Annotated in this window: 104 protein-coding genes and 4 tRNA genes (2 of these 108 only partly in view); 60 read left to right on the top strand and 48 right to left on the bottom strand. The window is 66.6% G+C overall.

The window, feature by feature from the left end; translation table 11 throughout:
• The 5 genes from ACNI3Q_RS11460 to uvrA all read right to left on the bottom strand — a co-directional run.
• A protein-coding gene (locus ACNI3Q_RS11460; protein ID WP_426276803.1) for a hypothetical protein crosses the window boundary here: on the bottom strand, positions 1-131 show its 5' portion. Its footprint begins 85 nt before the window's first position; the window shows 131 of its 216 coding nt (coding positions 1-131); the start codon lies at positions 129-131; its stop codon lies beyond the left edge, outside the window.
• A gap of 76 nt (positions 132-207) precedes the next feature.
• Positions 208-420 (bottom strand): cold-shock protein, encoded by a 213-nt coding sequence (locus ACNI3Q_RS11465; protein ID WP_260020385.1) that lies wholly within the window; start codon positions 418-420, stop codon positions 208-210.
• Positions 421-1,235: 815 nt separating this feature from the next.
• A complete protein-coding gene (locus ACNI3Q_RS11470; RefSeq protein ID WP_426276805.1) occupies positions 1,236-1,691 on the bottom strand; it encodes a ferritin-like domain-containing protein in 456 nt (151 codons plus the stop codon).
• Positions 1,692-2,481: 790 nt separating this feature from the next.
• Positions 2,482-3,087 (bottom strand): biosynthetic peptidoglycan transglycosylase, encoded by a 606-nt coding sequence (locus ACNI3Q_RS11475; RefSeq protein ID WP_426276807.1) that lies wholly within the window; start codon positions 3,085-3,087, stop codon positions 2,482-2,484.
• Positions 3,088-3,305: 218 nt separating this feature from the next.
• A complete protein-coding gene (gene uvrA / locus ACNI3Q_RS11480) occupies positions 3,306-6,200 on the bottom strand; it encodes an excinuclease ABC subunit UvrA (protein WP_426276810.1) in 2,895 nt (964 codons plus the stop codon).
• Positions 6,201-6,340: 140 nt separating this feature from the next.
• On the opposite strand from uvrA, the gene ACNI3Q_RS11485 reads away from it, so the two are divergent.
• The 6 genes from ACNI3Q_RS11485 (at position 6,341) to ACNI3Q_RS11510 (ending at position 13,443) form a co-directional block, all read left to right on the top strand.
• On the top strand, positions 6,341-6,844 hold the full coding sequence (locus ACNI3Q_RS11485) for a DUF1993 domain-containing protein (protein ID WP_426276812.1): 504 nt from the start codon (positions 6,341-6,343) through the stop codon (positions 6,842-6,844).
• 183 nt (positions 6,845-7,027) lie between these two features.
• Positions 7,028-7,903 (top strand): dienelactone hydrolase family protein, encoded by an 876-nt coding sequence (locus ACNI3Q_RS11490; RefSeq protein ID WP_426276813.1) that lies wholly within the window; start codon positions 7,028-7,030, stop codon positions 7,901-7,903.
• Between the two features lie 212 nt (positions 7,904-8,115).
• Positions 8,116-9,813: an ABC transporter transmembrane domain-containing protein gene (locus ACNI3Q_RS11495; RefSeq protein WP_426276815.1), complete on the top strand. Its 1,698-nt coding sequence runs from the start codon at positions 8,116-8,118 to the stop codon at positions 9,811-9,813.
• Positions 9,797-10,864 carry an efflux RND transporter periplasmic adaptor subunit gene (locus tag ACNI3Q_RS11500; RefSeq protein ID WP_426276817.1) on the top strand — a complete coding sequence of 356 codons (1,068 nt, stop codon included), beginning with the start codon at positions 9,797-9,799 and terminating at the stop codon, positions 10,862-10,864. Before ACNI3Q_RS11495 ends, ACNI3Q_RS11500 begins: the two co-directional genes overlap by 17 nt.
• A complete protein-coding gene (locus ACNI3Q_RS11505; protein ID WP_426276819.1) occupies positions 10,861-12,450 on the top strand; it encodes a TolC family protein in 1,590 nt (529 codons plus the stop codon). Before ACNI3Q_RS11500 ends, ACNI3Q_RS11505 begins: the two co-directional genes overlap by 4 nt.
• A 99-nt stretch (positions 12,451-12,549) precedes the next feature.
• Positions 12,550-13,443: an ROK family protein gene (locus ACNI3Q_RS11510; RefSeq protein WP_426276821.1), complete on the top strand. Its 894-nt coding sequence runs from the start codon at positions 12,550-12,552 to the stop codon at positions 13,441-13,443.
• A 171-nt stretch (positions 13,444-13,614) separates the two neighbouring features.
• Here ACNI3Q_RS11510 and ACNI3Q_RS11515 read toward each other — a convergent pair whose 3' ends face one another.
• From ACNI3Q_RS11515 to yajC, 4 genes are read right to left on the bottom strand one after another with little or no spacing between them, the layout of a single operon-like run.
• Entirely contained in the window at positions 13,615-13,992 is a 378-nt protein-coding gene (locus ACNI3Q_RS11515) for an Mth938-like domain-containing protein (protein ID WP_426276823.1), read from the bottom strand.
• 34 nt (positions 13,993-14,026) lie between these two features.
• Complete coding sequence (gene secF / locus ACNI3Q_RS11520) at positions 14,027-14,998, bottom strand: protein translocase subunit SecF (protein WP_426276825.1); 972 nt, start codon at positions 14,996-14,998, stop codon at positions 14,027-14,029.
• A 10-nt stretch (positions 14,999-15,008) separates the two neighbouring features.
• Complete coding sequence (gene secD / locus ACNI3Q_RS11525) at positions 15,009-16,610, bottom strand: protein translocase subunit SecD (protein WP_426276827.1); 1,602 nt, start codon at positions 16,608-16,610, stop codon at positions 15,009-15,011.
• Between the two features lie 4 nt (positions 16,611-16,614).
• Positions 16,615-16,956 carry a preprotein translocase subunit YajC gene (gene yajC / locus ACNI3Q_RS11530; protein ID WP_260021582.1) on the bottom strand — a complete coding sequence of 114 codons (342 nt, stop codon included), beginning with the start codon at positions 16,954-16,956 and terminating at the stop codon, positions 16,615-16,617.
• 150 nt (positions 16,957-17,106) lie between these two features.
• Here yajC and ACNI3Q_RS11535 point away from each other — a divergent pair.
• Positions 17,107-17,183: transfer RNA gene (locus ACNI3Q_RS11535), tRNA-Pro, on the top strand.
• Between the two features lie 17 nt (positions 17,184-17,200).
• On the opposite strand, the gene ACNI3Q_RS11540 is transcribed toward ACNI3Q_RS11535, so the two are convergent.
• The 6 genes from ACNI3Q_RS11540 to rpmI all read right to left on the bottom strand — a co-directional run bounded on the left by ACNI3Q_RS11540 (position 17,201) and on the right by rpmI (position 23,422).
• Entirely contained in the window at positions 17,201-19,546 is a 2,346-nt protein-coding gene (locus tag ACNI3Q_RS11540) for a glycoside hydrolase family 95 protein (RefSeq protein WP_426276829.1), read from the bottom strand.
• A 16-nt stretch (positions 19,547-19,562) separates the two neighbouring features.
• Positions 19,563-20,315: a ThuA domain-containing protein gene (locus ACNI3Q_RS11545; RefSeq protein WP_426276831.1), complete on the bottom strand. Its 753-nt coding sequence runs from the start codon at positions 20,313-20,315 to the stop codon at positions 19,563-19,565.
• Between the two features lie 130 nt (positions 20,316-20,445).
• Entirely contained in the window at positions 20,446-21,312 is an 867-nt protein-coding gene (locus tag ACNI3Q_RS11550; protein WP_426276833.1) for a MipA/OmpV family protein, read from the bottom strand.
• Between the two features lie 60 nt (positions 21,313-21,372).
• The gene (locus ACNI3Q_RS11555; protein ID WP_426276835.1) at positions 21,373-22,551 is read right to left on the bottom strand and encodes a glycosyltransferase; all 1,179 of its coding nucleotides are present in this window, start codon (positions 22,549-22,551) and stop codon (positions 21,373-21,375) included.
• 287 nt (positions 22,552-22,838) lie between these two features.
• Entirely contained in the window at positions 22,839-23,204 is a 366-nt protein-coding gene (rplT, locus tag ACNI3Q_RS11560; protein ID WP_260020367.1) for a 50S ribosomal protein L20, read from the bottom strand.
• 14 nt (positions 23,205-23,218) lie between these two features.
• Complete coding sequence (gene rpmI / locus ACNI3Q_RS11565; protein WP_260020366.1) at positions 23,219-23,422, bottom strand: 50S ribosomal protein L35; 204 nt, start codon at positions 23,420-23,422, stop codon at positions 23,219-23,221.
• Between the two features lie 235 nt (positions 23,423-23,657).
• On the opposite strand from rpmI, the gene ACNI3Q_RS11570 reads away from it, so the two are divergent.
• The gene (locus tag ACNI3Q_RS11570; protein ID WP_426276838.1) at positions 23,658-24,755 is read left to right on the top strand and encodes a glycoside hydrolase family 43 protein; all 1,098 of its coding nucleotides are present in this window, start codon (positions 23,658-23,660) and stop codon (positions 24,753-24,755) included.
• On the top strand, positions 24,752-25,813 hold the full coding sequence (locus ACNI3Q_RS11575) for an SGNH/GDSL hydrolase family protein (protein ID WP_426276840.1): 1,062 nt from the start codon (positions 24,752-24,754) through the stop codon (positions 25,811-25,813). The genes ACNI3Q_RS11570 and ACNI3Q_RS11575 overlap by 4 nt, the downstream gene beginning before the upstream one ends.
• A gap of 2 nt (positions 25,814-25,815) precedes the next feature.
• Here the strand turns inward: ACNI3Q_RS11575 and ACNI3Q_RS11580 are convergent, their stop codons facing one another.
• The 3 genes from ACNI3Q_RS11580 to groES form a co-directional block, all read right to left on the bottom strand.
• On the bottom strand, positions 25,816-26,868 hold the full coding sequence (locus ACNI3Q_RS11580) for an acyltransferase family protein (RefSeq protein ID WP_426276842.1): 1,053 nt from the start codon (positions 26,866-26,868) through the stop codon (positions 25,816-25,818).
• Positions 26,869-27,054: 186 nt separating this feature from the next.
• The gene (groL, locus tag ACNI3Q_RS11585; RefSeq protein ID WP_426276844.1) at positions 27,055-28,698 is read right to left on the bottom strand and encodes a chaperonin GroEL; all 1,644 of its coding nucleotides are present in this window, start codon (positions 28,696-28,698) and stop codon (positions 27,055-27,057) included.
• A gap of 57 nt (positions 28,699-28,755) precedes the next feature.
• Positions 28,756-29,043 carry a co-chaperone GroES gene (gene groES, locus ACNI3Q_RS11590; RefSeq protein WP_260020361.1) on the bottom strand — a complete coding sequence of 96 codons (288 nt, stop codon included), beginning with the start codon at positions 29,041-29,043 and terminating at the stop codon, positions 28,756-28,758.
• A 216-nt stretch (positions 29,044-29,259) separates the two neighbouring features.
• On the opposite strand from groES, the gene sppA reads away from it, so the two are divergent.
• From sppA to ACNI3Q_RS11610, 4 genes are all read left to right on the top strand, one after another.
• On the top strand, positions 29,260-31,146 hold the full coding sequence (gene sppA, locus ACNI3Q_RS11595; RefSeq protein ID WP_426276847.1) for a signal peptide peptidase SppA: 1,887 nt from the start codon (positions 29,260-29,262) through the stop codon (positions 31,144-31,146).
• Entirely contained in the window at positions 31,143-31,712 is a 570-nt protein-coding gene (locus ACNI3Q_RS11600; protein ID WP_426276849.1) for a GNAT family N-acetyltransferase, read from the top strand. The genes sppA and ACNI3Q_RS11600 overlap by 4 nt, the downstream gene beginning before the upstream one ends.
• A 14-nt stretch (positions 31,713-31,726) precedes the next feature.
• Positions 31,727-32,395: a DUF2490 domain-containing protein gene (locus tag ACNI3Q_RS11605; RefSeq protein ID WP_426276851.1), complete on the top strand. Its 669-nt coding sequence runs from the start codon at positions 31,727-31,729 to the stop codon at positions 32,393-32,395.
• Positions 32,396-32,470: 75 nt separating this feature from the next.
• Positions 32,471-33,142, top strand: coding sequence for a DUF2490 domain-containing protein (locus ACNI3Q_RS11610; protein WP_426276853.1), 672 nt, complete (start codon positions 32,471-32,473; stop codon positions 33,140-33,142).
• A gap of 18 nt (positions 33,143-33,160) precedes the next feature.
• On the opposite strand, the gene ACNI3Q_RS11615 is transcribed toward ACNI3Q_RS11610, so the two are convergent.
• The 4 genes from ACNI3Q_RS11615 to lipB all read right to left on the bottom strand — a co-directional run bounded on the left by ACNI3Q_RS11615 (position 33,161) and on the right by lipB (position 35,686).
• Positions 33,161-33,802, bottom strand: coding sequence for a trimeric intracellular cation channel family protein (locus ACNI3Q_RS11615; RefSeq protein WP_426276855.1), 642 nt, complete (start codon positions 33,800-33,802; stop codon positions 33,161-33,163).
• Between the two features lie 46 nt (positions 33,803-33,848).
• Positions 33,849-34,544 (bottom strand): hypothetical protein, encoded by a 696-nt coding sequence (locus ACNI3Q_RS11620; protein WP_426276857.1) that lies wholly within the window; start codon positions 34,542-34,544, stop codon positions 33,849-33,851.
• A gap of 114 nt (positions 34,545-34,658) precedes the next feature.
• Positions 34,659-34,916, bottom strand: a complete 258-nt coding sequence (locus ACNI3Q_RS11625; RefSeq protein WP_426276859.1) for a hypothetical protein — start codon at positions 34,914-34,916, stop codon at positions 34,659-34,661.
• 53 nt (positions 34,917-34,969) lie between these two features.
• A complete protein-coding gene (gene lipB / locus ACNI3Q_RS11630; RefSeq protein WP_426276861.1) occupies positions 34,970-35,686 on the bottom strand; it encodes a lipoyl(octanoyl) transferase LipB in 717 nt (238 codons plus the stop codon).
• A 61-nt stretch (positions 35,687-35,747) separates the two neighbouring features.
• Between lipB and ACNI3Q_RS11635 the strand changes: the two genes are divergently transcribed.
• Positions 35,748-36,578 (top strand): hypothetical protein, encoded by an 831-nt coding sequence (locus tag ACNI3Q_RS11635; protein WP_426276863.1) that lies wholly within the window; start codon positions 35,748-35,750, stop codon positions 36,576-36,578.
• Positions 36,575-37,309, top strand: coding sequence for a hypothetical protein (locus ACNI3Q_RS11640; RefSeq protein ID WP_426276865.1), 735 nt, complete (start codon positions 36,575-36,577; stop codon positions 37,307-37,309). Before ACNI3Q_RS11635 ends, ACNI3Q_RS11640 begins: the two co-directional genes overlap by 4 nt.
• Here the strand turns inward: ACNI3Q_RS11640 and ACNI3Q_RS11645 are convergent.
• The 3 genes from ACNI3Q_RS11645 to ACNI3Q_RS11655 all read right to left on the bottom strand — a co-directional run bounded on the left by ACNI3Q_RS11645 (position 37,273) and on the right by ACNI3Q_RS11655 (position 39,298).
• Positions 37,273-37,872: a GNAT family N-acetyltransferase gene (locus tag ACNI3Q_RS11645; RefSeq protein WP_426276867.1), complete on the bottom strand. Its 600-nt coding sequence runs from the start codon at positions 37,870-37,872 to the stop codon at positions 37,273-37,275. The genes ACNI3Q_RS11640 and ACNI3Q_RS11645 overlap by 37 nt on opposite strands.
• A 7-nt stretch (positions 37,873-37,879) precedes the next feature.
• A complete protein-coding gene (gene hemF, locus ACNI3Q_RS11650) occupies positions 37,880-38,722 on the bottom strand; it encodes an oxygen-dependent coproporphyrinogen oxidase (protein WP_426276869.1) in 843 nt (280 codons plus the stop codon).
• Between the two features lie 117 nt (positions 38,723-38,839).
• Positions 38,840-39,298, bottom strand: a complete 459-nt coding sequence (locus tag ACNI3Q_RS11655) for a tRNA (cytidine(34)-2'-O)-methyltransferase (protein ID WP_426276871.1) — start codon at positions 39,296-39,298, stop codon at positions 38,840-38,842.
• A 225-nt stretch (positions 39,299-39,523) separates the two neighbouring features.
• On the opposite strand from ACNI3Q_RS11655, the gene petA reads away from it, so the two are divergent.
• The 5 genes from petA to ACNI3Q_RS11680 all read left to right on the top strand — a co-directional run bounded on the left by petA (position 39,524) and on the right by ACNI3Q_RS11680 (position 43,465).
• Positions 39,524-40,105 carry a ubiquinol-cytochrome c reductase iron-sulfur subunit gene (petA, locus tag ACNI3Q_RS11660; RefSeq protein ID WP_260020348.1) on the top strand — a complete coding sequence of 194 codons (582 nt, stop codon included), beginning with the start codon at positions 39,524-39,526 and terminating at the stop codon, positions 40,103-40,105.
• A gap of 11 nt (positions 40,106-40,116) precedes the next feature.
• Positions 40,117-41,427 carry a cytochrome b gene (locus ACNI3Q_RS11665; RefSeq protein WP_426276873.1) on the top strand — a complete coding sequence of 437 codons (1,311 nt, stop codon included), beginning with the start codon at positions 40,117-40,119 and terminating at the stop codon, positions 41,425-41,427.
• A 15-nt stretch (positions 41,428-41,442) separates the two neighbouring features.
• Positions 41,443-42,282, top strand: a complete 840-nt coding sequence (locus ACNI3Q_RS11670) for a cytochrome c1 (RefSeq protein WP_426276875.1) — start codon at positions 41,443-41,445, stop codon at positions 42,280-42,282.
• 155 nt (positions 42,283-42,437) lie between these two features.
• A complete protein-coding gene (locus ACNI3Q_RS11675; protein ID WP_426276877.1) occupies positions 42,438-42,989 on the top strand; it encodes an adenine phosphoribosyltransferase in 552 nt (183 codons plus the stop codon).
• 95 nt (positions 42,990-43,084) lie between these two features.
• The gene (locus ACNI3Q_RS11680; protein WP_426276879.1) at positions 43,085-43,465 is read left to right on the top strand and encodes a hypothetical protein; all 381 of its coding nucleotides are present in this window, start codon (positions 43,085-43,087) and stop codon (positions 43,463-43,465) included.
• A gap of 165 nt (positions 43,466-43,630) precedes the next feature.
• On the opposite strand, the gene ACNI3Q_RS11685 is transcribed toward ACNI3Q_RS11680, so the two are convergent.
• Positions 43,631-45,154, bottom strand: a complete 1,524-nt coding sequence (locus ACNI3Q_RS11685; RefSeq protein WP_426276881.1) for a trypsin-like peptidase domain-containing protein — start codon at positions 45,152-45,154, stop codon at positions 43,631-43,633.
• 139 nt (positions 45,155-45,293) lie between these two features.
• Here ACNI3Q_RS11685 and ACNI3Q_RS11690 point away from each other — a divergent pair, with 139 nt between their 5' ends.
• Positions 45,294-45,596, top strand: a complete 303-nt coding sequence (locus ACNI3Q_RS11690) for a hypothetical protein (RefSeq protein WP_426276883.1) — start codon at positions 45,294-45,296, stop codon at positions 45,594-45,596.
• On the opposite strand, the gene ACNI3Q_RS11695 is transcribed toward ACNI3Q_RS11690, so the two are convergent.
• Positions 45,581-47,752: a primosomal protein N' gene (locus ACNI3Q_RS11695; protein ID WP_426276884.1), complete on the bottom strand. Its 2,172-nt coding sequence runs from the start codon at positions 47,750-47,752 to the stop codon at positions 45,581-45,583. The two genes, ACNI3Q_RS11690 and ACNI3Q_RS11695, sit on opposite strands and share 16 nt — an antisense overlap.
• Positions 47,753-47,852: 100 nt before the next feature.
• On the opposite strand from ACNI3Q_RS11695, the gene ACNI3Q_RS11700 reads away from it, so the two are divergent.
• Positions 47,853-48,533, top strand: a complete 681-nt coding sequence (locus ACNI3Q_RS11700; RefSeq protein WP_426276886.1) for a DUF4197 domain-containing protein — start codon at positions 47,853-47,855, stop codon at positions 48,531-48,533.
• Positions 48,534-48,564: 31 nt separating this feature from the next.
• Here the strand turns inward: ACNI3Q_RS11700 and ACNI3Q_RS11705 are convergent, their stop codons facing one another.
• Positions 48,565-50,049: a diguanylate cyclase domain-containing protein gene (locus ACNI3Q_RS11705; protein ID WP_426276888.1), complete on the bottom strand. Its 1,485-nt coding sequence runs from the start codon at positions 50,047-50,049 to the stop codon at positions 48,565-48,567.
• Positions 50,050-50,180: 131 nt separating this feature from the next.
• On the opposite strand from ACNI3Q_RS11705, the gene fsa reads away from it, so the two are divergent.
• Positions 50,181-50,834, top strand: coding sequence for a fructose-6-phosphate aldolase (fsa, locus tag ACNI3Q_RS11710; RefSeq protein ID WP_260020338.1), 654 nt, complete (start codon positions 50,181-50,183; stop codon positions 50,832-50,834).
• A 6-nt stretch (positions 50,835-50,840) separates the two neighbouring features.
• Here fsa and ACNI3Q_RS11715 read toward each other — a convergent pair whose 3' ends face one another.
• Positions 50,841-51,110: a hypothetical protein gene (locus ACNI3Q_RS11715; protein ID WP_426276890.1), complete on the bottom strand. Its 270-nt coding sequence runs from the start codon at positions 51,108-51,110 to the stop codon at positions 50,841-50,843.
• Entirely contained in the window at positions 51,094-51,498 is a 405-nt protein-coding gene (locus ACNI3Q_RS11720; protein WP_426276892.1) for a hypothetical protein, read from the bottom strand. The genes ACNI3Q_RS11715 and ACNI3Q_RS11720 overlap by 17 nt, the downstream gene beginning before the upstream one ends.
• A gap of 351 nt (positions 51,499-51,849) precedes the next feature.
• Here ACNI3Q_RS11720 and ACNI3Q_RS11725 point away from each other — a divergent pair, with 351 nt between their 5' ends.
• Together ACNI3Q_RS11725 and ACNI3Q_RS11730 are read left to right on the top strand one after the other, a co-directional pair.
• Positions 51,850-52,773 carry a hydrogen peroxide-inducible genes activator gene (locus ACNI3Q_RS11725; protein ID WP_260020335.1) on the top strand — a complete coding sequence of 308 codons (924 nt, stop codon included), beginning with the start codon at positions 51,850-51,852 and terminating at the stop codon, positions 52,771-52,773.
• A gap of 4 nt (positions 52,774-52,777) precedes the next feature.
• Positions 52,778-53,674, top strand: coding sequence for a tyrosine recombinase XerC (locus ACNI3Q_RS11730; RefSeq protein ID WP_426276895.1), 897 nt, complete (start codon positions 52,778-52,780; stop codon positions 53,672-53,674).
• Here the strand turns inward: ACNI3Q_RS11730 and ACNI3Q_RS11735 are convergent.
• From ACNI3Q_RS11735 to rsmI, 4 genes are all read right to left on the bottom strand, one after another.
• The gene (locus tag ACNI3Q_RS11735; RefSeq protein ID WP_426276897.1) at positions 53,671-54,270 is read right to left on the bottom strand and encodes a DedA family protein; all 600 of its coding nucleotides are present in this window, start codon (positions 54,268-54,270) and stop codon (positions 53,671-53,673) included. The two genes, ACNI3Q_RS11730 and ACNI3Q_RS11735, sit on opposite strands and share 4 nt — an antisense overlap.
• Before the next feature lie 165 nt (positions 54,271-54,435).
• Complete coding sequence (gene gshB, locus ACNI3Q_RS11740) at positions 54,436-55,392, bottom strand: glutathione synthase (protein ID WP_426276899.1); 957 nt, start codon at positions 55,390-55,392, stop codon at positions 54,436-54,438.
• A 54-nt stretch (positions 55,393-55,446) separates the two neighbouring features.
• Entirely contained in the window at positions 55,447-55,800 is a 354-nt protein-coding gene (locus ACNI3Q_RS11745) for a YraN family protein (protein WP_426276901.1), read from the bottom strand.
• The gene (rsmI, locus tag ACNI3Q_RS11750; protein ID WP_426276903.1) at positions 55,793-56,638 is read right to left on the bottom strand and encodes a 16S rRNA (cytidine(1402)-2'-O)-methyltransferase; all 846 of its coding nucleotides are present in this window, start codon (positions 56,636-56,638) and stop codon (positions 55,793-55,795) included. Before rsmI ends, ACNI3Q_RS11745 begins: the two co-directional genes overlap by 8 nt.
• Before the next feature lie 45 nt (positions 56,639-56,683).
• On the opposite strand from rsmI, the gene ACNI3Q_RS11755 reads away from it, so the two are divergent.
• Positions 56,684-57,847: a penicillin-binding protein activator gene (locus ACNI3Q_RS11755; protein ID WP_426276905.1), complete on the top strand. Its 1,164-nt coding sequence runs from the start codon at positions 56,684-56,686 to the stop codon at positions 57,845-57,847.
• Here ACNI3Q_RS11755 and hemW read toward each other — a convergent pair.
• The gene (hemW, locus tag ACNI3Q_RS11760; RefSeq protein WP_426276907.1) at positions 57,844-58,983 is read right to left on the bottom strand and encodes a radical SAM family heme chaperone HemW; all 1,140 of its coding nucleotides are present in this window, start codon (positions 58,981-58,983) and stop codon (positions 57,844-57,846) included. The two genes, ACNI3Q_RS11755 and hemW, sit on opposite strands and share 4 nt — an antisense overlap.
• A gap of 38 nt (positions 58,984-59,021) precedes the next feature.
• Here hemW and ACNI3Q_RS11765 point away from each other — a divergent pair, with 38 nt between their 5' ends.
• The gene (locus ACNI3Q_RS11765; protein WP_426276909.1) at positions 59,022-59,417 is read left to right on the top strand and encodes a cupin domain-containing protein; all 396 of its coding nucleotides are present in this window, start codon (positions 59,022-59,024) and stop codon (positions 59,415-59,417) included.
• A gap of 170 nt (positions 59,418-59,587) precedes the next feature.
• Here the strand turns inward: ACNI3Q_RS11765 and rdgB are convergent, their stop codons facing one another.
• Together rdgB and rph are read right to left on the bottom strand one after the other, a co-directional pair.
• The gene (rdgB, locus tag ACNI3Q_RS11770) at positions 59,588-60,259 is read right to left on the bottom strand and encodes an RdgB/HAM1 family non-canonical purine NTP pyrophosphatase (RefSeq protein ID WP_426276911.1); all 672 of its coding nucleotides are present in this window, start codon (positions 60,257-60,259) and stop codon (positions 59,588-59,590) included.
• Complete coding sequence (gene rph, locus ACNI3Q_RS11775) at positions 60,256-60,972, bottom strand: ribonuclease PH (RefSeq protein ID WP_426276913.1); 717 nt, start codon at positions 60,970-60,972, stop codon at positions 60,256-60,258. Before rph ends, rdgB begins: the two co-directional genes overlap by 4 nt.
• Before the next feature lie 335 nt (positions 60,973-61,307).
• Between rph and hrcA the strand changes: the two genes are divergently transcribed.
• From hrcA to ACNI3Q_RS11790, 3 genes are all read left to right on the top strand, one after another.
• Positions 61,308-62,351, top strand: coding sequence for a heat-inducible transcriptional repressor HrcA (gene hrcA / locus ACNI3Q_RS11780; RefSeq protein ID WP_426276915.1), 1,044 nt, complete (start codon positions 61,308-61,310; stop codon positions 62,349-62,351).
• A complete protein-coding gene (grpE, locus tag ACNI3Q_RS11785) occupies positions 62,348-62,944 on the top strand; it encodes a nucleotide exchange factor GrpE (protein ID WP_426277574.1) in 597 nt (198 codons plus the stop codon). Before hrcA ends, grpE begins: the two co-directional genes overlap by 4 nt.
• Positions 62,945-63,183: 239 nt before the next feature.
• Complete coding sequence (locus ACNI3Q_RS11790) at positions 63,184-65,931, top strand: [protein-PII] uridylyltransferase (RefSeq protein ID WP_426276917.1); 2,748 nt, start codon at positions 63,184-63,186, stop codon at positions 65,929-65,931.
• A gap of 45 nt (positions 65,932-65,976) precedes the next feature.
• On the opposite strand, the gene ACNI3Q_RS11795 is transcribed toward ACNI3Q_RS11790, so the two are convergent.
• Positions 65,977-67,296 (bottom strand): hypothetical protein, encoded by a 1,320-nt coding sequence (locus ACNI3Q_RS11795; protein ID WP_426276919.1) that lies wholly within the window; start codon positions 67,294-67,296, stop codon positions 65,977-65,979.
• Positions 67,297-67,407: 111 nt separating this feature from the next.
• On the opposite strand from ACNI3Q_RS11795, the gene ACNI3Q_RS11800 reads away from it, so the two are divergent.
• The 4 genes from ACNI3Q_RS11800 (at position 67,408) to ACNI3Q_RS11815 (ending at position 71,749) form a co-directional block, all read left to right on the top strand.
• Positions 67,408-68,049, top strand: coding sequence for an ATP-dependent Clp protease proteolytic subunit (locus ACNI3Q_RS11800; protein WP_426276921.1), 642 nt, complete (start codon positions 67,408-67,410; stop codon positions 68,047-68,049).
• A 122-nt stretch (positions 68,050-68,171) separates the two neighbouring features.
• The gene (gene clpX / locus ACNI3Q_RS11805; protein WP_347709671.1) at positions 68,172-69,437 is read left to right on the top strand and encodes an ATP-dependent Clp protease ATP-binding subunit ClpX; all 1,266 of its coding nucleotides are present in this window, start codon (positions 68,172-68,174) and stop codon (positions 69,435-69,437) included.
• 206 nt (positions 69,438-69,643) lie between these two features.
• Complete coding sequence (locus ACNI3Q_RS11810) at positions 69,644-70,510, top strand: GGDEF domain-containing protein (protein WP_426276923.1); 867 nt, start codon at positions 69,644-69,646, stop codon at positions 70,508-70,510.
• A gap of 90 nt (positions 70,511-70,600) precedes the next feature.
• On the top strand, positions 70,601-71,749 hold the full coding sequence (locus ACNI3Q_RS11815; RefSeq protein WP_426276925.1) for a calcium:cation antiporter: 1,149 nt from the start codon (positions 70,601-70,603) through the stop codon (positions 71,747-71,749).
• Here ACNI3Q_RS11815 and ACNI3Q_RS11820 read toward each other — a convergent pair.
• Together ACNI3Q_RS11820 and ACNI3Q_RS11825 are read right to left on the bottom strand one after the other, a co-directional pair.
• Complete coding sequence (locus tag ACNI3Q_RS11820) at positions 71,736-73,451, bottom strand: M1 family metallopeptidase (protein ID WP_426276927.1); 1,716 nt, start codon at positions 73,449-73,451, stop codon at positions 71,736-71,738. The genes ACNI3Q_RS11815 and ACNI3Q_RS11820 overlap by 14 nt on opposite strands.
• Positions 73,448-75,199: a M1 family metallopeptidase gene (locus ACNI3Q_RS11825; protein ID WP_426276929.1), complete on the bottom strand. Its 1,752-nt coding sequence runs from the start codon at positions 75,197-75,199 to the stop codon at positions 73,448-73,450. Before ACNI3Q_RS11825 ends, ACNI3Q_RS11820 begins: the two co-directional genes overlap by 4 nt.
• 178 nt (positions 75,200-75,377) lie before the next feature.
• Between ACNI3Q_RS11825 and lon the strand changes: the two genes are divergently transcribed.
• The 5 genes from lon to ACNI3Q_RS11850 all read left to right on the top strand — a co-directional run bounded on the left by lon (position 75,378) and on the right by ACNI3Q_RS11850 (position 83,246).
• Complete coding sequence (gene lon, locus ACNI3Q_RS11830; RefSeq protein WP_426276931.1) at positions 75,378-77,774, top strand: endopeptidase La; 2,397 nt, start codon at positions 75,378-75,380, stop codon at positions 77,772-77,774.
• Between the two features lie 145 nt (positions 77,775-77,919).
• On the top strand, positions 77,920-78,192 hold the full coding sequence (locus ACNI3Q_RS11835) for an HU family DNA-binding protein (protein ID WP_347709657.1): 273 nt from the start codon (positions 77,920-77,922) through the stop codon (positions 78,190-78,192).
• 106 nt (positions 78,193-78,298) lie between these two features.
• Positions 78,299-78,373: transfer RNA gene (locus tag ACNI3Q_RS11840), tRNA-Val, on the top strand.
• Between the two features lie 457 nt (positions 78,374-78,830).
• Complete coding sequence (locus ACNI3Q_RS11845) at positions 78,831-80,426, top strand: hypothetical protein (protein ID WP_426276933.1); 1,596 nt, start codon at positions 78,831-78,833, stop codon at positions 80,424-80,426.
• A gap of 99 nt (positions 80,427-80,525) precedes the next feature.
• Entirely contained in the window at positions 80,526-83,246 is a 2,721-nt protein-coding gene (locus tag ACNI3Q_RS11850; protein WP_426276935.1) for a TonB-dependent receptor domain-containing protein, read from the top strand.
• A 90-nt stretch (positions 83,247-83,336) separates the two neighbouring features.
• Here the strand turns inward: ACNI3Q_RS11850 and ACNI3Q_RS11855 are convergent, their stop codons facing one another.
• Complete coding sequence (locus tag ACNI3Q_RS11855; protein ID WP_426276937.1) at positions 83,337-83,999, bottom strand: prolyl hydroxylase family protein; 663 nt, start codon at positions 83,997-83,999, stop codon at positions 83,337-83,339.
• 146 nt (positions 84,000-84,145) lie between these two features.
• On the opposite strand from ACNI3Q_RS11855, the gene ACNI3Q_RS11860 reads away from it, so the two are divergent.
• From ACNI3Q_RS11860 to ACNI3Q_RS11905, 10 genes are all read left to right on the top strand, one after another.
• A complete protein-coding gene (locus ACNI3Q_RS11860; protein WP_426276939.1) occupies positions 84,146-84,913 on the top strand; it encodes an ATPase, T2SS/T4P/T4SS family in 768 nt (255 codons plus the stop codon).
• Positions 84,914-84,960: 47 nt separating this feature from the next.
• Positions 84,961-85,037, top strand: a tRNA-His gene (locus ACNI3Q_RS11865).
• A gap of 52 nt (positions 85,038-85,089) precedes the next feature.
• Positions 85,090-86,139, top strand: a complete 1,050-nt coding sequence (locus tag ACNI3Q_RS11870) for a Glu/Leu/Phe/Val family dehydrogenase (protein WP_426276941.1) — start codon at positions 85,090-85,092, stop codon at positions 86,137-86,139.
• Positions 86,140-86,223: 84 nt separating this feature from the next.
• Positions 86,224-86,940, top strand: a complete 717-nt coding sequence (gene ccmC / locus ACNI3Q_RS11875) for a heme ABC transporter permease CcmC (protein ID WP_426276943.1) — start codon at positions 86,224-86,226, stop codon at positions 86,938-86,940.
• Complete coding sequence (locus ACNI3Q_RS11880) at positions 86,937-87,068, top strand: heme exporter protein CcmD (RefSeq protein WP_260020307.1); 132 nt, start codon at positions 86,937-86,939, stop codon at positions 87,066-87,068. The genes ccmC and ACNI3Q_RS11880 overlap by 4 nt, the downstream gene beginning before the upstream one ends.
• Complete coding sequence (gene ccmE, locus ACNI3Q_RS11885) at positions 87,065-87,499, top strand: cytochrome c maturation protein CcmE (protein ID WP_426276945.1); 435 nt, start codon at positions 87,065-87,067, stop codon at positions 87,497-87,499. Before ACNI3Q_RS11880 ends, ccmE begins: the two co-directional genes overlap by 4 nt.
• Positions 87,496-89,451 carry a heme lyase CcmF/NrfE family subunit gene (locus ACNI3Q_RS11890; RefSeq protein WP_426276947.1) on the top strand — a complete coding sequence of 652 codons (1,956 nt, stop codon included), beginning with the start codon at positions 87,496-87,498 and terminating at the stop codon, positions 89,449-89,451. The genes ccmE and ACNI3Q_RS11890 overlap by 4 nt, the downstream gene beginning before the upstream one ends.
• Positions 89,448-89,966 (top strand): redoxin family protein, encoded by a 519-nt coding sequence (locus tag ACNI3Q_RS11895; protein ID WP_426276949.1) that lies wholly within the window; start codon positions 89,448-89,450, stop codon positions 89,964-89,966. The genes ACNI3Q_RS11890 and ACNI3Q_RS11895 overlap by 4 nt, the downstream gene beginning before the upstream one ends.
• Complete coding sequence (locus ACNI3Q_RS11900) at positions 89,963-90,382, top strand: cytochrome c-type biogenesis protein (protein WP_426276951.1); 420 nt, start codon at positions 89,963-89,965, stop codon at positions 90,380-90,382. Before ACNI3Q_RS11895 ends, ACNI3Q_RS11900 begins: the two co-directional genes overlap by 4 nt.
• Positions 90,379-91,035 carry a tetratricopeptide repeat protein gene (locus ACNI3Q_RS11905; protein ID WP_426276953.1) on the top strand — a complete coding sequence of 219 codons (657 nt, stop codon included), beginning with the start codon at positions 90,379-90,381 and terminating at the stop codon, positions 91,033-91,035. Before ACNI3Q_RS11900 ends, ACNI3Q_RS11905 begins: the two co-directional genes overlap by 4 nt.
• Positions 91,036-91,041: 6 nt before the next feature.
• Here the strand turns inward: ACNI3Q_RS11905 and ald are convergent, their stop codons facing one another.
• Positions 91,042-92,145 (bottom strand): alanine dehydrogenase, encoded by a 1,104-nt coding sequence (ald, locus tag ACNI3Q_RS11910; protein WP_426276955.1) that lies wholly within the window; start codon positions 92,143-92,145, stop codon positions 91,042-91,044.
• Positions 92,146-92,408: 263 nt separating this feature from the next.
• On the opposite strand from ald, the gene ACNI3Q_RS11915 reads away from it, so the two are divergent.
• The 3 genes from ACNI3Q_RS11915 (at position 92,409) to ACNI3Q_RS11925 (ending at position 95,016) form a co-directional block, all read left to right on the top strand.
• The gene (locus ACNI3Q_RS11915; RefSeq protein WP_426276957.1) at positions 92,409-94,358 is read left to right on the top strand and encodes a potassium transporter Kup; all 1,950 of its coding nucleotides are present in this window, start codon (positions 92,409-92,411) and stop codon (positions 94,356-94,358) included.
• Positions 94,355-94,882 (top strand): 2'-5' RNA ligase family protein, encoded by a 528-nt coding sequence (locus tag ACNI3Q_RS11920; protein ID WP_426276959.1) that lies wholly within the window; start codon positions 94,355-94,357, stop codon positions 94,880-94,882. The genes ACNI3Q_RS11915 and ACNI3Q_RS11920 overlap by 4 nt, the downstream gene beginning before the upstream one ends.
• Positions 94,883-94,939: 57 nt before the next feature.
• Positions 94,940-95,016, top strand: a tRNA-Met gene (locus ACNI3Q_RS11925).
• 92 nt (positions 95,017-95,108) lie between these two features.
• Here ACNI3Q_RS11925 and ACNI3Q_RS11930 read toward each other — a convergent pair.
• The 4 genes from ACNI3Q_RS11930 to pdxH form a co-directional block, all read right to left on the bottom strand.
• On the bottom strand, positions 95,109-99,293 hold the full coding sequence (locus tag ACNI3Q_RS11930; RefSeq protein WP_426276961.1) for a translocation/assembly module TamB domain-containing protein: 4,185 nt from the start codon (positions 99,291-99,293) through the stop codon (positions 95,109-95,111).
• Positions 99,293-101,461 (bottom strand): autotransporter assembly complex protein TamA, encoded by a 2,169-nt coding sequence (locus tag ACNI3Q_RS11935; RefSeq protein WP_426277577.1) that lies wholly within the window; start codon positions 101,459-101,461, stop codon positions 99,293-99,295. Before ACNI3Q_RS11935 ends, ACNI3Q_RS11930 begins: the two co-directional genes overlap by 1 nt.
• 272 nt (positions 101,462-101,733) lie before the next feature.
• Positions 101,734-102,666 carry a cation diffusion facilitator family transporter gene (locus ACNI3Q_RS11940; RefSeq protein WP_426276963.1) on the bottom strand — a complete coding sequence of 311 codons (933 nt, stop codon included), beginning with the start codon at positions 102,664-102,666 and terminating at the stop codon, positions 101,734-101,736.
• A complete protein-coding gene (gene pdxH / locus ACNI3Q_RS11945) occupies positions 102,663-103,241 on the bottom strand; it encodes a pyridoxamine 5'-phosphate oxidase (protein WP_426276965.1) in 579 nt (192 codons plus the stop codon). Before pdxH ends, ACNI3Q_RS11940 begins: the two co-directional genes overlap by 4 nt.
• A 227-nt stretch (positions 103,242-103,468) precedes the next feature.
• Between pdxH and ACNI3Q_RS11950 the strand changes: the two genes are divergently transcribed.
• From ACNI3Q_RS11950 to ACNI3Q_RS11985, 8 genes are all read left to right on the top strand, one after another.
• Entirely contained in the window at positions 103,469-105,862 is a 2,394-nt protein-coding gene (locus ACNI3Q_RS11950) for a circularly permuted type 2 ATP-grasp protein (protein WP_426277579.1), read from the top strand.
• Between the two features lie 22 nt (positions 105,863-105,884).
• Entirely contained in the window at positions 105,885-106,763 is an 879-nt protein-coding gene (locus ACNI3Q_RS11955) for a transglutaminase family protein (protein WP_260021576.1), read from the top strand.
• Between the two features lie 98 nt (positions 106,764-106,861).
• Entirely contained in the window at positions 106,862-107,791 is a 930-nt protein-coding gene (locus ACNI3Q_RS11960) for a DnaJ C-terminal domain-containing protein (RefSeq protein WP_426276967.1), read from the top strand.
• 50 nt (positions 107,792-107,841) lie between these two features.
• Positions 107,842-108,795 carry a YihY/virulence factor BrkB family protein gene (locus ACNI3Q_RS11965; protein WP_426276969.1) on the top strand — a complete coding sequence of 318 codons (954 nt, stop codon included), beginning with the start codon at positions 107,842-107,844 and terminating at the stop codon, positions 108,793-108,795.
• Positions 108,792-109,595, top strand: a complete 804-nt coding sequence (gene fabI / locus ACNI3Q_RS11970; RefSeq protein ID WP_260020293.1) for an enoyl-ACP reductase FabI — start codon at positions 108,792-108,794, stop codon at positions 109,593-109,595. Before ACNI3Q_RS11965 ends, fabI begins: the two co-directional genes overlap by 4 nt.
• 7 nt (positions 109,596-109,602) lie before the next feature.
• Positions 109,603-110,130, top strand: a complete 528-nt coding sequence (locus ACNI3Q_RS11975) for a GNAT family N-acetyltransferase (RefSeq protein ID WP_426276972.1) — start codon at positions 109,603-109,605, stop codon at positions 110,128-110,130.
• A complete protein-coding gene (gene aroC, locus ACNI3Q_RS11980; RefSeq protein WP_426276974.1) occupies positions 110,127-111,197 on the top strand; it encodes a chorismate synthase in 1,071 nt (356 codons plus the stop codon). Before ACNI3Q_RS11975 ends, aroC begins: the two co-directional genes overlap by 4 nt.
• 135 nt (positions 111,198-111,332) lie before the next feature.
• Positions 111,333-111,626: a hypothetical protein gene (locus ACNI3Q_RS11985; protein ID WP_426276976.1), complete on the top strand. Its 294-nt coding sequence runs from the start codon at positions 111,333-111,335 to the stop codon at positions 111,624-111,626.
• Between the two features lie 66 nt (positions 111,627-111,692).
• Here ACNI3Q_RS11985 and ACNI3Q_RS11990 read toward each other — a convergent pair whose 3' ends face one another.
• Complete coding sequence (locus tag ACNI3Q_RS11990) at positions 111,693-112,208, bottom strand: phosphoribosyltransferase (protein WP_426276978.1); 516 nt, start codon at positions 112,206-112,208, stop codon at positions 111,693-111,695.
• Positions 112,208-112,655: the 3' portion of an adenosine deaminase gene (locus ACNI3Q_RS11995; protein ID WP_426276980.1), read on the bottom strand. It continues 569 nt past the right edge of the window; 448 of the gene's 1,017 nt are visible here — the last part of the coding sequence; the start codon falls outside the window, past its right edge — the gene reads right to left on this strand; the stop codon is at positions 112,208-112,210. The genes ACNI3Q_RS11990 and ACNI3Q_RS11995 overlap by 1 nt, the downstream gene beginning before the upstream one ends.

Genomic DNA, 112,655 nt, shown 5'->3' on the forward strand with positions numbered 1-112,655 from the left:
TCCTGGCGGTCGGCCATGTGGAGCCATGCGGCCTCGGATCGCAGGGCGCGGTCGCGGACATTGTCGAGGATCGCTGCGTCCGCTTCGGCGCGGGCGCGGGCGGCATTTTCGCGGTAGGGCGGCTGGGCCATCATCATCCTTTCGCTGCAAAGCCGGGAATATGGACCGGGCGGCAGGGGGTGCCCGCCGCCCGGCCGATCGGGTCGATCAGTCCGCAGCGGCCAGATTGACCGCGCTGGTCTTGCCCCGACGATCCTGTTCCAGTTCGTAGGACAGACGCTGATTCTGCTGCAGCGTGATCATCCCGGCGCGCTCGACGGCGGTGATGTGGACGAATGCGTCATTCCCGCCCGCGTCGGGGGCGATGAAGCCATAGCCCTTGTCCGAATTGAAGAACTTGACGGTTCCGGTGATGCTCATGGGACTTTCCTTCATGTTGGCGGCCGCGCCCAAGGCGGGCGGAGCCTCGCGCTGGCAGGAGCAGGGAATGAAGGAAGAAGGAGCCGCAAAGCGCCGAAGACCGTCGATATGCGACTGTAGCCCCCCGGATATGGGTACGCGGCCCCCGTTGCGCAAGGGGAGGGGCCGGTGCAGGGCCGGTGCGCCGGGCCGGGCAAGTGTCGGAAGGGGACGAAGGTGACGGCACGTCCCCCCTGGAATCGCCCCCGCTGAGCAGCCCCCGGCCGGCCGGTCGGGTCGGTGGTTGGCTGACAGTTTGGACACTTTGTACGGGTTTTCATGCGGGGTGACGACACCGCGCGGGCACGCAGCGGCATTGCCCGTCACCCGGCGGGGCGCCGGGACGGGGTACGGAATGTGAGGGTGCCGAAGAAGTGCCATGATCGCCCGACCGCAAGCGCCGCGCAGGGCGGCAGGGCCGGGGAGGATAGGCAGGGAAGGGTGCTGTAGGACAGCGCCAAGCGCCCGAGCGATCAGCGCAAGCTAATCGCAAGGCCCGCGTGCCCACGCGGGAGCGCAGGCCGGCCGGCGTGCGGGCGGCACAGCCGACCGACACGTCCGACCCCGGCCTTCGCCGGGGCAGGCTCGCGGCTTTGCCGCGACGGCCTTTACCAAGTCAGGCCTGCCCCTTGGTCGCATCAGCCAGCCCGTGCCGCCAGCCGGGATCCACCCCCGCCCGCGGCCCGCGGACAATCCTCCCAAGCGCAAAAGGCGCGACAAGCCGAAGCCTGCCGCGCCCCCTGATCGTTTCGGGCCGTCGCTCTGACGAGAGCGGGTTACTTGCCCTGAAGCGCGTGCTTCAGATCGCGCATTTCGTCATGGCCGGCGCGGACCGAGGTCCAGGCGTGGCCGATGGCCGAGCGGGTTTCGGGGGACAGGCCGTCATCCTTCAGCGCGTCCTCGAACTTCGCCTTGATATGATCCTCGCCGCGCTCGACCTCGTTGACGATCGCCTGATCGTCCTGGCCGGTGACGGCGGATTTCAGGTTGAGGAACATGCGGTGCGCGCCGGCAAGGGCGGTGCCGTCATCCTCCGGATCGCCGCCCAGCCGGGTGACTTCGGCCTGAAGCGCGCTCGCGGCCTGACGCCGTTCGGACGCGCGGCTGTTGAACATCTGAACATAGCGGCTGTTTTCCGCATCCTTCGCGGCCTCGGTATAGCCGTCCACGCTGTCGATCGTGGTGGCGATCAGCGAATTGAGGGTGCGGATATCGTGGCTGGTATCGGCCATGGCGTCTCTCCTTGTTTCCGGTTGGGGATACAGAGAGGAGCGCATGAGCGGCGGGATGGTTGCGTGGGGCGGGGTTTGTAGTCCGGTGAAAGGAGCCAATTGGCTTACTCGGTAAACACGCAACCCATGGAAATGCCCAAGCCTGTGCTATTCGTATCCTCGTCAATTCGCATGATGCCGATGGATTTGAAAAAACCGGGACTTTCAATGCAGGATAGGTATGAGGTGACGGATGGGATCGATACTTAGCGTATTAATTACAGCCGGGCTTGGGACATGGCTCGCCTATTTATGGCAGCAGCGATCAGCCAAGGAAACAAGGTTTTTTGAAGCATCGAGGGTTCAACATGAGCTGATGCGACAAGCGGCACGCAATATCGCTGCGCTTATCGGCAAACGCCTGTACGCAACGCACAGGATTTGTCGGATATCAAAGTCGAATGCTTACTTTGAAGAAGCCATAGCAGATTATCGGGAATGTATTATTGAGTGGAATAGACAGCATCTACAAATGGATCTTGACATTCGTACGCTGTTTATCGGTCCTGCTGTCGTCCAGTTTGAAAATCTCCAAGGGCGGCTGGCAGTTCTTACTAATGATGTAAGTCGTCATCTAGAATCCGCTGGGATTGATACGCCACCAGCCTACGAAATTATTCGTGCAGCAGAAAACCTGAGAGGAGACTATTTTAGCTTTCTACAAGACATGATTGATGAAGCTAATAACGTATTTCGACAAATGCACTTTGGTGTTCAGTTAAGATATCAATTTGACGAAATCCGTCACTTTTCAACGGTTGATCTTATAAAAGCGCTCTTTACTGGACCTCACGAGGAATCCTCCGTAGTTCGCTCGCCGACTGATTTTGGCATGCCAATTAGCGCTCGGGAGGCGAGGCTTGGGATAAACGAGCATTGAAGCAATGACAGCTGCTTCGTCAATTGTTAGTTCATCCGCAAATTTTTGAAAAATCTCTAAGCTTGCTGAATCTGCTCCAGTTAGACCAGTGCCGAAATACGCGTTAGCAAGATAAACTCGTAGAATGTGTATCTTGGAGACTTTTCGCTGCAGGGCGAATGCGCCTACGGCTTCACGTATTTTTCGACGAGTAGATCGCTCGTATCGATTAGATACAGTACGAAACAACTGTATGTCTATTGTACTAGCGCCGCCAAATCGTCTAAACATTAAAGCCTTAATCAATTCGCGACATATAGATCGCCAATCATATCCAGCATGAAGGAAAAATCGACGATCTTCCAAAGCGATGACTACCATCTCCAAATTTGACAACGCTACTGTATTCGATACGCGGCTCGCCAAATGTTGAATTTGCAAGATCACCCTATGAATCCCGAGCAGTGAGCTACGTATCGTGGGTCTTTTGGGCCGCATTCAATCCCTCTACTGGATTTTTGCGCCTTTATCTATAACCTCGCTAAATCCTTCTCAGTTAACCGCCCCTACCTCAATAACCCCCCTCAAATACCGCCCTGTAGAGCTCGCCTCCACCTTCACTACCTGCTCCGGCCGTTGACCTTCGGTCGCCTGCCCATCGTCTCAGCTCTCGGCTGCGCTCGAACTCCGCTCAGGACAGATTTGTCCCCGCATCGCTATCGCAATAGCGGGGCCAAATACCGCCCTGTAAAGCTCGCCTCCACCTTCACCACCGCTTCCGGCGTGCCCGTCGCCACGATCTCCCCGCCCTTCACGCCGCCTTCCGGGCCGAGGTCGATGATCCAGTCCGCGGTCTTGATGACGTCGAGATTGTGTTCGATCACCACCACGCTGTTGCCTTGTTCGACCAGGGCGTGGAGCACCTCCAGCAATTTTCGCACATCCTCGAAATGCAGGCCGGTCGTGGGTTCGTCGAGGATGTAGAGCGTCTGTCCGGTGGAGCGGCGGGCGAGTTCCTTTGACAGTTTCACGCGCTGTGCCTCGCCGCCGGACAGGGTCGTCGCCTGTTGCCCGACCTTGATATAGCCGAGGCCCACTTCGGCCAGCATGGCCATGCGTTCGCGGATCGGGGGCACGGCCTTGAAGAATTCCACCGCATCCTCGACCGTCATGTCGAGTACGTCGGCGATGGACTTGCCCTTGAACTTCACCTCCAGCGTTTCGCGGTTGTACCGCTGGCCATGGCAGACGTCGCAGGTGACATAGACGTCGGGCAGGAAGTGCATCTCGATCTTGAGCACGCCGTCGCCCTGGCACGCCTCGCACCGGCCGCCCTTGACGTTGAAGCTGAACCGGCCGGGTTTGTAGCCGCGCGCCTGGCTTTCGGGCAGGCCGGCGAACCAGTCGCGGATATGGGTGAAGGCGCCGGTATAGGTGGCGGGGTTGGAGCGCGGGGTGCGGCCGATGGGCGACTGGTCGATGTCGATGACCTTGTCGAGATGCTCAAGCCCAGTGATCTTGTCGTGCCGGCCCATGGGCACGCGCGCGCCGTTCAGCGTGCGGGCGGCGGCGGCATACAGGGTGTCGAGCGTGAAGCTGGACTTGCCCGAGCCGGAAACGCCGGTGATGCAGGTGAAGGTGCCGAGCGGCACGCTGGCCGTCACGCCCTTCAGGTTATTGGCGACGGCATTGTGGACGGTGAGTTTTTTTCCGTTGCCCTTGCGCCGTTTCTTGGGGACTTCGATGCTGCGCGTGCCGTTGAGATACTCGGCGGTGACGCTGCCCGGGGTGGCGAGCAGTTCGGGCAGGGTGCCGTGCGCGACGATGGTGCCGCCATGGACGCCCGCGCCCGGCCCCATGTCGATGACATAATCGGCGGTGCGGATCGCATCCTCGTCATGTTCCACCACCAGCACGGTGTTGCCGAGGTCGCGCAGGCGGCGGAGCGTGGCGAGCAGCATGTCGTTATCCCGCTGATGCAGGCCGATGCTGGGTTCGTCGAGGACATAGAGCACGCCGGACAGGCCGGAGCCGATCTGGCTGGCCAGGCGGATGCGCTGGGACTCGCCGCCGGACAGGGTGCCGCTGGTGCGATCGAGGTTGAGGTAATCCAGCCCGACATTGTTGAGGAAGCCGAGGCGTTCCAGAATTTCCTTGAGGATGGGGGCCGCGATCTGCCGCTGCTGATCGGTGAGGGCGTCCGGCAGCGACTGGAACCAGGCGAGGGCGTCGACCACGGACAGGCGGGTCGCGTGGGAAATCGGCTGCTGCGCGATCTTGACCGCCAGCGCTTCTGGCTTGAGGCGGGCGCCGTGGCACGTCTCGCACGGCTGAGCCGCCTGATATTTCGACAGCTCCTCGCGCATCCAGGCGCTTTCGGTTTGCAGGAGGCGGCGGTTGAGATTGCCGATGACGCCCTCGAACGGCTTTTTCACGTCGTACGACTTGCGACCGTCGATGAAGGTGAGCGTGACCGGCTTGCCGCCGGTGCCGTGGAGGATGATGAGCTGAACCTCTCCGGGCAGGTCCTGCCACGGGGTGTCGAGGCTGAACCCGAATTCGCGGGCGAGGCTGGCTAGCACCTGCATGTAATAGGGGCTGGGCGGGTTGGACTTGGCCCAGGGGACGATCGCGCCCTTTTTCAGGGAAAGCGCGGCGTTGGGGACGACGAGGTCGGCGTCGAATTCCTGCCGCTCGCCAAGGCCGTCGCAGGCGGGGCAGGCCCCTTGCGGTGCGTTGAAGCTGAACAGGCGGGGTTCGATTTCCGCGATGGTGAAGCCGCTGACCGGGCAGGCGAATTTTTCGCTGAACACGATGCGGTTGGGCGGGATCCCTGCGCCCTTCATCGCACCCGCGTCCGCGGCCTCATCCTCCCGGCCGGGCACGACGCCGTCGACCAGGTCGACATAGGCAAGGCCCTCGGCCAGTTTCAGCGCGGTCTCGAAGCTTTCCGCCAGCCGCGTGGCGATGTCGTCACGCACGACCAGGCGGTCGACCACCACCTCGATATCGTGCTTGTACTTCTTGTCGAGCGCGGGTGCTTCCTCGATCGGATATTGCTCGCCATCGATGCGGACGCGGGTGAAGCCGGCGCGCTGCCATTCGGCCAGTTCCTTGCGATACTCGCCCTTTCGCCCGCGCACGACGGGGGCGAGGAGGAGCAGGCGCGTCCCTTCCGGCAGGGCGAGCACGCGGTCGACCATCTGGCTGACCGTCTGTGCCGCGATGGGCAGGCCGGTGGCGGGGGAATAGGGGATGCCGACCCGCGCCCAGAGCAGGCGCATATAATCGTAGATCTCCGTCACCGTGGCGACGGTGGAGCGCGGGTTCCGCGACGTCGTTTTCTGTTCGATGCTGATCGCGGGGGACAGGCCCTCGATATGATCGACATCGGGTTTCTGCATCATCTCAAGGAACTGGCGCGCATAGGCGGACAGCGATTCCACGTAGCGCCGCTGCCCCTCCGCATAGATGGTGTCGAAGGCGAGGCTGGACTTGCCGCTGCCCGACAGGCCGGTGATGACCGTGAGCGTGTCGCGCGGAATGTCGATGTCCACGCCCTTGAGATTATGCTCGCGCGCGCCGCGGACGGAGATGTGAGTAAGGCTCATTCCGGCAGTTCTATCTTTGTTCTGGAGGGGAATCCAGTAGGCGAGATAGGGGGTGAAGGGGCCGGTTGCGAGGGGGGCGCGGCCCTTGTCGCGTCAAACGCGTGGCCTCATGTGCAGCGCTGACCCAAGGGGGATGAATCATGCACAACCTGTACGACGTGTCGGTGCCACCGATGATCCGCGCGCTGGCCGCGATGAAGGCGTTTCTGGAAAAGGCGCGCGCTTATGCGGAGGCGCAGGGATGGGATGAGGCCGAGCTGACCGAAGCGCGGCTCTATGCCGATATGGCGCCCCTGATCGGACAGGTGCAGCGGGCAAGCGACAGCGCCAAATTTCTGGCGGTGCGTGTCGGTGGTGCAGAGCCGGTGGCGATGCCGGACGAGGAAACGAGCTTTGCCGAACTGGCCGAGCGGATCGACAGGACCATTGCGGTGCTGAATGCCGTGCCGCGCGATGGATTTGACGGCAAGGAAGACGCCGAGGTCATCCTGAAGACGCCGCGCGGCGACATTCCGTTTCGCGGAACCGATTATGTCCTGAGCTTTGCCATCCCCAATTTCTATTTTCACGTCACGACGGCGTACGCGATCCTCCGAATGAAGGGCGTGCCGGTGGGCAAGATGGATTTTCTGGGTCCGCGATAGGGAACGGCGCATCGCGCAAACGGGATTGCTGGATATCGAAGGTTGTCCAGCGATCGATGCGGATCGCTGCGCTGCCTGTCGATCGCGGACCTTCCCCCCGTCCCTTGGCCCGTGTTGCCGGGGCGGGGTTTGCAGCGTATCCCCCTTGCGCGGCGGCGGGGCTGGTTTCGGGAGCGAGTGACGATGTGTGATCGGGACATGGCGGCGCAGGGGCCGTTCGACTGGGCAATGAACCGGCGGCAGTTCGCGGCGCTGGGCGCGGGGGCGGCGATTGCGGCCTGTGCCCCCGTCGCGGGCGAGGCCGGTGCGGCGCAGGCGGGCGGTTTGAGCGAGGGCATGGTTTCCTTTCCCACCGCCGACGGCACGCTGGATGCGTTTTTCGTCCGCCCGGCATCGGGGCGGCACGCGGCCGTCATCACCTGGCCCGACATTGCCGGCGTGCGCGAGGCGTTCCGCGTGATGGCGCGGCGGCTGGCGGCGCAAGGTCATGCCGTGCTGGTCATCAACCCCTATTACCGCGACGTGCCGAGCGACGCGTTCAAGGATTTTGCCGGTTTTGCAGCCGGTGGCGGCTTTCAGAAAGTCGGCCCGTGGCGCGCGAAGCTGACGCCGGAGGCGGTGATGCGCGATGCCAATGCGGCGATCGCGTGGCTGGACAAGCAGCCATCGGTCGACACGCGGCGCGGCATCGGCAGCCATGGCTATTGCATGGGCGGGCCGTTCACCGTGTTCACCGCCGCTGCACAGCCGGGCCGGGTGAAGGCGGCGGTATCGCTGCACGGCGGGGGGCTGGTCCGCGCGGATACGCCGATGAGCCCGCACAAGATCCTGAGCAAGACCGACGCCAGCTATCACATCGCCGTCGCGCAGAATGACGATGCCAAGGCACCGGGCGACAAGACAGAGTTCAAGGCCGCAGCCGATGCTGCCGGCCGTCCCGCGACGGTCGAGGTCTATGCCGCCGACCATGGCTGGACCGTGATCGACAGCGCGGCCTATAATCAGACAGAGGCCGAGCGCGCCTGGGCCGTGATGAGCGGCCTGTTCAAGGCGCTGTAACCAAGCCGCGCGCCGACAGGAACGGGCCGGGGCGGCGGCAAGCGCCGTGCCCCCGGCATCGGTTCGTTACGCGTGCATCGCCGCAATGGCGCGTCACCGGAGAGTGTGGTACAGTTCCATAGGAATTTTCTATCACTATGATAGACAGTCCATGCTTGTATCAATGCCCTAGACTCACGATTACGCAGCTGCACAATTTTTCGGGGACAGGAATGGCGGATCAGGGTCAACGCGTCGGTGTGCGCGCCTTTCTGGGCTGGATCAGTTTGGTGATGACACCGGACGGCGGGTTCGTGCGGCTGGCGCTGGTTTATGGCATCGCGATCTCTCTTCTGTCGCTGGCGACGCCGATTTCGGTGCAGCTGCTGATCAATTCGGTGGCGAACATCGCGCTGCCCGCGCCGCTGTTCACCCTGTCGGCCATGCTGTTCCTGCTGCTGCTGATCGCGGGCGTGCTGATGGCGTTCCGGGTGCATCTGATGGCATTGTTCGAGCGGCGGCTGTTCGCGCGGATCACGGCGGAAATCACGCTGCGCGCGGTGCACGCCCAGAACCCGTTTTTCGGGGATGAGCGGCGCGGCGACCTGTTCAACCGGTTCTTCGACATGATGACCGTGCAAAAGGCGATGCCCAGCCTGTTGATCGGCGGGTTCACCATCGTGCTGCAGGGGGCCGTGGGCCTGATCGTCACCAGTTTCTATCACCCGTTCTTTCTGGCGTTCAACATGGTGCTGGTGCTGGTCCTGTTCCTGATCTGGCAGATCTGGGCATCGGGCGCGATCCGCACGGCGGTGGGCAAGAGCCACGCCAAGCACAGTGCGGCGCACTGGCTGGAAAGCGTCGGCGGATCGAACGGGTTCTACAAGTCGAGCCGGCACCTGGCGTTCGCCATGGACAAGTCGGAGGCGGTGACCGCGGCCTATGTCGATGCGCACAAGCAGCATTTCCGGTACAGCTTTGTGCAGACCCTGTGCCTGTTGTTCACCTGGGCCGCGGCCAGTGCGGCGCTGCTGGCGCTGGGCGGATGGCTGATCATCCAGAACCAGCTGTCGATCGGTCAGCTGGTGGCGGCCGAACTGATCCTGTCGGGCGTGTTCTATGGCATCGCGCAGCTCGGCTTTTACCTGGAGTCGCTGTACGAACTGGCCGCCGGGCTGGAGGAGCTGGCGCTGTTCTGGGCCATTCCGCAGGAGCCGGAACAGCGCGGCAACGGGCGCGGCCCGGCCGATGGATCAATCCGCTTTCGGGGCGTGCAGCATCACGGCGTGACGCTGGATTTCGAGGTGGCGGCGGGCAAGCAGCTGGCGGTGGCGACGCCGCCGGGGCTGGACCGGACCATCGCGTTCCTGCTGCGCCGGCACGAGACGGCGGAGCGCGGCATCGTGACCGTCGGCGGCGCGGATATCGCATCGTTCGACATGTATCGCCTGCGCGCGGACATCCGCGTGCTGGACCGGCCGACCATCGTGGAAATGTCGATCCGCAACTACCTGACCCTGTCATCGGCGGAGGATGCGATGGGCATGATGGAGGCGCTGGATATCGTTGGCCTGATCGAACGGATCGGCGCACTGCCTCAGGGGCTGGACACGCATCTGTCCAGTTCGGGATGGCCGTTGTCGGTGGGCGAGACGATGGCGCTGAAGCTGGCCGCGGCGCTGCTGGCGCGGCCGCGCGTGCTGATGCTGTCGCCGCTGCTCGACCTGTTGCCGCCGGCGCGGGTGGATGCGGCGCTGGCCCGGATGCGGGAATCGCAGACGACGGTGCTGCAGTTCACCCGGCGGCCCGAGGGGCTGGCCCGCGACGGGCATTTGTGGATCGGGCGGCGCGAACAGCTGCATTGCGAGGGCGAGGGCGAGCTGATCGCGCTGGCGCGTGGTGAGGGAGGCAACCATGCCCTTTCGGCCTGAACATATCGTGCATTTCCGGACGCTGGAGCAGATCCGACCGCCGCGCGCGACCCGGGCGCTGGCATGGATGATCGTGATCGGCATCACCATCGTCACCGTCGCGCTGTTCACCGTGCCATGGGTGCAGACCAGTGCGGGATCGGGCCAGATCGGCGCGCTGAACCCCGATGACCGGTTGCAGGAGGTGACTGCGCTGGTCCCCGGCCGGGTCGAACGCTGGTACGTTCAGGACGGCCAGCGGGTGAAGCGCGGCGACCCGATTGCGCGGATCGAGGACAATGACCCCGACCTGCTGGCCCGGCTGGCCGCAGAGCGCGCGCAGGTGCTGGCCGAGATCGCGGCGGCGGAACAGGCGATGGCGGTGGCGCAGCTGGACGTGAACCGGTCGCGCCAGCTGTTCAGCGAGGGGCTGGCCGCGCGGCGCGATTATGAAGCGACCCAGATCAAGGTGGCGGATCACCGGGCCAAGCTGGCGGAATCGCGCGCGAAGCTGAGCCGGGTGGACGTGACGCTGAACCGGCAGTCGGCGCAGCTGGTGCGGGCGCCGCGCGACGGGCGCATCCAGTCGATCAATGCGGCCGCCGGCGCGACGTTGGTCAGCCCCGGCGATCCGCTGGCGACGTTGGCACCGGAGGCGCCGGAGCGGGTCGTCGAGCTGATGGTGGACGGGCGCGACGTGGCGCTGATCCGGCCCGGCCGTCCGGTGCGGCTGGCGTTCGAGGGGTGGCCCGCGATCCAGTTCAGCGGATGGCCGTCGATCGCGCAGGGGATGTTCGACGGACGCGTCCGATCGGTCGACCCGTCGGCGCAGATCAACGGCCTGTTCCGCGTGCTGGTGGAACCGATGCCGGGCAAGCCCGCATGGCCCGACGACGATTTCGTGCGGCTGGGCGCGAAGGCGCGCGGCTGGATCCAGATGGAGACGGTGTCGCTGGGCTATGAGCTGTGGCGTCAGCTGAACGATTTCCCGCTCGAGTTCCGCCGCCCCGCCATCGAGGGCGAGAGCAAGGCGGGCGGCATGACGTCCGGCCCGGTGGAGAAGAAGAAATGAAGCGCGGCGCGCTGGTCGCGACACTGCTGGCGCTGACGCCGGGTGCCGTGTGGGCGCAGGAAATGGCTGCGTCCTTCGACAGGCTCAGGACCAGCGAGGGGGGTGGCGGGGTCGGATCGTCAACCCGCCAGCCCGCTCATGCTGAGCCTGTCGAAGCATCGTCGCAGATGGCCATGCCGGGCAGCGATCTTCGCCCAACCCGGAACGAGCAGGGGGGTGCGGCCGTCCAGGTTGACTCTGCCACCCGGACGGGCGTGCTGTCGCTGGACGCGGTGCTGCGATCATCGGCGACCCATGCGCCCGCCATCTTGGAGGCGATGGCCAAGGAACGGGCGGCGGATGGCAAGGCGTTGTCCGCGCGCGGTGCGTTCGACCTGTTGTTCGAAGGCGATGCCAGTTCGCGCCTGCTGGGCTATTATGACGGCAGCTATGTCGAAGGGCAGGTAACGCGCCCGCTGCAGACCAATGGCGGTGCGGTGTACGGCGCCTATCGCGTGTCGCGCGGGGATTTTCCCGAATATTATGGCGACCGCTTCACCAACCGGCTGGGCGAGGTGAAGGTGGGCGCGGTGTTTTCGCTGATGCGGGACCGGTGGATCGATGCGCGGCGCACCGGCGTCGGCCTGGCCGACCGCGACATCGACCTGGCCCGGCTGGACCGCGAGATGGTGGCGATCGGCGTGCAGCGCCGGGCCATCGCCGCCTATCAGGACTGGGTGGCGGCGGGACAGCGCGTTGCGGTTTATCGCGATCTGCTGACCCTGGCGAGTGAGCGGCAGCAGTCGATCGAGCGGCAGATCCAGCTGGGCGCGCGGCCCGACATTCTGGGCACGGAAAACCGCCAGAACATCGTCCGTCGCCAGTCATTGCTGGTCCGGTCGCAACAGCAGCTTGAGGCGGCGGCCAATGCCCTGTCCTTTTTCCTGCGCGATGCCAATGGCGAGCCGATGGTGCCGCTGGCCGAACAATTGCCGCGCGAATTTCCGGCATTCGACCTGCCGCCGCTGACCCGCGATCTGGGCCGGCGGGTGGAGCGGCCCGATCTGGACGCGATCCTGGTGCGGCTGGACCAGAATGAGCAGCGCCGCCGGCTGGCCGAAAACGACATGCGGCCGCGCCTCGACCTGAAGGGCGAATTGTCCAAGGATGTCGGCCCGGTCGGGCTGGGCGGCGATACCAAAACGCCGACCGAGGCGATTGTCGGCGTCAAATTCTCGCTGCCGCTGGAACGGCGGGCCGCGCGCGGGCGGATTGCCGAGGCACAGGCCGAGGCCGATGCGCTGCGCCGTCGCCGCCAGTTGATCGAGGACCAGATCCTGGTCGAGGTCAACGGGCTGGCCATTCAGGTGCAGGCGGCGGAAAAGCTGGCCGGGCTGGCGGCTGACGAGGCGGCGCTGGCAACGCGCATGGCCGAGGCGGAGCGGCGGCGGTTCACGCTGGGCGTCAGCGATTTCATCCTGGTCAATCTGCGCGAGGAAGCGGCAGCGGACGCGCAGCTGCGCCGGCTGGATGCGCAATATGCCCGGTCGGCGGCGCGGGCCGAGCTGGTCGCGGCGACGGTGGACCGGGATCAGCTAGGCCTGTGAGCCCCGCCTGACCGGGATTTTCGGGGCAGTGCCGCACGGGCCGGTTGACGACCCCGCATCGCCAGCGCATCGGGTGCGCGTTCAACGGGCGGAGCGCGCATGACGGCAACGAGAGTGGCGGGGATCGAGCTGGGCGGGACCAAGTGCATCTGCACGCTGGCCACCGGACCGGACGGGGTGTTGGACCAGCGCGAGGTGCCGACCGAGGCGCCGGAGACGACGCTGGCTGCGTTGACCGCGATCCTGGCCGAATGGGCGGCACAGTCCCCCTATGCCGCGCTGGGCGTGGCGAGTTTCGGGCCGATCGACCTGAACCCGTCATCGCCCACTTATGGCTATATCACCCAGACGCCCAAGCCCGGCTGGCCGATGACCGACCTGTTGCGCCCGCTGGCCGCAGTGGCGCAGGTGCCGGTGGCGTTCGACACCGATGTGAACGGCGCGGCGATGGCCGAAATGCGCTGGGGCGCGGGGCGGGGGATGGACGATTTCGCCTATATCACCGTCGGCACGGGGGTTGGCGTCGGCCTGATCGTCAACGGGCGGCCGACGCGCGGGCTTGGCCATTGCGAGCTGGGGCATTTGCGGGTGCCGCGCCTGGCCGGGGATACGATGCCGAGCGGCTGCCCCTTTCACGACGATTGCGTCGAGGGGATGGCCGGCGGCGGCGGGCTGGCGCGGGCGATGGCCGGGCGCGACATGGCGTCGCTGGCCCCCGACGATCCGCTGTGGGACCGGGTGGCCCATGCCGTCACCTGTCTGTGCCATGCGCTGGTCGTGACCGCCGGGCCGCGCCGCATCGCCATCGGCGGCGGCGTGTTCGGCCGGCAGCCGCAATTGCTGCCCCGGATCGAGCCGATGCTGCGTCAGAGCATCAACGGTTATGTCCCCATCCCGGATGACCAGCCCTATATCGTCGTGCCGGCGCTGGGCGGGCAGGCGGGGCCGCTGGGGCCGATTGCGATGGGGCTGAGCGCGCTGGCCGAGGGCTGAGGCAGCGCGGGCGCCGGATGTGCTTCCGGGCGCTCGCTCGTCCTGGGCCTGTCGCAGGACGTACCCGGCCGTTCGGCGTTTGGGCGATCATCCTTCGACAGGCTCTGGATGAGCGGGGGGGATGGTTGCGGATCGGGGGGTGAACGAACAGTGCCCCAATCCAGCTGCGCACTAATCCAGCGGGTAGAGCGCGGCCGCGACCCAGCGCAGTTCGGCCCGCAGCACGCCCCAGGCGCGGGCGGCGGCTCGGCTGTCCATGAATTCAAGCCCGATGCCGCGCGCATCCAGCGCCGTGATCAGCGCGGCGGGCGGGCGCTGCATCGTGCTGCCCGTGCCGATGATGACGAACTCAGGCTGCGGATTAAGAGTCAGCAGCGGGGCGAGGGCGTCAATGCCAAGCGCGTCCAGCGGCGGCGGCGACCAGCCATCGGCGCGTTCCGGGGTTATCGCCAGCCCTTCATAGACGCCGCCATCGACGCGAAAGCCGCGCCCGACAATGCCGGAGATCAGCGGCCCGGTGCCGCGTTGATCGCGGGTGAGATTGACCATCGGGCCGATGCCCCCTGTTCAGCGCGGCGCGGCGTCAGACCTGAGCGCCGTCGCCGCCGATCCGTTCGGCACCGGCGGGTCCGGCGGTCGCTTTCTTGTTGAAGCTCTCCGGACCGACCTTGAACTGGATGAGGATGCCGTTGCCGACGAACATCGACGACCAGGTGCCGATCACGATGCCCAGCCACATGGCGACCGAGAAACCGAAGATCACGTCCGGCCCGATGAACACCAGCGCCGACAGCGCCAGGATCAGCGTCATCGACGTCATCACCGTGCGGGCCAGCGTTTCGTTGATCGACAGATTGAGCAGCGGGACGATTTCCATCTTGCGATATTTGCGCAGATTTTCGCGGACGCGGTCAAAGATCACGATCTTGTCATTCAGCGAATAGCCGATGATCGTCAGCAGGGCGGCGATGGTGTTGAGGTTGAACTCAAGCTGGGTCGCGGCAAAGAAGCCCAGGGTGACGATCATGTCCTGGGCCAGCGCCAAGAGCGCGCCGACGCCGAACTGCCATTCGAACCGCACCCAGATATAGATGGCGATGGCGATCATCGCGAGGCCGAGGGCCAGTGCGCCCTTGGTGAACAATTCGCCCGACACCTTGCCCGACACCGCTTCGACCGAGCCGATCTTTGCGCCGGGATAGTTGGTGGAAATCAGCTGGCGGACGCGCGCGGCGCTGGCGCTGGCGGCATCGTCGCCGCCCCTGGGCACCGGCAGGCGGATCGCGATGTCGCGGTCCGACCCGAACTGCTGAATGGTGGAATCGCCAAGGCCGAGCGAGTCGACGCGTTCGCGCAGCTCGTCGATCTGGACATTCTGGGCAAAGGTGACGCGCACCGTCTGGCCGCCGACGAAGTCGATGCCGAAATTGAGGCCGCGCACCGTCAGCATGGCGATCGAGGCGATGACCATCGCGATGCTGATCACGCCGGCGATATGACGCCAGCGCAGCCAGTCGATGTTCACCGTGTCGGGGACGAGTTTCAGGGGACGCATGACCGGTTCCTCAGATCACAAGCTGTTTCGGCCGGTTCTTCTTCAGCCATTCAGCGACCATCAGGCGCGTGAAGGTGACGGCGGTAAAGACGGAGGTGACGATGCCGATGGTCAGCACCACGGCAAAGCCGCGCACCGGGCCGGCGCCGAACACGAACATGATGATCGCGGCGATCACGTTGGTGACGTTCGCGTCAAAGATGGCGCGGCTTGCCTCCTTGTACCCGAACTCGACCGAGGCGATGACGGTGCGGCCGCGCCGCTGTTCCTCGCGGATGCGTTCGTTGATCAGCACGTTGGCGTCCACCGCCGCGCCGATGGTCAGCACGAAACCGGCGATGCCGGGCAGGGTCAGCGTCGCGTTGAAGATCGCCATGATGCCGATGATCATCAGGACGTTCACGACCAGCGCGATATTGGCATAGACGCCAAAGCGCAGATACGCGACCAGCATCAGGATCACGACCGCGCCCGTGCCGACAATGCCCGCGATCACGCCGGAGCGGATCGAATCGGCACCCAGTTCCGGGCTGATCGTCGATTCCTCGATCACGGTCAGGTCAACGGGCAGCTTTCCCGAACGCAGGGCGATGGCAAGCTGATTGGCGCTTTCGGTGGTGAAGCCCCCCTCGATCAGCGCGCTGCCGCCCAGAATCTCGCTGCGGATCGAGGGGGCCGAGATGACGACATCGTCGACGATGATCGCAAACCGCTTGCCGACATTCTGGGCAGTGGTGCGCGCAAAGGCGCGGCCGCCGGTGGTGTCGAAGCGCATGGTGACGATCGGCGCACCGGATTCGGGGCTGAATTCCTGACGCGCGTCGGTCAGCTGTTCGCCGGAAATGATCGTCTGCCGCTTGAGCGCGATCCGCTGCTGAAAGGCGGGATAGGGCAGGATTTCACTGCCGACGGGGGCGCGGCCCTGCGCCACCAGCGCGGGATCGGCGTTTTCGTCCACCATCTTGAATTCAAGCCGCGCGGTGCGGCCGAGCAGCGATTTCAGCTCCTCCGGATTCTGAAGGCCGGGGACCTGCACCACGATGCGGTTCGCACCCTGACGGATGATCGTGGGTTCGCGGGTGCCGAGTTCGTCGATGCGGCGGCGTACGACTTCGGTCGCGTCCTGCATCGCGCGTTCCACCGCCTGAGCCTCGCCCGCGCTGGTGGGGGTGATGACGAACCGCTGCGTGTCGACGACGTTGAGGTCCCATTCGCGCTGGCCGGTCAGGCCCGCGCCGCTGCCGATCAGGCCGTCGTCCAGCAGCCGCTGGCGCGCGGCATCGACCTGGCTTGCGTCGCGCAGCAGGAAGCTGACCCGGCCGTCGCGGACGGAAATGTCGCCGACGCCGATGCGCGGCGCCTTGCCAAGCGAGGTCTGAACCTGATCGCGCATCGATTCGAGGCGGTTGGTGGCCACATCCTCGGTCTTTGCCTCAAGCAGGATGTAGCTGCCGCCCGCAAGGTCGAGGCCCAGGTTGACCGCCGGCATCGGCACCCATGCAGGCACCTGTTGACGGATGTTTTCGGGCAGCAGGCTGGGCACCGCCAGCAGCGAAAAGACGATGACCGTGGCCCAGGTCAGCCACTTCTTCCAGCTTGGGAAGTCGAGCATGGGATCAGTCGTTCGCCGGCTTGCCGCCCAGCGGCTGAACCTCGGCCAGCGTCGCCTTGACCGCGCGCACCTTGACGTTCGGGCCAAGCTCCAGCTCGACATGCGCGTCCTCGACCCGCAGCACCTTGCCCACAAGGCCGCCGGCGGTGACCACGGTATCGCCCTTTTTCACCGCGGCCACGGCTTCGCGCAGCTGCTTCATCTGCCGCTGCTGCGGGCGGATCATCAGGAAATAAAAGGCGACGAAGATCAGGAGCAGCGGCGCCATCGAGATGATGCCGGCCATGGTGCCGCCACCAGCGGCAGCGCCGGCCGAGGTCTGAGCGAAAGCGGAGGGAATGAACATCGTGGTTACGAAACCTGTCATCGCGGCACGGCCCCGGCCGCCCGCTTCAAGCCGCGCGCGCTATCACGCGCCCGACCGACGCGCAACCGGCGTTATGCCGCGTGGCCCCTTGCATCGCGCCCCCGTTCGGCATAGGGGCACCCCCTCGGTCGGGACGTAGCGCAGCCTGGTAGCGCATCACACTGGGGGTGTGGGGGTCGCAGGTTCGAATCCTGTCGTCCCGACCAACTTCACCCCGCACGCATCATCCATCCGCGCCAATGCGCCATTGCCACGGCTTGCCGGGGGCAAAGGCGATGTCGCGGCGCTGGTCGTTCCAGGCGAGGCTGCGCGTGACGCGCGTGCGGGCGGTGATGCGAATCGCCGCCACCTGGCCGCCCTGCCAGCCAAGGTCCAGCGTCAGTCCGCCGCGAAGGCGCACGCCGGAAATGCGGCCATCGGCCCAGCCGCGGGGCAGGGCGGGCAGCAGCGTCGTCCCCTGAGGCCGGTCGCGGACCAGCATTTCGACGACACCCGCCGCGCCGCCCAGATTGCCGTCGATCTGAAACGGGGGATGCGCGTCGAACAGGTTGGGATAGCTGCGTTCCGGGCCGAGCAGTTTCCTGAGGACAAGGTTGGCCCGATTCCCGTCCCCCGCCCGTGCCCAAAGATTGATGCGCCAGCCAATGCCCCAGCCGGTCGCATCGTCGCCCCGGATGCTGAGCGAGCGGCGCGCGGCGGCCAGCATGGCCGGGCTTTCCGGGCCGATTTCATGGCCGGGATACAGGGCATACAGGTGCGAGACGTGGCGATGCTGGATTTCCGGCACGTCCATGTCCCAGTCGGCCAGCCATTCCTGAAGCTGGCCCGCCTTGCCCACCCGGTCGGCGGGGATGCGGGCGCGGGCGGCATCGAATTGGCGTACAAGGGCCGCATCCTGGTTCAGCAGGGCTGCGGCGGCGCTGATATTGCCGAACAGCTCGCGCAGGATCTGGCGGTCCATCGCTGGCCCCTCGCAGATGCTGACGCCATCATGATGCGCGTTTTCGGGGGAGATGGAGGGCGAGGTGACGAGGCCCGAGCCATCCGCCGCCGGGACCAGCGTGTCGAGGAAGAACAGCCCGCAATCGCGCATCAGGGGATAGATGCGGGCGAGCATCGCCGGATCGCGGGAATAATCCCACCGGTCCCACAGATGCTTGACCAGCCATGCGCCGCCCGTCGGCCACAGGCCCCAGAACGCGCCGTCGATCGGCGCGCTGGCCCGCCACAGATCGGTGTTGTGATGCACCACCCAGCCGCGCGCGCCATACATCTGCTGTGCCGTGCGGCGACCGCTGGCCGCCAAATCCTCGACCATCGCGATCAGCGGTTCGACACATTCGCCAAGCCCGGTCGGCTCGGCGGGCCAGTAGTTCATCTCCGTATTGATGTTGATCGTGTATTTGCTGCCCCAGGGCGGGCTGTCGCTGTCGTTCCACAGGCCCTGAAGATTGGCGGGCTGGCCCCCGGGGCGGGAACAGGCGATCAGCAGATAGCGGCCATATTGGGTGTAGAGCGCGGGCAGGAACCGGTCGTCGGCCCCCGCATCATGGGCATAGCGGATCCGTTCGTCCGTCGGCATCGCCGGAAAGGGATCGGGGCCGAGATCAAGATCGAAGCCGCGGAACAGCCGCTGATGATCGGCGCGGTGACGGGCGCGCAGCGCATCCGCATCATGGCGCGCGGCGGCATCGAGATCGCGGGCAACGAGGGCGTCGGGATCGGCGGACACATCCTGCCAGTTGCGGTAGCTGGTGCGGATCGCGGTGATCAGGGTGAGCGCCCCCTGTCCCGCAACCCGCATCGTCCCGTCGTCGCCGGAAATGTCGGCGCCAGGTTCGAGCACCCGGGTTTCTGCGGTCCAGCGAAGCGCGCCGTCAATGCCTTGCGCCGCCTTGTTCCGGCCGCTGAGGCGAAGCGCATTGCCGGTTCGCCGTGCACCCGGCGAGCGATGGCCAAGGGTGACGTCGATCGCCCCGCCGTCCAGCGCCTGAAGCCGCAGGACGATCACGCCATCGGGTGCAGAGGCAAAGACGGTGCGGCGAAACGCGCGGCCGCCCGCCGTCCATTCGGCGGTCACAGCGGCTTCATCGAGATCGAGCCAGCGGCGATAATCGGTGACGGGGCCTTCGGCCTTCTGTTCGAGGATCAGCTCGCCCGCCGTCTGATACTGCATCTGGCGCAGGGGGCGGGCCATCAGCCGCTGATTGGCCATGGCCTGCGCCTCGGCATAGCGACCCTGTGCGATCAGGGCGCGGACCTGTGGGATCGCGGCGCGGGCTTCGGGATTGACCGGGTCATAGGGACCGCCCGCCCAGAGGGTGTCTTCATTGAGCTGCAGCCGTTCACGGGCGGGATCGCCATAGACCATCGCGCCCAGCCGGCCATTGCCGACGGGCAGCGCCTCCACCCAGCGGCGGGCGGGCGTGCGGTACCAGAGTTTCCAGCGCGCATCGGGCGGCGGCGCGCTGCTGCCCTGTGCCGCGGCGGGCAGGGCGGGGATGAGGCCGGCGGCAAGGCCGGTTGCCAGCGCCGACCGGCGGTCGAGCGAAATCCCGCCGCTGTGCATCCGTTTTTCCATGAAATCAGCGCCGGCCCGCGCGGCCAGCAGCCCAGTCAATTCCGCCGGCGAGGTGCGCGGTCATCACCGGATCGGTCCAGCCGTCCGCCGTGTGGCCGAGCCCGGTATAGAATACCCGGCCGCCGTCGAACCGGTGCGCCCATGCAATCGGCTTTGGATTGACGCCCGCCCCGCCGGTGCCGGCCGGGTCGAAGGTGAGCAGCAGGGTCGAGCGGGGGTCGCGATCCTTGTAATAATACCATTCGTCCACCCGGTCGAAGCGGTCGGGCAGGCGCGCGGTGGCCGGGTGGCGGGTGTCGTGCCGGTGCAGGCGGGCGGTCGGGGTGCCGCGCGGATGGCTTTCGAACCAGCCGCCCATCATCTGACCGTACCAGGGCCAGTGATAATGGGAATCGGCCGCCGCATGGATGCCGACCACGCCGCCGCCGCCGCGCACATAGGCCTGAAACGCGTCACGACGCGGGCCGACGAACCATTCGCTGGCCGGATCGTCCGGCTTGGTGGTCGTGCTGAGAAGGACGATGGCGGCAAAGCCGCGCAGCGTGTCCACCCGGTCGAAGATGGCCGGATCCGCGCTGGTGGTGACGGCATAGCCGCGTTGCCGGGCAAGGGCGGCGATGGCGGCCGCGCCCGGTTCGATCGAGGCGTGGCGATAGCCGGTGCTGTGGGTGAAGATCAGCAAGCCGGGCGGGGGCGGCGGCGCGGACGCCCCGGTCAGCAACAGCGCGCCCAGCAGCAATGCGATCCAGCGGCCCATGCCCGTCCCCTCCGTTCGATCCGTCAGCGCCGGATCGGTTGTCCGCGCCGTTCGATATCGCTACCATAAAGGGGTCGGGCGGTTGATCCACCCCCGAAAATCAGGGGCCGTCAATTCCGGCGAAAGGGGATCAGAGGCGGAAGCGGCGGGAGAGGCCGAGGCCCAGGACAAGCTGCATCCGCTGGCCGCGTTCCTGCACCAGCGTCGAGCCGCCCGCATCGCCGCTGAGCCGGTCAACCCCGCCGAACAGGGTCACCACATAGGTGCGGGACAGCGGGCGGATGACCGTGCCGCCAAGGCCGACCGAGACCAACCCGCCATCGGCGCGAAAGGCGGTAATGCCGCTGGCCGCCGACTGGGCAGGGGTGATGCCGAAATAGGTCTGTACATAGTCGCGCCCGGCCAGGGTGGCGCGCGGGCCGACCGACCAGATGTTGCGACCCACCCGGCCGCCAAGGCTGGCCGACAGGTCGATCACCAGCGCCTCGTGCCCGCCAAAGCCCTGACGCACCTCTGTGCGCAGGCGCACCTGTTCGCGCGCGCCCAGCCGCTTTTCCACGAAGAGGCCCGCCTCACCCGCGGCGGGGATGTTGCCCAGACCAAGCAGGGCGTCGCTGCCGCCGCTGACCAGAAAGGGCGAGCCGCCATTGCGTTCGTCCCGGCCGAAGCGCAGCTTGACCAGCGGGCCGGCGCGCCAGCCCTGTTCGCGCACGGCATTCCAGCCGATGCCGTCGGGGACGGAGGCAAAGAATTCGTCCCGGTAATTGACGCGCAGATCGGGGAAGATGGACAGGGCGGCATCGGTCGAACCCTGCCACACGGGCGAGACGACGGGGGCAAAGCCGACCGAGACGGTCCAGCCATCGGCGCCAACGCCGGGCGGCGGACCGGCCGGGCGCTGCGCGGCGGGCGGCGCGACCGGAGCGGCGGGAGCGTCCTGCGCGATTGCGGGGGTGGCGAGGGCTAGTCCAAGCGCAGCAGCCGCAATGTTTCGCACGCGATACTCTCCCCGAAAAAACAACCTTGTTACGCGGGCGTCATTTTGCCGAGCGCAAACTCAAGTCAAGCGACCTATGCCATTGCGGGCCAGTGCGGCAAGGTGCGCGTGGAGTTCGGCCGCGTTTCTGTCCCAGCTGAACGGATCGGCGACGGCGACGACATCGGCGGTCGCGGGAGGATCGGCCAGCAGCGCGGCGATGCCCGCGGCAATGGCGGGGACAGAGCGATCGACGATGCGACCCGCAGCGGGGCGGTCCACCACCTCGCGCGCGCCGCCGGCATCGGGAATGACGATCGGCGTGCCACAGGCAAGCGCCTCGACCCAGGCATTGGCCAACCCCTCCGATGCCGAGGCCAGCGCCATGACATCGGCGGCGGCGATCAGCGGGGGAAGATCGGCATGGGGCACCGGGCCGAGCAGCCGGATGCGGCCGTTTGCGCCCGCAGCGTCGATCCGCGCCTGAAGCGCTGCCTGTTCCGGTCCCTGTCCCGCGATCAGCAGGGTGACGCCGGGCAGGGCGGCGACCGCGTCGATGACCAGGTCATGCCCCTTGCGCGGAATGAGCGCGCCGATGCTGACCACCAGCGGGCCAGGGACGCCAAGCGCCGCCCTTGCGCTCGTGCGGTCGCGGGGGTGGAACAGGGCTCGGTCGATGCCGGTGCGGTGCACGGCCGGGCGGGGAATGCCGAGCGCGGCCATGTCGTCGGCCATGGCGTCGGATACGGCGAGCAGGCCATGCGCCGCGCGTCCGGCGGCAATCACCTGATCCGCCGTCGCTGGCGCGGTGCCCCAGTGATGAATGTCGGCCCCACGCGCCTTGATCGACACGGGCACGCCGAAATGCCGGCCGAGCGCCAAGGCGGCGGGGCCATCGGGAAAGAAGAATTCGGCGTCGATCACATCGAACGGAAAGTTGCGGCGGATGCGGGTCAGCAGCGGGATCAGCGCGCGGACCAGCATAGGGGCGTGCCAGCGGCCATGCGTGCCGGGCAGGTTCAGGAAGCGCGGGCGGTGGACCGTGACGTCCTTCCACCGTTCCCGCGCCGGCTGCGCGGCGAGGGTGCGATAGGGGGCGATGCGATCCAGCGGAAAGGGCGGCAGGCCGCGCGGGGCGACGACCTGAACCGTCACGCCGTCGCGTGCGGCAAGGCCCAGCGTCTGGCGTTCGACGAACACGCCGAAATTGGGGCGCGCGGCATCGGGAAACAGCGTGGCAAGGGTAAGGACGCGCAGCATCGTGGGCGGGGATAGCAGCGGGCGATTGCGATTGGCTTAAAGAGTGCACCGCAGGCCAAGGGTCCTTGAGCGCCCCTGACCCCCGACTTCTCTTGCGGAGGCGAGGGGAGGATCCGGATTGCCTCAGACCGCTCGTGCTGAGCCTGTCGAAGCATGGATGCCTGGCGCCTGTGCGGGGATGCGCCCTTCGACAGGCTCAGGACGAGCGCGGTCCGGGCAGTGGCCCTTGTAAAGAAAAAGGGCGCCGGGTTGCCCCGACGCCCTGATCCGTTTGCCGTAAGGCGGGCTTACGCTGCCTGGGGCAGTGCAGCCTTTGCCTGAGCGACGATCGCAGCGAAGGCAGCGCCTTCGTTCATCGCGATGTCGGCCAGCACCTTCCGGTCGAGTTCGATGCCCGCGAGCTTCAGCCCGTGCATGAACTGCGAATAGGTGAGCCCTTCGGCCCGGACACCGGCGTTGATACGCTGGATCCACAGGCCGCGGAACGTCCGCTTCTTAACCTTGCGGTCGCGATAGGCGTACTGACCGGCCTTTTCGACCGCCTGACGCGCGATGCGAATCGTGTTCTTGCGACGGCCGTAATAGCCCTTCGCCTGATCCAAAATCCGCTTGTGCTTCGCCTTGGTCGTCGTGCCGCGCTTGATGCGTGCCATGGTCTATCCTCCTATCAACGCAGGCCGTATGGCGCCCACGCTTTCACGTGTGCGACATCGGCGTCCGACAGCACCGAAGTGCCACGATTCTGGCGGATATACTTGGCGTTGTGCGAAATCAGGCGGTGACGCTTGCCGGCGACGCCGTGCTTCACCTTGCCCGTGGCGGTGAACTTGAAGCGCTTCTTCACACCGCTCTTGGTCTTGAGCTTGGGCATTTTCATCTCCTCAGCTTGCGATCCCAATGAATGGCCGTGGCAGCCCGTATGAGCCAGGCCATTCCGGATGCGGGATCGCGGGGAAGCGGGGCCGATAGCCGAAGCCGCGCCGGAACGCAACCACATCGCCCGTCAACGCTGGGGGTTTCCATCTCGCCTGTCGGGCGTTAATCGTGTTAGCGCTCACTTTGTCGGCACGACACGGCGACCAACGATGGATCAGGAGAGGGAAATGATGCGGATACGGCACGCAGCCATGATGATGGCAACCGGGATTTCGGCACTGGCACTGACGGCGTGCCAGACGGCGACGACGGGCGGGGCGGCAGCGGCCAGCGCGTCGGATGGCAAGTATCTGAGCCAGCCGCTGGTCCGCGACATCTATACCGCCGATCCGTCCGCCCATGTGTGGGCCGATGGCCGCATCTACATCTATCCCAGCCACGACATCGAAACTGACATTCCCGAGGACGATCTGGGCAGCCATTTCGCGATGCGCGATTACCGCGTCCTGTCGATGGACAAGGTGGGCGGGCCGGTGACGGTGCATGGCGTCGCGCTGGATATCAAGGATGTGCCCTGGGCGGGCCAGCAGATGTGGGCGCCGGATGCCGCATCCAAGGACGGCACCTATTTCCTGTATTTCCCGGCCAAGGACAAACAGGGGATTTTCCGGATCGGCGTCGCCACGTCGAAATCGCCGACCGGGCCGTTCACGGCCGAGCCGCAGCCCATTCCCGGCAGCTTTTCCATGGACCCGAATGTGTTCAAGGACAGCGACGGGCAATATTACATGTATTTCGGCGGCATCTGGGGCGGGCAGCTGCAGAAATGGGCGAAGGGCAGTTATGACCCCAATGGTTCGGCAACGGACCTGGGCGACAATGCAGCGCCCGCGCTGAACGCCAAGATCGCCCGGATGAACCCCGACCTGAAAACCTTTGCCGAAGCGCCGCGCGACGTCGTGATCCTGGATCAGGCGGGCAAGCCCATCCTGACCGGCGACCATGACCGCCGCTTTTTCGAGGGCAGCTGGACGTTCAAGAAGGACGGGAAATATTATTTCACCTATTCGACCGGCGATACGCATTACCTGGTCTATGCCACCGGCGATAATCCCTATGGACCGTTCACCTATCAAGGCCGCATCATGGAGCCGGTGCAGGGTTGGACCACGCACCATTCGATCATCGAGACAGGCGGCAAATGGTATCTTTTCTATCACGACACGCAGATTTCCGGGAAAACCCATCTGCGCAACGTCAAGGTAGCGGAGCTGACGTTCGAGCCGGACGGCAGCATCCGGACATTGCAGCCCATCCGGCCGGAGTGACGCCGCGCCGCCGCCGGTGGCCCATGCTGGCGCTGATCGCGCTGGCATGGCCGATGGCGGCGGGGTTCGGCCCCGATGTCGACAAGACGCCGTTGCCCGTCCATGTCGGCGGGCGAACGGTGGACGAGGGCAAGGCGGGCCAGCGGTTCGGATGGCCCGGCGTCTATGTCGAGGCGCGTTTCACCGGCGAGAAGGTGCGGGTGCAGTTCGATGCGCCGACCGATTTCATCCGGCTGAGCATCGACGGGCGCGAGCGGCAGGTGTTCCGCGCGCCGGGCAAGGTCGATACGGTGATCGACGGGCTGGGCAAGGGCGAGCATCTGATCCGGCTGGACAAGCTGACCGAGACGCAGGGCGGGGAAAGCCGGTTCATCGGGTTCGAACTGATCGGCAAGGGCCGCGCCTATCTGGCCCCCGAACGGACGATGCAGATCGAGGTGATCGGCGATTCGCACAGCGTCGGATATGGCAATGTGTCGACGAGCCGCGAATGCACCGGCCAGCAGGTCCATGACCTGACCGATACGACCCAGGCCTATGGCGCGATGGTCGCGCGGGCGATGGACGCCGATTACCGGATCAACGCCTATTCAGGGTTCGGCGTGGTGCGCAATTACAATGGCGGCGAACCGGGCGATTCCATGGTGAACCGCTATCCCCGCGCCATTCCGGGCGAGGCCGAACCGCTGGCCGGGGGCGATGCCGAATGGCAGCCGGACGTGATCGTCATCAACCTGGGCACCAATGATTTTTCGACGCCCGTCAAGCCCGGCGAGAAATGGGCCGATGCCGATGCGCTGAAGGCCGATTACCGCGCGACCTATGCCGCGTTCGTGCGCGATCTGGCGCGGGCGCAGCCCCAGGCGCGGTTCGTGCTGATGGGCGGGGACAGCTTTTTCGGCGAGGTCGAGCAGGTCAAGGCCGTGCTGGACGGCGATCTGCCGGGGCGGGTGACGGCGCGGCACGTGACGGGGCTGGCCATGACGGGATGCCATTACCATCCGTCGGTGGCGGACAATGCGAAGATGGCGGCGCTGGTGCGCGGAGCGATCGAGTAGCGTCAGGCCGGTTTGCGCAGATAACGGGCGGTCAGGCGGCGGCGCAGCGGCGTATCCCAGCGATAGGTCAGGAAATGCGCCAGCCCGATGGCGATCGGCAAGGTGATCGGTGCGGTCGAGCCGTCGGGCGTATAGCTAGCCGCATCCGACCCGCCCAGCATCAGGAAGCGCAGCCCCTCAACCGACATGATGACCGGCGCGTGCAGCACATAGAGGGCATAGGAGATATCGCCGAGCCAGGTGCACAGGCGGGCCACCGCGCCGCGCGCCACGCTGGATGCGCCAAGCCAGATCAGCGCGGGATTGAACAAGAACAGGACAAAGGCGCTGTAGCTGCGTTCCTGACGCGGGGCGAAGGCGCACATCAGGACGAGCAGCGCCATCAACAGCACCGCCGGCAGCGACAGGCGGGGCAGCCACTGCCCCTGCCACAGCCGGAACAGGAGGACGCCGGTGAAGAAGGAGAAGAAGGTGCGCGGAAAGGCGCCGGCAAAGCTGTGCCAGCCGGTCGTCCCGCCGGTATAGAGATAGATGCCGAGCAGCAGCAGCGGCGCGCTGATCCCGACAATGGCGATGACCCAGCGCCAGCGGATGCCGACGAACAGGAACACCGCATTGGCGATCAGTTCGAACGACAGCGACCAGCCGGGCGGATTGAGCGGGATCGTGTAGCTGTCATACGGCAGCAGGATGAAAAAGGGCGCGGTCAGGATCGACAGGACCAGCGCGGTCGGCGTCCAGTAGGACCAGCCGAACAGCGTCATCCCGATTGCCGCAGGCAGTGCGATCAGGCAGCCGACCAGATAGAGCGGCCAGAGGCGGATCAGCCGCGCCTTGACGAACCGCACCCGTTCGGCCGCGCTGTCCAGCCGTTCGCTATAGGCATGGGCGAGCACGAAGCCGCTGAGCATGAAGAACAGATCGACCGCCATGACCGACGATGGAAAGATCGCCACGCCGTGCAGCACCAGCACCATCAGTGCCGCGACGCCGCGCAGACCGTCCAGCGCAACGAACCTGTGCCGTCCGGCATCCCCATCGATGGATTGCGACACCCGATGATCCCCCTTGTCCCCGCAGGGACCATGGCGGAACGGCCGGGGGCGGGCAAGAGAAAGGCCGGAGGGTTGCCCCTCCGGCCTTTCGCTGTCGGTTTTCGGCGGACCGGTCCGCCGAAACCGACCGATCGCCTTCTGCCCTGAGACGGGTGGGGCTGGACGTGGCCAGCCCCGGCGTCAGGATCAGAAGTCCATGCCGCCCATGCCGCCCATGCCGCCGCCCATGGCAGGCGCCGCGGCCTTGTCCTCGGGCAGTTCGGCAATCGTCGCTTCGGTGGTGATCAGCAGACCAGCAACCGAGGCAGCGTTCTGCAGCGCGGTGCGCACGACCTTGGTCGGGTCGATCACGCCGGCGGCAACCAGGTTTTCATAGGTGTCGGTCGCCGCGTTGAAGCCGAACGAGGTATCGTTCTGATCCAGCAGCTTGCCCGAAACCACGGCGCCGTCCTGGCCCGCGTTGCTGGCGATCTGGCGCACCAGAGCGGTCAGCGACTTGCGGACGATGTCGATGCCGCGCGTCTGGTCTTCGTTCGCACCGGTCAGGCCGTCCAGCGCCTTGGTGGCGTACAGCAGGGCCGTACCGCCGCCGGGGACGATGCCTTCCTCAACCGCGGCGCGGGTCGCGTGCAGCGCGTCGTCGACGCGGTCCTTGCGCTCCTTCACCTCGACTTCGGTCGCACCGCCGACCTTGATCACGGCAACGCCGCCGGCCAGCTTGGCCAGCCGCTCCTGCAGCTTTTCACGGTCATAGTCGGACGTGGTGACTTCGATCTGCTGACGGATCTGTTCCGTGCGGGCCTTGATCGAATCGGCTTCACCGGCGCCATCGACGATGGTGGTGTTGTCCTTGTCGATCGTGACGCGCTTGGCGGTGCCCAGCATGCCCAGCGTGACGGTTTCGAGCTTGATGCCCAGGTCTTCGCTGATCACTTCGCCCTTGGTCAGGACGGCGATGTCCTCAAGCATCGCCTTGCGACGATCGCCGAAGCCCGGCGCCTTGACGGCCGCGACCTTCAGGCCGCCGCGCAGCTTGTTGACCACCAGCGTGGCCAGCGCCTCACCCTCGATATCCTCGGCGATGATCAGCAGCGGACGACCCGACTGCACGACCGCTTCTAGGATCGGGAGCATCGACTGAAGGTTCGACAGCTTCTTTTCGTGGATCAGGATGTACGGATCGGCCAGCTCGACCGCCATCTTTTCCGGGTTGGTGATGAAGTAGGGCGACAGGTAGCCGCGGTCGAACTGCATGCCTTCGACGACGTCCAGCTCGAATTCGAGGCCCTTGGCTTCCTCGACGGTGATGACGCCTTCCTTGCCGACCTTTTCCATGGCTTCGGCGATCTTTTCGCCGACTTCACGGTCGCCATTGGCCGAGATGATGCCGACCTGCGCCACTTCCTGCGAACCCGACACGGGCTTGGAACGGGCCTTCACGTCCTCGACCACCTTGGTGACGGCCAGATCGATGCCGCGCTTCAGGTCCATCGGGTTCATGCCGGCGGCAACCGACTTCATGCCTTCGCGCACGATCGCCTGGGCCAGCACGGTCGCGGTGGTGGTGCCGTCGCCGGCCGCGTCGTTGGTCTTGGACGCCACTTCGCGCACCATCTGGGCGCCCATGTTCTCGAACTTGTCCTTCAGTTCGATTTCCTTGGCGACCGACACACCGTCCTTGGTGATGCGGGGGGCGCCGAAGCTCTTTTCGATGACCACGTTGCGGCCCTTCGGACCCAGCGTGACCTTGACCGCGTCGGCCAGGATATCGACGCCGCGCAGAATGCGTTCACGCGCGTCGCGGGAGAATTTTACGTCCTTGGCTGCCATTTGACTGCCCTTTCAAATCAGATTGGTTGACGAAATTGACGGTTCGGGTCGTGGCAATCAGCCGACGATCCCCAGAATGTCGCTTTCCTTCATGATCAGCAGGTCTTCGCCGTTCACCTTTACCTCGGTGCCCGACCACTTGCCGAACAGGATGCGGTCGCCGGCCTTGACGTCCAGCGGGCTGACTTCACCCTTTTCGTTCTTGGCGCCGGCACCGGCGGCGACGACTTCGCCTTCCTGCGGCTTTTCCTTGGCGGTGTCGGGGATGATGATGCCGCCTGCCGTCTTTTCCTCGGCTTCGACGCGGCGAACGAGCACACGATCGTGCAGCGGACGAAAGTTCATGGCTCTATGATCCTTCCTGAGTTCAGATAGTGGTTAGCACTCAAGCATGGCGAGTGCTAACGAAGCGGCATATGTGGCGGTGCCCCGGCATCGTCAACGGGCGGCGGCAAAAAATTGCGGCAGGATGAACGCGCGTGCGACGGGCGGTCAGAGGCGTTTACTCGATCCGGCCGATCCTCTAGCGTTTTGCCCGGCCATCAACAGGAGCAACGGCACGTGAGAGTGATCAAGGGCATCTGGAAAGTCCTGGTGGGCATCAAGGACATGCTCGTCCTGCTGTTCATGCTGCTGTTTTTCGGCCTTATCTTCATCGGGCTGGCGTCCAGCCCCAATCCGTCGGCGATCAAGGACGGCGCGCTGCTGCTGGCGCTCAACGGTTCGGTGGTCGAGCAGCCGAGCGAGGTCGATCCCCTTGCCGCGCTGAGCGGGCAGGAAATGCTGGCCGAACATCGCCTGTCGGACCTGGTCCGCGCGCTGGATGCGGCGATCACCGACAAGCGGGTCAAGGCCGTGGTGCTTGACCTTGATCGCTTCACCGGCGGCTATCCCGCGACGGTCGCCAACCTGGCCGATGCGGTGCGCCGCGTGCGGGACAGCGGCAAGCCCGTGCTGGCCTATGCCACCGGCTATACCGACAGCGGCTACCTGTTGGCGGCCAGTGCCAGCGAGGTGTGGGTCAACCCGCAGGGCGGCACGCTGTTCGCCGGGCCGGGCGGGGCGCAGCTTTATTACAAGACGCTGCTCGACAAGCTGGGCGTCAACGCGCACGTCTATCGCGTCGGCACGTACAAGTCGGCGGTCGAGCCCTATACCCGCAGCGACCAGTCGCCCGAGGCCAAGGCGGCGAACCAGGCGCTGTACGGCAGCATCTTTCAGCAATGGGTCGACCGGGTGAAGCAGGCGCGGCCCAAGGCTCAGGTCGATGCGTTCGTCCAGCGCCCGGCCGAGCTGGTGCAGGCGGCGCAGGGTGACATCGCGACGGCGAACAAGAATGCCGGGCTGGTCGATCAGATCGGCGAGCGGCTGGCGTTCGACAAGCGCGTCGCCCAGCTGGTCGGGGCCGAGCCGAACAAGGCCGAGGGCACATACAAGACGATCAAGATGGCCAACTGGATCACCGCGCATCCGGTGAAGCAGGTGGGCAGTCCGATCGGCGTCATCACCATCGCGGGCGAGATCGTCGACGGCGAAGGCGGCAGCGGCACGGTGGGCGGCGATACGATTTCCAAGCTGATCCTGGACGCGCTGGCCAAAAAGGATCTGAAGGCGCTGGTCGTGCGGGTGGATTCGCCCGGCGGTTCGGCGCTGGCATCGGAAAAGATGCGTCAGGCGATCCTGGCGGCCAAGGCGCAGAAGCTGCCCGTCGTGGTGTCGATGGGCGGGCTGGCCGCGTCGGGCGGATACTGGGTATCGACGCCGGGCGACGTGATCTTTGCCGAGCCGAACACGATTACGGGGTCGATCGGCATTTTCGGTATCATCCCGACCTTCGAAGGCACGCTGGCCAAGATCGGCGTCAATGCCGATGGCGTGGCGACGACCCCGCTGACCGGCCAGCCCGATATCTATCGCGGCACCAATCCGACGGTCGATGCGATCCTGCAGTCAGGGATCGAGCGCGGCTATGCCCGGTTCATCGGCCTGGTCGCCCAGTCGCGCAAGCTGACGCCGGAGCGGGTCAACGAGATCGGCCAGGGCCGGGTTTGGGACGGCGGTACCGCCCGCCAGATCAAGCTGGTCGACCGGTTCGGCAACCTGAACGATGCGGTTGCGGAAGCGGCGAAGCTGGCCAAGCTGGACCCGGCCAAGGTGCATCCCCGGTTCCTGGAAAAGGAGCCGGATCCGTTCACCCAATTCCTGGCCCAGCTGACCAAGCCGAGCGACAGCGATGGCGAAGCGTCGGGCACCGACCTGTTCGCGCGGATGACCGCCGAGCGGCAGGCCGTGTTCGCGCAGGCGCTGGGCGATGTCCGCCGCCTGATCGCCGGGCCGTCGGCCGGTGTGCAGGCCCGGTGCCTGGAATGCCAGGCCTATGGCCCCGTCCGCACCCGTGCCGGTGACCGCCACACGGCCCTTACCCTGATCGAAGGAGCGCTTCGTTGATCGACATCCGCGCCGCCACCCCTGACGACGCCGCTGCCATTGCCGCCATCTACGCCCCCTATGTCATCGGCGGGACGGTGAGTTTTGAAAATGTCGCGCCGGACGCCGCCGAAATGCGCGCCCGGATGGAAAAGGCCGCCGGTTTCTATCCCTGGCTGGTGGTCACCCATGGCGAGGGCGATGAGCGCGGCGTCATCGGTTACGCCTATGCCAATGCGTTCCGCGACCGCCCGGCCTATCGCTATGTCGTCGAAACGTCGATCTATGTCGCGGGCGATGCGCAACAGCGCGGCGTCGGCCGGCTGTTGCTGCACGCGCTGGTCGATACGCTGCGCGCGCAGAACTTTACCCAGGCGATCACGGTCATCACGCTGCCCAACGAGGCGTCGGTGGCGCTGCATGAATCGCAGGGGTTTCGCCGGGCGGGGCAATATCGCGAAATCGGGTTCAAGATGGGCCGGTGGATCGATGTCGGGTTCTGGCAGCGCGAGTTGAACGACAGCGTCGTGCCGCCCGAAGAGCCGCTGCCCTTTGCCGATGTCGGCGTCGTGCGCCTGGCGGGCTGAACCCCGTCATCGCAATGATCCGCCCGATCCTGGCCGGTGCGGCGATGATCGCTGTGCCATCGGTGGCCGATGCCGACGATCGCGGCGTCATCTGGAGCGGGGTGACCGCGCAGGGCAAGGTTGCGGGCAATGTCGTTTTGCGGATGGAGGGGCAGTGGCGGCTGACCGATGGGATCGCCGATAGCCAGCAGATCGTGCTGCGCCCGGCGATCGGCGTCGAGATCGCCCCCGACAGCCAGATCCTGGCCGGATATGCCTATTTCCGCACGCGATCCGGGGAGGGACGCGATCAGGACGAGCATCGCTGGTGGCAGCAGGTTCAGTTCCCGTTGCTGCGCGATGCCGAGGGCCGGCCGATCCTGATTTCCCGCACCCGGATCGAGCAGCGGTCGGTGATCGGGTCAGAGGACACGGTATGGCGGCTGCGCCAGATGATCCGGCTGCGCCGGCCGCTGGCCGACGGCGTGACAGGCGACGTCAATGCCGAGCTGTTGTGGAATGCCAATAGCGGCGACTGGGGGCAGCTGGCCGGGCGCGAGCAATGGCGCGGGGGTGCGAACCTGAGCATCGCCATCGCGCCGCGCGTGCAGATCGAACCGGGATACATGGTGCAGTTCGTCCGGCGACCGGGCAAGGACCGGATCAATCACGTCGGCATCCTGGTGCTCGCCTATCAGCTATAGCGGCGGGCGGGGTTGCGGCACCGGACCCGCCACGGCAAAGGCGGACGGCGTCGCCCCATGCCGGAGTATCGTGCCATGCGTCCCCTGATCGCCGCAATCCTTGCCATGCTGCTGCCCGCCGCCGCCCATGCGGAAGAGGATATGCAAGCCTGGGGCGCGGCCATCGCGCAAGGGACGGTCAAGGGCGATGCGTTCGTGTGGCTGGAGGCGCAATGGCGGCTGAGCGACGATGCGTCGCGCACAGGGCAGGTGATCCTGCGCCCGGCGGCGGGCATCCGCTTTGCCCCCGACAGCACGGCGCTGGCCGGATATGCCTATGTCCGCTCGACGCCGGAGGGCGGGGCGGCCACCAACGAGCACCGGCTGTGGCAGCAGGTGCAGTTGCCGCTGGTGCGCGATGGCGATGGTCGGCCGCTGGTGATCAGCCGCACCCGGCTGGAACAGCGGATGGTGGAGGGGCGCGACGACACCGGATGGCGGCTGCGCCAGTTCGTGCGGGTGCAGGTGCCGCTGAACCCCGAGGGCTCGGTTCAGGCGGTCGGCTATACCGAGGCGTTCGTGGCGCTGAATGACACCGACTGGGGCGCGCGGGCCGGGTTCGACCAGTGGCGCAATTTCGTCGGCATCGGCGTGCCGCTGGGCCAACGGCTGCGCATGGAGCCGGGATATCTGAACCAGCGCATCTTTCGCCCCGGCGAGGACCGGACCAACCACATCGTGAACGCGACGCTGTTCTACCGGCTGTAACCGCGCGCGCGGCCGGGGTCAGTCGTCCTGTCGCCGTCCGCGATAGGAGGGCAGGGCGAGTTTCCAGCGGATCGCCGCTGCGCGAAGGCCGAATCCAGCAAGGGCAGCGGGCACGGCGGCGACCATGACCGGCAATCCGGCGATGCTGAGCCCGACATGGGTCCCCGCCGCCAGCGCCGCTGCCGTCACATACAGTTCGGGGCGCATCAGGATCGACGGTTCCCCGGCCAGCACGTCGCGGATGATGCCCCCGGCACAGGCGGTAATGACCCCCATGATGAAGGCGGGGACCGGTTCGACGCCATAGCCCAGCGCCTTGGCCGCGCCAAACACGGCATAGGCGGCAAGACCAAGGGCATCCAGCCAGTCGAACCCCTGACCGCGCCACCATGCCTCTGGCGTCACCCAGATCAGCAGCGCGGCCGCCAGGCAGATGGCGGCGATGAAGGGATGGTGGACCCAGAAGACAGGCGCGCCGATCAAAAGGTCGCGAATGGTGCCGCCGCCGACCCCGGTGATCAGCGCAAAGAAGCAGGCGGTGACAAGCGTCTGCCGCGCCCGCGCCGCCGCCAGCGCTCCGGTTGCGGCAAAGACGGCGATGCCGAACCCGTCGAACCAGGGCAGCAGCGGCGAGAGCAGGGGCAGGGGAAGCGGCGTCATCCGGCGTGTCCGGGGCCGCGGCGATCAGCCTGCCCGGGCGATCCGATCAACGCCGCCTGGGCGCTTCGCCCTGAAAGGGCGGGCCGCACCGCTTGGGCTGCCATTCGTCCTTGCGCCAGCAATTCGGCTGACCAAAGGCGGCCGGGACGCGAAAGGCATAGGCGAGTTCGGGTGCCTGCCAGCCATAGAATTGCTGTTCGCCCCACGGGACCAGCGATCCGCGCAGTTCGCGCATCCGGCGCAGGGCAACGGTGTGCAGCGACCCGCGCGGGGTGAACACCACTTCCCGGCCGATGGATTCGGCGGTGAGGCAGAACATCAGCTGGGCCGAGACGGTCGAAAAGCCGGAATAGATGCGCGTGTTGAACTGATCGAGTGCGGTCTGGGCCGCCCGCTTGTTCTTGGGATTTTCGCGCTCGTAATAGGTGGCGATCGCCTTGTAGCTGTCGGCCAGTTCCTCGCGATGGTTGCGCAGCATCGCGTTGTAGTTTTCGTCGGTCAGCAGCGTCGGTTCGAACTGGCACTGAAGCGCTGCGACGTTGAGCGCCGCACGCACGCTCCATACCAGGGCCGCGCGCTGTTCGTCCGGCTTTGCGTTGGGCATCAGCTGGGTGATGATCCCCGGCTCTGCCCCGGTGACCGGCGGCGAGGTGAGGTCATAGGGTTTGAGGAAGAATTGTGCGTGCGCCGGCGCGGCACCGAACAGCACGGCAAACAGGCATGAGACCAGAAACTTACGCATGGAAACTGACATCCTCCCCCGGGGCCGGGACATGGCCGCGGCACCGAACCTGACCCATCGATACCCTGTTTGAATCCGACCGCGCGTCAAATCAAGGGGATGGGTGGGATGTTCCTACATCGCGTTGGCCGGTTCCGCCACATTATCCATCGCGCCGACATCGGGCACCATGGCGGCATTGTCGGAATCGAGCGTCGCGCCGTCCAGTACGGTCATGTCGTCGCTGATCGTGCCGTCCACCGTATCCAGCTGGTTCAGCTCGGTAATCAGCGTGTTGTCGGTCCGTGCCGTATCCTCTCCGCCGCCGCAGCCGGACAGGGCGGCAAGGGCAAGGGCGGGCGTCAGCAGCTGGCGCAGGCGGCGGTTCATCATGTCTGTCCCCAATGGTTTGCGACCCGGACCGTCAGGTGCCGTGGCGCACAACCCTAAAGGGCGTCCTGCGCGTGCTCAACCCCGCATCGCCCGGATGCGGCCAGCCGGTCGCAAAACTCGGGAAAGCGGGCATGAAGCGCAGCGTCGAAGTCGGCCGGCGTGACAGGGCGGCCAAGCGCAGCGGCGCTGGTGACCGGAAATTCAGGCAGGCCGCAGGGCACGATGCCGCCGAAATGCGACAGATCGGGCGACAGGTTGATCGAAAATCCGTGCATCGTCACCCAGCGACGGACGCGCACGCCGATCGCGCCGATCTTTGCCTCTGTCCCGCCATCGGCCGTCCAGATGCCGACCCGGCCATCCACGGCATAGGCATGGATGCCAAGGTCGCCCAGCGTCGCGATCAGCCATGCCTCAAGCTGATGCACGAAACAGCGCACGTCGCGGCCCCGGCGGGTCAGGTCGAGCATCAGATAGCCGACGCGCTGGCCCGGCCCGTGATAGGTATAGCGCCCGCCGCGACCGGCGGTGTGAACCGGAAAGCGGCGGTCGATCAGTTCGGCGGGGTCCGCGCTGGTCCCGGCGGTGTAGAGCGGCGGGTGTTCGAGCAGCCAGACCAGTTCCTCCGCCGTGCCCGCACCCACCATCGCCGCCCGCTCGGTCATCGCCTGAAGCGCCGCGTCATAATCGGTCAGGCCAGCACTGACGCGCCATTCCACCCCGTCGTGCGGGGCGAGCGGGGTTGCGACGGGATGATCGGCGGCAAGCATTGGCAAGGGGCGGTCCGGGGTCTAGAGCGGCGGCCTGTTTCACTTGGGGAGAAGCGCCCGGATGGTCAATATGCGTGCGGTCTGGGCCAGGACGGCGGCGTTCCTGAACGAACGCGCCGGGATGCTGGCCCCGTTCGCGCTGGCCGCGATCTGGGTGCCGACGGTCGTGGCCGCATTGATCCCGCCGCTTGCTGCAGAACGCGGGACGGTGGTGCAGGTCGCCGTGATCCTGGCCGGGCTGGCGCTGAGCATCCTGGCCTATTGGGGGCGCAGCGTGGTGATGACCGCCGCAATGGCCCCCGAACAGGGCATGGCCGCGCGGCATCTGGCCACCCGGCGCTTTCCGGTGCTGATCGGTGTGATGCTGGTGCTGGGCATCGTCCTGATCGTGGCGGTATCGCCGGTGTTCCTGATCCTGATGATGTACGGCATCGATCCGGCCGTGTTCGTCGGCGCGTCGGATCAGTTGATCCCGGCCGATGCGGCGATGATGGCGGGCGGATATTTCGTGTTGCTGATCCCGATCCTGCTGACGCTGGGCGCGCGGCTGGCGCTGACCGCGCCGGTGGTGATCGCCGAAGGGATGGGCATGGGTGCCATCAACCGGTCGGCGACGCTGACGCGGGGCATGACCGGCAGGCTGATCGGCATGATCCTCTTGTACGCGGCTGTCGCCCTGCTGACGACATTGGGCGTGACCGACGGCCTGGGCCGCGTGCTGATCCCCGCGCTGGGCGGCGATGGGCCATGGGCGCCGGGCGTGCTGGCGACGCTGGTGCTGCTGGCGCTGGCCGAAACGCTGCTGGGCGTGGTGGCCGCGACGTTTGTGGGCAAGCTCTACCTGGCGGCGGTGGCGCGCCAGCACCGGACCGACGCGGCGGCAGCGGCATGACCCTTCGCCTGACCGAGGGGTTCGAGGTTGCGCTGACCCTGGTGCGGCGCGACCGCAGCGTCCTGATCCCGCTGGCCGGATTGTTCTTTGCCTGGCCCGCGCTGGCGCAGCAGCTGTTGATCCCGCCGCTGGACACCACAGGCGTGGCGCAGGATGCGCAGCTGGCGCTGATGATCGGCTATCTGGCGGATCATTCGCTGATGCTGGTGCTGTCGATGCTGATGAACAGTTTCGGCACGGCCGTCATCCTGACCCTGTATCTCGATCCCCGGCAGCTCGATGTCGGCGGCGCGATGATCGCGGCGCTGCGCAGCTTTCCCCGCTATCTGACCGGGGTGGTGCTGGCCGGGCTGGTCGCGGGCATCGGGTTTTTCCTGCTGATCGTGCCGGGCATCTATTTCACCGCGCGGGCGATGATGATCGGTCCGCGGCTGATCGCGCGGCCGGACGAGCCGTTGAACGATGCCGTCGGCCAGGCGGTGGCGATGACGGCAAAGGGCGGATGGATGATCGCGGCCATGTGGCTGACCATCCTGATCGGCAGCTTTTCGGCCAGCATCGTGGCGAACGGCATCGACAGCATGGCAAAGGCGACGGGATCGACCGGCCAGATCGTGGAATTGCCCGCCGCGTTCGTGCTGGCGCTGGCCAGCGGGGCGGCGGGGCTGGCGCTCGCACTGTTGCAGGTGGCGCTTTACTGGCGGCTGGCCGGTTCAAGCAGGGGGATCTGAGGCGCGGCATCGCGCGGCAAAAGGCCGGCAAGGCGCGGATCGGCAAAGGTTTCGATCGTCCGGCGCAGCGGCTGAAACCCGTGCCTGCGGTAAAAGCCGAGCGCGGCGGGATGATCGAGGGTGCAGGTGTTGACCCTGACCTCTGCAATGCCCGGCCGCCATATCAGCGCCATCGCCATGGCCATCAGCCAGTCGCCCTGCCGCTTGCCCGTCCATTCGGGAACCAGCCCGAAATAGTCGAGACTGGCCCACGCGCCGTCGATCAGCGTGAATTCCAGCAGCCCGACCTCGATCCCCCGGCGGTCGGTGACGGCGTGCACCTGTGTTCCCGGCTTGCGAATCTGCGCAAGCAGCGCGGTGTCGTCCAGCGCCAGTCGGGAAAACCACAGCCACGGCGCGCCGACCCGTTCGAACAGGATGCGATAGGCCGCCGGCGAAGGGTCGGCCCAGCGCACCAGGCGCAGCGGCGATGGCGGCAGCGGCGCGGGGCGCGGCCGGTCGCGCAGGACCAGGGTGGTGACCACCGCCGCGATCTGGCCGGGGGCGACCGGCGTCAGTCCCATCGGGCGATCAGTCCCAGACGGCTTCCGGCGGAAGGCTCATCAGAATGGCGTCGATATTGCCGCCGGTCTTGAGCCCGAACAGCGTGCCGCGGTCATAGACCAGGTTGAATTCGGCATAGCGGCCGCGCCACACCAGCTGGGCGTGCTTGTCCTCTGCCGTGAAGGGCTGGTTCATCCGCTTGCGGACCAGGGGCGGATAGGCGGCAAGGAACGCGTCGCCGACCGATCGGGTGAGGGCGAAGTCGGCGTCGAAATCCCCTTCCTGATGATCGTAGAAGATGCCGCCCACGCCGCGATGGACGCCGCGATGGGGGATGTAGAAATAGTCGTCGGCCCATGCCTTGAACTTCGGATAATAGGCCGGGTCGTGCGTATCGCACGCGGCCTGCATCTGTTCATGGAAAAACGCCGTATCCTCGTCATACGGGATCGGCGGATTGAGGTCCGCACCCCCGCCGAACCAGCGGCGCGTGGTGACCAGGAACCGGGTGTTCATGTGCACGGCGGGGACGTGCGGATTGGCCATGTGCGCGACCAGGCTGATTCCGGTGGCGAAGAATTCCGGCTGTTCGGCCGCGCCATGGATGGATTTTGCAAACTCCCCCTCGAACGTCCCGCCGACGGTGGAGACGTTGACACCGACCTTTTCGAACACCTTGCCCTTCATCAGGCCGCGCACGCCGCCGCCGCCCGGTTCGCCCGACGGATCGGTCCGATCCCAAGGCAGATAATCGAAGCTGGCGTCGGAGCCTGCCTCCCGCTCGATCGCCTCGAACTCCGCACAGATGCGGTCGCGCAGGGATTCGAACCAGGTGCGGGCGGCGGTTTGCTGTTCGTCGAGCGGTTTCATGCGCGCCGTTCTAGCCATGGAACGAGCCCGGCGTCGAGCCATGGATGACCGGCATGACAATGTTTGTTGTCAGACGCGCGATACACTGCGATGGCGTCGGCCGGCGTTCGGGTGCAATCAGTCCTGCGCCTGTGGCCAGCCGCCGGTCTGACGCAGCGCCTCGCCAAGCACCATGGCACAGCTGACCGCGACGTTGAGTGAGCGCAGCCCCCCCGCCATCGGCACGCGGACGCGCGCATCGGCGCGGGCGTGCACGTCCGCCGGAACGCCCGACCCCTCTGACCCGAACAGCAGGATATCGTCGGCATCGAAGCTGAACCGGTCCAGCCGGTCGGCCCCGGCGATGGTGGCCAGCACGATGCGGCCGGGCGTCGCGGCAAGGAAGCCGGACCAGTCGGCATGGCGGACCAGCCGGGCGCGATCGGCATAGTCCATGCCCGCGCGGCGCAGCGCCCGATCCCCGAACGGGAACCCCATCGGTTCGATCAGATCCACCGGCACGTCCATGCACGCCGCCAGGCGAAGGATGGTGCCGACATTGCCTGCAATGTCCGGTTGATAGAGCGCAATCCGCATGAAACCGCCTTAACGGTTGTCGCGCCCGGTGCAATCGCGGCCCCGCTTATCGATTTTGACGATTGCCAGAGCGGTAAATTGTTATTGGCATTTGCGCGTTTCTCTGTCTATCACGCCGCCAGCCGCCGGGGGCAGACGGCCGTGCACCGTGCGTGCGCGCTCGTTTGTCCAACCGGAACGAGGCGTTTTCTGCGCCGAAATCCATGGTTAGCAAGGCTGATATAGATGGCAACGGTTGACAATCTGACCCCCGGCGATTCGGCAGTGAGCGCGGACGACACGCTCGCCGATCCCCGCCGCCGCGACTATCTGAGCATCGCCGCCGTGTCCTTTGCGGGCGTTGGCGCGGGCGTGATCGCGCTGCCGCTGATCAATCAGATGAATCCTTCCGCCGACGTGCTGGCGCAATCGACGACCGCCGTCGATTTGTCCGCGATCCAGCCGGGCCAGTCGATCAAGGCGACGTTCCGCAAACAGCCCCTGTTCGTGCGGAACCTGACGCCCGAGGAAATCGCCCAGGCGAACCAGGTCGATTCCGCCAGCCTGCGCGATCCGCAGACGCTGGCCGAGCGGACCAAGGAAGGGAAGAACAACTGGCTGGTCACGCTGGGCGTGTGCACCCATCTGGGCTGCGTGCCGCTGGGCGCCGGCGAGGGCGAGAACAAGGGCCCGTTCGGCGGATATTTCTGCCCGTGCCATGGTTCGGCCTATGACACGGCCGGCCGCATCCGGTCCGGCCCGGCGCCAAAGAACCTGGCGGTGCCGGAATACGCATTCACCAGCGACACCACGATTCAGGTTGGTTGAGGAGCAGAACCATGAGCTTCCCCTGGGCCAAGAAGTACGAGCCGAAGAATCCGGTCATGCAGTGGGTGGATCAACGCCTGCCGCTGCCGCGCTTTGTCTATGGTGCGGTCGGTGGCGGTTATCCCGTTCCCCGCAACCTGAACTATATGTGGAACTTCGGCGTGCTTGCGGGCGCGGCGCTGGCCATCCAGATCATCACCGGCATCGTGCTGGCGATGCATTACGCAGCCAACGCGACGATCGCGTTCGACAGCGTCGAACACATCATGCGCGACGTGAACCAGGGCTGGTTGCTGCGTTATGCGCACGCAAACGGCGCCTCGATGTTCTTCATCGTCGTCTATACGCACATCGCCCGCGGCCTGTATTACGGGTCGTACAAGGCGCCGCGTGAGATGATCTGGCTGCTCGGCGTGGTCATCTTCCTGTTGATGATGGCGACCGCGTTCATGGGCTATGTGCTGCCCTGGGGTCAGATGAGCTTCTGGGGCGCGCAGGTCATCACCGGCTTCTTTACCGCCATTCCGCTGGTGGGCGAGCCGATCCAGATCTGGCTGCTGGGCGGCTATGCGCCGGACAATGCGACGCTGAACCGCTTCTTCTCGCTCCACTATCTGATGCCGTTCGTCATTGCCGGCGTGATCGTGCTGCACATCTGGGCGCTGCACATTCCGGGTTCGAACAACCCGACCGGCGTCGATGTGAAGGGCGAACAGGACACAGTGCCGTTCCACCCCTATTACACGGCGAAGGACGGTTTCGGCCTGGGCGTGTTCCTGCTGGTGTTTGCGGGCCTGCTGTTCTTTGCGCCGAACGCGCTGGGCCACCCGGACAACTATATCCCGGCCAACCCGCTGTCGACGCCGGCGCATATCGTGCCCGAATGGTACTTCCTGCCCTTCTACGCCATTCTGAAGTCGTTCACCGTCGACTTCATCCTGGAAGCGAAGCTGTGGGGCGTGCTGGCCATGTTCGGCTCGATCCTGCTGCTGTTCTTCCTGCCCTGGCTGGATGGCTCGCCGGTCCGGTCGTCCAATTACCGGCCGACCTATCGCGTGTTCTTCTGGGTGCTGATCGCTGACGTGTTCGTGCTGGGTTATGTCGGCGGCGCCGAACCGACCACGCCGAACGTCATCATCGGCCAGATCGCGACCGCTTACTACTTCCTGCACTTCCTGGTCATCCTGCCGATCGTGTCGATGATGGAGCGGCCCCGCCCGCTGCCCAATTCGATCACCGAAGCCGTGCTTGCCAAGAAGGGCGGAACCAGCCCGACCAAGACCGCGATTGCCGGTGGCCCCGCCGCCGTCCCGGCCGAATAAGGACTGAACCCGACCATGATCCGTCTTGTTTCCATCCTGATCGGCATTGGCGTTGCGATCGTGCTGCTGATCGGCCTGTTCGGCTCGATCATGGCCGAAGAAGCGCCGCACACCGTCGAGCATGAATTCCACCTGAAGCCCAAGGACGTGAGCTTTGCGTCCGACGGCATCTTTGGCGGGTTCAGCAAGAACCAGGCCCAGCTGCAGCGCGGGTTCCAGGTGTACAAGGAAGTCTGTTCGGCGTGCCATTCGCTGCGCTTGGTGTCGTTCCGCGACCTGGAAGGCATCGGTTACAGCGAAGCGCAGGTGAAGACGATCGCCGCCGAATGGGCCGTGCAGCAGCCGACGATCAACGAGGAAACCGGCGAGGCCGGCACGCGTCCGAATCTTCCGTCGGATCGTTTCCCGCTGGTCTATGCCAATGAAGCCGCTGCCCGCGCGGCGCAGAACGGCGCAGTGCCGCCGGACCTGTCGCTGATGACCAAGGCGCGCCCGCATGGGCCGCAATATGTCTATTCGCTGCTGACCGGATATTCGGACGTTCCGCCGGAACTGCTTAAGGAGTTCCCGAACTATCAGGTGCCGGGCGGTCTGAACTTCAACCGCTATTTCCCGACCCTGGCGCTTGCCATGGCCGCGCCGCTGGCAGCCGATGGTCAGGTGACCTATCAGGACGGGACCAACCCGACCGTCGATCAGATGGCCAAGGACGTTTCCTCGTTCCTGGTGTGGACGGCCGAACCGAAGCTGGAAGTGCGCAAGCAGACCGGCGTCGCGGCGATCCTGTTCATCCTGATCTTCACCGCGCTGGCCTATGGTGCCTATCGCAACATCTGGCGCGATCTGAAGCATTGATCGCCTGAACCGGCAAACGCATCCGGCCCGCCCGACCCCTTGTCCGGCGGGCCGTTTGTTGTCCGGCGCAGCGGCATTTTGCATCGAGCGCAGCGGCATTTTGCATTGAACGCAGCGCCCGCCCGGCTATGCGGATCGGCGACAAGGGGACGGCCATGACACAGGAAACCATCACCGGCAGCGCAGATATCGCCGCGCGCATCCGCACCATTCCCGATTTTCCCAAGCCGGGCATCCTGTTCCGCGACATCACGACCCTGTTGCTGGATGGCGAGGGACTGAAGCTGGCGGTCGAAGGGATGCTGGCTGAGGTCGAGGGGCCGGTCGATCTGGTCGCGGGCATCGAGGCGCGGGGCTTTGTCTTCGCGCCCGCCCTAGCGCTTGCCCTTGGCGCCGGCGTGCTGCTGATCCGCAAGGACGGCAAGCTGCCCGGCGCGACCATCGCCGAGGATTATGCGCTGGAATATGGGACGGACCGGATCGCCATCCATGTCGATGCGGTGGCACCGGGCGCGCGCGTCCTGCTGGTCGACGACCTGATCGCCACGGGGGGTACGGCGCGGGCGGCAGTACGGCTGCTGCGCAAGGCGGGGGCCGTGGTGACGCAGGCGGCGTTCGTCATCGACCTGCCCGATCTGGGCGGGGCGGAACTGCTGCGCGCCGACGACGTATCGGTCCACGCGCTGGTCGGTTTTCCGGGACACTGATCACGATCCCGCGTGTTCCGCGATGACGGGTCGTTCAGCCGCCGCTCAGCGTCGGAATGGGACCATCCTGCATCAACGGAACGGGAGTGGATGCGATGAACCATGCGCTCAAGACACTGGCCCTGACGATCGTGGCGGGGGCCGGACTGACGGCCTGCACCGATTATGGCTATGGCGGCTATGGCTACAGCTCGGTCGCTGTCGGGATCGGCGGGCCCATCGGCTATGCCGATGACTGGTATGACCCCAGCTGGGGCGACCCCTATTGGGGCTGGCACCGCGGCTATTATTATCCCGGCACCGGCTATTACGTGTATGACCGGTATCGACGCCCCTATCGCTGGAACGGATATCAGCAGCGATATTGGCAGGGGCGCCATCATGGCTGGCGCGGCGATCGCCGGGCGGTCCGGCCCTACTGGAACGATTTCGACCGGGGCTGGCGCAGCGGCGGAAGGCGCGGCTGGCGCCGCTGACCGGGCCGGGCGAATGAGGGTGCCTGATCGCCAATCAGTCGTTTAGCGTGGCGATTGGCGACCCATGTCCGCTCATCCTGAGCTTATGGAAGGATGCTGCCCTGCGTGCCGATTGTCGGAATGTGTCCCTAGACAGGCTCAGGACGAGCGATTGGGGGCAATCGCCTATTCCTTCCCACCGGGTGCGGGCGTGCAGCGATAGGTGAGCCATTCATTGGGCCGCGCGGGCAAGGTCTGGCGAAGCGCAGCCTGATCGCGGGCCAGCTGATCCAGCGTCGTGCGGTCGGTTGAGCACGCCTTTTGCGTCACGCCGCCGCGCAGTCGCCGCGCCTCGGCCAGTCGCGCGGCGGGCAGGTAATAGCGGCTGTCGGTCAGCGTCATGCTGGCCGGATCATAGCGCATCACGGACACGGTGGTGTCGGTTGCGGGGACAAGGACCCGTTCCCAAGCCTGACCCGCCGGCGTGTACTGGGTGGTGCCGTTCATGCAGCCATCGCCGCGCCAGTCGATGGGAACGTCCTGTGTTTCGGAAACGGTGATCCGGCTGCGCTCGGTCAGGATGGTGCAGGTCATCGGCCCGGTTTGCGCGGCACGGACGGCGGGCGGCACGGCGGCGAAGTCGCGGCCCGCCTCTGCCAGGGTCTGTGTGCCCGGGCGAAGCAGGAAGGCAAGGATCGCCGTGATTATCAGCAGCCCGCCAAGGACGGCCAGGGCGATGGCCGGCCCCTTCCTTCCCCGGTTGGCCAGCAACCCGGCCCCGCCCAGCGACAGGACGGACAATGCCAGCGCCAGCGCGGCCGCAGCAATGAAGTTTTCCCGCACCGATTGATGCTCCGCGCGGGCAAGGTCGAGGCGTCGGGCGCGTTCCATGGCACTTTGCTGTTCGGCGGCCCGCGCGGCGTCGGCGGTGCGTGCGGCGGCCAGATCCTCCGCCTCCCGCTGTTGTTCCAGCAATTCCTCTGCCCCGATACAGGGCACGCCGATGGTGCGCACCGTCTGTTTCGCCTCGCGCAGAAAAGCCGCCAGCTCCGCCTCGGTCACGGCGATGCCGAAGCTGCTGTCCCCTTCCTCGCCGCGGGTCAGCGCGCTGTTCACGCCAAGCACCCTGCCGCACCGGTCGAGCAGCGGGCCGCCGGAATTGCCGCGCGCGATGCTGGCGGTGTGCAGCAGGACATTGGTCCCGACGAGGCTGCGCTGACCGGACAGGACGCCCTGCGAGCGGACGGGAGACAAGGGCGTGATGAAATCGCGGGCCGAGCGGGCGGTCGCCAGATCGACATTGCCGGGATAGCCGAGCGCGACGACCGCCTCACCCTCGCCCATCGGGCCGGTGAACAGGACCAGCGGGCTGAGGCGCACGCCGTCGAACTCGATCAGGGCAAGGTCGCGGTCCGGGTCCAGCGCGATCAGCCGACCCTGAACGGCGCGGGCCCCCTCTGACGGCACCACGCCGATGATGACATTGCCGGGATAGCGGGCCGCCGCCTCCACCACATGGGCGTTGGTGACGATGCGGTTGGGCGCGACGGCAAAGCCGCTGCCATGGCTGAAATCGACAACCTCGTCATCGATGACCGCAATGGTGACGATGCGGACGACGCCGCGCGACGATGCGGCGATGTCATCGGCACGGGCGGGCGCGCCAAGGCCGATCAGGAAAGCAAAAGCCAGGATCAGCCGGATGACCATCGGTGGCGAGGATTAGAGGCGCGACTGTGCGCTGTCGAGCGCAGCTTGAACCCATTCTTCATCTTTTGGGCCAAGACCGGTGCCCGCCATACTGTGCCAGGAGTTCGGCGTGAGGATCAAAGATCGGCCATGGAAGCCCTTGGCCGCCACCATCCTGTTTCTGATCGGGCTGATCGGGTTCGGCATGGACTTGGCCGACGGGTCGATCGAGGTGCGACGCCATGGCACGATCGTCGCAGGGGATCATCCAGTCCGCTTTGCGGTGGTGGTCGCCATGTACGCGCTGGGATGGGTGCTCTGGCTGGTCTGCTGCGTCATCCTGTTCGGCGAATGGCAGATGAATTACAGCCCCCCGCCGCAGGACAGGTTCATTGATCCCGATCGTGTCCGCCCGCACCGGCCCAGTCTGTGGCGGCGAGGAAGGGATCAAACAAAGCTATAGGGATCGACATCAACCGCGACGCGGACCTTGGCGGGCCATTCGACGCTGGTCAGCCAGTCGCGGATCGCATCCTGCAGCGGGGCCGAGCGGGGGGCGTGGGCGAGGAGGCGCATCCGGTGGCGGCCGCGCAGCATGGCGAGCGGAGCGGGGGCGGGGCCATAGATGTGCAGGTCATCGCCGCGCGGGGCGGAGCGGGCGAGCGCATCGGCCGTCGCCTCTGCCGCGCCCTTGTCCTCGCTGGACACGATGATCGCGGCATAACGGCCAAAGGGCGGCACGCCCGCCTCGCGCCGCGCCTCTGTTTCTGCCGTGTAGAAGCCGTCGGCATCGCCGTTCACCAGCGCCTGCATCACCGCTGCGCCCGGCTGGGTCGTCTGAATAAGGACATGGCCCGGCTTTTCCCCGCGCCCGGCCCGGCCGGCGACCTGCATGATCTGTTGAAACGTCCGTTCGGCCGCGCGCAGATCGCCGCCCGACAGGCCAAGATCGGCATCGACCACCCCGACCAGCGTCAGGTTGGGGAAATGATACCCCTTGGTCACCAGTTGCGTGCCGATCACGATGTCGATCGCCCCCGCCTCCATCCGCGCGACGAACTCAGCGGCGCGGGCAGGGGACCAGAGCGTGTCCGAGGTGACGATGGCGGTGCGCGCTTCCGGCCATAGCGCGCGCGCCTCGTCCGCGATGCGTTCGACGCCGGGGCCGCAGGCGACCAGCGAATCCTCCGTCTCGCATTCCGGGCAGTGATCCGGGCTTTTGATCGTGTGGCCGCAATGGTGACAGGTCAGTCGCGCGATCAGCCGGTGTTCGACCATCCATGCGGTGCAGTTGGGGCATTGGAACCGGTGGCCACAGGTGCGGCACAGGGTCAGCGGGGCATAGCCGCGCCGATTGAGGAACAGAAGCGCCTGTTCGCCGCGTTCCAGCGTGGCGTCGATCGCCTTGACCAGTTGCGGGGCCAGCCAGCGGCCGCGATCGGGCGGCGTGGCGATCAGGTCCACCGCCTCGATCGACGGCAGTTCGGCGGGGCCGTAGCGGCCGGGCAGCTTGAGTTCGGCATAGCGGCCCATCGCAACCTGAACCCGGGTTTCGATGGCCGGGGTGGCGCTGGCCAGCACGACCGGGCACCCCTGAAACCGGCCGCGCATCACCGCGACGTCGCGGGCGTGATAATGCACGCCCTCTTCCTGCTTGAAACTCGTCTCGTGCGCCTCGTCCACGACGATCAGGCCCAGGTCGCGATAGGGCAGGAACAGGGCGGAGCGGGCGCCGACCGTGACCAGCGCCTCGCCGCTGGCAATGGCGCGCCACGCGCGGCGGCGCTGGGTGGCGCGAAGGTCGGAATGCCATGCGACGGGCGCACAGCCGAACCGCGCCTCGAACCGTTTCAGGAACGGCTCGGTCAGCGCGATTTCGGGGAGGAGCACCAGCGTCTGCCGCCCGGTGGCGATGGCGGCGGCCACCCCCTCGAAATAGGTTTCGGTCTTGCCCGAGCCAGTGACGCCGTCGAGCAGGAACGGGGCGAAGGCGCGGGCATCGACGGCGGCGGTGATCGCATCGGCCGCCGCCTGTTGTTCGGCGCTGAGCCGCGGCGGGCCAAAGGCGGGGTCGGGCACGGGCAGCGGGCGGTCGGCCATCGCCTCAACCGGTTCCAGCGCGCCCGCCTTGACGAGGCCGCGCAGCACCGCGTCGGAGGTTTCGGCCATGGCGGCAAGCTCGCGGATCGTGCCCTGCCGCGCGCCGATCCGGGCCAGCGCCTGGTCGCGCTGCGGCGTCAGCCGGTCGGGGACCAGGCCGGTGGCGCGATATTCGATGATCGTGCGGTCGCCCGCCAGCGCAGCGGTGGAGGCCAGCGCCATGCGCAGCACCGAGGCAAGCGGGGCGACATAATAGTCCGCCGTCCATTCGATCAGCCGGCGAAGCGGCAGCGGGACGGGCGGCGCATCGGCGACGGCGATCAGGTTGCGCAGCCGGTTGTCCCCCACCGTTTCGCCGGGCAGGCGTTCCTCCTCCCACACCACGCCCAGCATCTGGCGCGGACCGAGCGGGGCGACGACAATGCTGCCCGGTGCAACGGTCATTCCCGCCGGCACGCGATAATCGAGCGGGCCGAGCGCGGAATTGAGAACGATGACGCGGGCGCGGGAGGATGCCATGACCCCCCATATCGCGGTTCCATGCCGTTCCGAAAACCCCGCCCGTTCATCCGCTGGCCAGCCCCGTGCGTTATGGGGAGCGCATCAAGGGAGTGAGCATATGATCGAGGGTATGATCCGGCGCCGCCATCTGCTGATCGGCATGGCGGCGTTGCCATTGGTGGCCGGGTGTACCGGCATGGGCGGCATGGCCAGCATGGACGAGGCGATCCGACGGCTGTTGACGCTGTCGACACAGCGCGCCTTTGCGCGGCTGGCCGCGCAGGACGGGTTTTTCGGGGACGCGGTGCTGCGCATCGGCGTGCCGGAACGGCTGGCCAGCAACCAGGCGGGCGGCGTGCTTCAGCGGTTGCTGCGCACGCCCGTTGTGCAGGGACAGCTGCTGCGGCTGGTCAACGATGCGGCATGGGATGCGGCGGAACGGACGACGCCGATCCTGTACGATTCGATCCGCCGGATGACCTTTGGCGATGCGATCGGCATCGTGCGCGGCGGGCCGCAGGCAGCGACGGATTATCTGGAACGGTCGGTCGGCGACCGGATCGTCGATGCGCTGTTTCCCGAAGTGGGCGGCGCGCTGCGCGAACTGGACGGCGGCGTGCTGGGCCAGTTGCTGGGCGCGGCGACGGGCGTGGATTTCACCGGCATCCAGCGCGACGTGTCCGGGTCGGCCGCCCGCGCGATCTGGAGCGCCATCGGGCGGGAGGAAGCGGGCATCCGCGCCGATCCGCGCTCTACCGGCGATCCGGTACTGGAATCGGTGTTCGGCCTGATCCGGTAAGCCCGCCGGATGCGGGCGGGGCGGCGCGGGGTCAGTCCGCGCCGCGGGTATGGCCGCCGGGCCGGAACAACAGGCCGGAATAGCGGCGCGCCGTGCCCCGTTCGATGCGCTTTGCCTCGTACAGGGCGGTGTCGGCCCGGTGGATGAATTCGCGCTGTGACCCGGTGAGCGGGCCATATTCGGCATAGCCGATGGTGCCCGATATCGGCAGGCGGCCCGCACTGGTATGAACCGGCATCTTGAGGTCGCACAGCAGCCGTTCGACCAGGCCCCCGGCATCCCGGCACAGCGCGGGATCGGTCAGGATCACGGCAAATTCGTCGCCGCCCAGCCGCGCCGCAAAGGAACTGGCCAGATAGGGCGCGCGCATCCGGCGGCCGACGGCGCGCAGAATGTCGTCGCCCGCCATATGGCCGTGGGTGTCGTTCACGCCCTTGAACCCGTCAAGGTCGATCAGCAGGAGCGTCAGGGGGTGGTCGCCGCGCGCCGCCCCATCAATCGCGACCTGGAGTTCGCGGTTGAAGGCCGCGCGATTGCCGATCCGGGTGACTTCATCGACATTGGCGGACCGGCGCAGGGTCCGTTCCATCCGGTAGCGGTCGGTAATATCCTGGATCAGGCCAGTGACGGCGACCGGCCGGCCATCCTCCAGCTCCAGTTCGCCGATCGAGCGCACGCGCAGGCGACGGCCGCGGGCGGTGTCGAAATCGACCTCAAGGTGCATCGGCTTGCCGGTGGCGATCACTTCGTCCAGCGCGTTGACCACCGTTTCGCGGGCGTGGAGCGGATAGAAATCCAGCGCGCTGATTAGCGAGATGTCCGTGCCCGGATCCAGTTCGTGAATCCGGAACACGCCGTCGGACCATGTCACGTTGCGGTCGGGCAAGGTCATGCGCCACGATCCGATCATCGCCATGCGCTCTGCCTGTTCAAAGGTGCGGCGCTGCTGGCGCAGGGCCAGGGCCTGATCGCGATAGGCATCGGACCGGCGTTCGGCAGCGACGATCGCCCCCCGCATCTGGATGATTCGTTCCGCGACCAGTGCCAGCGCCTGAAGCTGTTCCACCTGTTCGGGGGTAAAGGTGCGTGGCCTGACATCCATCACGCACAGGGTGCCGATCGGGACCAGCAGGCCGCCACCCGGTTCGCGCAGGCGCAGCGGGGCACCGGCATAGGCGCAGGCCGCGTCCGCCCCCCGCGTGTGCGGATTGTCGCGGATGCGCGGGTCCGCGGACACGTCCTCGATCACGACGATCTGGTCGTCGCGGACGACGAGGTCGCAAAAGGTGGTTTCCCGCGACATGCCGGGCGTGTCCGAGCCAACCCGGATCTTTGCCCATAGCTGGCAATCATCGACCAGGGTGACGAGCGCGGTCGGCGCGTTCGTCAGATCGGCGGCAAGTGCGGCAATCTGTTGAAGCTCGCTGCCGGCCATTGCCTGATGCAGACTCAACGATTCGATCAGATGAAGGCGGTATTCGTCCTGAACCGAGGCAAAGTCATGGGCGTGAAGCATGGTGCATGGTCTAGCGCCGGTTTGGTTAACAACTGGTGCCGCGGCGATCCCGTTCGGGCCGCCCTTGCCCGCGACCTGCGGATGGGCGAAAGGGCGGCGAGGGCGACTCCGCCGACCGCAAGAGGGATATCATGAAGTTTTTTGTCGACACCGCCGACACCGCCGAGATCGCCGATCTGGCCGCAACCGGCCTGCTGGACGGCGTGACCACCAATCCCTCGCTGATCCACAAATCGGGTCGCCGGTTTCTTGAGGTCGTGGCGGAAATCTGTGGCCTGGTCGACGGACCGGTTTCGGCCGAGGTGGTCGCGCTGGATTATGACGGCATGATGCGCGAGGCCGAGGTGGTGCGCGCGATCGCCGACAATGTGTGCGTCAAGCTGCCGCTGACGCTGGATGGCCTGCGCGCGTGCAAGGCGCTGAGCAGCCAGGGCGTGATGACCAACGTGACCCTGTGCTTTTCGGCGAACCAGGCGTTGCTGGCGGCCAAGGCGGGCGCGACGTTCATTTCGCCTTTTGTCGGGCGGCATGACGATCTGGGCTTCGATGGCATGGACCTGATCCGCGACATCCGCCTGATCTATGACAACTACGCGTTCGGCACGGAAATCCTGGTCGCCAGCGTGCGTCACCCCGTCCATGTGCTGGAATCGGCGCGGATCGGCGCGGATGTGATGACCGCCCCGCCGGCCGTGATCCGCCAGCTGGTCAAGCATCCGCTGACCGACAAGGGGATTGAGGGGTTCATGGCCGATTGGGCCAAGACTGGCGAAACCATCGCCTGAGGCGGGTCAGTCCCGGCGCGGCGGCCGGGCGCTGGTGTGAAAACGGACCAGCGCGCGCCGCTCCGTCGCGGGGGGCGCGCTGGTACCGATCACGGCCCGCGCCGCCAGCCGGGCGACTCGAACGCCGGATGCGCCAAGATCGCGTTTCAGCCGGTGCGCCACCGCGATCATGCCGCAAACCCCGGCCGGTCGCCCGTCGCGGATCGCCCGGATCAGCGCGGCATCGAACAGGGCCGGGACGGCCGTGCCGAGCGGTGCGTCATCCGGCGATGACATAGACGAAATCCCCGACGGTTCGGCCGGTCCGCGCCTCGCACCGCGCGGTTCCGATGGCGGAGGCGGCGGGCCGCAACCGGACCCAGGCATTGCTGTGCGCCTCGATGGCGGCGACAAAGCGGCAGCCATTGCCCTGTTCATCGACATAGCTGAGTTCCAGCCGGTGCTGGTCCGCCTCGGACACGGGCACCATGATCTTGCCCAATGGGCTGCCCAGCCATTCCGCCGATCCGGGCGCAATGCGCGCGGTGGGAGCGTTGACGAAATGGCCGGGCATCCGGTTTTCCCGCAGATGGACAGGCCGTTCGGTCCGGTTTTCGATCACTACTGTCTTTGCCGGGGCAGGGGTGAGCAGCAGTGCCATGATCGGCCATAACGACGTCGGCATAACCCTCTCCATACATCTGCGGGTCCGCGCCATGCGAACATGGCCGACCCATGGGTGAGATGGCGGCGGGCAGGCCGCCATCCCGGGTGGTCCGACCGGGAGCCCTGGTCAGGGGGCTCCCGGCCGGCGCAGAGCCACGGGCGCAAGACCTTGGTCGCGTCCTGTCTGCGCCCCGCCGTCCATGTCGCGTGGATCGGCTTTGGGAACAGGCTCTGCGGTTGCGGACCGGTGGGGGCAAGGGGACATTGGCCCGCTGAAAAAGGAATGCCCGCGACCAACCCAAAGCTCAAATGGATTTAGGATGGTACTTTTGATAGGTTTTCGCTATGTCCTGCCGAAAGGGGAGTGCCCATGGTCAAGCTGCGCCAACTCGAATATCTCGTCGCCATCGCCGATGCGCATAGTTTCGGCCAGGCTGCGGTCAGCGCCAATGTGTCCCAGCCGACGCTGAGCCAGCAGATCCGCGTGCTTGAAGAAGAACTGGGCATCACACTGGTGGAGCGGCGGGCGAACGGGGCGATCCCGACGCCAATCGGCCGAGCGATCATCGACAGGGCGCGCGCGATCCTGCGCGACGTGCGCGAGCTGGAGGCGGTGGCGCGGCAGGGGCGCCATGGCCTGTCCGGCACCCTGCGGCTGGGCACCACGCCGACGCTGGGGCCGTATCTGTTGTCGCCCATCATTTCGCGCCTGCACGAATATGCGCCGGACCTGCGCCTGTATGTCCGCGAAGGGATTCCCGCGCATCAGGCGCTGGAGCTTTCGCGCGGGCAGATCGACCTGCATCTGGGGCCGCTGCCGATCGGCGGGGAGGGCGTGGTGATCGAGCCGCTGTTCCGCGAACCGTTGCTGCCCGTGGTGGCGGCCGACCATCCGTTGACCCGGCGCGACGAGGTGACGATTGCGGACCTGCGCGGCGAAGTGATGCTGTCGATGGATCCGCGCCATCATTTCCACCGCCAGCTGGCCGAGGTCGCCAGCGATCACGGCATGGCGATCAGCCCGGATTATGAAGGCACCAGCCTGGACAGCCTGCATCAGATGGTGGCCAGCGGCATGGGCATGACCCTGTTGCCCGGCCTGTACCTGTCGTCGGAAGTCGGCGGCAGTTCCAGCCTGAAAATCCTGAAAATCCCCGGCTGGAACGTCTATCGATCGATCGCGCTCGCATGGCGCAACGGATCGGCATACGAAACGGAATATCGCGCGCTGGGCGAGCGGATTGCCGACCTGGCCCGTGCGATCCTGACGCGGCGCGAACCCGCCGGAAATTAGGGGCATGGAGGGGCCGCCGCCGCTGCCGCTGGAATACGCCCGGCACCTGACGCGCGACCGGCGGCGGTCGGCGCACACGGTCCGCGCCTATCAGGCGACGGCGGAACGGCTGATCGCGTTTCTGCAGGGGCATTGGGGCGGGCCGGTCGACCGACCGGCGCTGGGCGGGGTGAATGCGGCCGACCTGCGCGCGTTCCTGGCGCATCGGCGCGCCGATGGCCTGACGAACGCCTCTGCCGCGCGCGAGCTGTCGGCCGTGCGCGGGTTCCTGGCCTGGGCAGGCGGCGAGGGGGCGGCGCTGCCCCGGCTGAAAGGGCCGCGCGTCAAAAAGGGTCTGCCCCGGCCGGTCAGCCCGGACGAGGCGGTCGCGCTGGCCGAAGATGTGGCCGAACAGGCGGATGAGCCATGGATCGCGGCGCGCGACTGGGCGGTGCTGCTGCTGCTGTACGGCGCGGGGCTGCGCATCGGGGAGGCGATGGCTCTGACCGGGGCGATCCTGCCGCTGGGCGAGACCATGGTGGTGACGGGCAAGCGGGCCAAGACGCGGATCGTGCCGGTATTGCCGCCGGTGCGCGCCGCGATCGAGGATTATGTGCGGCTCTGCCCCTATGGCACGGCGCGCGACGCCGTGCTGTTCCGGGGCGCGCGGGGCGGGCCGTTGTCGCCTGCGATCATCCGCAAGTCGGTGCGCGCGGCGCGGGTGCGGCTGGGCCTGAACGGACGGACGACGCCCCATGCGCTGCGCCACAGTTTTGCCACGCACCTGCTGGGCCGGGGGGCAGACCTGCGCTCGCTGCAGGCGTTGCTGGGCCATGCCAGCCTGTCATCGACACAGGTCTATACCGGCGTCGATGCAGCGCACTTGATGGACGTGTATCGCAACGCCCATCCGCGCGCCTAATCCTCCTTTTTCCAGGTGATGACGCGATAGAGATAGATGACGATGATCCCCACCGTCATCGCGACCGCGATCGGCCCGACATAGCGGTCGAGTTCGCGGAAATTGGCGCCCAGATAATAGCCCGCGGCGATCAGCACGGCGTTCCACACGCTGCTGCCCGCAAGCGTCCACAGCGAAAAGCGCCACACCGACATTCCCGTCATGCCGGCGGGCAGCGAGATCATCGTGCGAAAGGTTGGCAGCATCCGGAACACGAACACGGTGATCCCGCCATGGCGCAGGAAGAAATGGTGGACCCGCTCCACGTCCGCCCAGTCGAGCGTCAGCCACCGGCCGTGGCGTTCGACAAAGGGGCGAAGGCGGTGATAGCCGACCCGGCGGCCCACCCAGTACCACCAGTAATTGCCGGCCAGCGTGCCCAGCGTGCCCCAGACGAGCAGCGGCCAGAAGCTCATGTCGCCGCGCGCGATCGCCATGCCGCCCAAGCCCATGATCACTTCGGACGGCACCGGGGGCACGATGTTTTCCAGCGCCATCAACAGGAAGATGGCGACATATCCGCCCCAGGCGATCCAGTCGAGAATCCAGTCCGTCATGGGGTCTGCTTCTGGGGTTCAATCAGGACAACCGTCATTGCGAGCGCAGCGAAGCAATCCATCGACGGGACTGGATTGCTTCGCTGCGCTGGCAATGACGCAATGAGATCGCGTTGGGTCATGCCGCCCCAACGCACGAGCGCGGCAATCGCACGCAGCGCATGATCAGCCGCGCGCCGCGACCCGCGCCTCGATCGCGTCCCAGATCATGGCGGCGGTGTCGGTTCCGTTGAACCGGTCGATGGCGACGATGCCCGTCGGGCTGGTCACGTTGATTTCGGTCAGCCATTCACCGCCGATCACGTCGATGCCGACAAAGATCAGGCCGCGCCGTTTCAGTTCTGGGCCAAGCGCGGCACAGATCTCGCGCTCCCGCGGGGTCAGGTCGGCCTGCACCGCCGAACCGCCGACCGCCAGGTTCGACCGGATTTCGCCAGCGCCGGGGATGCGGTTGATTGCGCCCGCAACCTCGCCATCGACCAGCACGATGCGCTTGTCGCCCTGTGCCACGTCCGGCAGGAACGCCTGAACCATGTGCGGTTCGCGATAGGCGGTGTTGAACACTTCCATCAGCGAAGACAGGTTTTGGCCATCGGCGTCGATCTTGAAGATCGCCTTGCCGCCATTGCCGTGCAGCGGTTTGACGACGATCGCGCCGTGCTGCGCCAGAAACGCCTTTGCCTCCTCATAGGACCGGGTGACCAGCGTCGGCGGCATGAAGCGGGCGAAATCGAGGACCCAGACCTTTTCGGGGGCATCGCGGACCGAACGGGGATCGTTGACGACGAGGGTGCGGTCGCTGATCCGCTCCAGCAGGTGCGTGGCGGTGATGTAGCTGAGGTCGAAGGGCGGATCCTGACGCATCAGCACCACGTCCGCCTCATCGCCCAGATCAAGATTGACCGGATCGCCGAGATCGAAGTGATTGCCCGGTTCGCGCCGCACGGTGACAGGATGCGTCCGCGTCCATAGCCGCCCGTCGGACCAGCTGAGGTCCTGAACCAGATAATGGAACAGCCGGTGGCCGCGCGCCTGGGCGGACAGCATCAGGGCAAAGGTCGAATCGCCCGCAATGTTGATGGTGTCCAGCGGGTCCATCTGGACAGCGACGGTCAGCGGCATGGTGGATCGTCCCCTAGATAGCTGGCGGGCAGATAGGGGCTGGCCCGGCATATGTCACCCGATCCACGCATTCTCGATATGCCGGGGCGGATGACCGGGCGCGATGAGCAGCACGTCGATGCGGATATCCTGCCCCTCGGTCGCGTACCGATGCGCCAGCGCCTCGGCGGCCGCCGCAACCCGGGCCAGGCGATGCTCGTCGATGGCGAAATCCAGGTCGGCGGGGGTTGCGCGCAGCTTTACCTCGACAAACGCGATCAGGCCGGGACGGGCGGCGATCAGGTCGACCTCTCCCGCCCGGGTCCGCACGCGGCGGTCCAGGATGTGCCACCCGTGCTGTTCCAGCCAGCGGGCGGCACTGTCTTCACCCGCCCGGCCCATCGCCTCTGCTGCGCGGCGGTCACGCATCCGCTTCGCCCTTCAGCGCCATGGCGCGGGCATAGAGTTCGCGCCGGTCGAGGCCGAAGCGCTTCGCCACCTCGCCTGCGGCCTTTGACGCGGGCAGGCGGGTCATCGCCTCGGCCAGCGCGGCGTCGGCATCCTCGATGGCGGGGGGCGGCGCATCGGCGGGCGGGCCGACGATCACCACGATCTCGCCCTTTGGCGGGGCATCGGCATAGCGTTCGGCAAGCTGAACCAGCGTGCCGGTGACGCATTCCTCGAACTTCTTGCTGATTTCGCGCGCCACCGCCGCTTCGCGATCCCCCAGACCCTCGGCCAGCGCGGTCAGGCAGGCGGCAAGGCGGGGGCCGGATTCATACAGGATCAGCGTTGCACGGATGCCTGCGACCTCGCGGATTGCCTCTGCCCGCGCCCCCGATTTGGCGGGCAGAAAGCCAAGGAAAAAGAACCGGTCGGTCGGCAGCCCGGCCAGCGTCAGAGCGGCAATCGCGGCGCAGGGACCGGGAATGGTGACAACCAGATGCCCGGCCGCCCGCGCATCGCGCACAAGCTTGAACCCCGGGTCGGAAATCAGCGGCGTGCCCGCATCGCTGACCAGCGCAACCACTTGTCGTGCCATCCGTTCGATCAGGCCAGGGCGGACCTGATCGGCATTATGGTCATGATAGGGTGTCATTGGCCGCTTGATGCCGATATGGCGCAGGAGGCCCGCCGTGACCCGGCTGTCCTCCACCGCGATGACATCGGCGCGGGAAAGGATGTCGGCGGCGCGCGGCGAGAGATCGCCGAGATTGCCGATGGGCGTGGCGACGATATAGAGACCGGGCGAGAGTTCGGCGTGCATGAGGACGGGAGTGGCATGACTGAGGCGGCAGGGAAACCCGGAAGGATGACGACGTGGTTCAGGCTGGCGGCAATCAGCCTTGGCCTTGCGCTGGCCGGATGTCAGGTTGTGCCGAAACAGGGGCCGCAACAGCCCGGCCCCGTGACCCGTCCGCGCCCCGTGGCACCGCCACCCGTCACCGGCGGCATTCCGGAGGACCGCGAGCGGCACCGGGTCGCGCTGCTGGTGCCGTTGACCGGTGCCAATGCCGGCGTCGGGCAGAGCCTGTCCAACGCGACCACGCTGGCCCTGCTGGACACCAATACCAAGGCGGTGCGGATCACCACCTATGACACCGCAACCGGCGCGGCGGCGGCGGCGCAGCGGGCGATTGCGGATGGCAACCGCCTGATCCTGGGCCCCTTGCTGGCCGAGGATGTGCGCGCGGTGACGCCAATTGCGCGCCGGGCAGGCGTGCCGGTGCTCAGCTTTTCCAACGATGTGTCGGTGGCGGGCAACGGCGCCTATGTCATGGGGTATTCCCCCGACCAGTCGATCGAGCGGGTGGTCGGTTTTGCCCGGCAGAGCGGCATCACCAGTTTCGCGGGCCTGATGCCGCGGGGCGTGTATGGCGAGCGGGCATCGACCAGTTTCCTGCGCGCAGTCGAAGGGGCGGGCGGGCGCGTGGTCGCCATGCAGAGCTATGACCGCAGCCAGGCATCGATCAACGCGGCGGTCGGCCGCCTGAACGGCGCATCGCCGTTTCAGGCGGTGCTGGTCGCCGACAGTTCGGGGACGGCGGCGCTGTCCATCCCCGCGATCCGGCGCGGCAAGAATGCCGGTGCGCGGCTGCTGGGCACCGAATTGTGGAACACCGATACCGGGGTGGCGGGCAATCCCGCGCTGAACGGCGCATGGTATGCCAGCGTGTCCAACGGCCTGTATCGCACCTATGCCACCAAATACCGCACCCGGTTCGGTGCCGCGCCCTATCGCCTGTCCAGCCTGGGCTATGATGCGGTGTTGCTGACCATCCGGATCGCCCGCGAGTGGAAGGTGGGAACGCCGTTCCCCGAGGCACGGCTGGTGTCGCAGGACGGCTTTGCCGGTCTGGACGGGGCGTTCCGGTTCGGGCGCAACGGCGTGGCGGAACGGGCGCTGGAGGTTCAGGAAATCCGTGGCGGCACGACGACCGTGGTGTCGGCGGCGCCGCGCAGCTTCGCCGACTAACGCGCCAGGTCGCGCAGCACGGCATCGAGCAGCGGCATCCCGGCGGGGGTCAGGCCGATCCGGTCGGGCGTCCGCCAGACAAGGCCGTGCCCGGCCAGCCAATCGGCCGCGCCCATGTCGATCCGCGTGTCCGCCGGGGCACTGCCGACGCTCGTCAGGTGACCAAGGTCCAGCCCCTCGGCCAGGCGCAGGCCCATCACCATCGCCTCTGTCGCGCGTTCATCGGCCGTGAGCGCGGTTTCCTCCCGCAGGCCATGGCCGTTGCGTTCGACCGCCGCGATCCAGTTTTCCGGCTTTTTATGGCGGAACGTGGCGATGCCGCCGCGCCGCCCATGCGCGCCGGGGCCGATCCCGGCATAGTCGGTATAGCGCCAGTAGCTGAAGTTATGGCGGCTTTCCGCGCCCGGCCGGGCATGGTTCGACACCTCGTACAGCGGCAGCCCGGCGGCGGTGGTCAGCGTCTGTGTCGCGTCCCACAGATCGGCGGCGGCATCGCCATCGGGGATCACCAGATCGCCCTTTGCCGCCAGCGTGGCGAACCGCGTGCCGGGTTCGATGGTCAGTTGGTAGAGCGACAGATGCTCGGTGCCAAAGGCGAGGGCACGGGTCAGTTCCGCCTCCCACCCGGCCAGTGTCTGGCCGGGGCGGGCATAGATGAGGTCGAAGCTGACGCGGGCGAAAGACGCCTGCGCGGTGGCGAGTGCGGCCAGCCCCTCGTCAACACCGTGCGCGCGGCCCAGAAAGACGAGGGCGGCATCGTCCAGCGCCTGCAGCCCCAGCGAGACGCGGTTGACGCCCGCGGCGGCCAGATCGGCAAAGCGCGCCGCCTCCACCGAGGACGGGTTCGCCTCCAGCGTTACTTCCAGGCCGTCGACCGGCGACCAGGCGGCGGTCGCAGCGTCGATGATCGCCGCGACGGTCGCGGGCGGCATCAGCGAGGGTGTGCCGCCGCCGAAAAAGATCGACCCCAGACGCCGCCCGGGCAGCAGGGCGGCTTCGTGGGCCAGGTCAGCGAGCAGCGCGGCGGCCCATGCGTCCTGATCCACGCTGTCGCGGACATGGCTGTTAAAGTCGCAATAGGGGCATTTGCTGACGCAGAACGGCCAGTGGACATAGAGGGCGAGTGGGGCGATCATTCTTCCTGCGCTTCAACGCCAAGTGGAAGGGGAAGTCCATGCCCAGCCTGTTCGAGCAACCCCTGCATCTGGGTCCAGAGGGCGCGGTGACGGTCGAGCCCGTGTTCGACAGCCCGGGATGGTATGAAGGTTATGACGCTCGGCATGGCGCCGATGGCATCGAGGGACGGCTTGTCTCGCGATACGCTTTCCATGCCAGCTGGGACAGTTGGGAGATGCATCCGGCCGGGGATGAGGTCGTACTGTGCATTGCCGGCACCCTGACGCTGATCCAGGAGTATCCGGATGGCCGGATCGAGCGGACGGTGCTGGGGGCGGGGGAATATGCGATCAACCCGCCCGGCGTGTGGCACACCGCAGATTTAGCAGAAGGCGAGACGGCGGATTGCGTGTTCATCACGACGGGCATGGGGACGGAACACCGCGGGCGGTGAGGCTGGAGGTTGGCAGCATCCTTCGACAGGCTCAGGATGAGCGAAGGGGAAAGGGTGATCATCAAGCTCGCTCGTCCCGAGCGTGTCGAAGGACGCATTCCTGAACCAGTCCGGGCATTCACCCTCTCCAGGCTGCGCCATCCTCCCCCGCCAAGGGGGAGGGGCGCTGGTCAGAACACCGCCGCGACAAGCTGGCGGAAGGCGTCGGCGCGGTGGCTGATGCTGTGTTTTTCGGCCGGGTCCATTTCCGCAAAGGTGCGGGTGTCACCTTCCGGCACGAACACCGGGTCATAGCCGAAGCCGAGCGTGCCGCGCGGCGGCCAGACAAGGTGGCCGTGCGCGCGGCCTTCGAACCATTCGACATGGCCGTCCGGCCAGGCAAGGGCGAGGGTGCAGGCGAAATAGGCCGAGCGGTTGGCGTCGGGGCCAAGTTCGGCGAGTTTCCCCTCCACCTTGCCCATCGCCATGTACCAGTCGCGGCCCTTTGGCCCCTCATATGGCTGACGTTCCGCCCAGTCGGCGGTGAACACGCCGGGTGCGCCCAGCAGCGCCTCGACACACAGGCCGCTGTCGTCGGACAGGGCGGGCAGGCCGCTGAGGTCGGCGGCCTGCATTGCCTTCAGCTCCGCATTGGCGAGGAAGGTCGTGCCGGTTTCGATGGGTTCCGGCAGGTCCAGTTCCTTGGCGCTGACCGGTTCGATACCAAAGGGGGCAAGGAGCTCGCGGATTTCGCGGACCTTCCCCTCATTATGGCTGGCGATGACCAGCTTCCCGGGCGCGAGCTTGCGGATCGCCTGGGGCGGCACGGCGTCCTCGTCGCCATCCTGTCCCGGCCCGCTCACCGGCTCACTGCCTTTGCCTGCGCGGTGAAAATCTGCGTGCAGCCGATCCGGGCGAGGCGGAGCAGGCGGAGCAGCCCTTCCTCGTCATAGGTCGCGCCCTCTGCCGTGGCCTGCGCCTCTGCAATGTTGCCATTGCCGAGCAGCACGAAATTGGCGTCGGCGTCGGCCGCGCTGTCTTCCGGATAATCGAGGTCGAGCACCGGCGTCCCCTGCCAGATGCCGCAGCTGACCGCCGCGACCTGGGCAGTGATCGGATCCACGGTCAGCTTCCCCTCTGCCATCAGCTTGTCGACGGCAAGGCGCAGCGCAACCCATGCGCCGGAGATGGCGGCGGTGCGGGTGCCGCCATCGGCCTGAATCACGTCGCAATCGATCGTGATCTGGCGCTCGCCCAGCAGCTTCAGGTCAGTGACGGCGCGCAAGCTGCGGCCGATCAGGCGCTGGATTTCCTGAGTCCGGCCCGACTGCTTGCCCTTGGCCGCCTCTCGGCTGCCGCGCGTGTGGGTGGCGCGGGGCAGCATTCCATATTCGGCGGTCACCCAGCCTTCGCCCTTGCCGCGCAGCCATGGCGGCAGCTTTTCCTCGATGCTGGCGGTGACCAGCACCTGCGTGTCGCCGAACGCGATCAGGCAGGAACCCTCCGCATGGCGGGTGAAATTGGGCGTGATGGTGATGGCGCGCATTTCGTCGGGCGCACGGCCGGATGGACGCATGGGGGTTCTCCTGTGGCTGTCGCTGCGTCCCCTAGACCCGATGCGCGCGGGGCGAAAGAGGCGCGGAAGGTGACGAAGGCGATGTTACGCCGGCATGAAAATCGCCCCCGGCGCTGTCCCGCCGTCGATGCGAGGCGGGCAAGGGCGAAGATGGCCATGGGCGGGTAAGAGCCGAGGAAACCCACCATTGCCAGCGGTAGGGGCGGGGGGCGTGATGCAGCATCCTTCGACAGGCTCAGGATGAGCGGAGTTGGAAGTCCCTTCCCTCTCCCTCAAGGGGAGAGAGAGATTTGATGCCGCTTTGATTCTGCGGAAAAATCCCTAAATCTGGCGGGATGATGGGGCCGCCGATTACCGAACTGACCGACCGGGCGCGCGATGTGTTCCGCATTGTCGTGGAATCCTATCTGGACAGCGGCGCGCCGGTGGGATCGCGGACGATTTCCAAGGTTTCCGCGCTGAACCTGTCGCCCGCGTCGATCCGCAACGTGATGCAGGACCTGGAGGAGCTGGGCCTGTTGGCCGCGCCGCATACCAGCGCGGGGCGGATGCCGACCGACATGGGCCTTCGCCTGTTCGTTGACGGCATGATGCAGGCGCATGAACCGTCGCTGGAGGAACGCAGCGCCATCGAGCGCGAGGCGGGGCAGGGCGGGCCGGTGGATGCGGCGATCGCCGGGACTACGGCGGCGCTTTCCGGCCTGTCCGCCTGTGCCGGCCTGGTGCTGGTGCCCAAGCGCGAGCCGGTGCTGCGCCAGATGGGGTTTGTCCCGCTGGCGCAGGACAAGGCGCTGGCGGTGCTGGTCGGCGCGGACGGGACGGTGGAAAACCGGGTCATCGACCTGCCCCCCGGCCTGCCGCCCGGCGCGCTGGAACAGGCGGCCAATTACCTGTCCGCCATGCTGGCCGGCCAGACGCTGAGCGAGGCGCGGGCGCGGCTGTCTGCCGAGATTGCGCGGGAACGGGCCGAGCTGGACGCGGCGGGCCGCGCGCTGGTCGAACGCGGCCTGGCGGTGTGGAGCGAGGATGGCGACCAGCGCCCGGTGCTGATCGTGCGCGGTCAGGCGCGGCTAGTGGACAGCGCGGCGGCCGAGGACCTGGAACGGGTGCGCCAGTTGCTGGACGAACTGGAGGGCAAGCAGGAAATCGCCCGCCTGCTCGATTCGGCGCGGGAAGGGGATGCAGCGCGCATCTTTATCGGCAGCGAGAACAAGCTGTTCGCCCTGTCCGGTTCGTCGGTGATCGCAAAGCCGGTGCGGGCGCTTGACGGGCGGGTGGTCGGCGTGGTGGGGGTGATCGGCCCCACCCGGTTGAACTATGCCCGCGTGGTACCCATGGTGGATTTCACCGCAGCGACGCTGGCGCGTCTGCTGGCATAAAGACGAAGCAGAACAGGGACATGATGACCGAGGAAACCGAGAACGCCGGGCAGCAGCCGGGCGGCGAGACCGTCAGCGAGGAATTGCGCGAGGCAACCGCCGAAGCAGCGCCCGAAGTGGCAATGCAGGACCGGCTGGCCGCGCTTGAGGCCGAACTGGTCGAGGCACGGCAGCAGGTGCTCTATGCCCGCGCCGATACCGAGAATGTGCGCCGCCGGGCGGAGAAGGAAGCGCAGGACGCCCGCGCCTATGCCGCGACCGGATTTGCCCGCGACATCCTGTCGGTGGCGGACAATCTGTCGCGCGCGCTGGCGGCGATCCCGGACGAGTTGCGCGCGGATGAGAAGATGAAGGGCCTGGTCATCGGGCTGGAGGCGACGGGCCGCGAAGTGGAAACGGTGTTCAGCCGCCACGGTATCACCCGGATCGAGGCGGTGGGCCAGCCGCTCGACCCCAACCGGCATCAGGCGATGATGGAAATGCCGTCGGACGCCGAACCGGGCACGGTCGTGCAGGAAATCCAGGCCGGTTACATGATCAAGGATCGGCTGCTGCGGCCCGCGCTGGTCGGCGTGGCGAAGAAGGCGGAGTAATCCTGCTGATCCCTCTCCCCTTGTGGGAGAGGGTTGCGAAGACTTGGCGGCGTGCCGCCTGGGCGAAGCTGGGTGAGGGGTGAAATTCCGGTCTGGCTGTGTTCCCCCCTCTCCAAGCTGCGCTAGCCGCTGGCGCGGCAAGCTTCGCTATCCTCTCCCCTGAAGGGGCGAGGATGAGTTGAGGCGGGGAAATGAAATCAGCCGTGACGCGGGGGCGTGGACCGCCTATCTGACACCCCATGCCAGAACGTTTTGCCGCCGTCCGCAATCGCCGTGAGATCATCGACCGCCGGGCGCTGGCCGAGGGGCTGGCGGCGATCCCGCAGGGGGATGCCGGGCCGATGCGGCAGGCGGCGACGGCGGCGCTGAAGGCGGCGCTGACCGCGGGCTGGGCGGAAATCCGGCGGCGGTTCGAGGAGAGCCCCGGCAATGGCATGATCGCCGCGGCATCCGGCGCGTTCCTGACCGACCAGATCCTGCGCCTGCTCTGGGATTTCACCACCGAGCGGCTGTATCCGCTGGCCAATCCGACCGCATCGGAGCGGATGACACTGATCGCGGTCGGCGGCTATGGCCGGGGCGAAATGGCGCCGTTTTCGGACGTCGATATCGGGTTCCTCACCCCCTATAAGCAGTCCGCCTGGCACGAGCAGGTGATCGAAACCATGCTCTATGGCCTGTGGGACCTGGGGCTCAAGGTCGGCCAGTCCAGCCGCTCGATCGACGAGATGGTGCGGCAGGCAAAGGGCGACATCACCATCCGCACTGCCCTGCTGGAGGCGCGATATGTCTGGGGCGACACCGGCGTGTATGAAGAGGCGGCGCGGCGGTTCAAGACCGATGTGCAGGCGGACGGCGCGCGCAGTTTCGTGGTGGAAAAGCTGGCCGAGCGCGACGAGCGGCACCGCAAGATGGGCGACAGCCGATATGTGGTCGAACCGAACGTCAAGGAAGGCAAGGGCGGCCTGCGCGACCTGCATACGCTGTTCTGGATCGGCAAATATGTGCACAATGTCGGCGATGCCGCCGCGCTGGTCGATGCCGGCCTGTTGACCAAGACCGAATATCGCCAGTTCAAGCGCGCGGAAAATTTCCTGTGGTCGGTGCGGTTCCACCTGCACCTGCTGGCCGGACGGGCCGAGGAGCGGCTGACGTTCGATGTGCAGCCGGAAATCGCGGCGCGGATGCACTATGCCGACCGGCCGGGAAAGAGCCGGGTCGAACGGTTCATGCAATTCTATTTCCTGCAGGCCAAGCGGGTCGGCGACCTGACCGGCCTGTTCCTGGCGCATCTGGACGAGCAGTTCGCCAGCCGGACGGCGCGGTTCGGCCTGCGGCGCATCCGCCGGTCCCCGCGCAAGCTGAACGGGTTCGTGCTGGATCGCGGGCGCCTGGCGCTGCCCGCCGACGACTGGTTCGCGGCCGATCCGGTGCGGCTGATCGAGATGTTCTGGCTGGCCGACAAGCACGGGCTGGAGGTGCATCCGCTGGCGATGCGGGCGGCGGCGCGCGATGCCAAGATGATCGATGACAAGCGCACGGATGCACGGGCCAATGCGCTGTTCATGGATGTGCTGGCGTCGCCGCGCGACCCCGCGCTGGTGCTGCGATGGATGAACGAGGCGGGCGTGTTCGGCCGGTTCATGCCCGATTTCGGCCGCGTCGTGGCGCAGATGCAGTATGACATGTACCATCATTATACGGTGGACGAGCATACCATCCGGGCCATCGGCCTGCTGAGCCGGATCGAGCGGGGCGAGCTGACCGAGGATCATCCGCTGGCGTTCGGGATTTTCCCGCAGATCGTGTCGCGCCGCGCGCTGTATGTCGCGGTGCTGTTGCACGACATTGCCAAGGGGCGGGGCGGGGATCATTCGATCCTTGGCGCCGAGGTGGCGGAGCGGCTGTGCCCGCGCCTGGGCCTGACCAAGGCGGAGACGGAGACGGTCGCCTGGCTGGTGCGGTACCACCTGCTGATGTCGGCCACCGCGTTCAAGCGCGACCTGTCGGATTTCAAGACGATCCTGGATTTCGCCGAGGTGGTGCAGAGCCCGCAGCGGCTGATGATGCTGCTGGTGCTGACCGTCGTCGATATCCGCGCGGTGGGGCCGGGCATCTGGAACGGGTGGAAGCGCCAGTTGCTGACCAACCTGTATGACAGTGCAGAGGAAGTGCTGCGGCTGGGCCACAAGCAGAAGGGGCGGGGCGAGCGCATTTCGGCCAAGCAGGACGCCGTTGCCGAGGCGCTGCGGTGGAGCCAGGCCAAGCGCGACACGATGGTCCGCGTGCTGCCCGAAGCCTATTGGGTGGCAGAGCCGGTGGATGTGCTGATCCGCAATCTGAAGCTGATGGCGGAGGCGGGCGATGCGCCGCTGTCCATCGCGACTGAGCCGGATGCAGAGCGTGCCGCGACGCTGGTGACCGTCTATGCCGCCGACCATCCCGGCCTGTTCTATCGCATCGCGGGCGCAATCCATGCGGCCGGGGGCAACATCATCGACGCGCGCATCCATACGACGCGGTCGGGCATGGCGCTGGACAATTTCCTGGTTCAGTCGCCGCTGGGCGGGCCGTTCGACGATGCCGGGCAGTTGCAGCGGCTGAAGACCGCGATCGCCGATGCACTGGCCAACCGGGCGAAGCTGCGCGAAAAGCTGGACCGCAAGACGGCGATGCGCCCGCGGACGGAGGCGTTCACGATTGCGCCCAACGTCCTGATCGACAATCGCGCATCGAACCGGTTCACGGTGATCGAAGTGAATGCCCGCGACCGGCCCGCGCTGCTCCACCACCTGGCCAATGCGCTGTTCCAGTCAAAGGTGACGATCCATTCGGCCCATGTCGCCACCTATGGCGAGCGGGCGGTGGATACCTTTTATGTCACCGACCTGATGGGCGACAAGATCGGCAGCGGGACCCGGCTGCGCGCGATCGAGCGGCGGTTGCTGGAGGCAGCTGGCGGAGAGGTGCTGGCCGAGGCGGCGTGAACGGTCGGCTCCCGGCTGGCCGCGGCGCGGGGCATCCCCCGGCGATCAGGCCGCGACAGGCATCGGGATCGTGGGGGCGCGGTATCGGGCAAGCGCCCAGCGGGCCAGCCGCACCAGCGCATCGGCCGCCAGCATGACCAGCAGACCATAGACGAGATAACTGTACCGCTGAACCGGCTGAACCACGGCATAGGGCAGCGCCACCGTGCCGAGATAGACGGCCAGCATCCCGTAACCCGCTCGCCGCTGCCACAGCCCGGCGGCCAGTCCGGCCAGACCGATGGCGCTGACCACGCCCATGATGCCGGCGCGCAGGCCCGGCAGGCCGAACATCAGCTGCCAGGATTCCGGAAAGAAGAACTGGCGCAGGTGGCGCAGGAACAGCTGTGCAAAGCCGGCGGGGTGATCGGCGATCCATCGCATCGCCTGTCGCCCCAGCCCGCGGGCATAGGCGACCTCGCCGCCCGCATCGCGGATCTTTTGCCGGGCCGGGACGCTGAAATAGGGCTGCACGGCGAGCAGGCGTTCGAAATACACCTCGCCATTCGGCCGTCCGGACAGTGCGGCGGGATGATTGGCGATGGCCAGTTCCAGGCCGGCATTGCTGCGCAGCAGAACCGGTTCGCCCATCACCGCTGCATTGCGCATCGCCCAGGGCAGCACGATCAGGCCAAGCGCGCCGGCGCTCATCGCGGCAAAGCCGGCGATGCGGGGCAGCGACAGGGTGCGGAACGCCCAGATCGCCCAGCACAGGTCGATGGCAAGGCCGGCGGGCGGGCAGAGGAAAAAGGTGAATGCCGTCAGCGCGGCGATGCCCGCAAGCCGCAGCCAACCCGGGTTGCCGCGGCCGGTAAGGTCGTGGACAAGGATCAGGTTGGTGACGACCAGCGCCAGCGTCAGCGCCCCTTCCCAGAAGCGGAAGACGATCACCTCATCCCCCATGAACACCGGGACCATGGCCAGGATGCCGATGCCCCAGCGCCGCGCCGCGCCATCGACGCCCAGGCGGCGGAACAGCGCGAGCATCAGCACCCAGCCAAGGATCACCTGTCCCAGCGACCAGCAGAGCAGGGCGATGTTCGATGCCGCCGTATCGACGCCGAGCAGCATCATCACGCCCGCCGCAATGGCCGGACTGATCGGGGTCAAATGCGCGGTATGGCCGTATCCGGCGTAAAAGGCGTCGGCAAACTGCCCCGTGCGGGCAAGGCTGAGCGCGACTCGCGTCGCCTCGCCAGCGCCGATGAAGTTCAGCAGATTGCCCTCTGCAACCGTGAACCACGCCAGCCGGAGGGCGATGCCGACCCCGATCACGACGAGGATGAAGGGCCAGTCAAGGGCAGGGCGGGCGGCGTCGCGGTGCATGGCGCCGGTTTAGGCCGGGCGGGGTTGCGATATGGTTGACGAAAGCTTGCCCTCTTGCGCTTGGCACAGGCAGGGCCGATGTAGGTCGCTCAATTTCCTGAGCGGGATTTTATGAACGACACCTTCGACCCCATGAATGCCCTGGTTCCCATCGTTATCGAACAGTCGAGCCGCGGCGAGCGCAGCTTCGACATTTTTTCCCGCCTGTTGCGGGAACGCATCGTGTTCGTGAACGGGCCGGTCGAAGACGGCATGGCTTCGCTGATCGTGGCGCAGCTGCTGTTTCTCGAGTCGGAAAATCCGAAAAAGGACATCTGGCTTTATATCAACTCGCCGGGCGGCGTGGTGACGGCCGGCATGGCGATCCACGACACCATGCATTACATCCGGCCGCGCGTCGGCACGGTGTGCATCGGACAGGCGGCATCGATGGGCAGTTTCCTGCTGGCCAGCGGTGAGCCGGGGATGCGCGTTGCGCTGACCAACGCCCGGATCATGGTGCACCAGCCGTCGGGCGGCGCGCAGGGCATGGCTTCGGACATCGAGATCCAGGCCAAGGAAATCCTGCGGATCCGCCGCCGGATGAACGATCTGTACGCAAAATATACCGGCAAGCCGCTGGAAGAGATCGAGCGTGCGATGGACCGCGACACGTTTCTGGAAGCCGATGAGGCTAAGGCGTTCGGCCTGGTCGATCAGGTGTACGACAAGCGGCCGCAGCCGGCCGAGGAGGGTGCGACGGGGGGTGCTTAACCCCCTGTCCATCGGACCGGCGTTACCGGCCAAGCCAATTAGGCGATTGCCGGATGGTCCCGTCAGTGTAGGATGGCGGGTGGACAAGCGCGCGCCGATGCGTGCGAAGGATGGACGTTATGGTGGACAAGGTTAAGGGCGGCGACGCCAAGAGCACGCTTTATTGCTCGTTCTGTGGAAAGAGCCAGCATGAGGTGCGCAAGCTGATCGCGGGGCCGACCGTGTTCATCTGCGATGAATGCGTCGAGCTGTGCAACGACATCATCCGCGAAGAGACCAAGTCCGCGCTGATCGCCAAGAAGGACGGCGGCGTCCCGTCGCCGCAGGAAATCTGCGACGTTCTGGACGATTATGTGATCGGGCAGAAGCGCGCCAAGCGCGTGCTGTCGGTGGCGGTCCACAATCACTACAAGCGGCTGAACCACGGGGCCAAGGGCGCCGATGTCGAGCTGTCGAAATCGAACATCCTGCTGGTCGGCCCGACCGGCTGCGGCAAGACGCTGCTGGCGCAGACGCTGGCGCGCATCCTGGACGTGCCGTTCACCATGGCGGATGCGACCACGCTGACCGAGGCCGGATATGTCGGCGAGGATGTGGAGAACATCATTCTCAAGCTGCTTCAGGCATCGGACTATAATGTCGAGCGGGCGCAGCGCGGCATCGTGTATATCGACGAAATCGACAAGATCAGCCGCAAGGCGGAGAACCCGTCGATCACCCGCGATGTGTCGGGCGAAGGCGTGCAGCAGGCGCTGCTCAAGCTGATGGAAGGCACCACCGCCAGCGTGCCGCCCCAGGGCGGGCGCAAGCATCCGCAGCAGGAGTTCCTGCAGGTCGACACGACGAACATCCTGTTCATCTGTGGCGGCGCGTTTTCGGGCCTGGAAAAGATCATCGGCGACCGGTTGCAGGGCAAGTCGATCGGCTTTGGCGCCTATGTCGCCGCGCCGGAAGAGCGCCGGACCGGCGAGGTGCTGCGCCAGACCGAGCCGGAAGATCTGCTGAAGTTCGGCCTGATCCCCGAATTTGTCGGCCGTCTGCCCGTCATCGCGACGCTGGAAGACCTGGACAATGACGCGCTGGTCAAGATCCTGACCGAGCCGAAGAACGCGCTGGTCAAGCAGTATCAGAAGCTGTTCGACATGGAGGGCGTCGAACTGGGCTTTAACGACGACGCGCTGACCGCGATCGCCAAGCGCGCGATCGAGCGAAAGACCGGTGCGCGCGGCCTGCGGTCGATCCTGGAGGCGATCCTGCTCGACACCATGTTCGACCTGCCGTCGATGGACGGCGTGGAACAGGTGGTTGTGGACAAGGATGTGGTCGAGGGTCGCAAGGAACCCGTCCGTGTCTATGCCGAAAAGAAGAAGACCGGCGACGCCGCCTGACCGGCGCGTCACCCATGGATGATACGGGCCGGCCCCCATGGGCTGGCCCGTTTTCGTTTGTGTGACCGGCGCCGGGCGCAACGGCCCCCCGCATGGCGGCAACCGGTGGTCCGACGGGGTGATGGCTTAACCATTGCCCTCAACCTTTCGGTCACCATTGGGCGGCACGGCTGAACGCCCCTGTTGTTTCATGCCGGATGCCGACGATGCGTTTTTATCGTGCGACCCGTTTCCTGTTCCCGACCAGCCTGCGCCTTCGGATGTTCGCCATCTGCTTTGTCGGCACGCACGTTCCGCTGTTCGCGCTGATCGGGTGGGAGGCGTGGCGCGGCGCGATCGGATGGACCCCGGTGATCGTCGTCCTGATCGCCACGCTGATCGGCACGGCATTCAGCCTGACCGCGATCAACGCGCTGCTCCATCCCGTGCGGGCCAGCGCCCGCGCGTTGCGGGCGATGAGCGATGGCAAGGCCGCGCCGCTGGACCAGATGGACAGCCGCGACCTGATGGGCGCGCTGATCGCCAGCGTAAACCGGGCCGCGACCAGCGCGGGCGAGCGGATGCGCGAGTTGGGCGAGGCGGCCAATCGTGATGCGCTGACCGGCCTGCTTAACCGGCGCGGCTTTCATGCCCTGATCGACGGAGCGCCGGGCGAGCGGCCGGCGGGCACGCTGGCGCTGATCGACATCGATCATTTCAAGGCGATCAACGATGATCACGGCCATGGCGCGGGTGATCATGTGCTGCGGCTGTTTGCCCAGCGGCTGATCGCGGGGCTGCGGCGCGGCGATGTGATCGCGCGCTGGGGCGGCGAGGAGTTCCTGATCTTTCTGCCTGCCACGACGATGGGCGATGCCCGCGCGATCATCGACCGGCTGGCGGGGGAAAGCCGTATGGAGCCGGTTGCGGCAATCGGCGGATGCGCCATCACCTTTTCCGCCGGCCTGACCCCATGGGTCGCGGGCCATCCGCACGAAGCGGCGATGCTGCGCGTGGATGCCGCGCTCTATGCCGCGAAACGCGCCGGGCGCGACTGCATCCGCGAAACGGCAGAAGCGGTGCAATCCGCCTGACGACACTGACTGCCTCCAGGTAAAATCATTGCCGGAGAGGAACGATCGAGCCCTTGATGCGCTTGGAACAGTGCAGCCACAGAGGAGCCAATGTCAGCATCGCCGGAACAGCATCATTCGAAGAACCATTCGGACGCGGGCACTGATCGGCCGCTGATCGATCTTTCCATCCTCCCCATCTGGTCCATCGCCTTTCCGGTGATCGGTGGGCTGATGGTGCTGATCGGCGCGGCAAAGATGGGCAGCATCGGTATAGCTGCGGCAGCCATCGTGCTGGGCGGTGCGGTGATCGCGGCGGTCCATCATGCAGAGGTGGTGGCGCACCGGGTGGGCGAGCCGTTCGGCACGCTGGTGCTGGCCGTATCGGTGACGGTGATCGAGGTGTCGCTGATCGTGTCGCTGATGCTGTCCGACAACGGCAATGCGTCGGCGCTGGCCCGCGATACGGTGTTCGCCGCGATCATGATCATCCTGAATGGCATTGTCGGCATCTGTCTGCTGGTCGGCGGGGTGCGCCATCATGAGCAGCGGTTCGCACTGCGCGGAGTGAGTGCCGCCCTGTGCGTGCTGGCCGCGCTGGCGGTACTGACGCTGGTGATGCCCAATTACACATCGACGCTGAGCGGCCCCTATTACGCGCCGTCGCAGATGATCTTTGCCGCCATCGCCTCGCTGGTGCTGTATGGCGTGTTCGTGCTGGTCCAGACGGTGCGCCACCGCGACTATTTCCTGCCCGATGTGCCCGGCGCATTGCCCAAGGATGCCCATGCCGAGCCGCCATCGGTGCAATCCGCATGGATGGCGTTCGGTGTGCTGATCATCGCGCTGGTCGCCGTGGTGCTGCTGGCCAAGCAGCTTGCCCCGGCGCTGGAGGCGGGGATCGGCGCGCTGGGCCTGCCGCTGGCGCTGGTCGGCGTGGCGATCGCCGCGCTGGTGCTGGCCCCCGAAAGCCTGGCAGCGATGCGCGCGGCGCGGCGCAACCGGTTGCAGACCAGCCTCAATCTGGCGCTGGGATCGGCGCTGGCGACCATCGGCCTGACCATTCCGGTTGTGGTGATCGCGGCGCTGGCGCTGGATATCCCGCTGGCGCTGGGGATCGAGCCGAAGCACGTGACGCTGCTTGGCCTGTCGCTGGTCGTCGCGGTGCTGTCGCTGGGCAATGGGCGCACCACCGTGTTGCAGGGGGCGGTGCACCTCGTGCTGTTTGCGGCCTATCTGTTCACCATCATTGTGCCATAGCGCCCGCCTGAACCCGGTCGATCGCGTCCGACTGACGCAGCACGCGGGCATTGGGATCGACGATCAGGTGCGCGCCAGCCGGTGCCGGGACAAAGCCGGTGTCGCCCGTCATCGCCACCCGCTGAACCACGCCGTCCACCGACACCTCCACCGGCAGGGGAAAGGGTCGGCCGCCCGGCGCCTTCCAGGTCAGGCAAAGGCCGCTGGCGGATCGCTGTTCGATCAGCCGGGGCAGGGCGGCCTGGCGCAGATAGACGTCGAAGAACCAGTCGAGCCGCTGACCCGACGCCTCGGTCATCAGCCGTTCGAACTCGGCAGTCGTGGCAAAGCGGGGTGCGAAATTGCCGGGACGCGGATCGGGCCGGCCATAGACCAGCCGCCGCGTCGCATCGAAAAAGGCCGTGTCGCCGATCAGGCCGCGCAGCGTGTGCAGCACCCAGCTGCCCTTGAAATAGATGTCGACGCCGGGCCCGCCCAGCTTTGCCTCATACACCTCTTCCGCCGTGCGGGTGCGGCCGGAAACGATGGGTGATTTGTTGGCGATGCGCAGCCGCTGTTCAGCCATCATCGCGGCATAGCGGGCCTCGCCCTCTCGCCAGCGGCCGTAAAGCGGCTGCATATATTGGCCATAGCCTTCGTGGAGCCAGAAATCGTCCCAGTCGGCGGCCGTCATCTGATTGCCGAACCATTCATGGCTCAGTTCATGGTGGAACAGCCAGTCGAACCCCTCGGCCGACGGTTTATAATCGTTGCCATATCCGTTGAGCGTCTGATGCTCCATGCCGAGATAGGGCGTCTGAACGACCCCCAGCTTCTGGTCGGCAAAGGGAAAAGGGCCGATCACGCTTTCAAAGAAGTCCAGCGTCGGGGCAAATTCGGCGAACAGGCTCTTTGCCTCTGCGGTGCGGCCCAGATGCCAATAGTGCAGCGGCACCCGGTTGCCGAAGCGGCTGGCATAATCGCCCTTCAGTTCGGCATAGGCGCCGATATTGATCGTGATGAGATAGGGATTGATCGGCCCCGACCGCCAGTGAAAGGTTCGCGCGCCGCCGGTCGCCTGCGCCATGCCCATCGCCCGGCCATTGGACAGGGCGACCAGCGGCGACGGCACGGTGATGCGGATATCGGCATCCGCCACCTCCCCCGACGGATGGTCGATGCACGGCCAGATGAGGTCGCAGCCATATCCCTGTGCCGTGGTGGCGATCCAGGGCTGGCCATCGGGTGATCGCGCCCATACCCAGCCATCGTCCCAGGGCGGATTGGCCGCGATATGGGGTGTGCCGGCATAGACGATATAGGCCTTGATCGTCTGACCCGCCGTCGTCCGGGCAGGCAGGTCGATGGTCAGCCGCCCGTCGGGATTGCGCCAGCGTCCGGCGGCCAGTTCGGTGCCGTCGATCCGGACGGCGCTGACCGCCAGATTGGTGTCGAGATCCAGGAGCAGGCGCGATACCGGCCGCTGCACCTCCAGTGTCAGTTCGGCAACCCCGCTCATCCCCTTTGCCTCCGGGGTCACGGCAATGCTGAGGTCGAGGTGACGCAGGCGCAGCGCCGCCTGTTCCGCCGGTTGCTGTCCCCCCGACCGCATCGTCTGCGCCGTGATGGGCGAGTCTGCCGGCTCGCCGGCCTCCACTGGCGGGATCGCGGTCAGGGTCAGTGCCGATATGGCCGCCGCGGACCCATGCCAGAAACGGGTCACTGCGCTGCCTTTGCCTTTTCCGCAGCCTTTGCCGCGTCCTGTTGCGCCTTGAACCGCGCTTCGCTCCAATCGCCAAACGCGCTGACCGCGTCGGTGTGGCGCAGCACGCGCGACATCGGGTCGATGACAACGTGCGCCCCGTCCGGCGCGGCGATGGAACCGCGTCCGTCCGTCATGGCCACGCGCGTGACCTTTCCATCCACCGACACGTCGATGGGCATCGGAAAGGGCTTGTTCCCCTCGGTCGTCCACTGAAGCGACAGCATCTCGCCCTGGCGCTGTTCGATCAGGCGGGGCAGCGCGGCAGAGCGCAGATAGACGTCGAAGAACCAGTCATAGGTGCCGCCGCTGGTCTGATTGACGAACCCGATGAACTCCGGCGTGGTGCGATAGACGGGTTTGAAATTGCCGGGTTTCGGATCGGTGCGGCCATAAATGGCAAGCCGCAGCGCGTCGAAAAATGCCTTGTCCCCGATCAGCCCCCGGAGCGTGTGCAGCGTCCAGCTGCCCTTCACATAAATGTCGCTGCCCCGGCGCGCTTCGGAATTATAGACGTCCTCTGCCGATTGCGGTTTGCCCGCGACGATCGGCGTGCGGTTATAGATGCGTGCGACCGAACCCAGCATGTGCGCGATATAGCCGGCATCGCCCTGTCGCCACTGCACGTACAATGGCTGCATGTAACTGCCCGTCCCCTCGTGCAGCCAGAAGTCGTCCCAGTCGGGCACGGTCAGCTGATTGGCGAACCATTCATGGGCAAATTCGTGCTGGAACAGGTCGTCAAAGCCCCAGACGGTCTTTGCATAGTCATTGCCATAGGCATTGATCGATTGATGCTCCATGCCCTTGTGCGGGGTTTCGACGACGCCGAGTTTCTGGTCGGCGAACGGATAGGGGCCGATCATCGTTTCGAAGAAATCGAGCGTGGGGGCAAACTCGGCGAACAGCTTTTGCGGCTTGTCGTCGCTGCGCGGCAGGTGCCAGAAATGCATCGGAATGGTGTTGCCGAACCGGCTTTGGTACGTGCCTCTGATCTCTTCATACGGGCCGACATTGATGGCGACGCCATACAGCGTCGGATCGCGCGCCTCCCACCGCCAGGTGGTGCGGCCGTCGGCCAGGGTGTCGACCCCCTTTAGCACCCCGTTCGACGGCGCTTTCAGCCCCGCAGGCACGGTAATGGCGATCGTCATGGTTGCCGGTTCATAAGTGGGATGGTCGATGCACGGCCAGATCAGGTCGCACCCCTCCATCTGGACCGACGTCGCGACCCACGGCTTGCCATCCGGCGTCTTTGCCCAGGTCCAGCCGCCGTCCCATGGCGGGCGGACCGCGACGTGCGGCTTGCCAGCGTAGCGGATGGTGACTGCGAAAGAGGCACCCTTTGCCACCGCGCGCGGCAAGCGAACCATCATCCGTCCCTGCGGATTGGCATAAGCCGAAGCGGGCAAAGTTGTGCTGCCAACAGACACCGCCTCGACGCGATAATTGGTGTCGAGGTCAATCGCGATCCGGTCCGTGCGTTCGGTTGCGGTAAAGGACAGGGTAGCCGCACCGGCAATCGTCTCGCTGGCGGGAAACACTTCGACCGACAGGTCGACCGTATCGAGCCGGACGCGTTTCTGAGACGGATCCAGCGGCCCGCCCGAGCTGGATGTCTGGGCAGTGATCGGCGGGTTGCCAGGGTCGGCGGATGCGGCAACCGGAATGATCAGGGCAGCGGAGAGGAGGAGCAGGGCAGCGCGCATTCAGGCATGGTCCCGTGATGATCCGGATATCCCGATGGCTGCCGCGCCAGGCGCGCGGACGCAAGCCGTTTCGCATGCGGCCATCGGCCGTTACCGGAAAAACCCGCGATTGATGGATTGCTTACATTCCCCATATACACGGGGTGAAACGTCCCCGACGGGGATGATCGGAGTTTGCATGAAGTCTTCTTATCCAGTCCTGCCGCTGCGCGACATCGTCGTTTTTCCGCACATGATCGTGCCCCTGTTCGTGGGCCGCGACAAGTCGGTCGCCGCGCTGGAAGCGGCGATGGCCGACGACAAGAGCATTTTCCTGGTGGCGCAGCTGGACCCGGCCGAGGACGATCCGGCGCGCGACGACCTGTATGACATCGGCGTCACGGCCGAGGTGCTGCAGATGCTGAAGCTGCCCGACGGCACGGTCCGCGTGCTGGTGGCCGGGCGCGAGCGTGCGCGGCTGGAGGGATTGTCCGAACAGGACGGCGTGCTGACCGCGCAGGTCAGCCCGGTGGCCGAGAGCGAGGCGGACGGCACCGAGGTGCAGGCGCTGATGCGATCGGTGGTCGAGCAGTTCGAGAATTACGCCAAGCTCAACCGCAAGCTGCCGAGCGAGACGGCGGTGCAGGTCGCCGAACTGACCGAGGCATCGCGGCTGGCCGATGCGATTGCGGCGAACATCGCGGTCAAGGTGGCCGACAAGCAGGCGCTGCTGGTCGAGACGGACCCGCAGAAGCGGCTGGAGATGGTGTTCGCGTTCATGGAGGGCGAGCTTGGCGTCCTTCAGGTCGAGAAGAAGATCCGCAGCCGCGTGAAGCGGCAGATGGAGAAGACCCAGCGCGAATATTATCTGAACGAGCAGCTCAAGGCGATCCAGCGCGAGCTGGGCAATGAGGGCGAGGAAGGCGATGGCGACGAGATCGCCGACCTGACCCAGAAGATCGCCACGCTGAAGCTGTCCAAGGAAGCGCGTGCCAAGGCGCAGAGCGAGCTCAAGAAGCTGAAGACCATGGCGCCGATGAGCGCCGAGGCGACGGTGGTGCGCAATTACCTGGACGTGCTGCTGGGCCTGCCCTGGGGCAAAAAGTCCAAGCTGAAGCGCGACATTGCCGAGGCGCAGGGCGTCCTGGATCAGGATCATTACGCGCTGGAAAAGGTGAAGGACCGGATTGTCGAATATCTGGCCGTGCAGGCGCGGACCAACAAGCTGAAGGGGCCGATCCTGTGCCTTGTCGGCCCGCCCGGCGTCGGCAAGACCAGCCTGGGCAAGAGCATCGCCAAGGCGACGGGGCGCGAATTCATCCGCCAGTCGCTGGGCGGCGTGCGGGACGAGGCCGAGATCAGGGGCCATCGCCGCACCTATATCGGATCGCTGCCCGGCAAGATCGTATCGAACCTGAAAAAGGCGGGGACCGGCAATCCGCTGTTCCTGCTCGACGAGATCGACAAGCTGGGCCAGGATTTCCGGGGCGACCCGGCCAGCGCGCTGCTGGAGGTGCTGGACCCCGAACAGAACGCCAAGTTCAACGACCATTATCTGGAGATCGACATCGATCTGTCGGACGTGATGTTCGTGTGCACGGCCAATTCGCTGAATCTGCCGCAGCCGCTGCTCGACCGGATGGAGATCATCCGGCTGGAGGGATATACCGAGGACGAAAAGGTCGAGATCGCTCAGCGGCACCTGATCGCCAAGCAGATCGAGGCGCACGGGTTGAAGGCGGGCGAGTTCGAGCTGACCGAGCCGGGCCTGCGCGACCTGATCCGGTACTACACGCGTGAGGCGGGCGTCCGCACGCTGGAGCGCGAGATCGCCAAGCTGGCGCGCAAGGCGCTGCGCCGCATCCTCGAGGGCAAGGCCGATAGCGTCACGGTGACGCCCGACACGCTGGCCGAGTTCGCTGGCGTGCGGAAATATCGCCATGGCGTGGGCGAGGAGGAAAATCAGATCGGCGCGGTCACCGGCCTGGCCTGGACCGAGGTGGGCGGCGAACTGCTGACCATCGAGGCGGTGACGGCCAGCGGCAAGGGCATGATCAAGACGACCGGAAAGCTGGGCGATGTGATGAAGGAATCGGTGGAAACCGCCTTCAGCTTCGTCAAGGCGCGTGCCCCCGGCTTTGGCATCAAGCCCAGCCTGTTCGCGCGCAAGGACATTCACGTCCACCTGCCCGAAGGCGCGGTGCCCAAGGACGGACCGTCGGCGGGCATCGGACTGGTCACCGCGATCATTTCCACGCTGACTGGCGTTGCCGTGCGCCGCGATGTGGCGATGACGGGCGAGGTGACGCTGCGCGGGCGGGTGCTGCCGATCGGCGGCCTGAAGGAAAAGCTGCTGGCGGCACTGCGCGGCGGCATCACGACCGTGCTGATCCCGCAGGAGAATGAAAAGGACCTGGCGGAAATCCCGTCCAACATCCGCGAGGGGCTGGAAATCATTCCCGTTCGGCATGTGGACGAAGTGCTTCGGCTGGCGCTGGTGGAGGGGCTGTCGCCCATCGACTGGAGCGATGCCGACGAGCTGGCGGCACAGCCTCCGGCGGCGATTTCGGCGGCCGGTGATGCACTGCACCATTGATATTTGAGCAATTTTGAGCCGAATTGCCCGGAAAACGGCCGATTTGCTTTGACAGCTGGGGGTCAAGCAGCCTTACTGCGCGCCCGGCCCCAGGCCGCGATTCATTTTCGATAAACCCGTTAGTCAAACAGGGACCCACAGGACAATGAACAAGCAAGAGCTGATTGGACAGGTTGCCGAGCAATCCGGACTGAGCAAGAACGACGCCAGCGGCGCCGTCGAGGCAGTATTCGATGCCATTTCGGCAGCGCTGAAGAAGGGTGACGAAGTGCGCCTGGTCGGTTTCGGCACGTTTTCGGTCAGCAAGCGCAAGGCGTCGACCGGCCGCAACCCGCGCACCGGTGAGGAAATGACGATCAAGGCGTCCAACCAGCCGAAGTTCAAGGCCGGCAAGGGCCTGAAGGACGCGGTGAACTGATCCGCCTGGCCCCGCCGCCTGCCGGCGGGGCTGGACAAGGCGGGAAGCGGGCCTTATGGGGCCGCTTCCCGGCGGTCTTCGGACCGCAAGGACCATGGATATCCATGGGCGCGTAGCTCAGCGGTAGAGCACACCCTTCACACGGGTGGGGTCACAGGTTCAATCCCTGTCGCGCCCACCATCCGCCAAAAGCCCGTCGACCATCCGGTCCGGCGGGCTTTTTGTTTGGTGCATGGCGCATGGCGCAGGGCGTGGTGGCCGGCGTGTCCGCGGCGCGGGCAATGCGGCGCAAACCCCCGCGCGACGATCGTCTCCCGCAATCCTGCTGATGGTGTTGCCGGTCTTGCCTCCTTCGACAGGCTCAGGATGAGCGGGGAGGGGTAATGGCGCGGCGTGCGGTTTGCGCGCTGCGCGGTGCAGGCCGGGGGGCCTGTGCGGATGACCTCGAAGCGGCCGATTGGCCGTTCGCCTGTCATCGAACCGTCATTTTGGTGTCACTCAACTGACCCGAAATTCCAATTTTCCTGTCATCCAACGCTCCTACCGCACGGGTCGAGGTCGACAGGGGGATGTCCGAGTCGATCAGGGGGCGGTGCAGTCCCCGCCCTTGCAACCGGAACGACCCGACGGGAGATCTTATGCGAAATCCGAACCGCCTTGCCCTCATCCTGCTGACTGGCGCTGCCGCTGCTGCGCTGTCCGCCTGTGATGGTGCGACCAGTGTTGCATCGCCTGGCGAAGGCGTGATCGTGCTGCCCGCGCCGGCGCCCGCGCCGTCGCCGACGCCAAGTCCGTCGCCCACCCCGACGCCGACCACCGGCCCGGCCGCGTCCTGCCCGACCGGCACGACCAATGTCGGCACCATCGGTAATTTCCGCAGCTGCCGCCTGCCGTCGCTGGTCAACACTCTGACCCTGCCCGCGTTGGCCGGTGTCGCGTATGAACTGAACGGCCGCGTCGATGTGGGCGTGGACCGGGGCGGTGCGGGCACGGCTGGCAGCGCTGGCAGCCTGACGATCGAACCGGGCGCGATCATCTATGCCAACACGACCAACGCCGACAACGACCTGCTGGTCGTCAATCGCGGATCGACCATTTCGGCCGAAGGGACCGAGGCGCGCCCGATCATCTTTACCGCGCAACAGAACCTGACCGGCAATGTCACCGACGAAAGCCAGGGCCTGTGGGGCGGCATCATACTGCTGGGCCGCGCGCCGATTTCGAACTGTAACCTGAGCGGCGTGACCGGCGGTTCGGCGAATTGCGAAAACGTCGTCGAAGGCACCGGCAACGCGCTGTATGGCGGCGCGACCGCGGGCGACAGCTCGGGCGTCATGCGCTATGTCCAGATCCGCTATTCGGGCACGGTCATCACGCCGGGCAACGAACTGCAGGGTCTGACCACCGGCGGCGTCGGTTCGGGCACGCGGCTGGAATATATCCAGATCCACAACAGCTCCGACGACGGCATCGAGATTTTCGGCGGCACGCACAATGCCCGTTACTTCGTGGTGACCGGCGCGGATGACGACAGCATCGACACGGATGTGGGCTGGAAGGGCTTCCTGCAGTTCATGATCGCGTCGCAGCGGCCGAACAACACGCAGACCGACACGTACATGATGGAGATTGATTCGAACGGGAACGAAGACGCCACGCCGCGTCAGTTCGGCCGGATTTCGAACTTTACCTTCATCCACCGGTCGACCGGTGTGAACGCGGCGCTCCGCCTGCGCGGCGGTGCGGACTTCACCTTCGTCAACGGCATCATGACGAGCGGCCAGCCCTGTCTGAACGTCGTTGCGGGCACCACGGACAATGGTGGCAAATCGACCATCCGCGCCGCCAACGCATCGCTGGACGAACAGGGCCCGCCGGTGTTCAACTCCATCTATTTCGGCTGCCCGACGCTGACGGCGGAAACCGCGGCGAACGGCGTGACGGTGACCAATGCGGAACAGGCCGCGCTGGTTTCCGCCGGCACGAACAACGTGGCGAACGGCACCGCGACCGCCGCCCTGAACGGCTTCCTGCCGGGCACGGGCGCAGCCGGCGTGACGGCGTTCAACGCCGCGTCGCTGAACCCGACGGGTACGTCGTTCCTGGTCACCACCAGCTATATCGGCGCAGTCTCCGGCGCGTCCGACAACTGGTATCGTGGCTGGACCTGCAATTCCAACCGCGGCGATTTCGGCACGACCAGCGCAAGCTGCACCGTGCTGCCCGGCCTGTAAGCGACGGGGATGATGCGTCCGGCGGGTGCGGCAAAAGGGGGCCGCACCCGTCGGATCATGCCCGCGACCTGATGCTCCCGAGCCGGAAACAGAACGACCATGAAAAACAAGATCGCCTTTGGCAGCCTGCTGCTCCTGACCTCCATGCTGGTGGCGCCCGCCGCCGTTGCGCGTGAGGCGGCGCCGGCCGCCGATGTGCCGGGCCTGAAGACGCAGGACGTGCCGCCGCCCCCGCCTGCCGAGGGCGAAGTGGCGCAGGAAACGCCGGAGGAAGAGGTCGAGATTTCCGCGCCTGGTGCCGGCAATGTCGAGGACATCGTCGTCGTCGGCCGGTTCATCCCCAATGTCGTGCGCTCGACGCCGCAGGTCGTCTCCGTCCTGTCCCAGGCGGATATCGAGCGGACCGGCGAGGGCGACATTGCGGGCGCGCTGCAGCGGGTGACCGGCCTGAGCGTCGTCGGCAACGGGTTCGTCTTCGTTCGCGGCCTTGGCGACCGCTATTCCTCATCCCTGCTCAACGGCCTGCCGCTGCCAAGCCCCGAACCACTGCGCCGCGTGGTACCGCTCGACATCTTTCCGACCAACGTCATTGCATCGGCGCTGGTCCAGAAAAGCTATTCGGCGAACTATCCCGGCGAATTCGGCGGCGGCGCGATCAACCTGACCACCCGCGCGGTGCCGAAGGACAGTTTCATCCAGCTGGGCGGATCCGTCGGCTTCGACACCTATTCAACCAGCGAGCTTGGCTATGTCTATGACGGCGGGTCGAGCGATGTGTTCGGATATGACGACGGGACGCGCAGCGTGCCGCGGTTCGTGCGCGATGCCGGACAGAACAACACCGGACTGACCCCGGAACAGGCGACGCAGCTGACCAATGCGCAGACGACGCTGTTGCAGGAGAACCGCGACATTCCGCCCAACTGGTCGGGCGATCTGTCGCTGGGCACGGCCGTGGACGTCAGCGATAGCGTTCGCGTCGGCCTGATCGCCGGGGGCGGCATTTCCAACAGTTTCCGCACGCGTTCCGCCCGGCAGCAGACGGCGATTTCCGCCGACGGCCTGCTGGCCAGCGATTTCACCACGGTGACGACCGACAACCGCATCCTGGTCAACGGCCTGATCGGGCTGGGCGCGGAAGTGGGCGAACACCGGTTCCGCTTCACCAATGTCTATATCCACGACACGCTGAAGCAGGGCATTCTGGGCGCGGGCGATTTCGACAATCTGGGCATTCCCGGTCCGTTCGCGCCGATCCCGACCTATATCGAGCAATATACCAACTGGTTCGAGCGCCAGCTGTTCACCAGCCAGTTTGTCGGCGAGCTGGATTTCGACAAGCTGCAGGTCGATTTCCGCGGCTCTTATTCGAACACCAAGCGCAAAGCGCCGTATGAGCGGTTCTTCCGCTATGAATATACCGACGCCAACGGCATCAACGATTACATTAATACGCTGGGCGGCACGACGCAGACCGCGCAGATCGCGTTCAGCGACCTGAACGAGGACCTGTGGGCCAGCGCGATCGATTTCAGCTATGATCTGGACCTGGATCGTCCGGTCACGCTGTCGGCCGGTTATGCGTTCAGCGATGCCGAGCGTACGGCCAGCCGCTATCAGTTCCGCTATGTCGGGCCGAACAACGCGACGCTGCCGATCGAGATCGGCCAGTTGCGGCCCGACTTCCTGCTGTCGGATGCGATCATCAGCCTGTACGGCATCAATCTTCAGAACATCTCCGGCTCCGGCGCGAATGCCGCACCCGCCTATGACGCTGGGCTGACGGTTCACGCCGTCTATGGCCAGATGGAGGCCGAACTGCTCGACGGGCTACGCGCCACGGTCGGGTATCGGTACGAAGATGCGAAGGAAACGGTGGCGCTGCGCACCACAACGGGCGTGCAGCCGGGCACCAATCTGGAAAACAGCTATATCCTGCCCGCGGCGACGCTGACGTGGAACTTCGCCGATTCGATGCAGCTGCGCCTGCACGGGTCAAAGACGATCGCCCGGCCGCAGTTCCGCGAGCTGGCGCCGCAGCTGTACGTGGATTTCGATTCCAACCGGCAGTTTTTCGGCAACCCGAACCTGCAGGATTCGGAACTGCTGAATGCCGAGGCGCGGTACGAATGGTTCTTTGGCCGCGATCAGCGGCTGACCGTCGCCGGGTTCTTCAAGCGGATCGACAGCCCGATCGAACAGATCGCGGTGCTGGCGCCGGGCAGCAGCACGTTCTTCACAGGATTTTCGAACGCACCCAAGGCCAATCTGTATGGCGGCGAGATCGAGGTGCAGAAGTATTTCCCGATCGATTCGCTGTGGAGCGGTGCGCGCATCCTGGCGCTGGCCAATTATACCTATACCAAGTCGGAGCTGCTGATCGGCGACGAGCCGGTGTCCAATCCGATCTTTGGCGCGCCGCCGGTTGCCGCCGATCTGGTGTTCGTCAACGGCGCGCCGCTGGTCGGGCAGTCGGACCACCTGATCAACGCGCAGCTGGGCATCGAGAATCAGGACAGCCGCACTCAGGCGACGCTGTTGTTCAATTACGCCACCGACCGCGTCGTCAGCCGTGGTCCGGTGATCGACGGCCTGCGCCTGCCGGACATCGTCGAGCGGCCGGGCATCCGGCTGGACGTCGTGGTGCGGCAGGGGATCGCACTGGGCACCGACCGCGAGATCGAGCTGAAGTTCGAGGGCCGCAACCTGACGGGCACGCGGTCGCAGGAATTCCAGAGCTTTCCCAACGATGTCCGCGTCGACACCAATACGTTCCAGCTTGGCCGGATTTTCTCGGTCAGCGCCAGCGTCAAACTCTGACGGCCCCCAAGCCAGAGGCACTGACGGTGCCGGAGCCAACCGCTCCGGCACCGTTTCTTTATGCGGGAAAGACCGTCCGCGACCGGCCGATCATCCCCATGGGCGTTCGCGAAACCATTTGGTCAGCACATATTTGGTGCCCGCCCGCACTTTCATCCCATGGTGCAGCGTGGCGGCATTGGGGCTGCCATCGGTGCGCAGATTGTTCCAGGCGAGCAGCTTTCCGGTTTCCGGCTGAACGATCTTGTCGATGGATTTGAAGCGGGTGGCCCCGCCCGCATCGGGTTCGTTCAGATAGATCATCACGGTCCAGGTGCGATTGCCCGCGACTGAGCAGAACCGGTCGAAATCGACGCCGGTCGGCTCGAAATAATCGGTATGCGCCTTGAACTCCTGCCCCACGGCGTATCGCTGCCCCTGAAGCGGTTCGCCATGGGCGGGGTCGATCCCGCAAAAGGCGGTGATTCGCCGCTCCACCTCGATCACCGCGGGGGCATCGGCGGCCAGATCGCAGGTTTCGCTGGTGCGAAAGGCAGCGTCGCCATTGTCGTCGCTGATCGTCGAGGGGCGGCGATCGCGGTCGATCATCGCCATCAGGACCGTGCACAGCTCGGGTTCCAGAAACCCGCGCCGCTGGAACAGGTCCAGCTTTGGGCTGGGTACGCGCTGAACGCCGGACTGGGCGATGATCCGGGCGATGACGGGTTCGGCCGGATAGCCGGAACCCAGATGAAGGGGCGCCATGTCGTTCATGCCGGAACCATGGCAAAGCGCGGGGCGAATCGAAAGGGGCTGAAGCCGGGCAACATCGCCCCCCGCCAGCGCAATAAAACTGCAAGAAAAGCGCAACATCGCGGCGTTAGCGGAGGACCGGACGGGTCAGGGGGCTGCGGCAGGGGATGACGATCAACGGGCCGGGGTACAGCGCGACGATCGTGCCGCCATCGGCGGTTGCGGACCCCATGCTGTCGCATCCGGCGCAGGATATGGCGCTGGCCCGCGCGCTTGCCCGGCGAACCGGCCTATTGCTGGTCGCCGGGCACGGGGGCAGCGGGCGTTCGGCCACGCTGGCCCGCATGGAGCAGCGGCTGGGCGCAGCGGATGGTGGCGAGGGGGCGCCGCCGCTGCTGATCGACGGCATTCACGACCGGCGCAGCGCCGACCATGCCGTGCAGGCCGCATTGCAGGACCGGATCGTGCTGGCCAGCATCGAGGCGGCGGGCGCGCTGGCCGCGATCCAGACGCTGCGCGACATGCGGCAGGACGATTTCGCCATCGCATCGACGCTCAGGCTGGTGATCGGCCAGCAACCGGTGCTGCGCCTGTGCCCCGTATGTCGCCATCCGGTACAGGCATCGAACAGCGTCGCCGCCCTGCTGGGGTTCGATCCGGGGTCGGTGGTGCATCACGCGCCGGGCTGTCCGGCCTGTGACGACAGCGGGATTGCCGGGCGGCTGACGATTCACGAGGTGATCGAGGTGGATTATCCGCTCCGCCGCCTGATCAACGGGGGCGGCGATGCCGCGATCCTGGCCCGCCATGCGTTCGTCCAGATGCCGACCATGGGGTCGATTGCCCGGCAACTGGCGCGGACCGGCATCATTTCGGGGGCCGAGGCGGTGCGGGTTTCGCGCGGCGATCCGCTGGTCCAGCGGGACCGAAACTGATATGCTTGACCAGCGCGGGCAAGTGCCGCTAAGCGCGCGGCTTCGCGGCGACCGTAGTTCAATTGGTTAGAGCGCCGGCTTGTGATGCCGGAAGTTGCGGGTTCAAGTCCCGTCGGTCGCCCCATTGCTCCTGATGGCGGATCCGCCCACCGCCCTTTGCCCGAAGAGATGGAACCATGCCCACCGATTGGGGATTTCCCGATTTTGACGACCATGAAGGCGTCCACCTGGTCACTGACCGGGAAAGCGGCCTGACGGCGGTCATTGCGGTGCACTCCACGGCGCTGGGCCCGGCGGCGGGCGGTGTCCGCTTCTGGCATTACGCCGATCACGGCGCGGCGATCACCGACGCGCTGCGCCTGTCGCGGGGCATGAGTTACAAGAACGCCATGGCCGGACTGCCGATGGGCGGGGGCAAGGGCGTCATCCTGGCCAATGCAGAGCGCACCAAGACGCCGGAGCTGCTGGCGGCATTCGGCCGTGCGATCGATTCGCTGGGCGGCCGCTATGTCACCGCCGAGGATGTCGGCATGAGCGAGGCGGACATGCAGGCGATTGCGGCCGAAACCCGCCATGTCAGCGGTCTGCCGGTGGGCAGCGGTGCGGCGGGCGGCAATCCGGGGCCGACCACGGCGCATGGCGTCTATCTGGGCATTCGCGCGGCTGCACGGCGGGTGCTGGGCACCGATGACATGCACGGCGTCCGCGTCGCCATTCAGGGCGTGGGCAGCGTGGGCGGCGGCGTGGCGCGCAAGCTGGCGGCCGATGGTGCGGACCTGATCCTGGCCGATGTCGATTCGCGCCGGGCCGAGGCGCTGGCTGCCGAGCTGGGTGCGCGAACTGTTTCGACCGACGCGATCCTGGCCGAAGAGGCCGAGATCGTCAGCCCCAATGCGCTGGGCGCGGTGCTGACCGAGGCGAGCATCGCGGCGCTGAAGTGCAAGGCGGTGGCGGGCGGTGCCAACAACCAGCTGGCGACCCGCGCCGACGGCGCCCGACTGCACGCGCGCGGCATCCTGTATGCGCCCGATTATGTGATCAACGCGGGCGGCATCATCAATGTCGCGCTGGAATATCTGGGGCAGGGCGACCGGGCCGAGGTGGATGCCCGTGTCACGCGCATTCCCGACCGGCTGATCGAGGTGTGGGACGAAAGCGCCCGCACCGGCCAGCCCGAGGCGGAAGTGGCCGATGCCATTGCCCGCCGCCTGATCGGGCGCAGCTGACCGCAATCGAGCGGGGCTATCACCCCACGGCCCAAAGCCGGTGTGGCATGGCCCGCATATTGTGTGTAGTGGACGGATAACGCCATGCACGCCCTAGCCAATCCAGCCCGTTTCCTGCGTATCGCCCGGCCGTTGACGCCGGCGCTGTTCTGGCTGGGCCTTGCGCTGATTCTGGTCGGGGCCGGGGCCGGGCTGTTCGTGACCCCGCCGGATTATCTGCAGGGGGACAGCGTCCGCATCCTGTACATCCATGTGCCCGCCGCCTGGCTGGGCATGGGCGGATGGACGGGCATTGCGGTGTCCAGCCTTTGCTATCTGATCTGGCGGCATCCGCTGGCCGCGCTGTCGGCGCGGGCGGTTGCCGCGCCCGGTGCGCTGTTTGCGGCATTGTGCCTGATCACCGGTTCGATCTGGGGCCGGCCGACCTGGGGCACATGGTGGGAATGGGACGGGCGGCTGACCAGCATGCTGATCCTGTTCTTTGTCTATCTCGGCTGGATCGCGCTGGAACGCGGCGATGCCGAGCGCGGCGGCGACGGGCGCATTCCCGCCCTGTTCGGGGTGGCGGGGACCGTGCTGCTGCCGGTCATCAAATATTCCGTCACCTGGTGGAACACGCTGCATCAGCCGGCCAGCATCACGCTGACCCGCAACAGCATCGATGACAGCCTGTTGTGGCCGCTATGGCTGACCGTGCTGGGCTTTTCGCTATGGTTCGGTGCGATCGTGCTGATCCGGATGCGGGCCTATCTGGCAGAGGCGCGGGTCGAGGCGCGGATGCGGCGGATGGCGGCGGCATGAACCCCTGGCCCTTCGTGATCGCCGCCTATGGCGTGGTGATGCTGGGCGTCGTTGCCCTGTCGCTGGCCAGCTGGCGCGCGATGCGCCGGGCCGAGCGGGCATCGGATGCAATGAAGGACCGGCGATGAAGGCAAAGCATCAGCGGCTGGCCCTGGCCGGGCTGGCCATCGTCGCCCTGATGGGCGCCAGCGCGCTCGCCCTGTCCGGTCTGCAGGATCAGGCCGCTTTCTTTTATGCCCCCGCCGATGCGGTCGCCAACCCGCCAGAGCCGGGCCGTGCCGTGCGGCTAGGCGGCATGGTGGAGGCAGGGTCAATCCAGCGTCAGCCCGATGGCGTGTCGATCCGCTTTACCGTCACCGACGGCAAGGCGCGGGTGCCCGTGACGTTCAGCGGCATCGCCCCCGACCTGTTCAAGGAGGGGTCGGGCGTGGTGGCCGAAGGCAGCTTTACCGGCCAGGGCAGTTTCCGCGCCACCAATCTGTTGGCCAAGCATGACGAGCGGTACATGCCGCCCGAAATGGCGAGCCGGATGAAGCCGCAGGATACCATCCCCCAATGATCGCCGAACTTGGTCTGGCCGCGCTGTGGCTGGCAGCGGCAATGGCGCTGTTCCAGCTGTGTGCCGCAGTGGCCGGCATCCGCCTGGACGGACGAAGCGCGGTCGTGGCGGATCAGTTTCACGCAGCGGTTCGCCCCGTTGCGGTCGTTCAGGGCGTGCTGGCCGCGATCAGTTTCGGCGCGCTGATCTGGCTGTTCGCGGTCACTGACCTGTCAGTGCTGATCGTGGCGGAAAACAGCCATACTGCCAAGCCAATGCTGTACAAGATCGCTGGCGCATGGGGCAATCACGAAGGGTCGATGCTCTTGTGGGTGACCGTGCTGGCGGTGGCCGGCGGGGCGATTGCGATCATCGAGCGGCGGTTGAGCAAGCCGATGCTGACCGCGACGCTGGGTGCGCAGGCGGCAATCGCGCTGGGCTTTTACGCCTTTATCCTGTTCGCCTCCAACGCCTTTGCCCGGATGAACCCCGCCGCGCCGGAGGGGCTGGGCCTGAACCCGCTGTTGCAGGACCCCGGCCTCGCCTTTCACCCGCCCACGCTGTACATCGGCTATGTCGGCCTGTCGGTCGCCTTTTCCTTTGCCATCGGCGCGCTGGTCGTCCGAGATGTCGGGCCGGCCTTTGCCCGTGCGATGCGGCCATGGATCCTGATCGCGTGGATCTTCCTGACGCTGGGCATCACGGCGGGCAGCTATTGGGCCTATTACGAGCTGGGCTGGGGCGGCTGGTGGTTCTGGGACCCGGTGGAGAATGCCTCGCTGATGCCGTGGCTGGCGGCGACGGCGCTGCTCCATTCGGTCAATGTGCTCGCGGCGCGGGACGGCCTGCGGTCATGGACGGTGATGCTGGCGGTCATCGCCTTTTCCATGTCGATGCTGGGCACGTTCCTGGTTCGGTCGGGCATCCTGACCAGCGTCCATGCCTTTGCCGTCGATCCTGAGCGTGGCACGTTCATTCTGGTACTGCTTGGCCTGTATATCGGCGGCGCGCTGGCGCTGTTTGCGCTTCGGATCGGGACGGTGCGGCAGGGTGCGACATTCGAATTGCTGAGCCGCGAAGGCGGGCTGGTGCTGAACAACCTGTTGCTCAGTGTCATTCTGGGCATCGTGCTGATCGGCACGCTGTATCCGATTGCGGCAGCGGCGATGGGTCAACAGCTGTCGGTCGGCCCGCCCTTTTTCAACAAATCGACGGCGCCCATCGCACTGGTGCTGATGGCGGGCATGGCGATCGGGCCGATGCTGCGCTGGCGCAGCGACGATCAGGCGCGGGTGACGCGCAAGCTGTTCGCGCCGGTGCTGGCAATCTGTGTCACGGCGGCCGCGACATGGCTGATGGCGCCGGGCGCGGGCTGGGCGGCGATTGCGGGCCTTGCGCTGGCGGCGGGGCTGGCGGTGGGCAGCATCCAGCCGCTGATCGTGCCCAACTGGCGGCGTCTGCCGATGGCGACGGTCGGCATGGCGATCGCGCATCTGGGCGTTGCGGTCAGCGTGGCCGGCATGGCCAGCGAGGGCGCGTTCACGCAGGAAAAGCTGGTTGCGGCAGCGCCGGGCGAGCGGATTTCGGTGGGGCCGTTCACCGTGACCTTTGACGGGATCCAGCCGGTGGTCGGGAGCAACTGGTCCGCCATCGAGGCCAAGCTGACCGTCCAGCGGGGCGAGGCGGGCAAGCCGTTCGTCCTGCGCCCGCAGCAGCGGTTCTTTGCATCGCCGCCCACCGAAACTGCAGAGGCGGCGATCAGCACCCTGGCCGACGGACAGCTTTATGCCGTGATTGGCAAGGATGATGGATCGGGCCGGGCGCAGATCCGGCTGTGGTGGAAACCCTGGGTCACGCTGATCTGGTTCGGCGGCGGCATGATCGCCTTTGGCGGCGCGCTGGCGCTGCTCGGCCGGGTGTGGCGCGAACGCCGGCAATGGCTGGCCCGCCGTGCGCGTGAGGCGATGGCATGAACCGCTGGCTGATCTGGGCACCGCTGATCGCCTTCGCCGCGCTGGTCGTGCTGTTCGTTGCCGGGTTGCAGCGCGATCCGCAATCGATCGTGGCGTCCAAGCTGGTCGGCAAACCGGTTCCGGCGCTGGCGCTGCCGGCGCTGATCGCGGGCAAGCCGGGGCTGGACAAGCCGCTGTCCGGGCCGCGCCTGATCAACGTCTTTGCCAGCTGGTGCGTACCCTGTGCCGCAGAGGCGCCGCAGCTGATGGCGCTGAAGCAGCGCGGCGTGACGATCGATGCGGTCGCCATCCGCGACACTGCGCCTGCCGCCACCCAATTCCTGAACGATTATGGCGACCCCTATCGCGCGATCGGGGACGACCGGGAAAGCCGGTTTCAGCTGTCGCTGGGATCGGCGGGCGTTCCCGAAACCTTTGTCGTCGATGCGGGCGGCATCATCCGTGCCCAGCATATTGGGCCGATCCGCGACGAGGATGTGCCGAAGCTGATCGCCGCGCTGGAGGCCGCACGATGAGGAAACGGGCGTTCGTCATCCCGCTGGCGGCGGCATTGATCGCCGCGCCGCTGACTGCCCAGTCGGACATGCCACAGGCGCGCATGGCCAATACCCAGCTGTCCGACCCCGCCAAGGAGGCCGAGGCAAAGGCGCTGATGAACACGCTGCGCTGTCTGGTGTGTCAGGGGCAGTCGATTGCGGACAGCGATGCCGACATGGCCGGCGACATGCGCGCGCTGGTGCGGCAGCGGATTGCAGCGGGCGACAGTGCGGAACAGGTGCGCGACTGGCTGATCGAACGCTATGGCGACTATGTCAGCTATGACCCGCCGATCAGTGCGGCGACCGCGCCGCTGTGGATCGCGCCCATCGTCATGCTGATCATCGGCGTGATCGTGGCAGCGACCAGTTTTCGCAGGAAGAAGCGCGCATGATGGGCTGGGTGATTCTGACCGCCCTGCTGGTCGCCGCCGCGCTTGTGCTGTGGCGTGCGCGCGTGTCCGGCGGCGTGTTGCGGCTGGCGCTGGCGGCGCTGATGCTGGGCGCGGCGGGATATGCGCTGCAGGGACGGCCGTCGCTGACCGGCAGCCCGACCGAGGCGCAGCGGGCGACCCGCCCGATGGACCCCGGCCAGCTGGCCCTGCGCCGGTCGATGTTCGGGCAGTTCGTGTTTTCCGACCAGTATTTCATCGCATCCGACGCCATGCTGCGGTCGGGCAAGACCGAGGCGGCGGTCAAGGTGCTGTTGAGCGGATTGCAGCAATCGCCGCGCGATCCCGCGCTGTGGGCCGGGCTTGGCCTGGCGTTGCAGGAGCATGACGGCAATGCGCTGTCCCCGCCGGCGCGCCGCGCCTTTGCCCGGGCGGTGCAGCTTGGCCCGGACCAGCCGGGCGTGTGGTTCTATCTGGGTCTGGCCCATGTCCGCGCGGGCGATTTCGTGCGGGCGCGGGGGGCCTGGGCCCGTGCAGCCCGGCTGGCCCGGCCGGGCAGCGATGCCAGCCAGTCGATCATGACCCGGCTGGTGCTGCTGGACGGCGTGCTGGCCAGCCAGCCCGCGGCGGAAGGCGCGCCCGCCCCCCGCCGCTGACCGGGATTAGGCCCAGGCTTGGAACGGCAGGTCCAGCGCATCGGCCACCGCCTGATGCCGGATGCGGCCGCCGGACACGTTCAGCCCCGCCGCAAGATGCGGATCGGCGCGCATCGCGGCCTCGGCCCCATGATCGGCCAGTTTCAGGACGAACGGCAGCGTTGCATTGTTGAGCGCAAAGGTGCTGGTGCGCGCCACTGCGCCGGGCATGTTGGCGACGCAATAATGGATGACGCCGTCCACTTCGAACACCGGTTCGTCATGCGTCGTCGCGCGCGAGGTTTCGAAACAGCCGCCCTGATCGATTGCGATGTCGACCAGCACGCTGCCGCGCTTCATCGTCTTCAGCATCTCGCGCGTTACCAGTTTCGGGGCAGCTGCGCCCGGAACCAGTACGGCGCCGATCACCAGATGCGCGTTCTTGACCGCTGCGGCGATCGCCGCCTTGCTGGCATAGGCGGTCTTGATCTGGCTGCCGAAATGCATGTCCAGTTCGGCCAGCCGGTCATTGTTGATGTCGTAAATGGTGACATCGGCGCGCAGGCCGGTCGCCATCTGGGCCGCGTTGATGCCGGAAACGCCGCCGCCAAGGATCGCCACGCGCGCCGGAGCGACGCCGGGCACCCCGCCAAGCAGGACGCCGCGACCGCCCTGTTCCTTTTCCAGATAATGCGCGCCCACCTGAACCGACATGCGGCCTGCCACTTCGCTCATCGGCTTGAGCAGCGGGAGGGATCGGTTGGCGCTGGTGACGGTTTCATAAGCGATGCAGGTCGCGCCCGACGCGATCAGCCCTTCGGCCTGCGGCTTGTCGGCGGCTAGGTGCAGATAGGTGAACAGCGTGTGCCGCGCCTCCAGCATCGCGATTTCGGACGGCTGGGGCTCCTTCACCTTCACGATCATGTCGCTGCCGGCAAAAACAGATGCGGCATCCGGGGCGATGGTGGCACCGGCGGCCTGATAATCGCTGTCGGCGAAATCGATGCCGCTGCCCGCGCCCGTCTGAACAATCACCTGATGGCCGCGCGCGGTCAGTTCCGCGACGCCGGGCGGGGTCAGGCCGACGCGATATTCGTGGTTCTTGATTTCCTTTGGCACGCCGATGCGCATGGCCCGATCCTTCTCCGTAACGGTTGTTGGTGGCGGTTTAGCACCATCCGCCGGGTAAGGTCCGCTCGATAATTGCGCCGTTGCTGTTGCATTATATCCCGAACATCGTCCCGCGGCCTGCATCCGTTGCCAAGGTGGCGGGGATGCGAGTCGAGCCCTTGTTCCCCGGTGCTGCGGGTGCTAACGCCGCGCGTCTTCACTTGGGGCATGAACGCGGGCCTTATGAACTTGGCCGTTTGCATTTGGTGGCGGACATCACGCCCGTGAACTCGGAAACCCCGACCGACGTCGCCCCGTCGGCACGCGACGCGTCCGACGGCGCCACCGGCGCGCATCATCCGTCGGGTGCGCTGTGGAAGCTGTGTCTGGGCGCGGTCGGCATCGTGTTCGGCGATATCGGCACCAGCCCGATTTACGCGTTCCGCGAAACCTTTGCCGGGCATCATCCGCTGACGCCGGACGCGACGCACATCCTTGGTGTGCTCAGCCTGATCTTCTGGTCGATGATGATCGTGGTCAGCATCAAATATGTCTCGGTCATCATGCGCGCCGATAACAAGGGCGAGGGGGGCAGTCTGGCGCTGCTGGCGCTGATCAACCGGCAATCGGGCGGCGGCAAGCGGTGGACCGGGCCGATCGTGATGCTGGGCGTATTCGCCACCGCACTGTTCTATGGCGACAGCATGATTACCCCGGCGATGTCGGTGCTGTCGGCGTCGGAAGGTCTGACCACCGTCGATCCGCGGTTCGGCCCGTGGGTGCTGCCGATTTCGGTCGGCATCCTGGTCGGCCTGTTCGCCATTCAGGCGCGCGGCACGGCCAAGGTGGGTGCGTTGTTCGGTCCGATCATGGTGTTTTATTTCATCACCCTGTCGGTACTGGGCATCATTCACATCGCCTCCGATCCCACGATCCTGATGGCGCTGAACCCGTGGTACGCCGTCCAGTTTTTTTCGCGGGATTTCGGCTCTGCCTTTCTGGCGCTGGGTTCCGTCGTGCTGGCGGTGACGGGGGCAGAGGCGCTGTATGCCGATATGGGTCATTTCGGGCGCAACCCGATCCGCGTGTCGTGGATGTTCTTTGTCCTGCCCGGCCTGATGCTCAATTATCTGGGGCAGGGGGCGATGATCCTGTCGCTGGATCCCGTCGCGGCGCAGGAGGCGATCAGGAACCCGTTCTTCCTGCTGGCCGACGAACCCTTTCGCCTGCCGCTCGTCATCCTGGCGATGATGGCGACGATCATCGCCAGCCAGGCGGTGATTTCCGGCGCGTTCAGCCTGACGCAGCAGGCGATCCAGCTGGGCTTTATCCCCCGGCTGCGCATCACCCACACCTCGGCGAGTGCGCAGGGCCAGATCTATATCCCCGTCATCAACTGGGCCCTGATGGTCATGGTGCTGTTGCTGGTGCTGACGTTCCAGTCGTCCAGTAATCTGGCCGCCGCCTATGGCATTGCGGTGACCGGGGCGATGTTCATCGACACCTGTCTGCTGGTCGTCGTGCTGTTCAGCCTGTGGAAGTGGAACAAGCTGGTCGCGGGCGGCGTGCTTGCGCTGTTCTTCCTGGTCGACACCGCCTATTTCGCGGCCAACCTGACCAAGGTGCCGGATGGCGGCTGGTTCCCGTTGCTGGTCGGCCTGATCGTGTTCACGCTGCTGACCACATGGGCAAAGGGCCGCAAGCTGATGATCGAGCGGCTGCGCCAGAGCGCCATGCCGATCCAGGTGTTCATCCAGTCGGCGGCGAACAGCGCGGCGCGCGTGCCGGGCACCGCAGTGTTCATGACGTCCACTCCGGATGGCGTGCCGCACGCGCTGCTCCACAACCTCAAGCACAACAAGGTGCTGCACGAGCGGGTCATCCTGCTGACCGTCAAGATTTCGGACGAACCCTATATCTCCGATGACCGGCGCACCGATTTGACCGATCTGGGTCAGGGATTCCACCGGCTGGTCCTGCGCTATGGCTTCATGCAGGAGGCAGATGTGCCCGCCGCGCTGAAGCAGGTGCGCGAGTGCGGTTCGGCGTTCAAGATGATGGACACCAGCTTTTTCCTGGCGCGCCAGACGCTGCTGCCGTCGGCCAATCCGGGCATGGCGCTGTGGCGGGAAAAGCTGTTCGCGTGGATGCTGCGCAACGCCGAAAGCGCGATGGAGTTTTTCCGGCTGCCCACCAATCGCGTGGTCGAGCTGGGCAGTCAGGTCGAGATTTGAGCGGATCCGACGTCGCGCCCGGTGTGGCACCGGTCATCGTGACGGCATTGTTCGGGCAACAGGATTTCGCGTGGCTGGACGGTCTGCGCCGCGCGCATTTCCCGCCCGAGCGCAATCAGGTGCCGGCGCACATCACGCTGTTCCACCATCTGCCGCCCGCGATCCTGCCCGAATTGCGGCAGCGGCTGAATGCCGAAACACGGGGGCAGCCCGCGCCCCGGGCATGGATTGCGGGTGTCGTCACGCTGGGCCGGGGCACCGCCTTTCGCATCGAAAGCCCCGACCTGGCCGCGCTGCGCGACCGGCTGGCCGATGCGTTCACGGGGATGCTGGTGCCTCAGGATCAGGCCGGATGGCGTCCGCACGTGACGATCCAGAACAAGGTGGAGCCGCATCTGGCCAAGGCATTGCGCGCCGAAATGGAGGCCGGTTTCCGCGTCCGCCCATTGGCCATCGCGGGCATCGGCTGCTGGGCCTATCGCGGCGGGCCATGGGAACCATTATCCCGGCATATGTTCGCTTGACCGGCGCGCCCGCCCGCACTAAGTCGCCGCTTCGCCCGCAAGGGTGCCCTGACATGGGGCGGAGTAGCTCAGTTGGTTAGAGCACGGGAATCATAATCCTGGGGTCGGGGGTTCAAGTCCCTCCTCCGCTACCATTACCCCCCAACATCATCAGCGCAGTTGCGGGATCAGTAGTCCCGCGAATAGCGCAGATCGCCCCCTCAACATCACCGGCGCGGTTGCGGGATCAGTAGTCCCGCGAATAGCGGAGGTTGACGCTTGATCCGCCGAAGCTGCCTGTTTGCGACAACAGCGACAGGGCGCGGGTCAGGGCGATTTCCAGCTGGGTTGCGGTAAAGCCACGCGCGTCGGTGATGATTTCGACATAGATATCGTCGGTCAGATACTGGCCGGCGGCAAGGGCGGTGCCCCGGCCGGCGGTATCGTCCGCGCCCAGGATGCGCAGCCGGTCGATCCCGCCCGCCTGACGCAGTTCGCCCAGCGGGTTGAGCCCGCCGCCCGATCCGCGCAGCGAATTGAGCGCCGAGGCAAGCTGGATCGCCTGAATCGCCGACAGGTTGGTGACGGACCGGCCGAACAGGATGCGGGCCAGCACCTCGTCCTGCGCCAGGGCGGGCGTAGAGGTGAACGCAAGCTGCGGCCGCTGGGCAGTGCCGGACACGTTGATGATCGCCGTCACCCCCTCTGTCGTCGTCGATGCCGAGATCGCGATATTGGGGTTGAGCAGGTCATTGCCCTCATAGGTCACGGTGCCGTCGTCCAGTTCGAACCGGCGGCCGGCAAAGCTGTAGGTGCCGCGAATCGCCTCGATCTGGCCGGAAATGCGCGGGTTGGCGGACGTGCCGCGCACGCGCAGGTCGGCCTGCCATTCGCTTTCCAGGCCCATGCCGGACACATAGAGCCGGTTGTCGGCCCGGATGCGCAGGTCGAGGCGGAAGAGCCCAGCCGATGGCGGCGGGGTGGAGCCGCGCGGCGCATTGGCGGCCTCCAGCGCAGTCGTGCGGCGGCGCACGCCGGTCAGCTCGGCGACCTCTGCCGCGCCCTGCCGGATGATCTGGTACCGCGCCTCCGGAATGCGGATATCGCCCTGAATCTGGCCGCCGTCCGGGCCGTTGGTCAGGCGGATTTCGCCGGTGGCGGTGGCGCCGATCATATCGCTGCGCGCAAGCCGGGCGTTGTTCAGCCGGGCGGTCACATCCACCGGAAAGCCGCTGTTCGACGACAGACCAACAAAGCCCTGTGCCGTGACATTGCCTTCACCCGCCGTGGCGCGCAGGTCCTGAAGCTCGAACCGGTCGTTGGTGAACCGGCCGGTGATCCGCATGGCGGACAGGCGCGTGCCATAGGTTTCGTTTTCGTAGACAAGGTCGTTGGCGCGGACCAGGCCGGTGATACGCGGCGCGCCAAGCGTGCCGGAAAAGTCGGCGGCCAGACCGATCGGCCCGGACAGCTGCTGATCCGCGATGCCGCCCAGCGACCACAGCACCTCTGCCGGGCCGTTATACCGCACCCCTCCGGACAGCGGAGCTCCAGCTGTCAGCCCGGTGCGTGCTTGGACCCGGCCGATGGTCGCGCCGCCGCGCTGGATCAGCGCGCGCACGTCCGCCTGACCGGCATTCAGGTCGAGGATCGACTGGATATCGACCGGGCTGGACACTGTAGCGAGGCTGGACCGGGTGAAGTTGCTGATCGCGATGCGGGCATTGCCATTGGGGTTGCCGCCCGCGCCCTGATCGACGGCAAAGCTGCCCGTGGCCGTGCCGCCGATGCCGATGCCGGGGGCAAAGGCGTTGGCGATTTGCAGGTCGAGCCGGTCAAGCTGACCCTGAAGGCTGTAGCCATTTCCATAGCGGCCAGCGATCCGCACCGCCCCCTGATCCAGGGTGATGCGAGTGGGGAGCAGGCGATAGTCCTTGCCGCTGACGTCGATGCGGGCGGGTTCCTGTGTCCGGAAACCGACGCCGTTGCCCTTGCCCTTTAGCGCCACGGTCCACAGGCTGGGCGTCAGGTCGGCATTGGCGGCCAGTTCGAACGGCACGCCGGTCGTGCCGCGCGCCACCGCCTGAACCCTGCCGCGCCCGCCGCGATAATCGCCGCGCGCACGGGCGCGGGTGACGACATACTCGCCCTGGCGCAGATTGGCGACCTGAGCGTCGAAGGTGACGGCAGGGGCATCGTCGTACAGGATCACGCGGCCGGTCGCCAGCGCCTGACCGATGGTCAGGCCCATGTCGCCTGGGATGGCGGCGTTGGAGGCGCGGGCGTTGATGGCCGCCGTCTGGAACCGCCCCTGTCCGCCCAGGTCAGCGCGGCCGGTGACGCCGGACCCGGCAAAGTCGAGCACCCCGGCAAACGGCCCGGCGGGTGTCGCCGCAACCTGGCCGTTGAACGTGATCCCCGCGAACAGGCTGTCGCGGATCGTCGCGTTCAGGCGGGGGGTGGTGCGGATGACAAGGTTTGCGTTGAATGGCCCATAGTTGGTGCCGCCGGTGGCGGTGATCGCATAGGCATCGCCCTGGCCACGCACGCGCGCTTCCAAATTGGCAAGGCCGATGCCGACGCCCGGACGCGGTGCCCGCAGCAGCACGAGCGGCGCGGCCACTGTGCCCGATACCCGCGCGGACAGCGGGCCATATTGCGTGGAGACGGCATCCGCATCGATCAGCAGCGGCCCGGCGAAATCATAGCTGCCCCGCCCGCGCGTGATGCGGAATTGCGGGGCCGAGAGGCGCAGATTGTCGAACCGGACGATGTTTTCGGGCGTCAGCACGACATCGACCGCGGCCTTTGCATTGCCGCCCAGGAACGATGCGATCCCTTCGTTGAACAGGCGCTTTGTCCGGGTCACCAGCCGCCCGCGAATCCCGTAGCCGCCGCCGGGCGCAGTGTAGAGATCGGCGTTGGTTTCAAGATCGAAGATGCCGAACGAGGCGAGTTCGTAATTGTTCACCCGGCCCTGCAGCGCGCCGGTATAGCGGCCCGTCGCGACATCGGCGGCGATGATCGCGGTGGCGTTCACCCGGTCGGACCGGATGCGCAGATTGTCGGACAGGATCTGGGTGCCGTTGATGGCGATATCGCCGTTCAGCGCAACATTGGTCACCAGCCCACCAACCGCGGCATTGAGGCCCGCGATGCGCGCGGCGCGGGCATTGACCGGCACCAGGATGCGGTTGGCATCGATCCGTGCCTGCCCCTCTGCATAGAGCCGTTCGACCACCGTTTCGCCAAAGCCAAGGGCAGCGGCGGCGAGTTTGTAATCCACGGTCGGGGTGGCGAACGGGCCGTTCAGCGCCACGTCCAGCCGCACGGCATTGCCGTTCAGATTGTCCGCAATCGCGCCGGGCGTCAGCAGCTGCGCCTCGGCCCGCATGCCGTCGAACCGGCTGCGCGCCAGATCGATCAGGCCCTGGGTGGCGACGGCCATTGCATCGGATCGCAGGCGAAGCTGCGTTTCCAGCCGCCGGTCGCCCAGCAGCCGTGCATCCATCGCAATCTGCAGCCGCGGCGCGGTCAGCCGTTCGACGGGGCCGGTCAGATACAGACCCGGCCGCGCATCGCCGCGCACCCGGAACAGGCCATTGGCAGCATCCAGGGCAAGATTGGCGATCGACTGGCCGCCCAGCGTGCCGGCAAGCGTGCCGCGCCAGCGTTGCCAGCTGCCATCGCCGTCAAGCGTGGCGACCAGCGGCGCCTTCAGCCCGGCCAGCGAGCCGATCAGGCCATTGGCTGGCGCGTTGAGGCGCATGTCGACATCCAGCCGGTCGGCATCCGGAACGGCATCAAGGCGCAGGGCAACCCGGTCGCCGCCGGCAAGGCCGGGACCGTTCAGCGTGACGCCATCGGCCCGCACCTGAGCCCGGCGATCCGCGATATGCGCGTCACCGGCAAGGCGGGCGAGATAGCGGCGGCCCGCCACAGCCGGGGCCAGTTCGATCCGGTCGATGACCAGCCGGTTCACGTCGATGTCGATATCGGGCAACAGCGGCGCGTCGGGATCGGTCGGCGTTTCCTTTAGCTCCGGCAACCGGTCGACGCGGACCAGCGGGCTGGTCAGGCTGCGCACATCGACATGGTTGGACGCAAAGGCGAACGGCCGCCAATCGACGCGCAGTTCGGGCGAGGTGGCGAACACGCCCTTTTGATCGCTGGCCCGGACATCGCGCAGCACCATCGCGCCATAGATCGACCCGTCGATCCGCCCGACCTGGAGGTTCAGGCCGGATGCCAGCGTGTAGCCGCCGATTTGCCGGGCCAGAAACGCCCGGCCGGGACCGGTGTTGAGGCCAAGCACCAGCGCGCCGAGCAGCAGCACCAGACCGAGCAGCACGATCAGGATGATCCGCGCTATCCGTTGCCAGCGGGGGCGGCGGACGATCACGGGTTCATCGACGGGCGGTGCGCTGGCCATCAGAATGCCTGTCCGATCGAGATATAAAGAGCGATGCGCGATTCACCCGGCTGGCGGTTGATCGGCGTGGCGATGTCGACGCGCATCGGCCCAAAATTGGTATAGAAGCGCCCGCCAATGCCCGCGCCGAAACGCAGATCGCTCCCCTTGGGCAGGGTGCTGTCATACACCTGCCCCGCATCGACGAACGGCACGATGCCGAAATTGCCGAAGCGATAGCGCGCCTCCAGCGCGAATTCGTTGAGGCTGCGCCCGCCAAGCGGACGGAAGATCGTTGGCGAATCCTCTTCCTCTGGATCGGTCGGGTCGAAATCGGGATTGGGTTCAATCGTCCGGGGGCCAAGCTCCTGAAAGCCGAAGCCCCGCACCGACCCGCCGCCACCCGCATAATAGCGGCGCGAGGGGGCCAGATTATCGCGCGAAATGCCCGCAATCGATCCGGCGCGGGCGCGCCCTGCGATGACCAGATCGTCGGTGATCGGGTAATATCCCGTCACCTCGACCATCGAGCGCAGATAGGGGCGCGTGCTGCCCTGAACCGATGCCTCGGGGCTGAGGTTCAGCTTGACCCGGAAACCGCGCGTCGGATTGAGCAGGTCGTCTGACGCGTCATAGCCCAGGAACAGCGGCAGCGCGGCAATGCCATAGGTGCGCCGGATGCGTTCGTTGCGATCGAAACTGAACACATCCTCGTTCGTGCCGACCAGTTCCGCACCGAAATAATAGGTCCAGCGTTTCTGCCAGATCGGGGTCGAATCATAGCTGATCCGGGCCGACAGCGTGCCGGTGAACGCTTCGAACGCGTCGTAATTGGACCGGTTGGCGATGGCCGCGAGGCTGAAGGTGCGGTCGCGCTTGCCGGCATTGGACCGGCGGAACGTGACACCGGCGCCCTGTTCCTGCGTCCCGGCAACGGCGCTGACGATCAGCGCGCCCTCTGGCGGGAACAGGTTGCGATGAGTCCAGGTGCCCTCCACCCGGATACCCTGTCCCGTGCCATAACCGCCCTCGGCCGCCAGCGTGCGAGCAGGACCGGCATTCTGCCGGACGAGCAGATCGACCTGTTCGGTGCCGTCGGGGCCAGGCGTGCCGGTCCGCTGCGGTTCGACCGAGACGGTGGAGAACAGGCCCGTCGCGATCAGGGCGTCGCGCAGATCGTCGACGCGGCGGACATCGTACAGCTCGCCCGCCTTGAACCGGGGAAAAATGGCCAGATGATCGACGTCAAACGCCAGCTCGCCCTCGGTCTTCAGGCCGCCAAAGCTGCTGCGCGGGCCGGTATCGACGGGCAGGGTATAGTCGCCGGTAAAGTCGCGTTCGTCGAGCACGATGTCCCGCTGACCCACCTGGACAAACGGATAGCCCCGGCGCGGCAGTTGCAGGGCGACATTCGCCTCTGCCCCCTGAACCCGGTCGGCCTCGATCGGATCGCCGGATTTCAGCGGCAGCACGCTTTCCACCAGGCCTGGCGGGACGGTGGATTGGGCGCGGACGGCAATCGCGTCCAGCCGGTACTGCTTGCCCGGTGTGGCCGACACGGTGGCGCGCAGCCGCCCGGAATTGGCCGGATTTTGTTCGACGGTCGAAATCGCCGTGCCGTCATAATAGCCGCGTGAGCGCATCAGGCGGACGGCAAGCTGTTCATCCTCCCGCGCGCGGGCGGCCACCATCGTGGCGTTGGCGGCCTTGCCATCGCCTTCCTTCAACGCGGACAGATCGTTGAACAGGTCATTCAGGCCCAGCGCGTCCAGTCCCTCGACCACCGTGGTGTAGCGGATTTCGACAGTGCGCGGATCGGTTTCCGCCGCGACCTCGACCGGCGGGGTGACGTCGAACCCGTCGAGCGGCGGCAGCGGTTCGGCCAGCACGGGTTCGGCGGGCAGCGGTGCGGGAGCGGCAATATCGCCCGAAATGGCGGGTGTGGCGGGGTTGGCGGGCGGTGCCGGCTGTCCCTGATCCTGCGGCTTTGGCTGGTCCGCCGGCTTCCCCTCAAAGGCACTCATCGGTTCAAGCGGGGCGTTGGGATCGTTCGACAGGGCGGGCAACGCGTCTTCGAACTCCGCATCGGGGACGATCGGGGTGTCGGCATCGTTGTCCGGCGCTGGGCTGTCCGGCGCTGGGCTGTCCGGCGCTGGTTCAGGCGTCGGCGCTGGTGCTGGCGCAGGCATTGGCACGGTCTGTGCGGGCACGGTGCTGCCCGATTGCTGCGCATGGGCAGCCCAGGGCAGCATGGCCGCGCTGGCCAGCAACACGTGCCGAGCCGTTCGTCCGAACCTGATTGTCACTGCCCCTCACCATTCCAGGATCAAGGGCACACTTGCCCCCGATCAACGCTGCCCAACGCAGAAGGCCTCGTTTGGCTCCATCTGCTGGACAAAATCGGCAACATCTTCAAGGCTTAACCGCCGATATTCCTCGCAAGACGGGCAGATGCGGACGATCAGCCGGGGCTGCGCAGCTGTGCGACCTCGTCCCGTTCGGCCAGCGGGTTGCCGGGGTGATCGACCTGACCCACCGGGTCGATATGGATCAGCACCTCCATGCCCGGAAACTCGGCCTCGAGCGCGCGTTCCAGCGCCTCGACCACGTCATGGGCCGCAGCGACGGTCATGTGAGGGTCCATCCACATATGAAACTGGGCAAAGTCGCGGTTGCCGCTGGTGCGGATGCGCAGGTCGTGCAGCCCCTTCAGCTCCGGATGACGGCTGGCGACCTCGACAAAGCGGCGGCGCTTTTCCTCCGGCCATTCCTTGTCCATCAGCTGGCCGATCGCCTCGATCGAGGCGCGCCACGCGCCGAACAGCAGCCACAGCGCAATGCCGATGCCGAACACCGGGTCCGCGCCGCGCAGGCCAAGATACTGTTCCAGCACCAATGCCGCGATGACGGCGGCGTTGAGCAGCAGGTCGCTGGTATAATGCACCCGGTCCGTGCCGATGGCGAGCGATCCGGTGCGCGCGACGACATGCGCCTGATACCGGGTCAGCGCCAGCGTCGCGATGATCGCGATCACGCTGACCCCGATGCCATATTCGGCCTGGGCCACCGCCTGACCCGCGGAAAGATCGCCGATGGCGCGGCCAAGGATGCCGATGGCCGAAACGGTGATGACCGCCACCTGGAACAGCGCGGCCAGCGCCTCTGCCTTGCCATGGCCGAACCTGTGATCCTCGTCCGCCGGGCGGGCAGCGATCTGGACCCCGAACAGCGTGACAAGCGATGCGATCAGGTCGAGCGCGGAATCGGCCAGCGATCCGAGCATCGCGACAGAACCCGTCGCCCAGGCGGCATAGCCCTTGATCCCGCCCAGGAACAGGGCAGTACCGACACTGGCCAGCGCAGCCGACCGGGCGAGCCGCGCCGGATCGGTCACGGGAACAGCATCCCTTCGCGCCATCCATTGCCGTCGCGGGTGAACACGCGGCGTTCATGCAGCCGATAGTCGCGGTCCTGCCAGAATTCGATCCGTTCCGGGGTGACGCGATAGCCGCCCCAGTGCGGCGGGCGCGGCACGTCGGCGCCGTCGAACCGGGCCTCCGCCTCGGCCAGGCGCAGCTCGAACGTCGCGCGCGCCGTCAGCGGACGGGACTGGTCCGATGCCCATGCGCCAAGTTGCGAGGCGCGCGGCCGCGTGGCGAAATAGGCGTCCGATTCGGCATCGTCGATGATCGATACCGGCCCCTCGATCCGCACTTGTCGGCGCAGCGATTTCCAGTGGAACAGCAGCATGGCGCGGGGGTTGGCGGCCAGTTCCAGCCCCTTTCGGCTTTCCCGGTTGGTGTAAAAGACGAATCCGCGCGCATCATGCCCCTTCAGCAGCACCGTGCGCACGGCCGGGCGGCCATCCGCATCGGCCGTGGCCAGCGCCATGGCGTTGGGATCGTTGATCTCGCTTGCCTCGGCCTCGGCCATCCAGCTGTCGAACAGGGTGTGGGGGTCAGTGCTCATGCGCGCTCATTACGCCGGCGGGCCAAGGTTATCCACGGGGAAGTTCGCCATGTGGTTCCTGCGCGGTTGCGCGGGGGGATGCTTTGTGGTTGCACGGACAGCCATTCAGCGGGGGCGGTGCATGACGGGAACGGCATTTGGCTAGCCTGGCAACAGGGTTGACCGGCACCGCGGACGCCGCGGAGCAATGGATCCGCGATTATTGCGGCGACGGCAATGCCGGCGACATGCTGTGCGCTGCCGACGGGGCAGAGCGCGATGCCTGGCTGGCGATGCTGGACGAACTGGCGGGCGCGTCTGGCGGCAGGCTGGACGAGGTGCGCGAGCGGGCGCAGCGTCAGGCGGACGATATCGGCACGGGATACCGGATCCCCGGCGAAAGCGAGGAGCGGCCATGGCCCCTGTCGCCGGTGCCGCTGATGATCGGTTCGGCCGAATGGGCGGAAATCAGCGCGGGCGTGACCCAGCGGGCGACGCTGATGGAGGCGTTGATCGCCGATATCTATGGCCCGGGCGAGCTGGTCAGCCAGGGCGCGCTGCCCGCCGCGCTGGTCACCGGCAGCGCGCTGTTCCTGCGGCCGATGGTCGGGCTGACCCCGCCGGGGGGCAGGCACCTGCATTTCTATGCCGTCGATCTGGGCCGGGGTCCGGACGGGCAGTGGCGCGTGCTGGCCGATCATGTCCGCGCACCCACCGGCGCGGGCTATGCGCTGGAAAACCGGCTGGCGATCGGACGGGTGCTCGACGGGTTGCAGTTGCGGCTGAACATCCAGCGGCACGCGCCGTTCTTTACGGCGATGCGCGACGGCCTGGCCGCCAGTTGCCGCCGGGCGGAACCGCGCATCGGCCTGCTGACGCCCGGCCGCTACAATGCAAGCTATGCCGAACAGGCGCATCTGGCCCGGTATCTGGGCTTTTTGCTGGTCGAGGGTGCCGATCTGGCGGTGCGGGACGACAAGGTTTATGTCCGGACCGTCGCCGGGCTGAAGCGGATCGACGCGCTGTGGCGGCGGCTCGATCCGCGCCTGCTCGATCCGCTGGCGTTCGATTCCCATTCGGAAATCGGGGTGGCGGGGCTGGTTGATGCCATGGCGGCGGGCGATGTCGTGGTGGCCAATGCACCCGGTGTCGGCATGGTCGAGGCGCCGGCACTGGCCGCGTTCCTGCCCGCGCTGGCCGAGCGGCTGGTCGGCGCGCCGCTGCGCCTGCCCAATGTCGCAACCTGGTGGTGCGGGCAGCCAGCCGAGCGCGACCATGTGCTGGCCCATCTGGACCGGATGGAGCTGTCCCCTGCCTTTTCCGATCCGCCGCTGGGCCTGCCGGGCGGGCAGGCGCTGCTCGGGTGCGAGCTGGATGCAGCCGGGCGCGCGTCGGTCGAGGCGGATATGGCGCGGCGACCGCAGGATTATGTCGGGCGCGAAGTGGTGCGGCTGTGCACCATGCCGGTGGTGCAGGGCGACCGGATGGTGGCCCGCCCGTTCACGCTGCGCGTGTTCGCAGCGCGCGGGCCGGATGGGGAATGGGCCGTGCTGCCCGGCGGCTTTGCGCGGATCGCCGATCACCCGGACCCGCGTGCAGCGGTGATGGGCGAGGGCGTCTGGTCCGCCGATGTGTGCATCCACGGCCCCGACCCCGTCGATCCGGTCAGCCTGTTGCCCGCAAGCACGACCGTGCAGCTGCGGCGCAACCCCGGCACGCTGCCCAGCCGGGTGGCGGACAACATGTTCTGGCTGGGCCGGTATCTGGAACGGGGCGAGGCATTGCTGGCCGTGATCCGCGTCCTGCTGGGCCATTCGATCACCGCCGACACCGGCGCTGCGCTGTCCAGCGGCACAGTGCAGCACCTGATCAACCTGATCGTCGCTACCGGGGCGGCCAGCGAACCGGCCGGGCGGGGGCGCAGCGAACTGGCGGCGTTCGCCATGGCTGCGCTGGGCAATGACGGCCCGTTCAGCGTGGCGGGCATCAACCGCGCAATCGCCGGGATCGGCGCGATATCGCGGGACCGGTTGTCGGCGGACATGACGCGCCTGATCGATGCGCCGTTTCCCGAACGGGGCAGCGTGCTGGACCGGGCAGGCACGCTGCAGCGCCGCTATGCCGCGATCGCCGGCCTGTCCGCGGAGCATATGGCGCGGACCGATGCCTGGCGCTTTCTGGACCTGGGCCGCCGGATCGAGCGGGGGGCGGGGATGATCCAGAATGTCCGCGCCTTCATGGCGATGCACGCGACGGCCGACGACCTGTCCACGCTGCTCGACCTGGCCGACAGCCAGATCAGTTACCGCCAGCGTTACCTGACCGGCATTGCGCGCGTGCCGGTGATTGACCTGGTGCTGCTGGATCCGGGCAATCCGCGCAGCCTGGCCTATCAGGCGCAGGTGATCCGCGAGCATCTGACCCGGCTGCCCATGCTGGCCGATGACGGGATACAGGAGCCGCAACAGGCGTTGGCAGCGGAACTCACCGCGCTGGTCGACCTGACCCGCGCCGCCAGCATCGAGGAGGTGCAGCTGAACCGCCTGAACGCCATGCTGGCCGATCTGTCGGACGCCATCGCCCGCCGCTATTTCCTGCACGGGTCGGAGGCGCTGCGCGCGCCCGGCCTGACGCTCGCCTGATCGCGCGGGGACGGCGGCAATGATGCGCTATGCCATCCGGCACATCACCCGGTTCGATTATGCCGAGCCTGCTGGATTCGTCCGCTGCAACCTGCGGCTGAAGCCGATCCTGTGGTCGGGTCAGACGCTGGAGGCGCACACGCTGGCCATCGAGCCTGCCGGGCGGCTGGCCCCGGCCCGGGCACAGGCGGGGCTGGCCAATGTGCAGCGGCTGGTCGTGGAAAACACGACGCGCAGCCTGGTGATCGAAAGCAGCGCGCTGGTCACGCTGACCCGGCCGATCCCGATGCCGCAGCCGGGCGACCCGACCCTGGCCGAGGTGGCGGCGATGGCGCGCGCCAGCCGCGACATGGGCCCGGCCAGCCCGGCCAGTTACCAGTTTCCCTCGCCCCGTATCCCGCTGGACGCAGAGATCGGCGCATGGTGCGCGGCCGAGCTGGACCCCCGGCGCGGCGTGCTGGAGGCGGGCATGGCGCTGGCCCGGCGCATCCAGAGCGAGTTCCTGTTCGATCCCAGCGCGACATTGGTCGACACCCCGCCGATCGAGGCGTTCCACAAGCGGGGCGGGGTGTGCCAGGATTTCGCGCAGATCATGATTTCGGGGCTGAGGACGGCGGGGCTGCCGGCTGCATACGTCTCCGGTTATCTTCGCACCCTGCCGCCGCCGGGTCAGGAACGGCTGGTCGGGGCCGATGCCACCCATGCGTGGGTGATGCTGTGGGCAGGCCCCGCCATCGGATGGGTCGGCGTCGATCCGACCAATGGCATCTGGATGGCGGAGGATCATGTCGTCGTCGCCATCGGCCGCGATTACGGCGACATCGCGCCGATCGACGGCGTGGTGCTGGGCACCGGGGGTCAGACGATGCACGTATCGGTCGACGTGGCGCCGCTGGACTGACCGGCGCGCCGGGCGGGAATGGTGCCGTCCATCCGCCGGAATTGCGTCAGCGCCTGCTTTCCCCCACATAGGCGCCCGACAGGAGTAACGGACCCCAAATGGCAGCAGATCCCTATACCACTCTGGGCGTGGCACGCGGTGCGAGCGAGGCGGAGATCAAGTCCGCCTATCGCAAGCTGGCCAAGGAGCTGCACCCCGACCGCAATCGAGACAATCCGCGTGCGGCCGAACGCTTCGCCACGGTGACGCAGGCCTATGACCTGCTCAGCGACAAGGACAAGCGCGCCCGGTTCGACCGGGGAGAGATCGACGCGGACGGCAATCCGGCCATGCCGTTCGGTTTTGGCGGCGCGCGCGGGCCGGGCGGACAGGGCCGCCCCGGCGGGTTCGACTTTTCGGGCGACAGCGGGGATTTCACCGATATCTTCGAGGGGCTGTTCGGCGGCGGTGCAGGCGCGCGGGGCGGCGGTTTTGCCAGCGAGTTCGGCCGGCGGCCACAGCCAAAGGGCGGCAACATCCCCTATCGCCTGGCGGTATCGTTCGTGGATGCGGCCATGCTGGCCCCGCAGCGGATCACGCTGAACGATGGCAAGACCATCGACCTGAAACTGCCCGCCGGGGTGGAAACCGGCACGCAGATGCGGCTGGCGGGCAAGGGGCAGCCGGGACCGGGCGGGTCGGGCGACGCCATCGTCACCATCGAGGTTCAGTCGCACCGGTTCTTTACCCGCGACGGCGACGATGTGCGCATCGACCTGCCCATTGGCCTGGCCGAAGCGGTGCTGGGCGGCGAGGTGAAGGTGCCGACGGTGGACGGCAGCGTGATGCTGAAACTGCCCGCCGGGTCGACATCGGGCAAGGTGATGCGCCTGCGCGGCAAGGGGTTTCACAAGAAGGGCGGCGGCCGGGGGGATCAGCTGGTCACGCTGATGATCGACCTGCCGGTCGACGATGCCGCGTTGACCGCGTTCGCCCGCGACTGGCCCGGCGCTGCCACGCATGACCCGCGCAGTCGGCTCGGCCTTTGACCCCGCCGACTGGTGCGGAGCAAAGTGACGGGCAGCGGGTTATGACGAGCATGACTGAAGGCTCATCGCAATCACCCGAGGCACGTCGTGAACAGGGTGGGCTCCAGCAGCGGCTGGCCAATCTTGGTATCAGCCAGCGCGTGTTCGAAGTCGCCAAGCGCGTCGTGGCCGGCGTGTTTGCCGAAGGGTTCACCCATGCGGGCAATCTTGCCTATCTGAGCCTGGTCACGCTGTTCCCGTTCTTCATCGTCGCGGCCGCCATCGCCCGGCTGTTCGGCCGGACCGAAGACGGGCTGCGCACGGTCGAGGCGTTTTTGCGGACCATGCCGCCCGATGTGGCGTTGGTTCTGCAAAAGCCGATCCTGGACGTGCTGCAGGCCCGTTCGGGATCGCTGTTGTGGCTGGGCGCGATCGTCGGGCTGTGGACCACGGCCAGCTTTGTCGAGACGCTGCGCGCGATCCAGCGACAGGCCTATGGCGTCAAGATGAGCCGGCCGTTCTGGGAATATCGGCTGAGCGCGATCGGGATGATCTTTGCCTCGGTCATCCTGGCGATGACGGCATTCAGCTTTCAGGTGGCGCTGACCGGGGTGGAGGCGTTCATTACCCGCTTTCTGCCCTTTGCCACCGACATCCAGACGACGCTCAGCCTGTCGCGGTTCGTGCCGGGCATCGCGCTGTTCGCCGCGCTCTATATCCTGTTCTACGCCCTGACTCCCGGCGTTTATCGCCGGTCGAACAATCCGAAATGGCCGGGCGCTGCGCTGACCACCGGATGGTGGCTGGCGACGACCGCATTGCTGCCGATCATCCTGACCAATCTGGCCAATTACGACCTGACCTATGGCAGTCTGGCTGGGGTGATGATCGCCCTCATCTTCTTCTTCATCGTGGGGCTGGGCGTCGTTGTGGGTGCGCAACTGAACGCGGCGCTGGCAGAATCGCCCGAAACCGGTCTAGAGAGCGCGTCGAACAAGGACTTGGGCGCGGAAGGGAACGCATGACTGGATTGATGGCGGGCAAGCGCGGGCTCATCATGGGCCTGGCGAACGACAAGTCACTTGCCTGGGGCATTGCGAAACAGCTGGCCGAACATGGCGCCGAGCTGGCCTTTACCTATCCCAATGATTCGCTGGCCAAGCGTGTGGTTCCGCTGGCCGCCGAACTGGGATCGGATTTCTGCTTTCCGTGCGAGGTGTCCGACATGGCCAGCGTGGACGCGGCCTTTTCGACGCTGGCGGCCCGCTGGCCGACGATCGATTTCGTGGTCCACGCCATCGGGTTTTCGGACAAGAACGAGCTGCGCGGCCGCTACTACGAAACCAGCCTCGACAATTTCCTGATGACGATGAACATCAGCGTCTATTCCTTCACCGCCGTGGCGCGTCATGCCAAGGCGCTGATGCCGAATGGCGGCAGCCTGTTGACGCTGACCTATTACGGGTCGGAAAAGGTCGTGCCGCATTACAATGTCATGGGCATTGCCAAGTCGGCGCTGGATACCAGCGTCAAATACCTCGCCGTCGACCTCGGCCGCGACAATATCCGCGTCAACGCGATTTCGGCCGGGCCGATCAAGACGCTGGCGGCGAGCGGCATCGGCGATTTCCGCTATATCCTGAAGTGGAACGAGCTGAACGCGCCGCTGAAGCGGAACGTGACGATCGAGGATGTCGGCGGCGCCGGGCTGTATCTGCTCAGCGACCTGTCGGCCGGCGTGACGGGCGAGATCCATCATGTCGATGCCGGGTACAATGTCGTGGGCATGAAGGCCGAGGACGCGCCCGACATCGCATTGTCGTGACGGCACGATGACGCTGACCGTCCGTCCCGCAGGTGCCGGCGATGTCGCGGGCATCGACCGGTTGATGCGCCAGAATTTCGCCGCGCCGGCCGAGGCGGAGCTGCTGATGCGGCTGTGCCTGGATGGCGACATGGTGCTGGCGATGGTGGCGGCGGACGAGGCGGGCGGCACGCTGGCCGGGGCCGCGGTGTTCAGCCGGATGCACGTTGAGCTGGATGGCGATCCCGTTGCTGCGGTCGCGCTGGCACCGCTGGCCGTGCTGCCGGGTTATCGGCGGCAGGGCGTGGGTGAGGCACTGGTTTCCGCCGGGCTGGAACAGCTGTCCCGTGCCGGGCTCGGCCTGTGCTTCGTGCTGGGCGATCCGGCCTATTATGCGCGGTTCGGGTTCAAGGCCGAGACGGCAGCCGGGTTCGACAGCCCCTATGCCGGGGATCATTTCATGGCGGCGGTGCTGACGGGACGGCCGATGCCGCCCGGCGTGCGCGGCGTGGCGGCGCACGCCCCCGCCTTTGCGGCGCTGGGGGAGGACGCATGAGTTTCAACACGTTCGGGCGGGTGTTCCGCTTTACCACCTGGGGCGAAAGCCATGGCCCGGCGCTGGGCGCGGTCGTCGATGGCTGCCCCCCCGGCCTGGCGCTGAGCGAGGCGGACATCCAGCCGTTCCTGGACCAGCGCCGTCCCGGCCAGTCGCGCTTTACGACCCAGCGGCAGGAACCGGATCAGGTCCGCATCCTGTCCGGCGTGTTCGAAGGGCGGACGACCGGGACGCCGATCAGCCTGATGATCGAGAATGTCGACCAGCGGTCCAAGGATTATTCGGACGTAGCAAAGGCCTATCGCCCCGGCCATGCCGATTATGCCTATGACGCCAAATACGGCTTTCGCGACTATCGCGGCGGCGGGCGATCCTCGGCGCGGGAAACGGCGGCGCGAGTGGCGGCGGGCGGCGTCGCCCGGCTGGCGATCCCGGAGGTGACCATCACTGCCTGGGTCGAGGCGATCGGCGGCGATGCGATCGATTATGCCAATTTCGACGCGGCGGAAATCGGGAACAATCCCTTTTTCTGTCCCGATGCGGCGGCGGCGGCGCGCTGGGAGGCGCTGGTCGACGGGGCGCGCAAGAGCGGATCGTCGCTGGGCGCGGTCATTGCGTGCGAGGCGCGCGGCGTGCCCGCCGGATGGGGCGCGCCGCTTTATGCCAAGCTGGACAGCGAGCTGGCCGCCGCGATGATGAGCATCAATGCGGTGAAGGGCGTGGAGATCGGCGACGGCTTTGCCGCAGCGACCCTGACCGGCGAACAGAATGCCGATGCCATGCGGCCGGGCGAGGACGGGATGCCGCAATTCCTGGCCAACCACGCGGGCGGCATTGCGGGCGGCATTTCGACCGGTCAGCCGGTGCTGGTGCGGGTGGCGTTCAAGCCGACCAGTTCCATCCTGACCCCCGTCGAAACCGTAACGCGGGCGGGCGAGGCGACCGAGATCCTGACCAAGGGACGGCACGACCCGTGCGTCGGCATTCGCGGCGCACCAGTGGTGGCGGCGATGATGGCGCTGGTTCTGGCGGATCAGAAGCTGCTCCATCGCGCCCAGTGCGGTTGATCCGGGCAAGACGCTGAACGCCGGCCGGTCAAACGGCACGGCTGACCGAAAGCCGTGGCAATCCGGCGACGGGGCGATTGAACCATGGCGGGGATCGGCGGTTTTCCTTGGGTGTCCTACCCGAGGAGAGTAACCATGCTTACCAAGTTCATCACTGCCAGCGCCCTGATGCTTTCGGCCAGCGGCATTGCCGCAGCCCAGACGACGCCGGGCACGCAGACCACCCCGTCGGCCCCGACCGATACGCAGCAGACGCAGACCCCGTCGCCGGAGCAGATGCCGGACGCATCGACCGCGCCGACGACCAGCCCGACGCCGACGACCGAGCCACAGGATCCGAACGCAAAGACCAGCCCCGCGCCGGAATCGCAGACCGATGAAGTCAAGCCGACCGAAGAGAGCGAGCCGGCCACGCCCCAGGTCCGCTGACGCAGGCAAGATCCCGGATTGGAAAGGGCGCGGGCCATACCCGCGCCCTTTTTCGTGGCCGCGCGATCAGGCGGTGCGTTCCGGCACCTCTGCCGCGTCGGCGGCAATTGCGCTGTCGGGGGCCATCGCCTCCCACGGAAAGATGAACCAGTCCTTGGTCACTGCCCGGTCGATCATGCGGGCGCGGTAATCGACCTTTTGCGCGGAGCGGACATTGTCCAGCAGTGTGGCGAAACGGACCTGGCCCATCGCCGCGCCCTTGGCGGCCATGCGTTCGCGCAGCTTGCCGATGGTGCCGCCGGTATCGTTGATGTCGTCAAGGAACAGCAGCCGTTCGCCGGCCCGCGTCCGTTCGGCCAGCCGGTCGAGCGGGGCTTCCGAAAAATCGGCATTCTTGGACGAATAATCGACCGACAGCGTGGCCAGCCCCGTAGCGTGGCTGAGATAGACACCGGGAGCAAGGCCGCCCCGGCCGATCCCGATGATGAAATCCGGCTGCCAGTCGTCCGCCGCCAGTTCGGCCGCCAGCGCCCGGATCAGATCAGCAAAGGCGTCGTGCAGGATGGGCGTGAAAATCGGCATCAGGCGTGTTCCGCGACAAAGGCATCGACGGCGGCGACATGGCGGGCGATGCTGTCCGCATCAAGGAAGCTGCCGGTAAAGCTGTTGCGGGCCAGCGTCGCCAGATCGCCGTGCGACAGCCCGCGTGCCGCCGCGACCGCGCGGTAATTTTCGGCGACATAGCCGCCGAAATAGGCGGGATCGTCGCTGTTCACTGTCGCGCGCAGGCCCAGTTGCAGCATCCGGTCGATGGGATGGGCATCCAGCGACGGGACCACGCACAGCTTCAGGTTGGACAGCGGGCAGACCGTCAGCGTCATGCCCGTTTCGGCCAGCCGCCGGGTCAGCGCATCGTCCTCAAGACTGCGATTGCCATGGTCCAGCCGGTCGATGCGGAGCACATCCAGCGCCTGTTCGACATAATCGGGCGGCCCTTCCTCTCCGGCATGGGCGACCAGTTTCAGCCCG

It is taken from the genome of Sphingomonas eleionomae (genome assembly GCF_049889035.1).
In the GTDB taxonomy this organism is placed as follows: Bacteria; Pseudomonadota; Alphaproteobacteria; order Sphingomonadales; family Sphingomonadaceae; genus Sphingomonas.

Excerpts from the sequence above, each read along its gene's own strand:
- ACNI3Q_RS11465 (WP_260020385.1), bottom strand. The coding sequence starts at position 420 with ATGAGCATCACCGGAACCGTCAAGTTCTTCAATTCGGACAAGGGCTAT.
- ACNI3Q_RS11470 (WP_426276805.1), bottom strand. The coding sequence starts at position 1,691 with ATGGCCGATACCAGCCACGATATCCGCACCCTCAATTCGCTGATCGCC.
- ACNI3Q_RS11475 (WP_426276807.1), bottom strand. The coding sequence starts at position 3,087 with ATGCGGCCCAAAAGACCCACGATACGTAGCTCACTGCTCGGGATTCAT.
- uvrA (WP_426276810.1), bottom strand. The coding sequence starts at position 6,200 with ATGAGCCTTACTCACATCTCCGTCCGCGGCGCGCGCGAGCATAATCTC.
- ACNI3Q_RS11485 (WP_426276812.1), top strand. The coding sequence starts at position 6,341 with ATGCACAACCTGTACGACGTGTCGGTGCCACCGATGATCCGCGCGCTG.
- ACNI3Q_RS11490 (WP_426276813.1), top strand. The coding sequence starts at position 7,028 with ATGTGTGATCGGGACATGGCGGCGCAGGGGCCGTTCGACTGGGCAATG.
- ACNI3Q_RS11495 (WP_426276815.1), top strand. The coding sequence starts at position 8,116 with ATGGCGGATCAGGGTCAACGCGTCGGTGTGCGCGCCTTTCTGGGCTGG.
- ACNI3Q_RS11500 (WP_426276817.1), top strand. The coding sequence starts at position 9,797 with ATGCCCTTTCGGCCTGAACATATCGTGCATTTCCGGACGCTGGAGCAG.
- ACNI3Q_RS11505 (WP_426276819.1), top strand. The coding sequence starts at position 10,861 with ATGAAGCGCGGCGCGCTGGTCGCGACACTGCTGGCGCTGACGCCGGGT.
- ACNI3Q_RS11510 (WP_426276821.1), top strand. The coding sequence starts at position 12,550 with ATGACGGCAACGAGAGTGGCGGGGATCGAGCTGGGCGGGACCAAGTGC.
- ACNI3Q_RS11515 (WP_426276823.1), bottom strand. The coding sequence starts at position 13,992 with ATGGTCAATCTCACCCGCGATCAACGCGGCACCGGGCCGCTGATCTCC.
- secF (WP_426276825.1), bottom strand. The coding sequence starts at position 14,998 with ATGCGTCCCCTGAAACTCGTCCCCGACACGGTGAACATCGACTGGCTG.
- secD (WP_426276827.1), bottom strand. The coding sequence starts at position 16,610 with ATGCTCGACTTCCCAAGCTGGAAGAAGTGGCTGACCTGGGCCACGGTC.
- yajC (WP_260021582.1), bottom strand. The coding sequence starts at position 16,956 with ATGTTCATTCCCTCCGCTTTCGCTCAGACCTCGGCCGGCGCTGCCGCT.
- ACNI3Q_RS11540 (WP_426276829.1), bottom strand. The coding sequence starts at position 19,546 with ATGCACAGCGGCGGGATTTCGCTCGACCGCCGGTCGGCGCTGGCAACC.
- ACNI3Q_RS11545 (WP_426276831.1), bottom strand. The coding sequence starts at position 20,315 with ATGGGCCGCTGGATCGCATTGCTGCTGGGCGCGCTGTTGCTGACCGGG.
- ACNI3Q_RS11555 (WP_426276835.1), bottom strand. The coding sequence starts at position 22,551 with ATGCTGCGCGTCCTTACCCTTGCCACGCTGTTTCCCGATGCCGCGCGC.
- rplT (WP_260020367.1), bottom strand. The coding sequence starts at position 23,204 with ATGGCACGCATCAAGCGCGGCACGACGACCAAGGCGAAGCACAAGCGG.
- rpmI (WP_260020366.1), bottom strand. The coding sequence starts at position 23,422 with ATGCCCAAGCTCAAGACCAAGAGCGGTGTGAAGAAGCGCTTCAAGTTC.
- ACNI3Q_RS11570 (WP_426276838.1), top strand. The coding sequence starts at position 23,658 with ATGCGGATACGGCACGCAGCCATGATGATGGCAACCGGGATTTCGGCA.
- groL (WP_426276844.1), bottom strand. The coding sequence starts at position 28,698 with ATGGCAGCCAAGGACGTAAAATTCTCCCGCGACGCGCGTGAACGCATT.
- groES (WP_260020361.1), bottom strand. The coding sequence starts at position 29,043 with ATGAACTTTCGTCCGCTGCACGATCGTGTGCTCGTTCGCCGCGTCGAA.
- ACNI3Q_RS11605 (WP_426276851.1), top strand. The coding sequence starts at position 31,727 with ATGATCCGCCCGATCCTGGCCGGTGCGGCGATGATCGCTGTGCCATCG.
- ACNI3Q_RS11610 (WP_426276853.1), top strand. The coding sequence starts at position 32,471 with ATGCGTCCCCTGATCGCCGCAATCCTTGCCATGCTGCTGCCCGCCGCC.
- ACNI3Q_RS11615 (WP_426276855.1), bottom strand. The coding sequence starts at position 33,802 with ATGACGCCGCTTCCCCTGCCCCTGCTCTCGCCGCTGCTGCCCTGGTTC.
- ACNI3Q_RS11620 (WP_426276857.1), bottom strand. The coding sequence starts at position 34,544 with ATGCGTAAGTTTCTGGTCTCATGCCTGTTTGCCGTGCTGTTCGGTGCC.
- ACNI3Q_RS11625 (WP_426276859.1), bottom strand. The coding sequence starts at position 34,916 with ATGATGAACCGCCGCCTGCGCCAGCTGCTGACGCCCGCCCTTGCCCTT.
- lipB (WP_426276861.1), bottom strand. The coding sequence starts at position 35,686 with ATGCTTGCCGCCGATCATCCCGTCGCAACCCCGCTCGCCCCGCACGAC.
- ACNI3Q_RS11635 (WP_426276863.1), top strand. The coding sequence starts at position 35,748 with ATGGTCAATATGCGTGCGGTCTGGGCCAGGACGGCGGCGTTCCTGAAC.
- ACNI3Q_RS11640 (WP_426276865.1), top strand. The coding sequence starts at position 36,575 with ATGACCCTTCGCCTGACCGAGGGGTTCGAGGTTGCGCTGACCCTGGTG.
- ACNI3Q_RS11645 (WP_426276867.1), bottom strand. The coding sequence starts at position 37,872 with ATGGGACTGACGCCGGTCGCCCCCGGCCAGATCGCGGCGGTGGTCACC.
- hemF (WP_426276869.1), bottom strand. The coding sequence starts at position 38,722 with ATGAAACCGCTCGACGAACAGCAAACCGCCGCCCGCACCTGGTTCGAA.
- ACNI3Q_RS11655 (WP_426276871.1), bottom strand. The coding sequence starts at position 39,298 with ATGCGGATTGCGCTCTATCAACCGGACATTGCAGGCAATGTCGGCACC.
- petA (WP_260020348.1), top strand. The coding sequence starts at position 39,524 with ATGGCAACGGTTGACAATCTGACCCCCGGCGATTCGGCAGTGAGCGCG.
- ACNI3Q_RS11665 (WP_426276873.1), top strand. The coding sequence starts at position 40,117 with ATGAGCTTCCCCTGGGCCAAGAAGTACGAGCCGAAGAATCCGGTCATG.
- ACNI3Q_RS11670 (WP_426276875.1), top strand. The coding sequence starts at position 41,443 with ATGATCCGTCTTGTTTCCATCCTGATCGGCATTGGCGTTGCGATCGTG.
- ACNI3Q_RS11675 (WP_426276877.1), top strand. The coding sequence starts at position 42,438 with ATGACACAGGAAACCATCACCGGCAGCGCAGATATCGCCGCGCGCATC.
- ACNI3Q_RS11680 (WP_426276879.1), top strand. The coding sequence starts at position 43,085 with ATGAACCATGCGCTCAAGACACTGGCCCTGACGATCGTGGCGGGGGCC.
- ACNI3Q_RS11685 (WP_426276881.1), bottom strand. The coding sequence starts at position 45,154 with ATGGTCATCCGGCTGATCCTGGCTTTTGCTTTCCTGATCGGCCTTGGC.
- ACNI3Q_RS11695 (WP_426276884.1), bottom strand. The coding sequence starts at position 47,752 with ATGGCATCCTCCCGCGCCCGCGTCATCGTTCTCAATTCCGCGCTCGGC.
- ACNI3Q_RS11700 (WP_426276886.1), top strand. The coding sequence starts at position 47,853 with ATGATCGAGGGTATGATCCGGCGCCGCCATCTGCTGATCGGCATGGCG.
- ACNI3Q_RS11705 (WP_426276888.1), bottom strand. The coding sequence starts at position 50,049 with ATGCTTCACGCCCATGACTTTGCCTCGGTTCAGGACGAATACCGCCTT.
- fsa (WP_260020338.1), top strand. The coding sequence starts at position 50,181 with ATGAAGTTTTTTGTCGACACCGCCGACACCGCCGAGATCGCCGATCTG.
- ACNI3Q_RS11715 (WP_426276890.1), bottom strand. The coding sequence starts at position 51,110 with ATGTCATCGCCGGATGACGCACCGCTCGGCACGGCCGTCCCGGCCCTG.
- ACNI3Q_RS11720 (WP_426276892.1), bottom strand. The coding sequence starts at position 51,498 with ATGCCGACGTCGTTATGGCCGATCATGGCACTGCTGCTCACCCCTGCC.
- ACNI3Q_RS11725 (WP_260020335.1), top strand. The coding sequence starts at position 51,850 with ATGGTCAAGCTGCGCCAACTCGAATATCTCGTCGCCATCGCCGATGCG.
- ACNI3Q_RS11730 (WP_426276895.1), top strand. The coding sequence starts at position 52,778 with ATGGAGGGGCCGCCGCCGCTGCCGCTGGAATACGCCCGGCACCTGACG.
- ACNI3Q_RS11735 (WP_426276897.1), bottom strand. The coding sequence starts at position 54,270 with ATGACGGACTGGATTCTCGACTGGATCGCCTGGGGCGGATATGTCGCC.
- gshB (WP_426276899.1), bottom strand. The coding sequence starts at position 55,392 with ATGCCGCTGACCGTCGCTGTCCAGATGGACCCGCTGGACACCATCAAC.
- ACNI3Q_RS11745 (WP_426276901.1), bottom strand. The coding sequence starts at position 55,800 with ATGCGTGACCGCCGCGCAGCAGAGGCGATGGGCCGGGCGGGTGAAGAC.
- rsmI (WP_426276903.1), bottom strand. The coding sequence starts at position 56,638 with ATGCACGCCGAACTCTCGCCCGGTCTCTATATCGTCGCCACGCCCATC.
- ACNI3Q_RS11755 (WP_426276905.1), top strand. The coding sequence starts at position 56,684 with ATGACGACGTGGTTCAGGCTGGCGGCAATCAGCCTTGGCCTTGCGCTG.
- hemW (WP_426276907.1), bottom strand. The coding sequence starts at position 58,983 with ATGATCGCCCCACTCGCCCTCTATGTCCACTGGCCGTTCTGCGTCAGC.
- ACNI3Q_RS11765 (WP_426276909.1), top strand. The coding sequence starts at position 59,022 with ATGCCCAGCCTGTTCGAGCAACCCCTGCATCTGGGTCCAGAGGGCGCG.
- rph (WP_426276913.1), bottom strand. The coding sequence starts at position 60,972 with ATGCGTCCATCCGGCCGTGCGCCCGACGAAATGCGCGCCATCACCATC.
- hrcA (WP_426276915.1), top strand. The coding sequence starts at position 61,308 with ATGATGGGGCCGCCGATTACCGAACTGACCGACCGGGCGCGCGATGTG.
- ACNI3Q_RS11790 (WP_426276917.1), top strand. The coding sequence starts at position 63,184 with ATGCCAGAACGTTTTGCCGCCGTCCGCAATCGCCGTGAGATCATCGAC.
- ACNI3Q_RS11795 (WP_426276919.1), bottom strand. The coding sequence starts at position 67,296 with ATGCACCGCGACGCCGCCCGCCCTGCCCTTGACTGGCCCTTCATCCTC.
- ACNI3Q_RS11800 (WP_426276921.1), top strand. The coding sequence starts at position 67,408 with ATGAACGACACCTTCGACCCCATGAATGCCCTGGTTCCCATCGTTATC.
- ACNI3Q_RS11810 (WP_426276923.1), top strand. The coding sequence starts at position 69,644 with ATGCGTTTTTATCGTGCGACCCGTTTCCTGTTCCCGACCAGCCTGCGC.
- ACNI3Q_RS11815 (WP_426276925.1), top strand. The coding sequence starts at position 70,601 with ATGTCAGCATCGCCGGAACAGCATCATTCGAAGAACCATTCGGACGCG.
- ACNI3Q_RS11825 (WP_426276929.1), bottom strand. The coding sequence starts at position 75,199 with ATGCGCGCTGCCCTGCTCCTCCTCTCCGCTGCCCTGATCATTCCGGTT.
- lon (WP_426276931.1), top strand. The coding sequence starts at position 75,378 with ATGAAGTCTTCTTATCCAGTCCTGCCGCTGCGCGACATCGTCGTTTTT.
- ACNI3Q_RS11835 (WP_347709657.1), top strand. The coding sequence starts at position 77,920 with ATGAACAAGCAAGAGCTGATTGGACAGGTTGCCGAGCAATCCGGACTG.
- ACNI3Q_RS11845 (WP_426276933.1), top strand. The coding sequence starts at position 78,831 with ATGCGAAATCCGAACCGCCTTGCCCTCATCCTGCTGACTGGCGCTGCC.
- ACNI3Q_RS11850 (WP_426276935.1), top strand. The coding sequence starts at position 80,526 with ATGAAAAACAAGATCGCCTTTGGCAGCCTGCTGCTCCTGACCTCCATG.
- ACNI3Q_RS11855 (WP_426276937.1), bottom strand. The coding sequence starts at position 83,999 with ATGAACGACATGGCGCCCCTTCATCTGGGTTCCGGCTATCCGGCCGAA.
- ACNI3Q_RS11860 (WP_426276939.1), top strand. The coding sequence starts at position 84,146 with ATGACGATCAACGGGCCGGGGTACAGCGCGACGATCGTGCCGCCATCG.
- ACNI3Q_RS11870 (WP_426276941.1), top strand. The coding sequence starts at position 85,090 with ATGCCCACCGATTGGGGATTTCCCGATTTTGACGACCATGAAGGCGTC.
- ccmC (WP_426276943.1), top strand. The coding sequence starts at position 86,224 with ATGCACGCCCTAGCCAATCCAGCCCGTTTCCTGCGTATCGCCCGGCCG.
- ACNI3Q_RS11880 (WP_260020307.1), top strand. The coding sequence starts at position 86,937 with ATGAACCCCTGGCCCTTCGTGATCGCCGCCTATGGCGTGGTGATGCTG.
- ccmE (WP_426276945.1), top strand. The coding sequence starts at position 87,065 with ATGAAGGCAAAGCATCAGCGGCTGGCCCTGGCCGGGCTGGCCATCGTC.
- ACNI3Q_RS11890 (WP_426276947.1), top strand. The coding sequence starts at position 87,496 with ATGATCGCCGAACTTGGTCTGGCCGCGCTGTGGCTGGCAGCGGCAATG.
- ACNI3Q_RS11895 (WP_426276949.1), top strand. The coding sequence starts at position 89,448 with ATGAACCGCTGGCTGATCTGGGCACCGCTGATCGCCTTCGCCGCGCTG.
- ACNI3Q_RS11900 (WP_426276951.1), top strand. The coding sequence starts at position 89,963 with ATGAGGAAACGGGCGTTCGTCATCCCGCTGGCGGCGGCATTGATCGCC.
- ACNI3Q_RS11905 (WP_426276953.1), top strand. The coding sequence starts at position 90,379 with ATGATGGGCTGGGTGATTCTGACCGCCCTGCTGGTCGCCGCCGCGCTT.
- ald (WP_426276955.1), bottom strand. The coding sequence starts at position 92,145 with ATGCGCATCGGCGTGCCAAAGGAAATCAAGAACCACGAATATCGCGTC.
- ACNI3Q_RS11930 (WP_426276961.1), bottom strand. The coding sequence starts at position 99,293 with ATGGCCAGCGCACCGCCCGTCGATGAACCCGTGATCGTCCGCCGCCCC.
- ACNI3Q_RS11935 (WP_426277577.1), bottom strand. The coding sequence starts at position 101,461 with ATGCCTGCGCCAGCACCAGCGCCGACGCCTGAACCAGCGCCGGACAGC.
- pdxH (WP_426276965.1), bottom strand. The coding sequence starts at position 103,241 with ATGAGCACTGACCCCCACACCCTGTTCGACAGCTGGATGGCCGAGGCC.
- ACNI3Q_RS11950 (WP_426277579.1), top strand. The coding sequence starts at position 103,469 with ATGCTGTGCGCTGCCGACGGGGCAGAGCGCGATGCCTGGCTGGCGATG.
- ACNI3Q_RS11955 (WP_260021576.1), top strand. The coding sequence starts at position 105,885 with ATGCGCTATGCCATCCGGCACATCACCCGGTTCGATTATGCCGAGCCT.
- ACNI3Q_RS11960 (WP_426276967.1), top strand. The coding sequence starts at position 106,862 with ATGGCAGCAGATCCCTATACCACTCTGGGCGTGGCACGCGGTGCGAGC.
- ACNI3Q_RS11965 (WP_426276969.1), top strand. The coding sequence starts at position 107,842 with ATGACTGAAGGCTCATCGCAATCACCCGAGGCACGTCGTGAACAGGGT.
- fabI (WP_260020293.1), top strand. The coding sequence starts at position 108,792 with ATGACTGGATTGATGGCGGGCAAGCGCGGGCTCATCATGGGCCTGGCG.
- ACNI3Q_RS11975 (WP_426276972.1), top strand. The coding sequence starts at position 109,603 with ATGACGCTGACCGTCCGTCCCGCAGGTGCCGGCGATGTCGCGGGCATC.
- aroC (WP_426276974.1), top strand. The coding sequence starts at position 110,127 with ATGAGTTTCAACACGTTCGGGCGGGTGTTCCGCTTTACCACCTGGGGC.
- ACNI3Q_RS11985 (WP_426276976.1), top strand. The coding sequence starts at position 111,333 with ATGCTTACCAAGTTCATCACTGCCAGCGCCCTGATGCTTTCGGCCAGC.
- ACNI3Q_RS11990 (WP_426276978.1), bottom strand. The coding sequence starts at position 112,208 with ATGCCGATTTTCACGCCCATCCTGCACGACGCCTTTGCTGATCTGATC.